69 protein-coding genes are annotated in these 81,847 nt (G+C 39.4%); 26 read left to right on the plus strand and 43 right to left on the minus strand.

Features of this window, described 5'->3' with window-relative positions; genetic code table 11:
* The 8 genes from EA341_RS06735 to EA341_RS06770 all read right to left on the minus strand — a co-directional run.
* A partial coding sequence (locus EA341_RS06735; protein WP_293012483.1) for a histidine kinase dimerization/phospho-acceptor domain-containing protein occupies positions 1 to 1,013 on the minus strand: 1,013 nt, incomplete at its 3' end.
* Positions 1,014 to 1,019: 6 nt separating this feature from the next.
* Positions 1,020 to 1,694, minus strand: a complete 675-nt coding sequence (locus EA341_RS06740) for a response regulator transcription factor (RefSeq protein ID WP_293012484.1) — start codon at positions 1,692 to 1,694, stop codon at positions 1,020 to 1,022.
* The gene (locus tag EA341_RS06745; RefSeq protein WP_293012486.1) at positions 1,691 to 2,530 is read right to left on the minus strand and encodes a hypothetical protein; all 840 of its coding nucleotides are present in this window, start codon (positions 2,528 to 2,530) and stop codon (positions 1,691 to 1,693) included. The genes EA341_RS06740 and EA341_RS06745 overlap by 4 nt, the downstream gene beginning before the upstream one ends.
* A 50-nt stretch (positions 2,531 to 2,580) precedes the next feature.
* The gene (locus tag EA341_RS06750) at positions 2,581 to 3,069 is read right to left on the minus strand and encodes a hypothetical protein (protein ID WP_293012488.1); all 489 of its coding nucleotides are present in this window, start codon (positions 3,067 to 3,069) and stop codon (positions 2,581 to 2,583) included.
* Between the two features lie 187 nt (positions 3,070 to 3,256).
* A complete protein-coding gene (locus EA341_RS06755; protein ID WP_293012490.1) occupies positions 3,257 to 5,419 on the minus strand; it encodes a cation:proton antiporter in 2,163 nt (720 codons plus the stop codon).
* A gap of 62 nt (positions 5,420 to 5,481) precedes the next feature.
* Complete coding sequence (locus EA341_RS06760; RefSeq protein WP_293012491.1) at positions 5,482 to 7,368, minus strand: DUF389 domain-containing protein; 1,887 nt, start codon at positions 7,366 to 7,368, stop codon at positions 5,482 to 5,484.
* A 104-nt stretch (positions 7,369 to 7,472) separates the two neighbouring features.
* Positions 7,473 to 9,599 carry a methylmalonyl-CoA mutase gene (scpA, locus tag EA341_RS06765; RefSeq protein WP_293012492.1) on the minus strand — a complete coding sequence of 709 codons (2,127 nt, stop codon included), beginning with the start codon at positions 9,597 to 9,599 and terminating at the stop codon, positions 7,473 to 7,475.
* Positions 9,596 to 11,014, minus strand: a complete 1,419-nt coding sequence (locus EA341_RS06770) for a methylmalonyl-CoA mutase family protein (RefSeq protein WP_293012493.1) — start codon at positions 11,012 to 11,014, stop codon at positions 9,596 to 9,598. Before EA341_RS06770 ends, scpA begins: the two co-directional genes overlap by 4 nt.
* A gap of 132 nt (positions 11,015 to 11,146) precedes the next feature.
* On the opposite strand from EA341_RS06770, the gene EA341_RS06775 reads away from it, so the two are divergent.
* From EA341_RS06775 to dnaA, 3 genes are all read left to right on the plus strand, one after another.
* A complete protein-coding gene (locus tag EA341_RS06775; protein WP_293012494.1) occupies positions 11,147 to 11,899 on the plus strand; it encodes a 5'-nucleotidase C-terminal domain-containing protein in 753 nt (250 codons plus the stop codon).
* A 1-nt stretch (position 11,900) separates the two neighbouring features.
* Positions 11,901 to 12,812, plus strand: a complete 912-nt coding sequence (locus EA341_RS06780) for a bifunctional UDP-sugar hydrolase/5'-nucleotidase (RefSeq protein WP_293012496.1) — start codon at positions 11,901 to 11,903, stop codon at positions 12,810 to 12,812.
* Positions 12,813 to 12,928: 116 nt separating this feature from the next.
* Positions 12,929 to 14,350, plus strand: coding sequence for a chromosomal replication initiator protein DnaA (gene dnaA, locus EA341_RS06785; RefSeq protein ID WP_293012498.1), 1,422 nt, complete (start codon positions 12,929 to 12,931; stop codon positions 14,348 to 14,350).
* Here the strand turns inward: dnaA and EA341_RS06790 are convergent.
* Genes EA341_RS06790 through EA341_RS06800 form a run of 3 tightly spaced genes read right to left on the minus strand, consistent with a single transcriptional unit; the run spans position 14,344 to position 16,540 of the window.
* Positions 14,344 to 15,102 (minus strand): DUF3298 and DUF4163 domain-containing protein, encoded by a 759-nt coding sequence (locus EA341_RS06790; RefSeq protein ID WP_293012500.1) that lies wholly within the window; start codon positions 15,100 to 15,102, stop codon positions 14,344 to 14,346. The two genes, dnaA and EA341_RS06790, sit on opposite strands and share 7 nt — an antisense overlap.
* Entirely contained in the window at positions 15,095 to 16,108 is a 1,014-nt protein-coding gene (meaB, locus tag EA341_RS06795; RefSeq protein WP_293012576.1) for a methylmalonyl Co-A mutase-associated GTPase MeaB, read from the minus strand. The genes EA341_RS06790 and meaB overlap by 8 nt, the downstream gene beginning before the upstream one ends.
* A 27-nt stretch (positions 16,109 to 16,135) precedes the next feature.
* Positions 16,136 to 16,540, minus strand: a complete 405-nt coding sequence (locus EA341_RS06800) for a hypothetical protein (protein ID WP_293012502.1) — start codon at positions 16,538 to 16,540, stop codon at positions 16,136 to 16,138.
* Between the two features lie 49 nt (positions 16,541 to 16,589).
* Between EA341_RS06800 and EA341_RS06805 the strand changes: the two genes are divergently transcribed.
* From EA341_RS06805 to EA341_RS06815, 3 genes are all read left to right on the plus strand, one after another.
* Positions 16,590 to 17,126, plus strand: coding sequence for a CopD family protein (locus tag EA341_RS06805; protein WP_293012504.1), 537 nt, complete (start codon positions 16,590 to 16,592; stop codon positions 17,124 to 17,126).
* A 66-nt stretch (positions 17,127 to 17,192) separates the two neighbouring features.
* Positions 17,193 to 17,816 carry an SCO family protein gene (locus EA341_RS06810; RefSeq protein ID WP_293012506.1) on the plus strand — a complete coding sequence of 208 codons (624 nt, stop codon included), beginning with the start codon at positions 17,193 to 17,195 and terminating at the stop codon, positions 17,814 to 17,816.
* Positions 17,809 to 18,261 carry a cytochrome c gene (locus tag EA341_RS06815; RefSeq protein WP_293012508.1) on the plus strand — a complete coding sequence of 151 codons (453 nt, stop codon included), beginning with the start codon at positions 17,809 to 17,811 and terminating at the stop codon, positions 18,259 to 18,261. Before EA341_RS06810 ends, EA341_RS06815 begins: the two co-directional genes overlap by 8 nt.
* Here the strand turns inward: EA341_RS06815 and EA341_RS06820 are convergent.
* Positions 18,258 to 18,692 (minus strand): hypothetical protein, encoded by a 435-nt coding sequence (locus EA341_RS06820; RefSeq protein WP_293012510.1) that lies wholly within the window; start codon positions 18,690 to 18,692, stop codon positions 18,258 to 18,260. The two genes, EA341_RS06815 and EA341_RS06820, sit on opposite strands and share 4 nt — an antisense overlap.
* Before the next feature lie 229 nt (positions 18,693 to 18,921).
* Between EA341_RS06820 and EA341_RS06825 the strand changes: the two genes are divergently transcribed.
* Positions 18,922 to 19,746, plus strand: coding sequence for an aminotransferase class IV (locus tag EA341_RS06825; protein ID WP_293012511.1), 825 nt, complete (start codon positions 18,922 to 18,924; stop codon positions 19,744 to 19,746).
* 12 nt (positions 19,747 to 19,758) lie between these two features.
* On the opposite strand, the gene EA341_RS06830 is transcribed toward EA341_RS06825, so the two are convergent.
* The 5 genes from EA341_RS06830 to EA341_RS06850 are packed head-to-tail and all read right to left on the minus strand — an operon-like array spanning position 19,759 to position 26,747.
* Positions 19,759 to 20,196, minus strand: a complete 438-nt coding sequence (locus EA341_RS06830) for a hypothetical protein (protein WP_293012577.1) — start codon at positions 20,194 to 20,196, stop codon at positions 19,759 to 19,761.
* 33 nt (positions 20,197 to 20,229) lie between these two features.
* Complete coding sequence (locus EA341_RS06835; protein ID WP_293012512.1) at positions 20,230 to 21,456, minus strand: FtsX-like permease family protein; 1,227 nt, start codon at positions 21,454 to 21,456, stop codon at positions 20,230 to 20,232.
* Positions 21,453 to 22,085, minus strand: coding sequence for an ABC transporter ATP-binding protein (locus tag EA341_RS06840; RefSeq protein WP_293012513.1), 633 nt, complete (start codon positions 22,083 to 22,085; stop codon positions 21,453 to 21,455). The genes EA341_RS06835 and EA341_RS06840 overlap by 4 nt, the downstream gene beginning before the upstream one ends.
* Before the next feature lie 2 nt (positions 22,086 to 22,087).
* Positions 22,088 to 23,266, minus strand: a complete 1,179-nt coding sequence (locus EA341_RS06845) for an ATP-binding protein (protein ID WP_293012514.1) — start codon at positions 23,264 to 23,266, stop codon at positions 22,088 to 22,090.
* A gap of 52 nt (positions 23,267 to 23,318) precedes the next feature.
* Entirely contained in the window at positions 23,319 to 26,747 is a 3,429-nt protein-coding gene (locus EA341_RS06850; RefSeq protein WP_293012515.1) for an ATP-binding protein, read from the minus strand.
* Between the two features lie 128 nt (positions 26,748 to 26,875).
* Between EA341_RS06850 and sucD the strand changes: the two genes are divergently transcribed.
* Together sucD and nhaA are read left to right on the plus strand one after the other, a co-directional pair.
* Complete coding sequence (sucD, locus tag EA341_RS06855) at positions 26,876 to 27,757, plus strand: succinate--CoA ligase subunit alpha (protein WP_293012516.1); 882 nt, start codon at positions 26,876 to 26,878, stop codon at positions 27,755 to 27,757.
* 317 nt (positions 27,758 to 28,074) lie between these two features.
* Complete coding sequence (gene nhaA, locus EA341_RS06860) at positions 28,075 to 29,478, plus strand: Na+/H+ antiporter NhaA (protein ID WP_293012517.1); 1,404 nt, start codon at positions 28,075 to 28,077, stop codon at positions 29,476 to 29,478.
* A gap of 90 nt (positions 29,479 to 29,568) precedes the next feature.
* Here nhaA and EA341_RS06865 read toward each other — a convergent pair whose 3' ends face one another.
* Positions 29,569 to 29,841 carry a hypothetical protein gene (locus EA341_RS06865; RefSeq protein ID WP_293012518.1) on the minus strand — a complete coding sequence of 91 codons (273 nt, stop codon included), beginning with the start codon at positions 29,839 to 29,841 and terminating at the stop codon, positions 29,569 to 29,571.
* A gap of 274 nt (positions 29,842 to 30,115) precedes the next feature.
* Here EA341_RS06865 and EA341_RS06870 point away from each other — a divergent pair, with 274 nt between their 5' ends.
* From EA341_RS06870 to EA341_RS06885, 4 genes are all read left to right on the plus strand, one after another.
* Positions 30,116 to 30,988 carry a carboxypeptidase-like regulatory domain-containing protein gene (locus EA341_RS06870; RefSeq protein WP_293012519.1) on the plus strand — a complete coding sequence of 291 codons (873 nt, stop codon included), beginning with the start codon at positions 30,116 to 30,118 and terminating at the stop codon, positions 30,986 to 30,988.
* Positions 30,989 to 31,287: 299 nt separating this feature from the next.
* A complete protein-coding gene (locus EA341_RS06875; RefSeq protein ID WP_293012520.1) occupies positions 31,288 to 32,922 on the plus strand; it encodes an ABC-F family ATP-binding cassette domain-containing protein in 1,635 nt (544 codons plus the stop codon).
* Positions 32,923 to 33,357: 435 nt separating this feature from the next.
* The gene (locus tag EA341_RS06880; protein WP_293012521.1) at positions 33,358 to 33,597 is read left to right on the plus strand and encodes a hypothetical protein; all 240 of its coding nucleotides are present in this window, start codon (positions 33,358 to 33,360) and stop codon (positions 33,595 to 33,597) included.
* Positions 33,598 to 33,600: 3 nt separating this feature from the next.
* Positions 33,601 to 34,005: a PIN domain-containing protein gene (locus tag EA341_RS06885; protein WP_293012522.1), complete on the plus strand. Its 405-nt coding sequence runs from the start codon at positions 33,601 to 33,603 to the stop codon at positions 34,003 to 34,005.
* A 326-nt stretch (positions 34,006 to 34,331) separates the two neighbouring features.
* Here EA341_RS06885 and EA341_RS06890 read toward each other — a convergent pair whose 3' ends face one another.
* From EA341_RS06890 to EA341_RS06900, 3 genes are all read right to left on the minus strand, one after another.
* Positions 34,332 to 35,078 carry an MIP/aquaporin family protein gene (locus EA341_RS06890; RefSeq protein ID WP_293012523.1) on the minus strand — a complete coding sequence of 249 codons (747 nt, stop codon included), beginning with the start codon at positions 35,076 to 35,078 and terminating at the stop codon, positions 34,332 to 34,334.
* Positions 35,079 to 36,569 (minus strand): glycerol kinase GlpK, encoded by a 1,491-nt coding sequence (gene glpK / locus EA341_RS06895; protein ID WP_293012524.1) that lies wholly within the window; start codon positions 36,567 to 36,569, stop codon positions 35,079 to 35,081.
* A 102-nt stretch (positions 36,570 to 36,671) separates the two neighbouring features.
* Positions 36,672 to 38,237 (minus strand): glycerol-3-phosphate dehydrogenase/oxidase, encoded by a 1,566-nt coding sequence (locus EA341_RS06900; protein WP_293012525.1) that lies wholly within the window; start codon positions 38,235 to 38,237, stop codon positions 36,672 to 36,674.
* Positions 38,238 to 38,372: 135 nt separating this feature from the next.
* On the opposite strand from EA341_RS06900, the gene EA341_RS06905 reads away from it, so the two are divergent.
* Positions 38,373 to 39,134, plus strand: a complete 762-nt coding sequence (locus EA341_RS06905; protein ID WP_293012526.1) for a DeoR/GlpR family DNA-binding transcription regulator — start codon at positions 38,373 to 38,375, stop codon at positions 39,132 to 39,134.
* Positions 39,135 to 39,352: 218 nt separating this feature from the next.
* On the opposite strand, the gene EA341_RS06910 is transcribed toward EA341_RS06905, so the two are convergent.
* The 10 genes from EA341_RS06910 to EA341_RS06955 form a co-directional block, all read right to left on the minus strand.
* Complete coding sequence (locus tag EA341_RS06910; protein ID WP_293012527.1) at positions 39,353 to 39,871, minus strand: phosphoglycerate mutase family protein; 519 nt, start codon at positions 39,869 to 39,871, stop codon at positions 39,353 to 39,355.
* Positions 39,872 to 40,020: 149 nt separating this feature from the next.
* Positions 40,021 to 40,695, minus strand: coding sequence for a hypothetical protein (locus EA341_RS06915; protein ID WP_293012529.1), 675 nt, complete (start codon positions 40,693 to 40,695; stop codon positions 40,021 to 40,023).
* 65 nt (positions 40,696 to 40,760) lie between these two features.
* Positions 40,761 to 41,243, minus strand: a complete 483-nt coding sequence (locus EA341_RS06920) for a DUF4843 domain-containing protein (protein ID WP_293012531.1) — start codon at positions 41,241 to 41,243, stop codon at positions 40,761 to 40,763.
* Positions 41,244 to 41,257: 14 nt separating this feature from the next.
* The gene (locus EA341_RS06925; RefSeq protein WP_293012533.1) at positions 41,258 to 42,793 is read right to left on the minus strand and encodes a RagB/SusD family nutrient uptake outer membrane protein; all 1,536 of its coding nucleotides are present in this window, start codon (positions 42,791 to 42,793) and stop codon (positions 41,258 to 41,260) included.
* A 17-nt stretch (positions 42,794 to 42,810) separates the two neighbouring features.
* Positions 42,811 to 45,882, minus strand: a complete 3,072-nt coding sequence (locus EA341_RS06930; RefSeq protein WP_293012534.1) for a TonB-dependent receptor — start codon at positions 45,880 to 45,882, stop codon at positions 42,811 to 42,813.
* 550 nt (positions 45,883 to 46,432) lie between these two features.
* The gene (gene lpxB / locus EA341_RS06935) at positions 46,433 to 47,536 is read right to left on the minus strand and encodes a lipid-A-disaccharide synthase (protein ID WP_293012536.1); all 1,104 of its coding nucleotides are present in this window, start codon (positions 47,534 to 47,536) and stop codon (positions 46,433 to 46,435) included.
* A gap of 36 nt (positions 47,537 to 47,572) precedes the next feature.
* Positions 47,573 to 47,992: a 6-carboxytetrahydropterin synthase gene (locus tag EA341_RS06940; protein WP_293012537.1), complete on the minus strand. Its 420-nt coding sequence runs from the start codon at positions 47,990 to 47,992 to the stop codon at positions 47,573 to 47,575.
* Positions 47,993 to 48,159: 167 nt separating this feature from the next.
* Positions 48,160 to 50,088: an OmpA family protein gene (locus EA341_RS06945; protein ID WP_293012538.1), complete on the minus strand. Its 1,929-nt coding sequence runs from the start codon at positions 50,086 to 50,088 to the stop codon at positions 48,160 to 48,162.
* A 2-nt stretch (positions 50,089 to 50,090) separates the two neighbouring features.
* A complete protein-coding gene (locus tag EA341_RS06950) occupies positions 50,091 to 50,717 on the minus strand; it encodes a 7-carboxy-7-deazaguanine synthase QueE (RefSeq protein WP_293012539.1) in 627 nt (208 codons plus the stop codon).
* Between the two features lie 110 nt (positions 50,718 to 50,827).
* Positions 50,828 to 51,883: a sugar phosphate isomerase/epimerase gene (locus tag EA341_RS06955; RefSeq protein WP_293012541.1), complete on the minus strand. Its 1,056-nt coding sequence runs from the start codon at positions 51,881 to 51,883 to the stop codon at positions 50,828 to 50,830.
* 260 nt (positions 51,884 to 52,143) lie between these two features.
* Here EA341_RS06955 and EA341_RS06960 point away from each other — a divergent pair, with 260 nt between their 5' ends.
* Together EA341_RS06960 and EA341_RS06965 are read left to right on the plus strand one after the other, a co-directional pair.
* On the plus strand, positions 52,144 to 53,397 hold the full coding sequence (locus tag EA341_RS06960) for an ectonucleotide pyrophosphatase/phosphodiesterase (RefSeq protein WP_293012542.1): 1,254 nt from the start codon (positions 52,144 to 52,146) through the stop codon (positions 53,395 to 53,397).
* Positions 53,384 to 53,791, plus strand: coding sequence for a group III truncated hemoglobin (locus tag EA341_RS06965; protein WP_293012543.1), 408 nt, complete (start codon positions 53,384 to 53,386; stop codon positions 53,789 to 53,791). The genes EA341_RS06960 and EA341_RS06965 overlap by 14 nt, the downstream gene beginning before the upstream one ends.
* Positions 53,792 to 53,806: 15 nt before the next feature.
* On the opposite strand, the gene EA341_RS06970 is transcribed toward EA341_RS06965, so the two are convergent.
* Together EA341_RS06970 and EA341_RS06975 are read right to left on the minus strand one after the other, a co-directional pair.
* Entirely contained in the window at positions 53,807 to 54,421 is a 615-nt protein-coding gene (locus EA341_RS06970; RefSeq protein WP_293012545.1) for an NAD(P)-binding domain-containing protein, read from the minus strand.
* A gap of 503 nt (positions 54,422 to 54,924) precedes the next feature.
* Entirely contained in the window at positions 54,925 to 55,701 is a 777-nt protein-coding gene (locus EA341_RS06975; RefSeq protein ID WP_293012547.1) for a hypothetical protein, read from the minus strand.
* Positions 55,702 to 55,860: 159 nt separating this feature from the next.
* On the opposite strand from EA341_RS06975, the gene EA341_RS06980 reads away from it, so the two are divergent.
* Positions 55,861 to 57,195 carry an amidohydrolase family protein gene (locus EA341_RS06980; protein WP_293012549.1) on the plus strand — a complete coding sequence of 445 codons (1,335 nt, stop codon included), beginning with the start codon at positions 55,861 to 55,863 and terminating at the stop codon, positions 57,193 to 57,195.
* Positions 57,196 to 57,395: 200 nt separating this feature from the next.
* Here the strand turns inward: EA341_RS06980 and EA341_RS06985 are convergent, their stop codons facing one another.
* Positions 57,396 to 60,344 (minus strand): PHP domain-containing protein, encoded by a 2,949-nt coding sequence (locus tag EA341_RS06985; protein WP_293012550.1) that lies wholly within the window; start codon positions 60,342 to 60,344, stop codon positions 57,396 to 57,398.
* A 257-nt stretch (positions 60,345 to 60,601) separates the two neighbouring features.
* Positions 60,602 to 61,399 (minus strand): CDP-alcohol phosphatidyltransferase family protein, encoded by a 798-nt coding sequence (locus EA341_RS06990; RefSeq protein WP_293012551.1) that lies wholly within the window; start codon positions 61,397 to 61,399, stop codon positions 60,602 to 60,604.
* Positions 61,400 to 61,669: 270 nt separating this feature from the next.
* Between EA341_RS06990 and EA341_RS06995 the strand changes: the two genes are divergently transcribed.
* Complete coding sequence (locus EA341_RS06995) at positions 61,670 to 62,566, plus strand: mechanosensitive ion channel domain-containing protein (RefSeq protein ID WP_293012552.1); 897 nt, start codon at positions 61,670 to 61,672, stop codon at positions 62,564 to 62,566.
* 89 nt (positions 62,567 to 62,655) lie between these two features.
* Here EA341_RS06995 and EA341_RS07000 read toward each other — a convergent pair whose 3' ends face one another.
* The 3 genes from EA341_RS07000 to polX form a co-directional block, all read right to left on the minus strand.
* Positions 62,656 to 63,378, minus strand: a complete 723-nt coding sequence (locus tag EA341_RS07000; RefSeq protein WP_293012554.1) for a hypothetical protein — start codon at positions 63,376 to 63,378, stop codon at positions 62,656 to 62,658.
* A 418-nt stretch (positions 63,379 to 63,796) separates the two neighbouring features.
* Complete coding sequence (locus EA341_RS07005; RefSeq protein WP_293012555.1) at positions 63,797 to 64,084, minus strand: hypothetical protein; 288 nt, start codon at positions 64,082 to 64,084, stop codon at positions 63,797 to 63,799.
* 2 nt (positions 64,085 to 64,086) lie between these two features.
* Positions 64,087 to 65,796 (minus strand): DNA polymerase/3'-5' exonuclease PolX, encoded by a 1,710-nt coding sequence (gene polX / locus EA341_RS07010; RefSeq protein WP_367127034.1) that lies wholly within the window; start codon positions 65,794 to 65,796, stop codon positions 64,087 to 64,089.
* Between the two features lie 251 nt (positions 65,797 to 66,047).
* Between polX and EA341_RS07015 the strand changes: the two genes are divergently transcribed.
* The 4 genes from EA341_RS07015 (at position 66,048) to EA341_RS07030 (ending at position 69,690) form a co-directional block, all read left to right on the plus strand.
* Positions 66,048 to 66,497 carry an EVE domain-containing protein gene (locus tag EA341_RS07015; RefSeq protein ID WP_293012556.1) on the plus strand — a complete coding sequence of 150 codons (450 nt, stop codon included), beginning with the start codon at positions 66,048 to 66,050 and terminating at the stop codon, positions 66,495 to 66,497.
* Complete coding sequence (locus EA341_RS07020; RefSeq protein ID WP_293012557.1) at positions 66,494 to 68,116, plus strand: transcriptional regulator; 1,623 nt, start codon at positions 66,494 to 66,496, stop codon at positions 68,114 to 68,116. The genes EA341_RS07015 and EA341_RS07020 overlap by 4 nt, the downstream gene beginning before the upstream one ends.
* A 99-nt stretch (positions 68,117 to 68,215) precedes the next feature.
* Positions 68,216 to 68,758, plus strand: coding sequence for a bifunctional pyr operon transcriptional regulator/uracil phosphoribosyltransferase PyrR (gene pyrR, locus EA341_RS07025; protein WP_293012558.1), 543 nt, complete (start codon positions 68,216 to 68,218; stop codon positions 68,756 to 68,758).
* 8 nt (positions 68,759 to 68,766) lie between these two features.
* Positions 68,767 to 69,690, plus strand: a complete 924-nt coding sequence (locus EA341_RS07030; RefSeq protein WP_293012559.1) for an aspartate carbamoyltransferase catalytic subunit — start codon at positions 68,767 to 68,769, stop codon at positions 69,688 to 69,690.
* Positions 69,691 to 69,737: 47 nt separating this feature from the next.
* On the opposite strand, the gene hslU is transcribed toward EA341_RS07030, so the two are convergent.
* The 5 genes from hslU to EA341_RS07055 form a co-directional block, all read right to left on the minus strand.
* Entirely contained in the window at positions 69,738 to 71,144 is a 1,407-nt protein-coding gene (hslU, locus tag EA341_RS07035; RefSeq protein ID WP_293012561.1) for an ATP-dependent protease ATPase subunit HslU, read from the minus strand.
* A gap of 15 nt (positions 71,145 to 71,159) precedes the next feature.
* Positions 71,160 to 72,200, minus strand: coding sequence for a type IX secretion system protein PorQ (porQ, locus tag EA341_RS07040; protein WP_293012562.1), 1,041 nt, complete (start codon positions 72,198 to 72,200; stop codon positions 71,160 to 71,162).
* Between the two features lie 11 nt (positions 72,201 to 72,211).
* Complete coding sequence (gene lon, locus EA341_RS07045) at positions 72,212 to 74,701, minus strand: endopeptidase La (protein ID WP_293012564.1); 2,490 nt, start codon at positions 74,699 to 74,701, stop codon at positions 72,212 to 72,214.
* Between the two features lie 476 nt (positions 74,702 to 75,177).
* Positions 75,178 to 76,491, minus strand: coding sequence for an RIP metalloprotease RseP (gene rseP / locus EA341_RS07050; RefSeq protein WP_293012566.1), 1,314 nt, complete (start codon positions 76,489 to 76,491; stop codon positions 75,178 to 75,180).
* Positions 76,491 to 77,657 carry a 1-deoxy-D-xylulose-5-phosphate reductoisomerase gene (locus tag EA341_RS07055; protein ID WP_293012568.1) on the minus strand — a complete coding sequence of 389 codons (1,167 nt, stop codon included), beginning with the start codon at positions 77,655 to 77,657 and terminating at the stop codon, positions 76,491 to 76,493. The genes rseP and EA341_RS07055 overlap by 1 nt, the downstream gene beginning before the upstream one ends.
* Before the next feature lie 188 nt (positions 77,658 to 77,845).
* On the opposite strand from EA341_RS07055, the gene EA341_RS07060 reads away from it, so the two are divergent.
* From EA341_RS07060 to EA341_RS07075, 4 genes are all read left to right on the plus strand, one after another.
* On the plus strand, positions 77,846 to 79,294 hold the full coding sequence (locus EA341_RS07060) for a trypsin-like peptidase domain-containing protein (RefSeq protein WP_293012570.1): 1,449 nt from the start codon (positions 77,846 to 77,848) through the stop codon (positions 79,292 to 79,294).
* 73 nt (positions 79,295 to 79,367) lie between these two features.
* Positions 79,368 to 79,781 carry a nucleotidyltransferase substrate binding protein gene (locus EA341_RS07065; protein WP_293012572.1) on the plus strand — a complete coding sequence of 138 codons (414 nt, stop codon included), beginning with the start codon at positions 79,368 to 79,370 and terminating at the stop codon, positions 79,779 to 79,781.
* 186 nt (positions 79,782 to 79,967) lie between these two features.
* Positions 79,968 to 81,242, plus strand: coding sequence for a hypothetical protein (locus tag EA341_RS07070; protein WP_293012574.1), 1,275 nt, complete (start codon positions 79,968 to 79,970; stop codon positions 81,240 to 81,242).
* 3 nt (positions 81,243 to 81,245) lie between these two features.
* Positions 81,246 to 81,847 (plus strand): hypothetical protein (locus EA341_RS07075; protein WP_293012575.1); only part of this gene is annotated, 602 nt, incomplete at its 3' end.

An 81,847-nucleotide genomic window follows, 5' to 3' on the forward strand; every position in this document is an offset into this window, starting at 1 on the left:
CTCATTAGTGACTCATTGGTATTCTTCAATACATATTCCTCATTGTTTTCCAATACCAAATCAATCCCTTGATCTTTTGCAATACCCTCCCAGTCTTCTAAAATTTCACTCACCAACACATGACATTTCACCACCTCTGTTTTGATGAATTGAGCATTATTTACCTTAGAAATCAGTAATAGGGCATTTACTGTTTTCTTCATTTGAGAAATTGTCCCCTGCATATCCATGAGTTTTTCCATCTGTACATGATCCACCCCTTCACTACCAAACATGGCTTCCACCTTTGATTGAAGAATAGAAATTGGGGTCTTGAGTTCGTGTGATGCATGCGAGATAAAAACCCTCTCCTGATTGAAGGCTTTTTGAATCCTACCCATCATGTCTGATATGGCTTGATCCAAAGCCTCAAACTCCTCAGTGTTGGTCTCAATTTTTTGATGTATAAATTGCTGAGGTTCATTGATTCCTGACAGTTTTGTCCCCACAATACGATGAAATGGAGCCATGATTTCTTGGGAAAATTTATAATCAAGCAAAAATGAAAACACCAGAAAAATCATAATTAGCCCAACAAATATGCGGAAGACTATGTCTTTGAATTCCTGAATGGTCCCTAAGCTCCTACCTATTTCCATTAAAAACATCTCCTCTCCTGCCACGAAAGTAGAGGCTAAAACCCGGTAAGAAACGGGTGTCTCGTCCAAAATTCTTTCCTCTACAAAAATAGTATCAGAAGCATACAAGAAATTCACTTTCTCCAACAAGATGTATTCTTCCTTGAGTAGGTTATAGCTCCCATAACCTATATCTCTATTTTCTTCTGAAATAAAACTGTATATACCATCCTCTTCAATGATCGCAATTACTTCTTGCTTTTTTTCATCGAGAAGTCTATCCGTATTTTTTACTGCCAAAAATTCAATCAAAAACGGGCCTGCTATCAAAAAAACAATGAGCAAAAATCCTTTGGCCAAAAAATTATAAATCAAAAACTTGGCTGAAAGTTTCATAGGCTATTAAATTTTCACCTTGTATCCTAGGCCTCTCACAGTTTCGATCCATTCTGTGGACGCATAAGTACCGAGTTTTTTACGAATATTCTTAATGTGGACATCAATATAGTTGGATTGATATTCATCATCCAAATGATCTCCCCAAAGATGTTCTGAAAGCTGGAATCTATTAAGTACCCTGTTTTTATTAAGCACCAAAAATTGAAGCAGGATAAACTCTTTACTTGTCAATTTTATTTCCTGTCCCAAATAGCTTACAGCTTTAGCAGAAAAATCTATCAAAAAGCCGTCAATTGAAATCTCTGAATTCTTTAACCCACTTTTTCTTCTCAATATGGCATGCATTCTTGCTTTCAATTCCAATAAGGAAAATGGTTTGGAAAGATAATCGTCTGCTCCCATTTGGAGCCCCTTTACTTTATCATCAATCTCTGATCTGGCAGTCAAAATAATCACAGAAGCCATTTCCTGAAATTTTCTAATTTCTGTCAAAAGCTCAAGGCCATCTCCATCAGGCAATCCAAGATCCAAAAGGATGAAATCATAGGGATTTGTGGCTAAATTTTCGGAAGCATCCTTAACTTTTTGAGCCACATCACATACATAATTTTCTGATCTCAGAAAATCCTTAATTTCTTTGACCAACTGTGGTTCATCTTCTACCAATAATACCCTCATCTTTTTTTTCTGATATTTTTTTTGACTGGTATAGAATAAGAAGCCTGTCCAAGAAATAAAGACCTCGGTCGGGAAGGATCAAACAAAGGCACACTGAACGGATTAACAAACCTATACTGAAACTCCAACTCAAACAGCCCTTTAGTGAAAGTCAAAGGAAGCATAAACTCGAAACTTTGGAGACCAAATTTCCCCAGGTCATCCTGTTCTTCAGGAAGCATTTCAAAGTTACCCATTTGATAAAAGTTATTGGTGCCCGCCATCAGTGATAATTTAGGCTCAAATGATACCACCACAGATTTGAAGAGCCTTTGGTCAATTTCAAAATACCGCGAGTGGTGACTAGTAAAAAAGTAGTCGATACTTTCATTAAATAAAGTCTGTGCTTGAAAACTACTATACAAAGGACCCCATTCCCAACCGAAGCTACCTTGCAAAAATGCCAGGTTCTGAATCCCGGCAATAGCACTTTCTCCGGCAACCAAGAACTGCGAATAACTGATATTAATATCTGTTGTTTCACTCAAATCAGTGGCGTAGCCTAAGGAAAGTGCATATTGCCAGGGTAGGTTCTCTTCCATGAATTTCAAGGCGGAGAGGTTGACATAGACCCCACTTCGAAAATAGTACATCAAGTCGGTGGAAATAATCGGGATATCGAGTCCGAAATCCCTTCCCATAAACGTGAATGCATTCTGGAACCTTGAATTGATTATGACAAAATCATAACCAATACTTTCAACGGATGCTGTTTGAACAGAATCCTGATCCTGGGCAGATAATTGCCCACTTAATGAGAAGAAAAACAGTATTATAAATCCAAGCTTCTTTATCATCAGCTCATTTCAAGTAATTAAATTCAAAACTTTACTTTTACAGTATTGTATCATCCCCCTGGTTTGCCTGGGGGGTTTGGTCTGTTAGGAGGCGTGTTCGGTCTGCCCGGAGGGGTGTTTGGTCTTTGAGGAGCGGGCCTGTTAGGCCTGACTACCGGAGCATTTGGCCTAGACTGAGGGACATTGATAGATGGTCTTGCCTGGGGTGGAAGTTCTGGTTTCCCAACTCCATCAGGCTTGCCGCTATTTCCTTGTCCATTACCTCTATTAGCGTTATCAGCTCTGGAAGCAGCTCTTTCTTTACCGTACTCAGAATTGCCTAGAGCATTGCCGGAATTGGCTCTTTCTCTCATCAGGGTACTTCTTCTGGCAGCACTTGATACACTTAAGCCTTTTTCCTTTCCACTACCGGAAGATCCACCGGCTTTTTCTTGAACCACATTTACTTGTTCAGATTTTTTTCCTATTTCTTTCTCATTGCTTTGCGCTTGGACTGATATAACCCATAGCATCAAAACCATGATCATAGATAACTTCATAGGTTTCCTTTGTTTAGCTTTCAAAGAACGTTATTTCAGACATAAGTGCAAATATCCAAGACCATGAAAGGACTCAAATACTTAATATTATATCACAAACGCTTGATTGAAACTTTCAATCAATACCTCAAAGAAATGGTAGAAAGATGAAGGGAAAATGAAGAAGTACCCATCTCATTCAAAAATTTTACTTTTTCTTAAAAAGTTTGGAAACAGATTTTGTGAATTGCTCAAAATGATTTACTCCGGATAGGATTGGTGGCAATAATAAGGTACCTCCTAGTCCTAAGTTGTCTTTCTTGCCTTCATGAGCCTGCATAGGGTAAAGCAAGATAAAGTTTGAATGTTGAAAATACCTATTCAAGTATCTAGGAAGTTTCTCCATGGTAGGATTGTATGAAAACCCTTCATTCCTACTCATAATAACAAGAAGTGCATCATTTTCTTGCATATCTCTTGATACAATTAGGAAATCTTCCCAATCCGAGAATTCAATAAAGCTAGCCTCTATAGCAAACTTTTTTTGAACCAATGATATGTATTTAATAGTATCATTGCTTGCATAAAAAACCAGTTTGGCTCCTGTATTCCTTCCAATATTCCAAACTCTTAGCAACCAAAACACAAATCCAATCTCTTTTTCTGCATCGGGAGGAATGACCACAATATACCTTCCTATAGTATTTAGAGGTTGGGTACTTTTATAAATCAGCGTAGTTGTATTGACTTTACTCAGGAGGCCTTCTGTAAGTTTCCCTAAAAAAGACCCTGATATTTCCTGATTATTATGTAGGCCCAGAATTAAATCAGTCGCTTTTATTTCTTTAGCCACATTAGAAATAGCCTGCACCACATTGGAGTCGTACCTAATTACTTCATTCAGTATATTATCAGTTGCAGCTGCACTCACACTCGCTTTTTCTAAGAGTTTTTTAGCTTGCTTTTCTTTTGATGGATCAAGAGAATCTGAGGGTACAATATTCAGTGCTGTCAATGCATTTTTTTCAGAATGACTTTTAATGGTCACTCCTAAATGAATAAGTTCTTCAATATTTTCAGGATAGTTAATCGGTATTAAGATCCTTTCTTCATTTGCCTCGTCGTCGTCCTCATCTGTCCCATTATCCTCTTCCAAGGCCAGTTGCGCAGCTCCTTTTTGTGCCACAATTGAGGCAACAGTACAAGTGACCAAAATCATCAGGATAGTTCCGTTAAGAACGCTTTCACTCAATAACCTGATTGGCTGACCATCCTCTGTTTCCCCCAAAATCACCCTATATCCCACCAAAACTGCAGCAAGTGTAGCTGCTGCCTGGGCATTACTCAATCCGAATATCACATCACGCTGAGCTTTGGAAAAATTAAAAGTTTTTTGTGTAAACCACGCCGCCAAAAACTTTGAAGCCATGGCTATTACAGTCATTACAACAGCTACTAAAATGGTTTCTATATCATTAAAAAATACCCTGTAGTCAATCAACATCCCTACTCCTATCAAGAAAAAAGGTATGAAAAGGGCATTCCCAACAAACTCAACCCTATTCATTAAAGGAGAGGTATGAGGAATAAGCCTATTGAGGGCCAAACCAGCTAAAAAGGCTCCAATAATAGCTTCAATACCAGCTGCTTCTGCCAGAAACGCTGCCATAAATACCAGAGCCAATACAAATATGTATTGAGATATATTATCATCATATTTTTTAAAAAACCAGCGGCCTATAATCGGAAATAAAAAAATCACGATAGCAGCAAATACCACTATAGAGATACTCAACCTCCACCAAAAATCATTACTCATTTCCCCTGAGTACATCCCTACGACCACAGCCAGCACTAAAAGGGCTAGCGTATCTGTAATTACCGTTCCCCCAACGGTGATGTTAACCGCCTTGTTTTTCACCACACCCAACTTACTGATGATAGGGTAGGCTATCAGAGTATGCGAGGCAAACATGGATGCTAACAAAATAGATGTAGGCAAAGCAAACTGTAGTATATAAAGCCCCGCTAGCGTACCCAATACCATAGGAATCACAAAAGTATAGAGACCGAAGACCACACTTTTACCACTATTCTTTTTGAAATCTCCCATGTCGATTTCAAGACCCGCCAAAAACATGATGTATAAAAGCCCTACTGTACCAAAAAGTACTACGCTGCTATCTCTTTCTAACAAATTGAACCCATTGGGTCCGATCACTGCCCCTGCGATGATCAAACCTATCAACTGGGGAATCCGAATTCGGTTTAGTAGTATAGGGGCAAAAAGAATTATGAATAAAATAATGGCAAAAATCAGGACAGGGTTGGTCCATGGTAATTCAAAATTCAAGTCAGATAACAATATCATTTGTCAGGATTTTCTAGATATAAATCAATATTAATTTAAGATACGAGAGATTTAAAACAAAACTAAAGCTTAATGGCTACGGAAAGCTCAAGTTCAATTTCTTCCTCCAAAATTTTCTGTACCTCGTTTTTGACTTCTTCCAATTCAAAGGTATCTAACGGGGATTCTGATACGATGGTCATGGACAAACGCATGGGGTTTACTTGTATTACCCTTACTTCTCTTAGTTTCCCCTGCGGGATTTCCGTTCCACTGAGCCTTTGTATAAGTTTATTTTCCTTTACCATTTTAGAAAACCCAAAGCCTAGAGGAGCACTGATCAACACCACAAAAAGCATTGAAATCAACAATCCTTTTTTGGCAAGTCTAAAAGGACTAAAGCCCAAAAACAAAAATGTCAAGGCTCCCGCCAAAACCATTCCTGCAAGGTTGGTTCCAAGTAACAGTAAAGCTCCGAAAAACACTGACCAATCTCCCCAGCCTAAACCTATTCCGGAAACAGCCAGAGGAGGAACTAAAGCCACAGCGATGGCTACACCTGCCAAAGTTTTAGCTACTTCTTTTTTAGCATGTGCGTAAGCGCCTGCCACCCCAGATGCAGCTGCAATACCCAAATCAAGAAGATTGGGGCGAATCCTTGCTACAATTTCACTGTTTGCAGTGTTCAATGGGGTGATCCATGTAATCAATACTGCAAATAGATATCCTACAGCCATCCCGTAAGCAATCGTTAAAAGACTATTTTGTATCAAATCATTTTCTTGACGCAGTACACCCATGGATAATGAAATAATGGGTGACATCAAGGGAGCTAAAATCATGGCACCTATGATCACCGGGGAAGAATTCCCAAAAAGGCCAAAAGTGGCAATAATAGTAGACAAGGCCATCAGCACCATGTAACTCGTTGAAAGCTCAGAATTCTCTCTTAAAGCCGTAAAAAGCCATTTAAATTCCTCCGTCGTAGCGTGATTACTGATCGGCAAATACCTTTTTAACAGCTCTCTTTTCAGTTCACCGGTTGGAAGATTTTGAATCTTAAATACCTTTTTCTTTTCAACTTCCTTATTGGTATCCAGAAGCATTCCGGGCACTATACTCAGGGCTTTTGGCTTCACTTCAAGCTCTATTTCTTTAGAGCTGGCAACCATTCCATCAGCAGAAAAATCCAGAGGTGATTCACTCGAAATCTTTACCCAGTTTGTCTTGATATGTGCTACATATTCAGGAAGTGAGCTCTTACTTTTTGCCCTGACTATACTGTTAAACCCAAATTTTAAAATCTCCCAATAACTTTTTGGCGCCAGTATCAAGCAGTGCATCAGCCCGTCATTAGGATTAGAATCTGCAAGGATCCTTCTGGATAAAATTGAACTTTTCCCATGTTGCACCACCAGAACTCCTAATCCCGCAGTGTCAATTTTTTTTATTTCATCCGAATCAGTACTGCATTCAATGATGTATGCTTGTAATTTGACCTTCCTAAAGGATCTTAAAAAATTCTTAAACCTAGCCAACACTTTGGATACAAGCCCATTTTCCACTCCTGATCCATACAATAAGCTGAATGTATTGCCTATAATCAGTTTATTCAGAACCGGTTCGCCATTGGCATAAAGCAAATCTACCTCAAGCAATTCTTCTGTCTTAAGGATATTTTCTACAGCCGATTCCAGATTTGAAGATATTCCAAATCCCTGCAATCCCTCTTTCATTTTAGGATGGGGAAGAAAGCCTACTTTCCTATGATTTTCTATGATGTCATCAATAAACTCCCTCAATTGCTGATCCGAGAGGTAGCATACCAAAAAATCATCATCAGTAAATTTAAAAGACCTGTAATCTTTATAAGCTACTTTGATTTTTATGTTATTGTCAAAAAGAGGAATGACCTCTCTTTCGACCTCTTCCAAAATTGCATCATCATAAATAAGAGTAATCGATTTCATATGATTATCATTTATTTTCAATTTTAAGAGCTCACTTTACAAACCTAAAAAACCTTCCAAAATGTGATACTTTGGGAATGATTGATCTCTTAAACTGAAAATGATTAACTGCTATCCCTCATGAGTTGTTCCAAAATCTCCTTGGCTGCCTTGGAAAGAATAGTACCGGGACCAAATACAGCCGCCACCCCAGAATCAAATAAAAACCCATAATCCTTGGGAGGAATTACTCCTCCTGCTATGACCATTATGTCTTCTCTGCCTAACCTTTTGAGTTCCTGAATTAAAGCTGGCACCAAGGTCTTATGCCCCGCAGCCAAAGAGGAAGCACCAACAATATGGACATCATTTTCTACAGCCTGCATAGCTACTTCCTCCGGTGTTTGAAACAATGGCCCAATATCAACATCAAAGCCAAGATCAGCAAAGCCTGTGGCAATTACCTTAGCACCCCTATCATGACCATCTTGCCCCATTTTAGCAACCATTATCCTCGGCCTTCTGCCCTCCATTTCGGCAAATTTATCTGCAAGTGATTTGGCTTCATTGAAAGCCTTATCATCCTTGGCTTCTCCAGAGTACACCCCTGAAATAGACCGTATACTTGCTTTATGTCTTCCGAACTCTTCTTCCATTGCCATAGAAATTTCACCTAAAGTAGCCCTTTTTCTGGCAGCTTCTACAGCCAAGGCCAACAAATTGCCTTCTCCTGATTTTGCTGCTTTGGTGATTGCGAATAAAGCATCCTCCACAGCCTTTGGATCTCGTTCCGCTTTTAACTTCTCCAGCCTTTCTATCTGAGATTTCCTCACAGAGTCATTGTCTACTTCTAATATTTCAAAGTCAGAAGTCTCATCAGTTTGATACCTGTTCACACCAACAATGACGTCTTTGCCACTATCTATCCTGGCCTGTTTTCTTGCCGCAGCCTCTTCTATCCGCATTTTGGGAATGCCTGCCTCAATGGCCTTTGCCATCCCTCCAAGGTTTTCTACTTCTTCTATTAACTCCCAAGCCCTTTCCACAAGCTGATCTGTCAGGTATTCTACATAATAAGAACCTCCCCAAGGGTCAACCACCTTGGTAATACGGGTTTCCTCCTGAAGGTACAATTGGGTATTTCTTGCAATTCTTGCAGAAGAATCAGTTGGTAATGCAATGGCCTCATCAAAAGAATTGGTATGCAAAGATTGTGTATGCCCCAGTACTGCTGCCATTGCCTCCACTGTAGTCCTGGTTACATTGTTAAAAGCATCCTGTTCTGTCAATGACCAGCCCGAAGTTTGGCAGTGTGTCCTCAGGGCCAAAGATTTTGGATTCTTGGGATTAAACTGATTCACAATCTTTGACCAAAGCAGCCTCCCAGCCCTCATTTTGGCTATTTCCATAAAATGATTCATTCCTATAGCCCAGAAGAAGGAAAGCCTTGGAGCAAAGTCATCTATATCTAAGCCAGCAGCCACTCCTGTCCTAAGATATTCCAGTCCGTCTGCCAAGGTATATGCAAGTTCTAGTTCAGCTGTAGCTCCTGCTTCCTGCATGTGGTAACCAGAGATAGAGATAGAATTGAATTTCGGCATTTTTTGGGAAGTATACTCAAAAATATCTGCTATGATCCGCATTGAAGGCTGTGGTGGATAGATGTAAGTGTTCCTTACCATAAACTCTTTCAAAATATCATTCTGAATTGTCCCTGTCAAGTGCTCGGGTTTAACTCCCTGTTCTTCTGCTGCAACAATGTAGAAAGCCAATACAGGAATCACAGCGCCATTCATAGTCATAGAAACGGACATCTGATCCAGAGGAATTCCATCAAAAAGCGCCTTCATATCCAGTAAGGAATCAATCGCCACTCCAGCCTTGCCCACATCTCCTACAACTCTAGGATGGTCGGAATCATACCCTCTGTGAGTAGCCAGATCAAATGCCACTGAAAGCCCCTTCTGGCCAGCAGCGAGGTTTCTCCTGTAAAATGCATTGGACTCTTCTGCTGTAGAAAATCCTGCATACTGCCTGATGGTCCAAGGTCTCATGACATACATGGTGCTGTAAGGCCCCCTTAGGTAGGGAGGAATTCCCGCAGCAAAACCCAAATGGCTTATACCTTCTAAGTGATTGGCATCAAAAGCAGATGGCAAATTGATTTTTTCGCCTGTATCCCATGAAGACTCAAGGTTTAGAGACTTACTTGTAGGCTTATCTTGTCCGAGTTTACTTATATCAGGTCTCATTTTTTAGCTAAATTTGGATATTCGATTAAAAAACTTTCACGTAATGGCAACAATTGCCATTTCTCTTCAAGCCACTCCTCGTTTTCCAGAAGCGTTTTTTCATTGGTCTGGTATTTATTTACACCTATTTTGGTTTTGAAAGAAGTCTTTACTTCCTCAAGCTTCCCATATCGGGCTGCCTTTACCAAATCCTGCAATTGGTGCGTCTCATACGTACTCCACCAACCTCCTTTTGACTCCAAAATCACGAGTTCATTTTTGACTTTTTCGATCAACTGAGCCGTGACAGTCTCCAAAAAATAACTACCGGCTATAGGGTCCATTACTTTATCCAGATAAGATTCCTCTTTCAAAATATTAGAAATATTCCTCGCCATTCTTTCGGCAAAGGAATTGGGCTCCTTTGCCACCTCATCATGAAGTCTCACCCATAAACTGTCACAGCTACCCAAAATAGCTGACATCGCTTCTGTAGTATTCCTCAACATGTTGGTTTGGATATCCGATTTCGCTTTGGTCCAATAACTCGTACTTACAAGCATCCTGATATCTTCAGCCTTCAACTCCACCTGATACAAACAGGCCAATTGTTGAAAGAGTATCTTAAAAGACCTCAGCTTTGCAATTTCAAGAAAATAATCCGACCCTGAGGACGCTTGCAACATTGTATTTGAAATAATAAGTTCTGTGCTTAAACCTCTCTCTGTCAAGCCATCCAAGAGCTCAATATAAGCACCTAGAGGTAAAAATAATTGCTGCGCTAAACTAGCCCCACAGTTATGATAGTATTCAGCATCTATACAGAAAGTTTTGAATTCAGGATAATTTTTATTCCTTGACAATGCCTCTGAAGCGGAATTAATGATATTGGGTAATGAGATTTTCTTTGACAGGCATTCAGCAATAGGATCCCAAAGCAGTCCCCCTTTGAGAACGTTTTTCTTTTCCTCCACAGTGGAATACCAATCCAGAAAATCACTTAGAACAGCCTGGTTGTCTTCCTGTGATTTTAAATAAACCTCTATATATTGGGTATCAACATTTTTTAAAAGTCCTCCATAATCCACACCTTTCTTTACAAAAAGTAATAAGGCATCTGCACCGCTCATTAAGGCCTGAAGGATTTTTTTATTATCAGCTACCACATCATTCACGTTAACCGCGAAAATATTTGACCAATACCTCGGAGACATACCCGGAATTTCAGAAGGCTTGTTAAGCCTGTTGTGGTATTCCTGCAGCCATTGCAAATCGGCTATATCTTCCTCCGTATAGAATGGAAATAACTCCACTCCATCAAAACCATTGGAAACCAGCGTCTTTTGAAAATCCTTGCCTTTGATATCTTTGATGGCCTGACCTATCCATTCTTCTTTGGTAACTTTCTGGAAGTCAGCAAAAAGGTTGTTTTTCATATTTGGGTTAAATTAATGCTTATGCTAAAAGTTACATTCCCAGACCTTCCTAAAAAGGAATTACTGTATCTTTAGCAATCAAAAATAAGACTTACAAGTTTGAAAAACGATTATTTGATATCAATTCGAGAAATGGGGAAGTTAAAAAGCATATATTCCTTGGGCCTTTTTTTGGCATTCAGCCTTCTTTTTGCATGTTCACCGCAGTTGCATAAGAATGTACAGGCATCCTATATACCCGCAGATTCAAATGTAGAAATCCATCCTGAAATGGAAGACTATGTAAGTCCTTACAGGGAAAATCTGGATGCTGAAATGAATAAAATCATAGGCGAGACAACCACTGAAATCAATAAGTCAGGTAGTGGGGAAACCGCACTTGGAAATCTCATCACCGACCTTCAAAAAGAACATGCTGAAAAAACTTTTGGCTACACTATCGATATTTCTGCCATGAACAATGGTGGGATCAGGAATATACTTCCTGAGGGAAAAATAACACTTGGAAACATTTATGAGCTTTCTCCTTTTGACAATTATTTATATGTATTGGAATTGGATGCTGATAGGGTAAAAAAACTAGCAGAGTATGCTATCAATAGAAAAAGTCTCGGTCTTTCTGGGCTGTTTGTTGAAAGTGAAGGTGGAGTTTTAGTCCGTTACCTGATCAACGGTGAAAAGGTAGACGAAAGCAAGACCTACCTACTTGCCGTAAATGACTATATGGCCTCAGGAGGAGACAACCTTGATTTTTTGATTGATGCTCCCGTCAGAGAACAAACAGACATTGTTCTCAGAGACTTATTGATTGAACGTATCAGGGCGATTAGTGAAAAAGGAGAGAAAATTTCTGCCCGAATCGAAGGAAGACAAAAACTGGATTAAAATGAAAAGACGGGATTTTATATTTAAATCATTGATTACAGGAGTTGGTTTGACATATTCTGGAAACCTGGCTTTTGCAGATATTATACCCGATGGTAAAAGAATCAGTATCCTGCACACCAATGATATGCATTCCAGGATTGACCCCTTCCCTGATGACGGTGGCAGAAATGCCAATCAGGGTGGTATGACTAAATTGGCAAACCTTGTTGCACAAATAAGGAAAGAGGAGGAAAACCTTTTGCTTTTGGATGCCGGAGATGTATTTCAAGGAACGCCTTATTTTAACTTTTATGGAGGAGAATTGGAGTTCAAATTGATGAGCAAGATGGGCTTTGATGCATCCACCATAGGGAATCACGAATTTGACAATGGCCTGGAAGGAATTTTTGAGCAATTACCAAATGCCCAATTTTCCCATATCTGTTCTAACTATGATTTCTCAAATACCATATTGAAAAATAAAATCCTTCCCTATAAGGTGTACAAAAAGAAAGGGCTTAAAATTGGGATATTTGGCTTGGGGATTGAATTAAATGGGTTAGTGAGCAAAAAAAACTATGGCAACACCCTTTATCTTGACCCTATATCTAAAGCAGAAGAAATGGTCTCCGAATTGCAGTCCAAAAAGTGTGATTTGATCATTTGCCTCTCACATTTAGGATACTCCTACAGAAGCGCCAAAATAGACGATCTCAAACTCGCTTCTTCCGTTAGTGGAATAGACTTGATCATCGGAGGTCATACCCATACATTTCTTGATGAGCCCACTCGGGTCAAAAATCAGCAAGGCTTTGAGACAATAGTACATCAAGTGGGCACTGGAGCCTTGAGACTAGGTAAAGTAGATTTTGTCTTTTCCAAAGAAAATAAAATGAAATTGGCATCTGTCAGGAGTTTGCCTATTTCTTAAAAAGTCAACTGATTTTTCATTTTTTATTTAAATATATTTTCCCCAAATTTGATGCCCCCGTATTTAGCAGGGATGGGGTTTATATTTCTTTTAAGCATAGTTATTTTATCGTATTAATGAGTTCAGAGGCTACTGCAGTTTGGGGTGAGTGTTTACGTGTTATTGAACAACACGTGAATGATCAAAGCTATTCTACCTGGTTCAAGCCTATCAACCCTGTAAGATTAGATGGTAGCAGCCTGACCATACAGGTACCGAGTCAGTTTTTTTACGAATGGCTGGAAGATAATTACGTACAAGTACTCAAACTTGCTATCAAATCTACCTTAGGGCCTAATGGCAGGTTGGAATATGCTGTAGTGGTAGACAGGGGTAATTCCCAAAACCAACCATATGTGGTTTCTTACCCTCAGGGAAATTCATCATCTCCCAATAAAAAGGCGCCTGAAAAGAATGACCATAAAAGCCCTTTTGAAATGCAGTCACTCAACAGTGACATGCTTTTACAATCCAACCTGAATCCTAATTACACTTTCAATACATACATAGAAGGTGATTGCAACAGATTGGCGCGCTCAGCGGGATTTGCAGTGGCCACCAAGCCCGGGATTACCTCATTCAATCCATTGATGGTATATGGGGGTGTAGGCCTCGGTAAAACCCACTTGGTACAAGCCATAGGCAATGAGATCAAAAACTGTCCTGAAGAAAAATTTGTACTTTATGTTTCTTCCGAAAAGTTTGTAAACCAATTCATGGATTCCATCAAAGACGGAAATGTGAAAAGTTTTACAAATTTCTATATGCAGGTAGATGTACTTATTATTGATGACATACAGTTTTTGGCTGGAAAAGACAGGACTCAGGAGATGTTTTTCCATATCTTCAACCACCTGCACCAAAGCAAGAAACAGATCATCATGACTTCCGATTGTCCACCAAAGGATCTCAAGGGTCTTGAAGAGCGACTATTGTCTAGATTCAAATGGGGATTGACTGCGGATCTTCAAATGCCGGATTTTGAAACCAGGGTTGCAATCATTAAAAGAAAAATGCAATCTGAGGGTATTTACATCCCTGATGATGTCATTGAATACCTGGCCTATACAGTAGACACCAACGTCCGTGAATTGGAGGGAGTAATGATTTCTCTTATCGCCCACGCTTCTCTCAACAGAGTAGAAATCGACCTTGGCTTGGCAAAGACGATTATGAAAAATATCGTCAAAGATATAGAAACAGAGGTCGGCATTGATTACATTCAAAAAACAGTTTCGGATTATTTCGGAATCAAAATTGAAGACTTAAAGGCTAAAACAAGAAAAAAAGAAATTGTAACAGCCAGACAGGTTTCAATGTATTTTTCTAAGGAGTTCACCAATCACTCCCTCAAATCCATCGGCTACCATTTTGGAGGAAGAGACCACAGTACGGTTATACATGCTGTCCAGACAGTCAATGACCTTATGGAAACCGATACCGCCTTCAGGAACTCCGTAAACGAACTTAAGAAAAAATTCAAAATGAGATCTTATTGATCTAGGACATTTTTGTTCAATAGGTTTTTAATATCATTTTTTGAGAATCTCAAAACTGTGGGCCCCATGGCATATGGAGCTATCTCATAGGAGTTATAATACAAAACCAATTCATCCTGTTCCAATCCAATTGCAAGTGGAAGGGAAAATTCTTTGTCATTTTTCAGGAAAAACCTCCCGTCATCTTCCAAGCTAAATCCTTCCTCCACCTCATGGTATTCTCTAAATGCCTTTTCCGCTGACTGCAACATCTCCCCCTCGTTTTGGATCAATTCGCTGTTTTTTAACAGCTTGGCTTTATATTTATCAATATTGAGGTATTGCCGAATAGTATTAGGGTGTGCTCCCCCCCTTGATGAATAAGCATCAAAACTGATCGTCAAAATTTTATCATTTTGAAAAGTAACACGTGCATTGATATCTATTTCCCAGCTTTGATTGAAATTCGTATTTTGTGTAAACTCCAAAAAAGTATCAAAAAAGTTTTGTGAGGCAGTTTTTACGGTTTGTTGCGAGACAGCATCTTCATATCTTATCATCATGACCAACTGCTGTTCAACATATTCATTTAGGGTTGAGGCTGTCGTATTTTCATCTGTGAAATAGGGATAATTTAGTATCACGGTAGCACAATCACTTTCTTCACAAACCTTATCTTCGTAGCTTCTTTGTTCAAAAGCCATATTCACCAACTTTTCATTCTTCACACAGGCACTTAAAAACAAAATGATTAATATGAAAAATCTATTCATCCTTCCTTCCTTCTTTCTGAATGAAATTCTCCACCAAAGTTCTCCCAAATGCTATTGCCGAGGTATTTCCTACTCGCACATTCTCGATCGAAGAATTAATTAATTCTTTGATTATAGGGTCTTGATAAAACTTACTTTCCAGTAAATACCTAATGTGCTCATGCATCCAGTTTACACGCTGAGAGGCACGGTTACTTTCAAAAAATCCATTCGACAGCATATTCTCTTTATATGCTAGAATCATCTGCCAAATCTCAGTCATTCCGTCACCTGTTATAGCAGAACTGGTCTTAACTTTTGGATACCATCCATTTTCTTTTGCAGGAAACAAATGCAAAGCATTTGAATACTCCCTTTTAGCCCTTTTGGAGGCTTCAATATTCTCACCATCCGCTTTGTTGATAATAAGAGCATCACACATTTCTATAATCCCTTTCTTGATCCCCTGAAGTTCATCTCCAGCTCCCGCCAACATCAGCAACAAAAAGAAATCAACCATTCCCCTCACTGCAATTTCGGACTGGCCAACTCCTACAGTTTCAATAAACACCACATCAAAACCCGCTGCTTCACAGAGCAACATCGCTTCTCTCGTTTTGGCACTTACCCCCCCTAGCGTACTCCCTGCTGGGCTAGGGCGTATATAAGCCCTTTTATCAGCAGCTAATTTTTCCATTCTGGTCTTATCTCCAAGGATACTTCCGCCAGTTTTCTGGCTACTTGGATCTACTGCGAGAACTGCAAGCCTGTATCCTGATTCCAAAATCAGGTTCCCAAAGCTTTCTATAAAAGTACTCTTACCTACTCCTGGAACTCCTGTGATACCTATCCGGATAGACTTCCCCGCATAAGGAATCACTTGTTCCATCACTCCTTCAGCTAGCAGCTGGTCTGAATCCAACCTGCTCTCAACTAAAGTAATGGCTCTACTGAGAATCATCCGGTCACCCTCTAAGACACCTGATACATATTGATCTACCGAAAGTCTATTTCTTTTCAAACTGATTTATTTTTAAAATTTAAATATAACCAATTAAAAGAAGGGATACTTGGTGAACCTCACTTCTCCCATCGCAGTTTTTTCATATTTGGCTATGCATGAAGATTGAAACTCTTCTTTGAAATACGGTTCTTTACCTTGAACATTATCTGGAGTAGTTGCCTCATCAGTAAAGAAAAAAACTTTTGTATTTCCGTATTTGGTATGTGGCATAAAATCACCATATTCTCTCATTTCTGACCAAAGGCTATCTGTGGTATAAACTGCATACACTCTGATAACAGGTCCTGTATTATTTTCATTTCTATAGAAAGCCATTTCTTTAAATTCCCCTGCTAAATCCACTACTCCAGGCTGGGTCATCGTTTCTGCCGATATCCATACAATGAGAACCAGGACAATCCCCCCAATAAAATAAAACAGTTTCTTACCTTGCATATCAGATGTCATTCAATTTAATGCATTAATTTAGAGGAAAAATTCAACAATGGCCTTCGAATATATCAAAGCCCTTCATATCATTTTTGTAATCACCTGGTTTGCAGGACTATTTTATATAGTCAGGCTATTCATCTATCAAACAGAAGCCTTAGAAAAACCGGAAAATGAGCGAAAAGTCCTCGTGCCCCAATTTAAGCTCATGGCCAATCGATTATGGATGATTATCACTTGGCCATCTGCCATCCTTACCTTGATCTTTGGCTTTTGGGTGCTCTATTACCGATCGGGATATTTGCAGCTAGGCTTCATGCAGGCCAAACTCGGATTTGTGTTATTCCTTTATGTTTATCATTTGATCTGCCACAAAATCTACAAAGATTTGCAAAATGGCATCACAAAATGGACCTCAACTCAGTTAAGAGTTTGGAATGAAGTTGCAACTATTTTACTGTTTGCAATTGTTTTCCTAATAGTACTAAAAAGTCTTATCAGTGTCGTTTGGGGAATCGTTGGTCTAGTAGGACTTGGTATTCTAATGATGCTAGGTATCAAATGGTACAAAAAAGTAAGAGAAAAACAATAATAATTTATTTAAAAAATGAAAAACAGCAGAATATACGTCTATTCAGTTTTAATATTTTCGATTCTTATGAGTAGCTGTGAATCAGGAAATTCCGAAAAGGAAAGTGACCGGAATAAAACACTTCCTATTCTTGGAAACTCACATGTCAATGAATTTGAAATGGAAGGTAAGGTTGTCCAAGATACGGTATATCACAAGATCGGGCAGTTTAAGTTTATCAATCAGGAGGGAAGAGAAATCACTAATTCCTCTACTGATGGCAAAGTGTATATTGCTGATTTCTTTTTCACTACCTGTCCTACCATCTGTCCTGTCATGAAAACCCAAATGCTACGGGTTTACGAAAAGTTCGATAACGAACCGGACTTTATGATTTTAAGTCATACGCTGGACCCAGAGCATGATACTTCGGAACTACTAAAAGATTATGCCGCCAAAATCGGTGTAGAAAATGACAATACTTGGCACTTTCTCACAGGGGATCAAGAAAAAATATTTGAAATCGGACAGACAAGTTACCTGACAACTGCCATGTCAGACCAAACTGAACCAGGGGGGATTCTTCACTCAGGAGCATTTGTTCTTGTAGATCAGAAAGGGAGGATAAGAGGCGTTTATGACGGCACGAAAGAAGATCAAGTCAACAGGCTGATGAAGGATATCCCTAAATTACTCCCATCGAATGAGTAAGAATTTAGCCTATTATTTCTATATAGTGGTATTGAGCGGATTATTTTCCTGCCAATCCGGTACCAAAAAGGATGAAAACACCCTTGCTTCTATCAAAGACAGTAAGGTACTTCAGTATGCCATTGAAGGCAAAGTGCTTTATGAGAGTTATTGTGCCAATTGCCATCAAAAGGATGGGACTGGTTTAGGAAAACTTATTCCTCCCCTAAACCCATCCGACTATATGAAAGAAGATATCGGCAGAACAGCCCATATCATCAAATACGGACAAAAAGGCGAAATAATGGTAAATGGTGTTGTCTATGATCAAGTAATGCCGTCAAACCCAAGACTTACCAATATGGAAATCGCTCAGATCATGACTTATATATACAATATTTGGGGGAACAAAGAGGGGCTTATCGATGCCAATACTGTTGGCGGTTATTTGGAAAAAAACGATTAGCCTTTTGCATCCAAAATCACCTTTGCTTCATTCATGGTAGCTTTAATATCTGCATTAACTTTTTGAACTTTTTCTTTTTGATCCAGCAAATACTCTCTATACTCTTTTTCGGACATATCTTCAGAACCGGGTTTGTATTGACGCATCCAAACGAACATGCCATCAAAAGCTTGATCCATTCTTTCTGCCAATGATTCCAACTTCCCTATCAATTCTGCATGCATCACTGAATCTTCCTGATACAAGGTTTCAGAAACTGCTAAAATGTTTTTTTTCAAGGTTTTAAGTTCTCCCATCTTAGGCATTACCTCATCATGAATGGCTATTACCTCATCTTTTAGCTCTTCATTACTTTCATTTTGTGTGCCACAAGAAAGTAAAATAATTGTAACATAAATAATACAGCTTACACTGCTAAAAATGTTTTTCATAATTAAATGGTTAGACATTCGTAATGTAGTACATATTTTATAAAACCCACAATTTATTTACAAATACTTTATAGGGATAAATTTAATCCATTTTTTAATTGTAATAATTATTATTTTAAATTTTTTATTCCAAAACCTGAGATTTATTCTCTTTTTAAAATAAATCTCTTCTACCTGACATGAATAGGAAGCGATTTCTTATTTTTAAAATGTTAATCAAAAGAATTATATGAAACAGTATTGTTTTGCCCAAGATCAGATCACCTCGTCTGAAAAAGCCAGTATACACCCCATGGATATAGGACTGATAAGAGGGTACGGAATTTTTGATTTTTTCAGAACATCAAACTACAAACCTCTCTTTCTGGGTGACTATCTGGATAGATTCATTCGCTCAGCAGAAAAAACTTACTTGACTTTAAATTACTCTAAAACGGAATTGGAGCATATCATACTTGATTTGATAGAAAAAAATGATTTATCTGACGGAGGAATCAGAATGCTGCTTTCAGGAGGTGTTTCAGAAAACCATTTTTCACCAACGGATGGGAGCTTATTCATCTTCAACGAAGACTTAGACTTCCCCTCAAAAGAGAAGTATGAAAATGGTATCAAGCTATTGCCTGTAGAACATGTCCGTTATATTGCTGATATCAAGACTACCAACTATGCATTTCCTGTCTGGCACAGTAAAATATGGAAAGAACAAGGTGCCGAAGATGTATTATACCATATGAATGGTTATGTTTCAGAAAGTTCCCGGTCTAATATTTTCTTGGTAAAAGATGGAGAACTTGCAACTCCAGACAAGGATATATTACATGGAATCACTAGAAAAAGAGTACTCGAATTGGCTGGGAAGGTATCAATCAGACCAATTTTGTACGATGAATTCTTAAATGCTGATGAAGCTTTCATCACCTCGACCACCAAGAAAGTCTTGCCTGTTACTCAAATTGGAGTCCATAAAATCGGGGATGGTAAGGTCGGAGAAAAAACTAAGGACCTTATAAGAAAGTTTGCTGAAATGGAACAAAAAAGCTCTCAAAAATGAGAGCTTTTTTTATCAGTTAAGCAATTCCGCATTTTTAAGAATATACATCAATTTTTCGGGGTCGGAATCATTCAAGGTAAGCGTACCTCGTACTTTGACTCTTTTTGATGTGTATTTGATCGGGTTTTTCATCAAGACCTCCATTACGGTTTCAGGCCCGCCCGAACCACAGAAAAAACATTCCGCCAATGGCAAGGAAGATAATATAATATGTTCAGGCTTAAACATACCTTCAAATGGTATGATATATCCATCAGCCTCCACAGTTTTGCCTTCAAGTCCTTTGATATTGTCACCAAACACAGGGATGTACAATTCTCCAAATTCGTCCTGACCGATTTTGTAAGTTACTTCTGAAAGATCTCTCCAAACATTATTTGATGACTGGGCATAACTTACACCTACTGCCAAAATCAATAGCGTGGATAGAAATATTCTTTTCAATATCATATTAATATACTTTTTGATGGTTGATTTCATTCATTAAGATTTTGTAAGTTGTTTAGCAATATCTGTTTGGTACGCAGTCCAAGCAGGAATAAGAGATGCCAAAATACCTACTACAACTGCATATCCCAAAATATACAATTCTTCTATCAAGAATACAGACGCACTTAAGCTGCTGATGGCACCTTGTTCGTTAAGGTTAACGATAATACTTAGGAAAAGGTGCCCCATTGCCATACCGACCAAGGCTCCTAGGAATGTCAGAATCACTCCTTCCAGAATAATATGTAGAAAAAGCTGACCACTTGAGGCCCCGAGAGTTCTCATGACTGCCAAGTCATATTTCCGTTCCTTAAGAGAGTTGAAAAGCGCTATAAAAATACTGAGACCTGCAATCACTATAATGACCAAAGCCAGTCCCTGAATAAGCTTCACACCTATCCCCAAAAGTTCAAAAAGCCTGGAGATCTCAAAAGATGGAGAAGCTGCCTGTAAATTAGTCCTGCTGTTGATCATTCGTGGAAGTTGCACAGCTGCCATTGGGTTCCTGTATTGGATGAGTAAGGAAGTCAGTTCTCTATCCTCGTCTCCAGGATCAGGAAATCCTGAAGTAGCTACTGAAGCCTCAAACTTTTCATGATCATGCTCATCATCATGGGTATACCAAACTGACTCAATGCTAGTCAATACCAGTTTGTCCAAAACATTATTCATAGGCTCAAGAATACCTGTAACCAAATAAGGGTGCTCATCATGTTCGTGACTACTACTGCCAATCCCATGGGAACCGATAAAGTTATCCCCCACTTTTAAATCAAGCTTTGCTGCAACTTCATTTCCCAAAACCACATCAAATGGTTTTTCCCATCTTTTCCCTTCTAGTAAACCTGCATCATATAAGTCAAGGTAATCGTAATTTGTCCCTACTATCCTGTAACCTTGGTAATTGTCTCCCATTCCCAATGGAATGATATTTTTGACAAGCCTATTCCTAGTCAATGCAGTAGCATCCTCGAGGTCAATATTTCCTGTAGGAAAATCAATATGGTACACACTCGACAAGATAAGTTGAAGGGGACTTCCCTTCGCACCAACGACAAGATCAATACCTTGAGAATCCTTTGTCATCTTGTTTTCAAACTGATCTTGGATAAGAATCAGAACCGTAATGATAGCCAATCCAAGCGCCAACAATAAGATATTCAATCCAGTATTCAGTGGCTTGGCTATCAGATATTTCCAACTTAATTTCAACATGTTCATACTAAACCTCCCATCGTTATTTGATTAGAAATATGATCCTTGACACGTTGATCATGGGTGACTATCACCAATGCCGCATTGAATTTCTCGGCCTGTTCCTTTAAAAGTTTTACGACATTCTCTGCATTTACATCATCCAGGCTTGCCGTAGGTTCATCCGCGAGAATTACCTTAGGTCCATTTGCCAATGCCCTTGCGATGGAGACCCTCTGGGCTTCACCTTCTGAAAGAGTAGTGACCTTAGAATGCTTTTTATCGAAAATACCCAGCTCTTTTAAGATGCTGTCAATCTTATTCCCCTCTTTCCCTGAAAAATAATTAGCCAACTTGAGGTTTTCTTCCACTGTCAACGGAGAAAGAATATGAGGTTTTTGAAAAATGATACCGATGTTTTTCCCCCTAAACTTATCCAAGCTGGCTCCTGAGAGTGAATACAAGGAAGTTCCATCAATAGTGATTTCCCCTTTGAGAGGCTTCAATAGCCCACCTAGCATATTCAAAACTGTGGTTTTGCCACTACCGGATGCTCCTATAATAAGCAATTGCTCTCCGGGAGAGAGACTGATATCCGGTATATTGAATTTTTGCTTTTCCTGATAGTAGAATTCCAGATTTTTTGCTTCAAGCATATCTATTTTTTTATTGGTATGGAGACGCGAAAGGTAGTGCCTTTTCCCGGCTTACTTTCAAACGTAATTTCACCATTCAAAACGTCTATACATTTTTTTACTATTGACAAACCCAAACCCGAGCCTTCAATGATTCCAACGTTTTTAGCCCTGAAAAAGCGCTCAAACAATTGGTCATGCTCTTTCTCGGGAATTCCTATTCCATGGTCACGGATTATGCCTGTGAGTATTCCGCCTTCTTCTGAAACTTCAAAGTCTACTTCCTGACCGTCTTTGGAATATTTCACAGCATTGGAAAGTAAGTTTTCATAGATCTGATAGAGGAGATCATGGTCAGAAACGATTGTTTTAGGAAGCTTACCTATCTTAAGATTGATTTTAACATCATTTTCACTTCCCGCTTTGACTACATCCAACACTTCATTGAACATTGCCATCAAAAACATTTTATGCGGCTTGTAATCAATCTTATTGGCATCAGCTTTACCGAAAAACAAAACAGAAGTCAGGAGGCTATTCAAACTGCGGACTGAGTTCTCAATCTTATCTGCATGCTTTACAATCTTGGCTTTGAAAGGATGCTCCATCTCAGCATATTTCTGCAATAACTGGGCGGAACTGAGTATTGAAGTCAGAGGGGTTTTGAATCCATGAGATACATTCAAGACTATCCTTGATTTCAACTCACCGATTTCTCTTTCCTTTTCCAAAGCCCTGGTCAGCTCCTTATTGGCCTCAGCCAAATCAGCAGTTCTTTGTTTAACTTTTTCTTCAAGCTCATTATTGAGTTTTTGGAGTTCTTTTTCCTTGCGATCTTTGAAAATTGCCAACTCAATAACCATATTCAACTCCCTGATATTAAAAGGCTTGATCACATATGCTGATGGGTTGGTTCCCACAACTTTAGACAGGGTTTCTGCATCCGAACTGGCGCTGAGATAAACGACCGGAATATCATATTTCTCATTGATAATTTCTGTAGTACGGATTCCATCAAGTTCTCCGGCCAAATTGATATCCATCATCACAATATCTGCGGTATTTTCTTCCAGAATTTCCAAGGCTCTTTCCCCAGAATCTGAAATACCAATTATTTGATGATTATTTTTTTCTAGTGCTTTTTTGAGTAAAAGCGCGGAGACATGGTCATCTTCCGTGATCAATATCCTTAATGGGAACATATTTGTTGTCAATAATAAAGTGCAAATTACTAGATTAATCCAATATCAAAAATCAATTTGAGCCGAGTGGCAGCAAAACTGTAATACAGGTTCCCTTGCCTTTTTGACTGTCAATGGTAATATCTCCCTTCAACAGAGTAATCAGGTTTTTGGTGATTACCAATCCCAAACCCGACCCCTCATAAGCTCTTCCATACCCACTGCTTTCTTGCTCAAATGGAGTGAATATCTTAGTCAGGAATTGATCACTGATCCCCACTCCTTCATCTTGAACTTGGAAGTACAATTGACCATCTGTTTCCTTCAAAAGAACTTTAATCATCCCCTTCTCTGAGTATTTGATGGCATTGCCTACCAAGTTATTGACTATCATTTCAAAATACCTTTGATCGATAGCACCTTCAAATGGTTGTGTTTCGTACTTCACCCTGAGCAATAACCCTTTTTTCAATGCTAGAGATTTTAATGGAACCATCACCTTACTCAGAAAGTCATTGATATTAGTATCTTTAAAAACCACATCCATTTTATTAGCTTCTATTTTGGAAAGGTCAAGGATACTATTGATGGTTTCAAGAAGTCTTTCACCTGATTCTCTGATGATTTCCAGCTGGTTTGCCAATGCCTCGTCCTCCTTTCTTTCCATGATGATATTTTCAGCAGTACCCAAAATTCCATTTAAAGGAGTCCTGATTTCATGACTCATATTGGCTAAAAAACTGGATTTAACCCTATTGGACTCCTCAGCCTTTTCTTTGGCCTCTTTTAGGCTACGTTCATATTCCTTTTTAGAAGTAATATCTCTGAATACGCTTAGAAATACTTTTTTCCCTTCTGCATTTGAGTTAAGATTTGTAATATAAAATTCCACATCTTTTAAGCCTGACTTAAAAGGCATCTTCATATCAGCCTTCACCACTTTCCCTCCTGACTGTTGCAGCATTTCCAGCAATAAAGTTCGTTGGTCATAATAATAATCCGGGTCGGTAAAAAAGTCTGAAATAGTTGGGTCTTTAACAAGGGAAATATCCAAACCAGCCAATGAAGTCATAGAAGGGTTTGCAAACATAACCCTACCGCCTTCTACAGAGATTACCAACCCATCCTGAGAACTGTTCCACACATTTCTAAACTGGTCTTCAGTCACTTTAGCCTCTTCTGTTTTTTCATCAATCTTTTTCTTGAGCACACCCTGTTTTTTCAATTGACTCAATAAAGTACTGAGTAAGAATCCTATTCCCAGAAATCCCACTAAGACCAAAATCACAAACCAAGTCTGGAGATACATCGGCTTGCGGATTATAAATTTCTCTGACACCACCTCTTCAGACATCTCCAGACCTCTTAATCCCGCTTTCAGGTGCAGTTGATATTCTCCTGGAGGTAAATTGTTGAAATATAGCGTATTCTCTCTAGGGTTAATGAGTTCTACCCAGTCTTCATGGTAACCTTCAAGCCTGTATGATATCACAAGGTCTGAAACTTGTAAAAAAGAAACGGCATCATAAGCTATGCGGATAGAATTCTCTATGTATGGAATCCTGTCCAACTCGAAAGTTTTTTCAGGTGAATTGACAAGGTTGATCTCACCCAGATTTACCATAGGCTTATAGTCCCATCTCAAATCATCATCGGGATTATAAATAGACATCCCTCTTTGTGTGCCGATATAAATCTTTCCATCATAGCCCTCTTTGAATGCACCACGATTGATTTCTGATCCGGATAGCCCACTCCGCTCATCAAAGATTCTCAAGGTTTTGCCATCAAACTTATAGGCCCCTTTGTCTGTACCTATCCAAATGTTATCCCTGGAATCCTTAAGTAAGGCATAAATAGGTCTTTTGATTTGCTGACCATTGATTTCCCAAAAGTCAAATTCCCCATTTTTCCACAGCTTCAAGCCTTCTTCTGTGCCAAATAAAATTGAATCCTGAAGATCCAAAAAATCAAAACCGACTACAGTGACCATGCTATCATCTTCATATAGCCCATCTTTAAGAAAATTGCTACCTCCTTGCATATACACCATCCTTCCATCGCCAAGCTTATCTACTTTCCTGAAATATGCTTCCTTCTGATTTAACTTGTCGAGAAAAATTTGTGTAACATCATTTTCAAAATGGCTTTCAGATTGATTGTGAATCGAAGAAAGATAAACCCTGTCTCTACTGACAACAAACAAAGAGTCTCCTGCAGCTGAAACTGCAGTAACAAATTTATCCAAAGGACTAGGTGTAAAATTTAACTTATTCCTTTTGTGGTCATATCTTCCTAAACCTTCAAGGTTGGACGAAAACCAAATTATGCCATTTTTATCTTTGGAAAAATTAGTAATCCTATTTCTAGGCTGCCCAACCATACTTTGGTCTTCCATTAGGGTATTGACAGTCCCTTGAGAAAAAATCTGCAATCCATTATTGAAACCTAATAAAAGTTTATCAGGCTCCAATTCATAAATAGCCGTTACCTCATCATCCAATAAAGGATTGAACTTGAAATTCTGAAACCTCAAAGATTTAATATTCAAGACTCCTCTATGAGAGCCTAACCATATAATATCCTCTCTATCTACGTAGGAATTGTAAATATTGTAAGATTTCAATTCATCAAAAGCATCTATTTCAATGATGCTTCCTTTGTCAAGGTCAAGCTTGTACAGATGAGAGTTATAATGAAAAAACACAATCCCATTTATTACCTGCAAACCACTATAGTCCAATAAACTATACGTATTACGGACAAATCCTGAATGGTGAATTTCATCTGGCCTATCTATTTCAGGACCTGAGGCCAAAAAATCTTTTCCTAAGAAAAAATACCTGTCTCTGTATGCATCATATTCAATATGACTTATACTTTCGGGAAGAGATATACCATTAAATCCAAATTCAGATATTTGCTCTTTATCGAATAAAAGTGTTCTGTTTTTGAATAAAAGCAAAAATGAATCACCATAAGCCTGAACTGATTGAAAATTCCCAAGTTCATTTATTGGAATCCTGTGGTGAGACCAATCCTCACTGTCAAAGATTGTGAGATGTGTATTTGACTGTAGAAAAATGGCCCGATTTTCACCTTGCCCACTAATTAATAATTTATGTTGGATCTCAGGAGAGCCAGTTTGGACCTCTTTAGGAAACTCAAACTCATGCCAATCCTTATAGTCCCAATAAAATGCTTTGACTTTTCCAATTTGATTATAAACCCACATTTTGCCGTCACCGTCTTTGAGTAAACCTACTTTGAAAGAAAGTTGATCTATGATATGATCAGGCAATGCATGCGTAAAAAAACCATCTGAATAGTATACTCCTTGAGCGGAGTTGAACCACATTTTCCCTTCATCATCCTGGAGAATTTCAAAAACATTATCAGAAGGGAGGTCCAGCCCCCTGATATACCTATTGAATTGGAATACCTGAGCATGTCCGATTTGAAAAATCAAAAGCGCATATAAAAGGAGAATCGGTTTCTTCATGTGGTTATTTCCTGCCATCTAAATTAGAAAAAGATATGCACACTGTAAATTAATTGGATATTGTTTACCATTTCTTTTTGTCTACGGGCTTAATCTTATATTTTTGTTGAAACTTTAAAAATCAAAACATGAGTGTTTTAGTAAATAAGGATTCAAAAGTAATTGTGCAGGGCTTCACGGGATCTGAAGGTTCGTTCCATGCACAGCAGATGATAGAATACGGAACCAACGTCGTTGGTGGCGTTACTCCGGGTAAAGGTGGTTCTACTCACTTAGAAAGGCCGGTTTTCAACTCTGTGGAAGAGGCAGTAGAAAAAACAGGTGCCAATACTTCCATTATTTTTGTTCCGCCGGCATTTGCGGCAGACGCCATTATGGAAGCTTCAGATGCAGGAATCAAAGTAATCATTGCCATCACGGAAGGTATACCAGTGGCAGATATGATGAGAGCCAAGCCTTACATGAAAGAAAGAGGGGCGACACTAATAGGGCCTAACTGCCCAGGTGTAATCACTCCGGGAGAAGCTAAAGTAGGTATCATGCCAGGCTTTGTCTTCAAACAAGGGCGTGTTGGCATTGTCTCCAAATCAGGTACTTTGACTTACGAAGCTGCTGACCAGATCGCAAAAGCCGGATTAGGAGTTTCCACTGCCATAGGTATTGGCGGCGACCCAATTATAGGTACTTCTACAAAAGATGCAGTACAATTGTTGATGGAGGATCCTGAAACTGACGCAATCGTCATGATCGGTGAAATAGGAGGAAACTATGAAGCTGAGGCTGCCAAGTGGATAAGAGAAAACGGTAACAAAAAACCTGTTGTTGGCTTTATCGCAGGACAAACTGCACCTCCAGGACGCAGGATGGGTCATGCCGGTGCAATTATCGGTGGTGCAGATGATACTGCAGCTGCCAAGATGCGTATCATGGCTGAAAATGGAATACACGTAGCTGAATCACCTGCAGAAATCGGAGCTGTAATGGCCAGAGTTTTGGGTGTGGAAGCATAAAATAATATATATAAAGAATATTTATACATTATTTTTCAAGCATTAAAAAGGATTGTTGTGGAATTTCATTTCCAGCAATCCTTTTTTTATAATATTTTTTCAAACCCATAATTATGCATTTTGAATTCATTAAAATTATTTTTATAACAAATTATATTTTTTTTAAGTCATAGGATTTGCAATTTACGCTTGGTAAGTTATACCAGACAAAATAATTAATACACCTATTTCAAGGCATTTTCAAGGTAACCTTTCTATTAATCTTGTGCGTAATAATTTGCTCAGGATTCTATTTATAAAATTAAAGGATAGGAATTATGACTATAGGCACTTTGAATTTCAGCATGTTAGACCCAATGATGCGGTTTATCAAAAAAAGCACATTCAGCTCATTTCTTTTATTTTTTTCAGCTGCGATGGCACTGATACTGTCTAATTCTCCTGCCAATAATTATGTACAATGGTTCTTGAATCAAAGCATTGGCTTTACCTTCGGAGGCTTTGCGTTAGAAAAATCCTTATTACTTTGGATCAATGACGGTCTAATGTCAATTTTCTTCTTTGTTGTGGGCTTGGAGTTAAAAAGAGAAATTCTAGCGGGAGAGCTTTCTGTGCCCAGAAATGTCCTCATGCCTATAGTAGGAGCTGTTGGTGGAATGTTGATTCCTGCCTTGATATACTTAGCTTTTAACTACGGGGGTTCTGCTGAAGTAATCCGGGGCTGGGGTATTCCCATGGCTACAGACATCGCGTTTGCTTTAGGTGTTCTGTACCTTTTAGGTCCAAGAGTTCCTATTCAGTTAAAAGTATTTTTGACAGCTTTGGCTATTATGGACGATCTGGGAGCCGTGTTAATCGTGGCCATATTTTATACTTCTGAAATCTCTCTTTTAAACCTTACTATTGGAGGAATAATTCTTGGTCTGATGTTCACCCTCAATAAATTAGGCGTGAGAAGAGTATTAATATTTGCGATTTTAGGAATTGGTGGCGTTTGGCTGGCAACACTGCTTTCAGGAGTGCATGCCACAGTTGCAGCGGTGCTCGCAGCCTTTGCAATTCCTGCAGACAGAAAAATCAACAAAACAAACTACCTCAACAATATCAAACAATTGGCGGCAAAGTTTAAAACAGCCAATAAAGCCGAGCAGGAAATGTATTTACTTTCAAGCGAAGAAGAAAATATCATTGGAGAAATAAAAAGAATCTCCAAAGCCTCTATATCCCCACTCCAAAGACTTGAAAGAAATATGCATGGGTTAGTGGTTTACTTGGTCATGCCGATATTCGCTCTTGCCAATGCGGGTGTTGTTATTGACAGCAACTGGCTACAAATGATAGGTAGCCCGGTAGCTATGGGAGTAAGTTTTGGACTTCTCTTTGGGAAAATTATAGGAATTTATGGGCTTTGTATTTTAGGGTTAAAATTGGGCTGGTATGAAATGCCGGATGGTTTCAACAAATCCATGATTTTGGGTGTCTCCTGTCTTGCCGCCATAGGTTTCACCATGTCACTATTTATTACTGCCCTAGCCTTTGAAAACCCTGTTTATATAGAGCAGGCAAAAATGGGGATTTTAATGGCTTCAATGGTTTCAGGACTAATGGGCTACTTAATTCTCAAAAGGGCTACAAGCCATAAAAACAGATTCTTCTCATCTTCTAAAAATGTGGTCGCTACTGAAGGTGGAGAAGAGGTACTGGAGAAACAAAATGCATAAATGATTCTATCAAGCGGTCACAAAAAACCCCGGTTATAATTTGAGTATAACCGGGGTTCCTAATTACAAGCGGATCATATCGAAATAGATTTACTCATCTTCCATTTTATCCAATCCATGCTTTTGCTCAAACTGGTTTCTTTTAATTTCAAATCTTTCAATTTCTGCATTAACTAAATCAAGGGACTCATTGTAACGGCTAAAAAGGTCTCCCATGTTTTTCTCCATATCCGAAAAATTGAACTCCATTGCGTCCATCTGTAACTGAGAAGCTTTTTCCACCATAGCCACCTGACTGTTTTTCAAGTCTTCGAGCATCCTGATTGCCCTGTCCATTTTGTTTAATTTCTCTCTGTTATTCATAGTTTTTAAAATATAGTTTCGTTAAAAAGTGCAAATATTGTTCCGAAATCAGAATTGGGGTCGATTTCAATAATCTAAGCTATTTGGATACTCTAAACATCAAATTCAGCAAAAAGTGGATGGATTTATAAATAAAAAAATCAAGAAAATTCCACAAATTGAGGCATTGTCCGCTATAAACAAAAAGTCGATTAATATTTTTTAACTATGCTTATCGTACCCAAAACCTATCTTTGGGACAAAATATTTGAAGTGGATTCAAAATTTTAATCGAATGAAAATCAATTTCACATTTATCTTTTTGATATCCTGTATATCGATTTGTTTTGCCCAGAACAATGTAATCCAAGGACAAATTGTTGATGGCTTAACAGGTGAACCTTTATCCTTCTGTAGCATTGGTTGGCTTAATTTAAATAAAGGAACTGTTGCCGGACCGCAGGGCAAGTTCAAGTTGGAATCTATCTCTGAACAGACTAACCCAACTTTGAAAATTTCTAAAATAGGTTACAAACCACTAAATATTTTATGGTCAGAAATTAAAGAGCATTGCATTTTGGGCGATTGCCCAATGGTGTTTGAATTAACTCCGGATTCTGTGGAATTGCCGGAATTTGTATTGGAAAGTGAAGGGGAAAATGCTTATAGAAATTGGGGGAAAACCAGCCGGAAATCAATGTTTGGATTAGCTTATAATCCAAAAAGTAGGAAGCCGGAAGAAAATCTGGGAAGAGAAATAGGTTTTGAGATTGACACAAAAGGCAAACAAGTGAAACTCCTTTCAGTCAAAATGGGCTTATCACTATTACAGTTTGAAAGTGCTGTTTTCAGAATTAATATTTACAAGGTAATGAATGACGAGAAATTTGAATTAATCCATACAAGAGATGAATTGATTTGGACTTTGAAGCCAAACGATACCAAGGAGTATGAATTTGATCTGGAATCCATGAATATCTTATTGCAAGACAGGCACCTGATTGGAATTGAATGGATTGCTTATGAAAAAATTATCGAAGACGGGATTATCAGCATGACAACAGGATTCCCTTTTGGGAAATCCTTTCTAAAAAAATCAAGTCATGACGGATGGGAGGAGGTAAAAGGTGCTCCATCAATTCAGGTAAGTGGAATGATTTTGAATTGATTGAAATTGACGGAATGAGTTGCTTTCACTAAACTATCCTCCGGAGAAATAGACAGGATCGTATATATTTCTACTTTATTTCAACCTTATTTCTACATTATTTCCTCTTCATTTATACCCCAATATCCACTTATATCAAAAAGTATCCCCCAATATCTCAATAGTCCTATATCCCACTTATTTCTATCATATTTCAATTTTATTTCGAACCGCTTTGCTCTCGCGATCTTCGTTTCACTACGATTTCATGAAATTTATTTCAAGAATAAATTACCTTTGCCCCTTGAATTTCAAATACCATGATCTCAGTTGACAATATTGCCGTCATCCATGGCGGACATGCCTTATTCAGTGACATTTCCTTTTCCATCAACCCTACCGATAAAATTGCCCTGATGGGTAAAAATGGCGCGGGAAAATCCACCATGCTCAAAATCATTGCCGGGGTGACCAAACCTTCCAAAGGTGGAGTCTCTGCTCCCAAAGATGCGGTGATTGCATACCTGCCCCAACATTTGCTGACAGCGGATAGTTGTACGGTATTTGAAGAAACCGCCAAGGCTTTCGCAGCATACCTTGATCTCAAAACTGAAATCGATAGGTTGAACGAGGAACTGACTGTCAGAACTGATTATGAATCTGAAGAATATTATAAAATCATTGAACGGGTATCTGAAGTATCAGAGAAATTCTACTCCATAGAAGAAGTCAACTATGAGGAGGAGGTGGAAAAGGTGCTTTTGGGTCTTGGTTTTGAAAGAGCTGATTTCCATAGGCCTACCACGGAGTTTTCAGGGGGATGGAGAATGCGTATTGAGCTGGCCAAAATCCTTTTACAAAAGCCTGACCTGATCTTGTTGGATGAGCCCACCAATCACCTTGACATTGAGTCCATCCAATGGTTGGAGGAATTTTTGACCGAAAAAGCCAAGGCTGTGGTGGTGATTTCCCACGATAAGGCATTTGTGGACAACATCACCAACCGAACCATAGAAGTGACCATGGGCCGGATTTATGACTACAAAGCCAAATATTCCCATTACCTGGAACTGAGAAAAGAAAGGCGCGAACAACAGCAAAAGCAATTCGAGGAGCAGCAGCGAACCATTGCCGATATTCAAGGGTTCATTGACCGCTTCAAAGGCACCTATTCCAAAACCCTTCAGGTACAGTCACGGGTGAAAATGTTGGAGAAAATGGAAATCATAGAAGTAGATGAAGTGGATAGCTCTGCATTGAGATTACGCTTCCCTCCTTCTCCAAGATCGGGAAAATATCCGGTGATTGTGGAAGAACTTACCAAGTCCTATGGGGACCATGTGGTGTTCAAAAATGCTTCCATGACCATAGAGAGGGGACAGAAAGTAGCCTTCGTGGGTAAAAACGGGGAAGGTAAATCCACCATGATCAAAGCCATCATGGGAGAAATAGACTATGAAGGTAAATGTGAACTGGGTCACAATTCCTTAATCGGCTACTTTGCACAGAATCAGGCTTCATTGCTGGACGAAAGTCTGACCATCTTCGAAACCATAGATCAGATTGCAGTTGGGGAAATCCGTACCAAAATCAAGGACATGCTCGGTGCATTTATGTTTAAGGGAGATGATATCAACAAAAAAGTCAAAGTTCTTTCTGGAGGAGAAAAAACCCGTTTGGCCATGATCAAACTTTTACTTGAACCGGTTAACCTATTGATCCTGGATGAACCTACCAATCACCTGGACATGCGTACCAAGGACATCATCAAGGATGCTTTGAGGGATTTTGACGGGACTTTGATCCTTGTATCCCATGATAGGGACTTTTTGGATGGCTTGGCCACCAAGGTATTTGAATTCGGTAACAAACGTGTCAAAGAACACTTTGAAGACATCAATGGCTTCCTGCGAAATAAAAAGTTGGAAAATTTGAGGGAGGTTGAAAGGAAATAACTTCTTTGAAATAAATGGAAATATGCTTCGCGAAAAATATTAGAAATATTAGAATAGATGTTGATATTTATTGAATGATATTGATGGATATTTTTTATTGATATATCATGTGCGAAATATATGGATATATGCCTTCGGCGAAATAATTTCTAAGAATCAAGCCTTATTTCCATGAAATTTTTCCTTGAGAAGATATTCATAGATACTTGGTTGATATTAAGGCATTTATCTCCCTGAATTATGTATTTGATCTGATTTTCTCTTGATAGTTAGGATTTACAAAAAGTTTTTTGTCTTTATTTGAGATATAGCAACAATATATTTGATATCATGCCACTTTGGAATGCTATTAATTACAGGGAAGTTAAAAAAGAACCAAGTAGAATAAAAATCAGTTTTTATGATGTAATTTCATATATTTATTAAAATCAGGCTATGACACATGCAGAACGCCATATCGTAGAAACGTATTCCGAGCTCATTGAAAGTTTAAATTCAGCAAGCAAACTAGAGCTGCTAGAACGGCTTGCGAAATCTATAAGGAAAGGGAGAAAGTCTAATGAAAAGGATTTTTTCAGTTCCTTCGGAGGTTTGATATCTGAGAAGCCCGCCGAAGAAATCATAAAAGATATTAGAAATAGTAGGAAATTCAGAGAGAAAGACTTGAAGCTTTAACATATGCAATATTTGCTTGACACGAGTATTTGTGTTTTTTTTCTAAGGGGTAAACTCAATCTTGATAAAATTATTAATGAAAAAGGTCTTGAGAATTGTTTCATTTCTGAAATAACAGTTTTTGAACTAAAATACGGAGCAGAAAATAGCGATGATCCAAAAAAATCTCACAGGGCGGTTGATAAATTTGTAAAAGGACTAACTATCATTCCTATTTTTGGAATAGTAGACCAGTACGCAAATAACAAAGTCTTACTTCGAAAAAACGGAACACCTATGCATGATGAATTTGATTTGATCATTGGTGTTACTGCACAAACAAACAAAATGATTCTAGTGACGGACAACATAAAAGACTTCCGAAATATCAAAAACCTGAAACTAGAAAATTGGGCGGAAAGAATATAACCTACCTGTAATCGAGAAGTCCTCGCCAAACGATAAATTGACGAAGTGCGCCTCTCACACCACTGCCGATAGCTATCGGTACTCCACATTGAACCTGCCTACCACCAGGTTTTCGTCGGCAAAGACATTTCACCCTCTGAAATAATTTGGTGTCTTCAATACCAGATACTCATGCTGGGCACACACATCACCTTGGCAGACCGCCTGCATTCCGGCAGCCAGGCGGTTCAGAGTAAATTGAAAGTTTAGTGTTTTAAGAATTTAGGAGTAGGTTGGAAAGAACTGTTCAGAATACCCGCCATCTCCAAGCTGAATCCTGTCAGCTCTTAAACCATCCCTCCAACACCAAGCAACAAGTAAATACCGGCTGCAATTGCTGCGCCTATTATAGGACCAAGAATTGGCACCCAGCTATAGGCCCAGTCACTGCTTCCTTTCCCTTTTATTGGTAAAATCTGATGCATAATCCTAGGACCCAAATCACGGGCAGGGTTAATGGCGTATCCTGTGGTTCCTCCTAAAGAAAGACCGATTACCCAAACTAAAAAGGCAACTGGCAAAGCACCAAGTGAACCCAGGCCAATTGGCGTTCCATTACCATCCTCAATGACAGGCTCAGTTGAATATAAGATGACAATAATAAGTACAGAAGTACCTACAATTTCCGAAATCAGGTTTGAAGGTAAATTTCGGATGGCAGGGACTGTCCCGAAAGGGGCAAACTTCAAGCCCTTATCTTCTGTCGCGTCAAAGTGATCTTTATAAACTAGCCATGCAATACTTGATCCAAACATGGCTCCAAGTATTTGAGCAAAAACATACTTAGGTACCATTTCCCAGGCAAAATCTCCAGTAATAGCCAAACCTATGCTGACAGCTGGATTGAGATGAGCACCGCTATATGGCCCTGCCACCACTACTCCGATAAAAACACCCAAGGCCCAAGCCGTAGTGATGACCATCCACCCGCTGTTTTGTCCCTTGGTCTGATTGAGCACTACATTGGCAACTACACCTGAACCCATAGAAATGAGAAGGGAAGTACCTACAAATTCAGCTACAAATGCATCCATTTATTCTACCCAGTTTTTAGAACGTTCAATTGCTTTGTGCCAAAAATGTAAAAACTTTTCCACTTTCTCTACCTCCATCTGAGGTTCAAAAACTTTATCCGATTCCCATAATTCCTTAAGTTCCTCTTCGCTACTCCAATATCCCACAGCTAACCCAGCCAAAAAGGCTGCTCCTAGGGCAGTAGTCTCTATGATTTGAGGTCTTTTGATGGCACAGCCCAAAATATCAGCCTGAAATTGCATAAGGAAATTATTCGCAGAGGCTCCTCCATCTACACGCAATTCCTTAGTAGACTCTCCGCTGTCTTTTTCCATGGCTTTTAACACATCATTGACTTGGTATGCGATCGCCTCCAATGCGGCTCTTGTCATATGGGCAATGGTAGTACCTCTAGTCAACCCAAAAAATGCCCCACGGGCATTTTGATCCCAATGTGGCGCCCCCAAACCAGCCAAGGCTGGAACAAAGTACACACCATCATTATCTTCAAGACTTATTGCCAACTCTTCACTCTCCTTGGCATGACCAAAAAACTCTATACCATCCCTAAGCCACTGAATTGCCGCTCCCCCTATGAATACAGAACCTTCCAATGCATAATTGATTTTCCCATTGACTTTCCAGGCTACAGTTGTGAGCAGTTTATTTTTGGAAGAAACTGGTTTCTCACCAGTATTCATCACCAAGAAACATCCGGTACCGTAGGTTGTTTTTCCCATTCCAGATTGTGTACATTGCTGCCCAAACAAAGCTGCCTGTTGATCACCTGCCACTCCAGCTATGGGGATTTTATGAGATAAAATATCTCCTGCAGTTTCCCCGATTACCTCAGAACTTTCTTTTACTTCAGGGAGTAAGCTTTCTGGTATTTCAAAAAGATCCAGAAGTTCCTCGTCCCATTTTTCCGTATGGATATTAAAAATCATTGTCCTGCTGGCATTACTGATATCCGTGGCATGTGTTTTTCCACCGGTAAGCTTCCATATAAGCCAAGTATCTATGGTTCCAAAGGCAAGCTCCCCTTCTTCGGCTTTTTTCCTTGCCCCCTCTACATGATCCAAAATCCATTTTATTTTGGTGGCCGAAAAGTATGCGTCCAATATCAAACCCGTCTTATCTGCAATCATTTCGGATTTACCAGCAGCCTTCAATTCATCACAGTAAGCAGCAGTCCTCCTATCTTGCCAAACAATAGCATTATGGATCGGTGCACCTGTTTTTCTATCCCAAATAACCGTGGTTTCCCTTTGGTTGGTAATGCCAATAGCTGCTATTTGATTCGCCTTGATACTTTCATTGGCCAAAGCTTCAATCATTACAGCAGACTGACTAGCCCATATTTCTTGAGGGTCATGCTCCACCCAGCCTGATTTAGGAAAGTGTTGTTTGAAATCTTTTTGGGCAACTGACACTATCTGCCCTTTTTTATCAAAAACAATGGCTCTTGAACTGGTTGTACCTTGGTCTAGGGATAGAATATATTGGGACATTTTATTTTGGGTTGTTTGGTTTAAAGTTTTTCCACCTATGGTTTATTAGACATGTTGTTTTTTAAGTAAATAAATCAAATAAGCCTTTCGTGTTTTCAACAACTACGGTTTCAATATATACTTATTTGCCAACTTTTTGAAGTCTTCCAACTCAGAGTTGACCCAGCTGTCATCTTTCCCCAACTCCAAAGCCATTAGCTTCGCAACTACGGGTGCCATTTGAACAGCTGCTTTTGCATCTAAAAGCAACATTCTTATCCTCCTACTCAATACATCTTCCACCTTGACCGCCATTTCATACCTTGCACTCCATACAACTTCAGCTTTGGTGTAGGGATATTCAGCATGAAGCTTTTCCCCCAGACTGGCATCAGCTTTTATCATTTTTTGTATCTCTGCAGCATGAGATCCATATCCTTTCCAATGACCATCTTGAGGACTTTGAGTGTAGCCATGGTATTTGATATTTCCCGATTTACTTTCATTTAGTTTTTCTCCAGTTACCTGTGGAAAATAAGAAACCGTATCCTCTCCCATTTTGCGAAAAGTCGTCCACTTACCCCCGGTAATAGAAATGAGCTTGCTATCCGAGACGATTACTTTATGAGATCTTGAAATTTCTTTTGTTTTGGTGCTTCCTTCTTTTGGGGCAGCTAGTGGCCTTAAGCCTGCAAATACAGATAATACATCTTCTCTACTTGGGGCTTTGCTCAAATAAGCCTCTGCGGTTTCTAGTATGAAATCAATTTCTTTGACCAGCGCCTCAGGCTCAAGTTTCGCTTTATCTCTAAGTGTATCCGTAGTCCCTACTACAAGCTTCCCATGCCATGGCACTGCAAATAAAACCCTACCATCAGAAGTTTTTGGAATCATCAGGGCATCTTTCCCCCCGAGGAAACTCTGATCCAATACCAAGTGTATTCCCTGACTTGGCTGTATACTTTTAGGCGCCTCAGGCTTATCCATTTTCAGAATCTTATCAGCAAATACACCTGTAGCATTGACCACCATTTTAGCATTGATATTGTAATTCTTCTTACTAAAAGTATCCTGGACTTTGACACCGGAAGTTGTACCAGCATCATCTTTCAGCAATCCAACTACCTTGACATAATTAAGCATACAGCCACCCATTTCATTACAGGTCATGGCAATACTCAATGCAAGTCTTGCATCATCAAACTGTCCATCATGGTAAACTACACCTCCACTAAGTCCTTTACTTTTTACTTGCGGCAACCTTGCCATGGTTTCTTTTTTTGAAATAAACCTTGACTTACCCAACCTCAAACGACCTGCCATCCAATCATAGATTTTTAAACCTACGCTATATTGGATACGATCAAAAATAGAGTAAATCGGAATAATAAAAGGCTGGTTATAGGTTAGGTGTGGAGCATTTTGCAGTAACCGGCCTCTTTCCCTCAATGCTTCAAATACAAGCCCTACATCCCCTTGCGCAAGATACCTCACGCCACCGTGAACCAACTTGGTACTTCTGCTTGAGGTTCCGGTGGCAAAATCAGCTTTTTCTACCAATACCACGGAAAGACCTCTAGAAAGAGCATCCAAAGCAACTCCCAAACCCGATGCCCCTCCACCTATCACAGCAATATCCCAAACTTCCCCTTTGTCATTTATCCGATCAAGATTTTTAATTCTATCCATTCCGCTTCTTGTTTGAATCAAAAGTAATAAAAAAGGAAATAAAAAGAAACAAAAGGAAACATATTATTAATTTTGTATTTCTTTTACTTTCCTTTTATTGAAGATTATGATTACTTTTAGTCGAAAGAAATACCAATGACCATTGCAGAAAGACATAAATATATTTTAGATGAGTTGAACAAAAATGGTTTTGTCGGGGTAGCCGAGCTCAGCAAAGAACTGGACGTGACAGTCGTAACCATAAGGAAAGACCTTAAAATCCTGGAGGATAAAGGCCTCCTCTATCGTTCACATGGATCGGCAACACCTGCTTCACCTTATGTAAATGACAGATCTGTAAATGAAAAGAAACTTGTTCGGGTAGAGGAAAAAATGAAAATTGCTTCAGAAGCAGCAAAGCTTATAGATGAAGACGATGCCATTATCATCGGTTCAGGTACTACTGTGGTTTCATTTGCTCAGGCAATACCCAAAAATAAAAAATTGACTGTCCTTACTGCCGCCATGAATGTAACGCTAGCCTTGATCGACGCTCCTGAGATCGAAATTGTTCAATTGGGGGGAGTGGTCCGGAAAAGTAGCAGTTCGGTCGTTGGAAATTTTGCCGATGAAATGCTTCAACAATTTGCCTGTTCAAAGCTTTTTCTCAGTGCTGATGGAATCAGCTTGGATCATGGTCTTACCACTTCCCATATGATGGAAGCACACCTGAACGCAAGGATGATTAAAGGTGTGCAAAAAACTATAGTACTTGCAGATTCAAGCAAATTTGGGAAAAAGGGTTTTGGCAAAATCTGCAATTTAGAAGATATTGATATGGTGATTACGGATTCTGGAATTCCTGAACTCTATAAAGAAAAGCTAGAAGAAATAGGGATTGAAGTAAGGATATTATAGCCTTCCTCATTTTCTCAATGACAAAGCATATATGTAAATAAAAAGAGCACTGATTACTCAGCGCTCTAATATATTTTAAAATGATTTTAAGCTACTTTGATTGTAACCTTAGGTTCTAGTATTAATGTTTGCACTTGATCAGTATCAATTAGTTTCGAAATGAATCAAAAAGCAGACATTTATTTCACTACTGGCATAATTACGTAAATACATAGATTTTAAAAATCCCTGTACAACTTTCTTTCCACTTTTGAGCCGCCCTTATCATCCAAGGTAACTACAAAAATATAATCGTATTCTATATCTTCTAATTCAGGGTATTTTACACCGTCTCCCACAAAATAATTAACAAGATGATGCACAGTATTACTGTGCCCCACTACCAATATATTCCCTTTCCTTTTCTTTAACTCGTTTACCAAATCATCATGCCTTTCAGCATCATAGGCTTCAATCTCTGCACCAGAATGATTGGAGACATGTCTTGCAGTAGCTATTGTGCGAATGGTGTTGGTACTAAAAACATGGGTAATCTGCTTATCTTCCAAAATCTGACCAAGCTTTACAGCCCTAGCCGAACCGGCGACACTCAATTCAGGATCATCTTCAAGCAATAGTTTCTCAGCATGACGAACAACATAGATTGTTTTGGATTCCTGTTTTTGAGTACATGAGTACTGAAATGCCAAGGTAATGATTACAAAAATTACACTTTTAAAATACCTGAGTCTATTCATCTTAACATTTATTCATTCAAATTAATAACTTCATTTCCTGAAAACCTGATTAAAGTCAAGTGTATCAACCCTTGAACAACTTGTCAAAACTACTATATCGCTGAATTTTTATCCTATTAATTGAATTGAATATTACCTGAAACGAGAGATTATTTGTTCTTTTCAGCATTCATCAGCATGATAAGTCTTCTAATGTCATTTTTATCCTTCAGGTCTAGTTTGTAATTATTACTTAAATCATTGATTATAGAATAACCCTCATCTCCAAAGAATCCAACAAGAGCTTTCTTTCTAGGCTTCCAAAGAAATGCTTCACCATCCTTAAAAACATATAAATCTTCGGTATTAGAAAATGCCTTTGCTCTTTGTGAACCGTAAGTCGCACCTGGATCATCAATCATCTTTTTATATTTATGATTGACAAGAGTATAATCTCCGTCAACCAATATTTCTACAAACCTATTAGATCCTATACCGGGAATATTATATCCAGAGCGAAATAACTGTGGAGCAGATTTGGCATTTAAAATAAATCCATTGATTCTACCTGGAGAATAGGCCATCAACTCTCTGCCCTCCCTATATTCAAGAGTATGATTGAAGGCATTAAATGCTATTACCACTTCCTCAGCAGTATCTTTTTCAGAAAAAATAATAGAACCCTGATCAAATTCTGTCCAATATTGAGAGCCCTTTACTTCGGGGTATGGGTTTGCCATCACTGGATTACCAGTGGCCTGATCTCTCATAACCTGTAATTGAGCAGAAGCAAAACCAAATGAACAAACGTATACTATACTTACTAATAAACTAAACTTTTTCATATACAAATCTAAATAAAAGGCCGGAAATATCCGGCCTTTTATTCTATAAATTATTGGAATAATGATTATCCTTCCACTGCTGGAGGGCTTGGTCTGGTTATTCTCAATTGTACTCTTTTGTAGTTTTCACTTGCCTGAATAGTGGAATTACCTTCCAACTCTAGCAACAAGTCAACTGAACCACCGATTTCACCGGTATTGATGATGTCCACCTCTAAAGTAGCAGTGGAAGAGTTAGCCGGGATTACCAAAGATCCGGATACATTGTAATCGGTTCCTTCTACTGCTGTAGTTCCTTCAGACACTACTCTGTAAGTAATGGTCTCGTCACTGTCTCTCTGTCTGGCAACAAGATTTACTTGAAGTCCATAAGTGCCAATGCTGTTTGCGATGGATATCCTTGGGTAGTTTTGACCCGCAATAGGTGCGGTCACTACTGAGGCCTGGAATTCAACCTCAGCTCCTTCCCAAATCGGATAGTTCTGCTCGATACAAGAACCGAACACAAAAACCATCACAAGAGAAAATATAGATAATATCTTTTTCATAGTCATTTTCAATTTTAGTATCCTCTGTTTTGATTAAGGTTCGTGTTACCATCAACCTCACGCTGAGGTATAAGAGGAAGTATTCTAAAGTCATCGAAAGGCACGAAGTTATTTGGACCTAAATATCTTTTATCCAAATCTCTTCCGTATCTCTTAAGATCAAAGAATCTATGTCCTTCAAACGCAAATTCTTTAAATCTTTCTATAAGGATCTCTTCAAGAATATCTTCACCGCTCATGGTTACAGGCTCAAGCCCTCTCAAAGCTTTGAAATCATTCAATTCTGCAAGTGCATCACCAGTATTACCCAACTGATAGTTGGCTTCAGCCCTGATCAAATGCATTTCAGACTTTCTGATTACAGGAACGTTGTCACCATAAACAAATCCAGCCTTGGCTATGAATTTAACACATTCAATGTTTCTTGATCCTCTAACAGTACTTCCAGTAGTGTAAAGGTGAGCCCTTACATCTTCATTTCTGGTAACATCCCAGCTATTGTTGTCATCAGGATTATCACCCACTTGAAGCGGTGCCAATCCAAAGAAATCAAGGACTCTTTGATTAGGCACGAAATCTCCCCATCCACCTTGCGCATTCTTGTTGTCTAAATTTAACAATACAGTAAAAGAAGATTGAAGTGATTCGTTAACACCGATTGATTCACCAGCAATTTGAAATCTAACTTCAAACATAGCTTCAGGATGATTCTGTGCTCTCCAACCTTCTACATAATCCATACCGCCAAGAACAGTGCCTGCACCAGATGCTAAAGCCGCAGTAGCTGCGTCTCTTGCAGCAGCCCAGTTACCTCTATAGAGTTCTACTCTTGCCAATAGACCTTGAGCAGCTCCTACTGAAGCAAACTGAGAACCAGCCCTGCTTGAAGTACTCAAAGCAGTAATCGCTTCGTTTAGGTCTAATACAATTTGTGCATAATTCTCATCGATTGTAGCTCTTGGAGAATTCCTTGTAAATGCGATATCAGAAGTAATTGAACCTTCCAAAGGCATAGGAATTCCACCTTCGTCAACCAAACCTGGCTGATAAATAGCTGTTGGAATGTAAGTATATACTTTCGCCAAGTCGAAGTAGTTTAAAGCTCTTAAGAACTTCAATTCGCCTTCCCATCTTGCAAGCTGGGCAGCAGAAGCGCCTTCAACTCCAGAAGCTACCGCATCAAGAATTAGATTAGCCTCATTGATGGCAAAATAAGTAGTTTGCCAGAAACTCAGGTTGTTGGCAGGTATGGAATTAAAGTGCGCATTTGGCTGATTATTATTTTCCTGAATCAAACGTCCGGAATTGGAAGTAGTTCTTCCCACATCTGCCAAAGCATCAGATAATGCCAATAGGTTTCTACCATAATTATTGGTAGCCCTAAGCCTTCCATACACGGAATTTACAGCAGCATCTACACCATCGGGTGTGTTCAATGCTAGATCTGCATCAATTGATTGTCTCGGGTCAACATTCAAGTCACAGGAAGAAACCGCAACTCCAAGTCCCAAGAGAACCGTAAATGCATATTTATATATATAATTTTTCATTTTCATTGTCATCTATTTTAAAATCCTAACTGTACACCGATCTGATAACTTTTTACAATCGGAAGCTGACCTGTACCTGCACCAACGAACTCAGGATCATATCCAGGATAGTTAGAGTATGTCCAAAGGTTCATTCCTTGAGCATATACCCTAGCTCTGGTAAGTCCCAAGCTTCTAAGAGTACTTGGATTAAAGCTGTATCCAAATTGCAATTGTGCTAATCTGATAAAGTCAGCATTCAAAAGCCCTGCAGTACCGAAGTTTCTTCCTTGGCTTCTTACTTCATTACCACCATTGGAGTTACCTACGTTTCTTGGAATATCAGTCATATCACCTGGGCTTGTCCACTGTCTGTCTACCACTTCTCTTAGGGTATTCAAAGCCAAACGGGTACCTGCTTCTCTCATAAAGCTATATTGACCATCAGTAACCACCGCACCATATTCATAAGTAAAGAATGCAGTCAGTTCAAATCCTTTGTATCTGAAGGTATTGCTTAGACCACCATATATTGGGGCTAGGTTTGATCCGAAATATACTCTGTCTGCTGCAATAGGCTGGTAAGTTCTGTTACCTGCTGCATCCAACCACATAGGACGGCCTGTTGCTGGGTTAACACCGGCATACTCAGCAAAGAAATGTGAACCTGGTGCCTGATCTCCTGGGAAAGCAGGGTTTCCAACTGGCTGACCAACTGCTATACCCGGATTAGCGGGAAGGAAATCCAAATCATCATAAAGAGAAATTACTTCATTTCTAATATATGTAAAGTTGAAGGATGTTCTCCAAGAGAAACCGCTTCTATCTATGTTCACAGTACTTACTTCAAATTCAACACCCCTGTTCATCAACTCACCCACATTGTTGGCAATAGAGCTGAATCCATTTGTCCAAAGGATAGGTTGATTCAAAAGCAAATTCTTGGTTCTCTGATCAAATAAATCAACAGAACCTGTAACCCTATTGCTGAAGAAACCGAAGTCAAGACCTAAGTTTACTGTTTCATTTGTCTCCCAACCTAAGTCAAGGTTAGCCAATGAAGTAGGTCTAATACCTGCATTTCCAGCGTAGTTACCTGCAGTTGGAGCGCCATAAAGACCTCTAGCTGCGAAGTTTCCAATCTGATCATTTCCAGATTGACCCCAAGAAGCTCTCAATTTCAAATCTGTAATCGTTTCGGAATCTTTTAAGAAATCTTCCATTGCAATATTCCAACCAGCTCTAACAGATGGAAAAATACCATATTGTGTATTGGCTCCAAATCTGGAAGAACCATCATATCTTGCTGTAGCAGTAAATAGATACTTCTCTTTGTAGTTGTAGTTTGCGTTTGCAAATACACCTTGTCTTCTGTAACCTGTCCAGAAACCACCCACAAACTCCGGAGTAGCACCTGAATCGATATACCTGAACTGGAATGTTGGGAAACCAATGGCTTCAGCATTCAACCCTTCTCTTGTTTCAGAAACAAATTCAAAACCTACCAAAGCCGTAAGGTTGTGGACATTATTGAAAGTTTTGTTCCAATTTAAAGTGTGCGTGGTAATAAACCTTGTTCTCCAGTCATTTGCTGCAGTAGCTCTACCCCTTACCCCAGCCCCATCAGGAGTTCTTGGATCTCTATACCTGTTTTCAGTAAGCATTCTGTAATCAACACCTACCAATCCACGATAAGTAAGATTATCTAAGATTTTATAATTGGCAATAGCATTACCTACAATAGAGTTAGTGGTTGTTGTACCTGAGTTAAAATCATTAACCAAAGCAACGTTTTGATTCAAAACACCAGCAATATTAGTGTTGTAGCTACCATCTTCATTGAAAATTGCATTGTGTGGCAATACTGTTGAAGAGGAGAAAGCAGGATTACCCAAAAATGCACCATCTATAGCAAAAGGAGAATTTTGAGTAATGGTTGACAAGTTAATATTTGTTTCTAAAGTAAGTCTATCATTTGCTTTATGAGTCAAAGCCGTTCTAAATGTACCTCTTTCGAAATCGACTGGACGGAATGAAGATTCTTGAACATTGTAAGAACCAGAAATAAAGAAAGTAGTTTTGTCATCACCACCGGAAACGTTAAGTTCATAGTTTTGAAGTCTACCTCTTCCCATCAATTGTCTTTGCCAATCAAATGTAGGCAGACCCAGACCAATGGCGTCAAGACCATCAGCACCCAATTCTTGCCAGTTACCTGGTAGTCTACCCATAGCATTCAAAGCATTTGCCTGAGGGTTACCAACGCCAGCATTGATCAAACCGTCTCTTCTCATAGTATACCACTCATCACCACCCAATACATCTAGTATTTTCATTGGTTGAGTTTCACCTGCAAAAGCGTTGAATTCAAATCTTGCCTTACCTTGCTTACCTTTTTTAGTGGTAATAATAACAACACCATTAGCTGCCTGAGAACCATAAATAGCAGCAGAAGCTGCATCTTTAAGGATTTCCATAGACTCAATATCATTTGGGTTTAAGAAAGCAAGCGGGTTGTCTTGGGTAAAGCTAGCGTTACCTGCATTGTTCAGCTGAACACCATCTACAATAAAAAGTGGCTCATTACCTGCTGTAATAGAACCTACACCACGGATACGGATGTTAACCGCACCACCTGGAAGACCATTTGCAGATCTAACCTGTACACCGGCAGCTCTACCCTGCAACGCGCGGTCAAAAGATTGCATAGGAAGGTTTTCAATCAACTCACCTTTTACGGATGAAACCGCACCGGTGACTTCTCTTTTTGGCTGAGTACCGTAACCAGTTACGATAACTTCTTCCAAACTCCTAGTATCAGGCTGTAATACCACATTGACCTGAGACCTATTACCAATATTGACTTCTTGCATTTCAGTACCTACAAATGAAAACACCAATGTGTTATTTCCTTGTGGGACATTCAGCGAGAAATTGCCGTCTAAGTCAGTAGCTGTACCCACAGTGGTACCTTTCACTACGACTGAGGCTCCCGGAATCGGTAACCCATCTTCTCCAGATGTCACCGTTCCAGTAACTACGCGACTTTGGGCAAATGCCGTAGCAGATGCCAACAAGAACGCAAGTCCTAGAAGTAAAATTTTCCTCATAATTATAATGTTTGATTTAATGAACCCCCAATTCTATTTATAATCCTTAAATAATGCAAAACCATTTACATAAAATGCATATTCATGTTGATGTATTTAATTTAAAAAAATTCTGAATAATCTATTTCTATAAAATTAAAGTTGTTATGAGTAGTGTATAAAGGACTTTAATAAATTTTAATTCTATTTATTATATATTTAAAGAATATTATTCTTTTTTAAAACTTCTTAACATTTAAGTAAATAAAAGTTAATATCGGTTAAGTCTCGAAAATATATTATTTCAATTTTCAACCTTTAAATAGCATATAAATAATATTTTCACCAAATATTTTACTTTTATTACTATTGAAAAACTTAATTTAATTCTGAATTTCACCAATTATACAGGCAAATTAACCAAAGGAGGTATAAAAAGTATTTTTTTAAACTGAAAAAAGGTAAAATTGTGATATTTAAATATGCAAAGTTTATTAAAAACCAAAAAAAAGCGCTTATTTACCGCTTAACCAAAAATAAAACATGGCGTTAATTAATTTGTTCGAAAAAATCACTTGAAATTGTTATGAATAATAAAAGCCGTAGTCTTGGAAGAGGAATTTTTTCCCAATTTATTTTTCACCAAATCGTAACCCTGCAAAACCCTTGCCTTTTGTTGGATATCGGATAAGAGCATGTTCAATTCTTCTGCAACATTTTTACTGTTAAAACCACGCTGAATCAGTTCTTTTACTACCTCCTGATCCGCGATTAAGTTTACCAAAGAAATATAAGGAACTCTAATCAAGCTCTTCGCAATAAAATAACTCAGCCAGCTGGTTTTGTAGACAACCACTTGGGGAACTCTAAATAATGCAGTTTCTAATGTAGCTGTTCCTGAAGTAACTATTGCCGCTGTTGCATGATGCAGCAAATCATATGTTTGATCAAATACGATCCTTATACCAGCTTTAATGGCAGGTCGGTAAGCTTCTGGTTTTAGATTACCCACTCCGGCAATCACAAACTGTGCATTTGGAAATTTCTTAACCACATCCAGCATTACTGAAAGCATCTTATCCAGTTCCTGTTGTCTGCTTCCTGGTAAGAGGGCAATTATCGGTTGATAATTCAATTCGTTTTTTTGATGAAAAAACGGATGAGGCTCAAACTTGGATATTTCATCCAAAAGCGGATTACCTACATACAAGGCCTCTACTCCAAACTTTTTATAAAACTCTGGCTCAAAAGGAAGAATGGAATAGACATGATCCGTATGCTTTTTGATTTTCAATGCCCTGCTCTGGTTCCATGCCCAAACTTTTGGGGGTATGTAATAATGAACTTTTATATTGTGACTTTTAGCAAAGGCAGCAATCTTCATATTGAACCCACCGAAATCCACCAATATCAAAGCATCTGGCTTAAATTTTAGTAAATCCTTTTTGATTAAAGCCAAGTGTTTCAATACTTTTCTGAATCCAAGCAATACCTCTATGAAACCCATCACGGATACATCCTGATAATGGGCTACAAGCTCAAGGCCTGCATTGGAAGAATAATCTCCGCCCATTCCACGAAATGAAGCTTCCGGATCCAGTTCCTTGATGGACTGAATTAAATTGGAACTATGTAGGTCCCCGGAGCGCTCTCCGCAAATGAGATAATATTTCATAATATATGTAATTAAAAAAATAAATAAGCTGAGTGCTTATTCACCATAGTATTCTACAAAGTTTCTAGGTGTTTCGTAAAGCGTTAACTTGTACAAACTCCCATGAGGCACAATGTCATTGATAGCAGGTTCTAGAATTTTCCAGAATTCCACTACAAGATTTTCACAGCTCGCCATTTTCCCCAACATGAATTCTACATCCATATTCAGGTTCTTATGGTCTACTTTATCAATCACCAAAGTTTTGATTATACCACTCAAAGCCTTCAAATCAACAACGAATCCCGTTTCAGGATCTGGCATTCCTTTTACGGTCACAATCAGCTCAAAATTATGCCCATGCCAGTTGACATTGGAACAAGGTCCAAACACTTCCTTATTTTTCTCCTCCGACCAGTTGGGATTCCAAAGCTTATGAGCCGCATTAAAATGCTCTTTTCTGCAAACGTGTATCATCACTCTATTCAATTGAGTGGCAAAAATAAGGAAAAAGATGAGGAATTGATAGTCTTACTTCAAATGAGAAATAAAACCTGACAGGTCTCTTCCTGAGATAATTTAAAAAATCAAAACAAACTCAAAAGACCTTTCTGGTTTGGTGCCCAATTTAAAATAAATTGGTATCAAAAATTTTCCTGAATAGAAATGGTAATTCTTCTGTTCATTGCCCTGTTATCAGCAGAATCATTTGGCCGTATTGGCTCCCTATCCCCTTTCCCGACCGGTATGGCGCGCCCTTCCTTAATGCCATTTTCTAAAAGATACCGCTTCACACTTTCTGCACGTCTTAGACTCAGGCTCTCATTATAGGCAGCACTGCCCACATTATCAGTATGCCCTACAATATATATATTGACATTGTAATTGGTAACAAGGAAATCCCTGAGCCTTTTAAGCGAACTCATGGATTCTTGTTTCAATTCATCTTTGTCGAAATCGAAGAAGATATTTTCAAAAACAAATTCTTCCCCGGGACCTATCGGTGTCAGAGAAATTTCCAAGGACTCTTGATCTTTGAGATTATCTCTTTCTACATTATAAATTTTCGGAAGGTAACCTTCTTTTTCCACATATAGTCCTGAAAATGATTTGTCGGGATACAACATCATAAAATCTCCCGTCTTGCCATCCGAACGAAATTGATACATCGTACTGTCGTTGGCAAGACTTACCAAAGACAGCTTGGCGTCCACTGGCTCTCCTGTTTTGGAATTAAGCACCTTACCCTGGGTAACGATAAGCTTTTCTCCTAATGCAATTTCATCAGGAAATTTAAATCTATATAAGAATGATCTTTCTACTTTTCCCTCTGCATATGATGTTTCTGTATAATAGGCATAATCTCTCTGAGCCGTAATAAACAAGGAGAATTGATCTTGATGGTCATTAATAGGATAGCCTAAATTTTCAGGCTCGGTAAATTCTCCATCCACCACTCTGGACACAAATAGGTCCATACCACCAAAGCCCCTATGCCCATTGGAAGCAAAAAATAAAATTTCATTATTAAAGTAAATAAAAGGAGAAACCTCATCCTTAGGTGTGTTGACAGTAGATCCCAGGTTTTTTGCTTCAGCCCAAGAACCGTCATCATTTCTTACGCTGTACCAAATGTCATTTCCTCCAAAACCTCCACGCCTATTCGATGAAAAGAACAATATTCTGCCATCTGCAGAAAGTGAAGGCTGGGATTCCCACGAACGGGAATTGACATTTTTCCCCATATTGGAAGACCTTTGCCAGATGTTGTTAACTTTATAAGCGACATAAAGATCGCAACTCCCAAAGGAATCCGGAGCATCGCAGGAGGTGTAAATAAGAATGTTCCCATCAGCTGAGATCGTACAGGTACCCTCGTTATAATAGGTGTTGATATTCTCTGAAATACCTGCAGGCAGGGTCCAGCTTTCACCATCATCAGCCAAATAAGACACATAGATATCTTCTTTTTGGTTATCCTGAGTGCCATCTCTTTTGGTAAAAAGTATCTTACGGCTATCGGCGGTCAATACTGGGAAATACTGCAGTGTAAACTCATTGATTGGCTCTGGAAGTTTTTCTTTTTTGATGACGAGTTCCTTTTGAAGATTTTCGTTCAAAAAATCCATTTGCTCTTTGGTCTCCATGTAATTGGGAGACCTTTTGAACTCACTGGCCAGAATTAAATCTACATCCTGAAACTCCCGTAGTGCTTCCTGAAACTGACCTAGAGAAAGATAAATATGGGTTTTGAGCCATCCGAAGTCTCCTTTAACTTGATCAGAAGCTTTGGCAGCTCGTCTCTCACCTCTTTCCACTACTTCCAATGCCTCTTGAGATCGGCCTGAGGTCAAAAGAATCCTCCCCCATTTCACATATGATTCCAAAAAATTGGCTTCCCGGTTGATAGAAGCTTTATATTTTTCTATTGCCTCTGCATATTGACGCCTAAGGACAAGCTCATTTCCTTCCTCATGCATCTTGATAGCTCTGGAATCGATAATAGAATACTTCTGTCCGTAGCTTATCTGGACAACACAAATCAGAACCAAAGAAAGAAGAAGTACCCTCATGTTTATGGAATATCCATAAACTTATGCGTTTGGAGTGAAATTTTCCATTCCGGGTTGGATTTCACATATTCAATGATGCTCCCCAAGTACTGGGATGACTTACTCCACTCCGGCTGCAAGAGTTTATGGCAGCTTTTATTTACCAAATCTGCATGTTTTTCTGCAAAATCAAAGTCAGATTTATGAAAAATAACCACTTTTAACTCATTTGCATGCTCATAAATGCTCGAATGTGGTTTTTTAAACTTTTTGGGAGAAAAACAAACCCAATCAAATTGTCCTGAAAATGGGTGCGCACCTGAAGTTTCTATATTGATCGTAAAACCCTCTTTTTTCAATAAAGCCGTCAAGGGACCCAAATCATACATTAAAGGCTCACCACCAGTAATCACAACCATCCGGCCGGGGTATTCCAAGGCTTGATTGACAATTTCTTGAACGGAATGGATAGGCCATTTCTCGGCTTCCCATGACTCTTTCACGTCACACCACACACAGCCCACATCACATCCGCCAAGTCTTATAAAATAAGCAGGGGTGCCAGTATGCACCCCTTCTCCTTGGATGGTATAAAAGGCTTCCATTACTGGAAGCATCATTCCTTTGTCAACAGCTTCTTTCTTGTCCATATCAATTTTTGATAAAGCGGGTGATTGAACCGCTTGGGTATTTGATTTTTTAAAAGGACTGCAAAGCTAAGGGAATTTTAAGCAGTTGCAAAACTGAGGCAAATATCCCTCTATTTGATCTGAGATTTGATTTTATTGATATAGGCAACACTTTGCGGGATTTGTTCAACAGATCTGGTGGATTCATCTTCTATGACCAAATATTCCACTTTATGTTTTACCGCCAATTCAATAAGTGATTTGATGTCAATATCCCCTTCTCCCAAGACTACGTTCGTTTCTACATCACCTCTACCATCTTTCGAGCCCGGAGTCCCCTTTTTCCTGTCTTTCAAGTGTAAAAGTGGGTATAATTCAGGATTAGCTTTGAGGTAAGCTACGGGATCTCCTCCTCCCATCTGCACCCAGTAAACATCCATATTGAACTTGTAATTATTGGCGTTTTTGACCATTTCATCAAACAAAACTCCGGATCCGTGTGAGGTGAATTCGTAACCATGAGGATGGTACAAAAGTGTTATACCTTCTTTTTGCATTTCCGCACCTGCTTTATTGAATAATTCTATGGCTTCCTGGGTTTCTTTAATTGTGAAATTGCCATCACCTTGGTGAGGGATCCAAAAGCAGGTTGCATATTTGGCTCCATAGGCTTTCGCTTGATCAATAATTTTCTGAATATTGTTGTTTTTGAGTTCGTTGTAATCCGCACCAACGCCTATCACAGAAAGCCCCATTTCGGAAATCATTTTCTTGTATTCTTCCTGACTCATGCCATAAGTGCCTCCTCCTTCCAGGTACTTGATTCCCCAGTCTGCAACCAATTGGTGTGAACCTTTGACATCATCTTTGGTTTGGTTGCGGAGACTATACATTTGCAGGGCTATTTCCTGTGCCTGCAATTGGGCTGTAAATAAGAATGTGAGGCCCAGAACTAGTGTTATTATTCTTTTCATATGATTATAATTTCTTTCAATGGTCATAACTTGTCCCGTATCGGGATAGCCTGTCCCGACTTTCGGGAGAATCTTCGCATGGTTTTTAATCATCCCTGTGTGTGATCCCGTAGGTACGGGATCATGCCTGCCTGTCCAGTAGGCAGGCTCGATTTCATGGTTTAATTGGGTTTGATTTGGAATATTGTCAAAAAGATAAAGAATCCCTCTCATTTTTTTACCAGTGGAATATTTACTTTTTCAAAACTGATTTGGTCAATGAATTTACATAAATTGTATATCATCTGATCATATATGTGACTATAAAAGAAAATTGAAATACTTAACTGAACTCAGTAAAAAATGAAACATGTAGTAGTCGGCTGGAAAGAAGGTATTGAGGAATTTTTGAAAAAGAATTTCTCCTTTGCAGAGTATAAAATTGTAAAGCAAGACTCAAGGATATACTTTTAGCGAACCGTAAACAAATCATTATGAAAAGAATACTTAGTATTTTATTTTCTTTATTTATTCTTTCATCAAGCTTTGCTTGGGCTCAGGAAAAAAAGCCCTATGTCATATTGATTTCTTTGGATGGTTATAGGTATGATTATACCGAAAGATTTGCCCCGGAAAATATCTCAAAATTCATTCAGGAAGGTACTGCTGCACAATCCATGATCCCATCTTTTCCAAGCAAGACTTTCCCAAATCATTACACCATAGCCACGGGAATGAAGCCTGAAAACCACGGATTGGTCAACAACGCTTTTTATGAACCAGAAAAAGATCAAACTTATGTCATCAATGATAGGAGTATTGTCGAGGATGGTTACTGGTATGGAGGCACCCCGCTTTGGGTCTTGGCGGAGCAAAATGGAATCAGGGCAGCAAGCTATTTCTTTGTAGGCACAGAAGCTCCTGTTCAAGGGGTTCAGCCTTCTTATTATTACAATTATGATGGGACAATATCCAACTTAACAAGAATTTCCAAAGTGTTTGAATGGCTTGAATTGCCAGAAGATGAAAGACCCAGGCTGATTACATTGTATTTTTCTGACATGGATGATATCGGCCACAGGTATGGGCCGAACAATGACCTGGAGTTGAGAAAGAAAATCTCCAAACTTGACAGGGAGCTTGGAGCTTTATTTGAGGGTTTGAAAAGTTTTGATGAAGAAATCAATGTCATTATTGTATCAGACCATGGCATGAGTGAAGTTCCTAAGGAAAATTTACTTAACCTTGATGAAATCACAAAAAACACCAATGCGCGTGTGGTCAACAATGGCGCCATGGCACATCTTTACCTGGATAATCCATTGGAACTTGAAGAATTGTATCTTAAACTCAATTCAGTTGAAGGGCCCTTCAAAGTAGTAAAAGTTAAGGATGAAAATTATTATCAAAACACAGAAACTTACAGCAATAGGTTAGGCGATTTATTGATTCTACCCGATTTAGGTTTCTATTTAGCTACTACCTCAGATATGATCAAGTACCAAAACCGAGCAGCGATGTTCAAAACAAATGTTTTTGGGGAACATGGTTACAGTCCTAAGTACAAGGACATGCACGGCATTTTTTATGCAAATGGACCACAGATCAAAAAATCCCATAAAATATCTTCATTTGAGAACTTTCATGTCTACCCTTTGATTTGTAGTATACTTGGCCTTCCTATCCCTGAGAATATTGACGGGGAATTAGCAGTGCTCGAGAAAATTCTAAAAAATGTTGAAGATTAAAAAAGATATAGAGACCCGCGTGGATGTTAGCCATTTGGTAAGAAGCTTTTATACCCGAATACGCCAACATGAAGTGTTAGGACCAATTTTTAATACTGTAATTGATGACTGGGAGGTTCATTTGGAAAGACTAACTGATTTTTGGGAAATAGTTATCTTAAACTCGGGTCCAGGTGCCGGTAAATTCAATCCAGTTCCTGTTCATAAGGAAGTAGATAGATCCACAGGAAACAGTATTCAGCAGGCTCATTTTGGACATTGGCTTGAACTCTGGTTCAGTACCCTAGATACTTACTACATGGGGAAAAATACAGATTTCGCGAAAGAACATGCCCGTAGAATGGCACATATTTTATTTTTCAGGATTATGGAAGGTAGAATTGAAAAAAATTAGCGTAAATACTATTCACTAAACACCGATCAGTTTAAAATGATAATCTAAGTTTTCGTTTTTCTGAAGGCTGATTTCTTTCCTTAAGTGATACACGGCTTCAAGTAATTTGGCGTTACCTAAACTACCGGCATCTACCCCCTTGAACCCTATAGCGGATATCAATCGGCTAACAATCTTTTTCTCAGGTATATCCGGACCACAAAAGTATGTTTCTTTGACAAGCCCCATTGGATCCGAAACAGGATAGTCTAAGCCCAGATTATTGAAAGCTTTAAAAAGGTAGCCCTCTTCCATTGCTGTTTTCAACATTTCAGTGTTACAGGGCATATTCTCAGTATATGAAGCATTGGTGCAGTCTATGATGATTTTACCTTCCAAATCAGCTTCTTTAAGCTCTTCAGTCACACTGGCCAAGTATTCATTCTCACAACAAATCAATATAAATACCGACTCCTCGATCACTTTTTTATATGTAATGACTTTTCCCGGTGACATTTTGAGGATTTTCCATTCTATTCCTTTTGCTTCAAAATCCTCTCTTACTCCAAAACGCACAATATTCGCTCTGGAAGACAAAACATCTCCCAAGTATAGGGCTAGTCTTGTACCTCCTATAATTCCTATTTCCATTGATTCATAATTTAAAAGGTGTGGAAACTTGCTTTTGTTTGTGGATTGGGTGCTTAGGGTGAAGAGCAAAGTTCCAAATTTTATCACGGAATTTAATGTATATTTTTGATCAAAGCAAAATTTTGTTTGTTAAGTTATTGTAAACCAATTTTTTAAGAATAGAATACAAAAAAGTTACTTTTAAAACCTGTCTTCTAAATACTTAATTACCAGGTAGAAGAAGAGAGATTTAGTAGAATAGGACTACCATTGACAGATTTGTAGGGACAGTTACCCTGATTGCAGCGGAAGCCTGCCACGATGATTTGGGGGGGGGGGAATAGTTTAAAAGGTTGGAGATCCCCCGCAATTCTGCGGGACAGACTTTCACCTCCGGAAACTCCCGTTCAGTATGACGACCCCATCTGTCATTCCCTTTCTAGTAAATGTCAATTTTTATCACACATTTTAACATTTTCATCACCCAAAATTTCAAAAAATAAAATCCCTATGATTTTTAAATCTTATTTTAGGATTTTAGCCAGTGGACTTGTTTTCCTGTTTTTAAAGGCATGGTAACTACTTGCTGAGAACAAAATTAAAGCGAAAAACAACGCAGCATAGGCAACAAACACTTCCGATTCCCACTGCTTGAAAGCTATGGCTGAAAAAGCCCAAACGCCCACCAAAGCTACTTCCCTCATGTTTCTATTGAAGGTAAGAAAAAGATATATTCCGGTTGCAACCATTATAATGAAGCATGTCCAAAACACAGGGTTTGAAAGCAAATCAATACTGTAAAGGAGAACAGAAGTGTTTACCACAGAAGCCGCTACAATCCAGCCAGTATAAATACAAATGGGCCACCATACAAAAGCAATGATATCCAAAGGAGCATCCCAAATTTCAAGCCTTAATTTAACTACCAATACCATAAGGCAAAACAATAAAGCGAAAATTACCAACACTGATACCAACAGCATTTCGGAAGTCCAAACGACAATCCAAAGTCCATTGAGTACATTTGAAAGGCCAAACCAAATGGAGGAAGGCAGCAGTGATTTTTGATTTTGATTTCTGAAAAATGAAATCCACTGGTAGACAATAAAACCCAATAATAATAAATATATCAAGCCCCAGATAGAAAAGGCATATCCCGCCGGAGTGATCAAAACTTCATATCGGTTGCTGATTTCTCCAACTGAATTTCTTTCTCCAACTCCTGCACCATAAAGGTAATTCAAGTAAATCATTGCAGCATAACTGAATGTATTAAAAATCAACAGAATGATATTTTTCATGAACGACAGTTTTTGAGGTATATGAGAATTCAGGTAAGTTCAATCTTAAATTTGAATAAAACATAAACTTATAGCCAATATATATTCAGTCATAATTTATCAAGAAATGAATTAGAAATAATCGTCCTTTTTCTTAGATTAATAAAAACTTTTGTAATTATGAAAATAAACACCTGCTTCTCGGCTGCACTATTCTTATTTCTTTTTTTAGCGACTGGCAAAATATATAGCCAGTCCAATAATAGGGTACTTTTTGAAAATGTACGGGTTTTTGATGTAAAGTCAGGAAGCTTAACCGGATTAAGAAATGTACTTGTGGAAGGAAAAGAAATCAAAAGCATTTCGGCATCTTCAGAAGGTATGGAAGAAGCACTCATTATTGATGGAGGGGGTAAAACATTGATGCCGGGACTTATTGATGTGCATGTACATATGGCATTTGGAGCCTTGACCATGCGGGAAATGATGTCGCCCATGATGTCTGAAGGCCTTATTGCTGAAAAAGTAAGCGTAAATGCTGAAAAGATGCTATTACGGGGATTTACCTCGGTCAGAGATGCAGGAGGACCTATCTTTCCCGTGAAAAAGGGCATAGATGATGGTAAAATAACAGGTCCCAGAATTTGGCCATCAGGCGCTACCATCTCACAGACGGCGGGCCATGGAGACTTCAGGACTCCTGATGAAAAGTCAAGAAGATTTTTTGGAGAGCCCTCCCGTGCTGAAAGATTCAATGCCACATTTATAGCTGATGGAAGAGCTGAGGTCTTGACAGCTGTTCGGGAGAACTTACGTTTTGGAGCAAGTCAGATTAAATTGATGGCGGGAGGCGGTACTTCCTCAGCATACGACCCTGTTGATGTAACCCAATATACTTTTGACGAAATGCGGGCTGCCGTGGAGGCTGCGGAAGATTGGGGAACTTATGTCATGGTGCATGCCTATACACCGAGGGCCATTCGAAGAGCCATTGATGCAGGTGTTAAATGCATTGAACACGGACAGTTGTTAGATCAAAAGACTTTACGTTATGCTGCCAAAAAGAAAGTGTGGCTGAGTACGCAAATGCTGGTTGAAAACACCCCTAATATGGATCCTCAGAGAATTGAGAAGAGAAAACCTGTACTGGAGGGACAATCTAAAGTCTGGCCGATGGCAAAAAAACTTAAATTAAAATTGGCTTGGGGAACTGATTTTCTGTTCGAACCTGAGCTCAATGACAGACAAAACGAATTTATACTGAAGCTGCAACCATGGTTCAGCAATGCTGAAATCCTGAAAATGGTCACCCATGACAATGCGGAATTACTACAACTTTCAGGGTTGAGAAGTCCATACCAAGGTAAATTGGGAGTAGTGGAAGAAGGTGCCTTGGCAGATTTGATTTTGGTGGATGGAGATCCTTTGACTGACCTTTCCTTGATTGCCAATCCTGCAGAAAAGTTTGTGGTGATTATGAAGGATGGGAAAGTATATAAAAATATGATGGATTGATTCTGCTCATTTTGAAAAAGTTTTTGGTGGAAAAATACTTCATAATTTAGCTTTTAAGTTTCATAGTTGCAATTTTTGGCGAATGGTTCAAGTATTCAGGCTTGGACCAAAAACGTAACAGTCTTCAGACTGTACAAAAGCAGTCTGAAGACTGCCACTGAAATGGTCCAAGACTAAGTCTTAAACCACCCCCTACCCCCCTAATCAGTCGCATTCCAATACGCCATCCGCTCGCAACTCTCCACCTCTATGCTATAAAAGTCAAATTCCTGCGTTACTTTGCCTTTTATGAGGTAGATACCTTTGCCTTTGAAGGGATGCTTTTTGACCACAGGAGGAAAATGCACGGTATCTATCCAATCTCCCTCCCTATCTATAAAAGTCCCGAAATTCATCACATCACCCTTTACCGTGCGGGTATACTTGATGGTCACTAGATAACCGATGATTTGTACAGATTTACCTAGGCATTGTTTTAAATCCCTCGCTTTGATACTGGGCACAGTTTGGTCCTTGACCAAATGAAAAGGAGAATCCAAAGGAAATTCCAAAATATCGATCTGATCCACGATTTCCTGCCGGATATCCGCAGGTTCGAGTTCAGGAACCTGCAACTCGCGGAAACCAGCTTGCTTAAAGAGCTCATTACCCGTAGTGACTGTCTTTCGCTTGTTTAGGATAAAATGTGCCTCCCATAACAGTTCCTGTTTGCTTTTCCCGGTAAACCGGAAGCAGCCAATACGGATCAGGATCAATGCCTGCTCCAGACTGATATCCACCCTGCCAATAAAGTCGGAAAGTCCGAGGTAGTCCCCATTTGCCCTGCGCTCAGTGAGGATTTTTTCAACACTGATTTTTTCCAGAAACTTCATATGTACGAAACCGAGATAAACGGTTTTTCCTTTGATGTTGGTCAGGTAATCGCTTTCGTTGATATGGGGAGCTTGGATATCGGCCCCGTTCATCCGGAGTTCATGGATGTAAAATTCAGTATGGTAAAAGCCCCCGAAATTATTGATCACACCAACCATAAACTCCAAGGGAAAATAGGCTTTCAGATACAGGCTCTGATAACTCTCCACCGCAAAAGAAGCCGAATGACCCTTGGCAAAGGAGTAGCCGGCAAAACTCTCTATCTGATGCCAGACTTCGGTAGTGATCTTAGAGTCTCTTCCCAAGCGTTGGCAGTTACTGAAAAACTGATCTTTAACCCGCTGGAATTCATCTTTCGAGCGGGACTTCCCACTCATACCCCTGCGCAACACATCTGCTTCTGACAAACTGAGTTCCGCAAAGTAGTGAGCAACTTTAATCACATCTTCCTGGTAGACCATGATACCATAAGTCTCAGGCATAATTTCCATCATCACAGGATGGGCCTGCTTGCGTCTTTCGGGGTCTACATGTCGCAGGATATACTCCCGCATCATACCCGACCGGGCCACACCGGGACGGATAATGGAGCTTGCTGCCACAAGTTCCAGGTACTCATCCGCCTTCATTTTGGCAAGCAACATGCGCATAGCGGGAGATTCCACATAAAAAGCACCAATGGTATGTCCATCCCGCAGGTGTTCCTTGATTTTGGTGTCCTTTTTGAATTTTTCCACCTGCCTGATGTCCACCTTTACTCCCTGATTTTGGTAGATGATTTCAATGGCACTTTTGATATGCCCCAGGCCACGCTGAGAGAGAATATCAAACTTATGGAGACCAATATCCTCTGCAATATGCATATCAATATGAGCAAGTGGAAATCCTTTGGGGGGCATTTCTGTGGCTGTGTAATAGTGTATGGGCTTGTGGGAAATCAAGATACCACAGGCATGGATGGTCAGGTGGGAAGGCATGCCATGCAAGACCTGACTGTATTTGAGAATCAACTTTCCATATTGATCTGGAATGTACTCGGATTTACCTGCGTGGTAAATCAGGGATTCAATTTCTGTTTTGGGCAGTCCAAAAACCTTCCCGAGTTCCCGCAGCATGGAGTTGGCCTGAAAGGTACTATAGGAACCCAGTAAGGCCACATGTTCCTGTCCCTCTTTGTTGTATTTGTCAAAAATATATTGCGTCACCTCATCCCGATCCGTCCAACTGAAGTCAATATCAAAATCAGGAGGGTTCTCCCGGTAAAGATTGATAAAGCGCTCAAAGTAGAGGTCAAGTTCTACAGGGTCTACATCAGTAATCCCCAGACAGTATGCCACAATACTATTGGCCCCACTACCCCTGCCTACGTGGTAATAGTTTTTGTGCTGGGCAAAGTTGACAATGTCGTAATTTATCAGAAAGTAGGATACGAAACCTTTTTGCTGTATCAGTTCCAGTTCTTTTTCTATACGCTTGCTGATTTCAGGCGACAGATCAGGGTATCGGTTGATAGCACCCTTAAAGGTCTCCTGCCTCAGGAAATCATAATCTTCCCAATCTGAGCCCAAGACATCTCTTTTGTTTTTGACAGCCTGGAAATAAAAGGAGAACTGACAGGCTTCCAGGAGTTTTTGGGCATTATAAAGTAAGTAACTGTGCCCCTCACAGCGACCTACTATATCTGCGTAGCTGTAGAGCATGTCACTAACCTCTCCTTGTTCCTCCGGCTCGAGTTTGCTAAGCAGGGTATTCTTATCCACTGCCCGCAGCAAGCGGTGTGTATTGAACTCAAGTTTGGAGGAAAAGGTCACGGGCTGTAACAGTACCAGCTTGTCTTTGTGTCTGAACCATGGTGATTTAATAATGCGGTTGAGTTGATAAGAATGTACACCGATGAATTCATTTTCCCGGAGAATAAAAAACTTGGAAGGTAAAGGGTAAACTACGAAACTATTCTGGAATACAGGAGCCCTTTCTCCAAAAGGAATTCCCTTGGTCCGGTGATGGGAAAGGTGACGATTAAGTTCATAAAAACCTTCCTGATTTTTGGCTAAGCCTATATATTGTTGCCGCACACCATTGCGAAAATCTGTGCCGATCACGGGATGTATACCATTTTTCTGTGCTTCCCGGATAAAGGGGAAGACTCCAGACACTGAATTGATATCGGTAAGGGCAAGGGCATCAAGCTTTTTAGCCTTCGCTTCTGCAATCAATGATGCTACCGACATCGTGCCGTATTTGAAACTATAATAAGAATGGCAGTTTAGGTACATTGATATAAATGGATATAGACTTTGTGATATAAATAGAAATATGCCTCCCTACGGTCAGCGAACTAGGATTAATATAGAATATTTATAGCATATAGCTACGCTGAGAGATAAATTTGTTTATATTATTAACATTTATGTGTTTATAATTTAAACAATAAATCAACAACCAATCAAGTCCCTGAAGAAAATTGTCAGTAAAAGTTTTAGAACAGTTAGTAAAAGCGCAGCAGGGTAATTCCCCTAGCTGAAAAATAAATTCAATTGAAACGTTTGGAAGAAACTACCTCTCTTAAAAAGATTTTTCTAATCCCGATAAATACCAATAAAAGAATGCTGTAAGCAATAAAAAAGGGAATAATAAAATCTATCATCCCTAATGTGAGCATGACAGAAATAATCAATAATTGAAAGCCTAAGCCATAAATCGAAATGATCGACATAAACCAATTAGGGAAAGGAGCCGTCTTAACAGCATTTCTATCCAAATTAAAAATCGCCTTATCAAAAGCTCCATAGAGTATGTTGTAGGTATTGAATAGCCAATTGACTGTCCTCTGACTTTCCCCTGGCAATGCTGTTGGGCTCTTGTCTTCTATAATCTTACTGGTTTGCTCACCTCCTGCTGTATTATGCCTTAGGACCACATAATAATAATTATATAAGGTTCCCTGAAGTTGAACACTAACAAAGGCAACCAGCGTCGCTAAAATTGAGGAAGATGATACAGACCAAATTGTAATGAACAAAAGGAAATTGAGAACAATATCAAAGATAGAATCCAGGTATCGTCCTGTATAGGAAGGAGTTTTTTTCACTCTCGCCAGTTCTCCGTCAGCAGCATCCAAAATAGATTTTAGTATTAGGAAAAATCCTGCTGCAAAATAATACTCATTCAAAATTGCATAAATAGCAAAGATGCCACTGAGACCAAAAAGATAGGTCACCTGCACAGGAGTCAATTTGGTATGTTCGACTTGGCTGACAAAAGCTCTTGCAAATGGTCTCCCATAATCGGATACATCTATAAATTTCTTGTCAGAAGGTAATTTGGACATTAGGGATGAAGGAAATCATCCAAAGCCTTGCAAACTTTGGGTGATTTGGTTGTTTTAGAAATACGAATGGCAATATAACCTCAAGTTTCTGCTTATTGTTGTGTAGGATTTTTCTTTTTTTCGAAACTGCCTCTGGCTACTGTCTCGGATCACATGCTATGTTCAAAATATAAGAACCTGGAAAACATCATAATTAAGCAAATATCACAAGACCTTCAAGCGACTATTTTTTTGTTAAAAAGAAATCTTCCTTAGCTTTACTTTTAGCCTATGGAAATCTGGATCGAATACCTCAACAGCATTGTAGAATATGAAATAAGGTGGAATATTTTCAAAACCATCCTTATCATACTTATACTGTGGTTGATCAAAAAAGGGATCTATCACCTGATAGGTGTAGGTAAAGATGCAGACCTCAAAAGAATTTACCACTGGAGAAAGACCGCACAATACACCCTGGTGTTTATCGGTTTTCTTTTAATAGGGAATATATGGATCAGTAACTTTCAATCCATAACAACTTTTCTTGGTTTATTGTCAGCAGGTATCGCTATAGCTCTGAAGGATATTTTTGTGAATATCGCAGGCTGGCTTTTTATTTATTGGAGAAAACCCTTTGATGTAGGTGATCGGATTCAGATTGGTGAGCATAAAGGAGATGTTGTGGATTTAAGGCTTTTTCAGTTTTCACTCCTTGAGGTAGGTAACTGGGTTGATGCAGATCAAAGTACAGGAAGAATCTTGCATGTTCCCAATGGAAAAGTCTTTTCAGATGCACAAGCCAATTACAGTCAAGGCTTTGATTATATATGGAATGAACAAAACCTCTATGTAAGCCTGGACTCAAACCACAAAAAGGCTCAAAAAATCCTCAGGGAAATCATGAATGATTTGTTACAGGATGGATTTAAAAGTATTGAGAGGGCAATGATGAAAGCCCATAAGGAACACTTTATCCACTTCGGGCAGTTTACTCCGACTGTGTACAGCAAAATCCATGAAAGAGGTATACAACTATCGTTACGGTATCTTTGCCATCCAAGAAAAAGGAGGGTGCTGGAACACCAGATTACTGAAGCTATTTTAGAAAAATTCAAAGCAGAAAGTGACATCAGGATTGTTTACCCTATCACTTCAGTGTATTTGGACAAGGGAATTGATTCATAAAAAAGCCCCCGAAACCTAAGTTTCAAGGGGCCCCGCTGAGGGAAATCTCTCTCCCTCCTGTTAACCTGCGTTCTCTTCATTTGGATATGTCAGTGTCCTGCATACTGGCAGCTTACGTTAGGGTTGAAAGGGAAATACATACCTGAAGGGTTTGCTTTCCATAACCATACATGCAATTGGTAATGGGGTAATGAAGGTCCGCCACGATCCGGCTGGAACCTCATTACAGGCTCATCATTTTCGTCTAAAACAGGAAACCCTTCCGCATCCAATACTGGGACCATTTTGCCCCAACGGTGATTATCGAAAGGAACATCTCCCAACATTGGCGGATCCAACTCATCTACATCCCCTTCAAAAAGAGGCGTGGACGGAATTATGTACTCCACACCTACAAGCTTGAGCCTACCATTCTTCTGAGGTTCATATAAAAGGACGGAGGGAGCCAAAGGATCAAACCCAGCCATGACCAACGCAAAATTGGGTGCATGATGGCCCATTCCCCCTAGTTCAGGATGCTGTACACAATGGTCTAGCATATAGCCATCAGCAACAGCAGCATCAAAATCATGGTACTTGACAGTCGCTTGTCGTATTTGGGCTAGCAGCCTATTTTGGTTTGAAGGATTTTGTCTTAAAAACTCCGCTATCTCATCATTTTCCAAGAGGAAAACACCATCACTCAACTCCTCTGAACTCTCTGAAAGTGAAGGAGATTGTTCGTTGATATTCTCAGTCATACAGGCTGACCATATCAACATCACTGCAATCGATGCAGCAAACCTTATAGAATCATTCATTATTTTTCTCATGTTTTTGGCAATTGATGTTAAATTATTTATTTGAAAAATCGTAATTAAGCTGTTCACTACAGCTGATAATGCTCCTGCAAGTACTTGTAGAGCATACCGAAGTCCAAAACCCATTTTCTCTCAACGGGAACAATCAATTACATGAGGCCTGCATGTGGTTACAAATTCCGTTTTTTTTAAAACTTGAAATTTGATAAGCTAAAATTGAAAAATAAAACACCTTGATGCTTCACCCTTATGGGTGATTTTAAGAAAAATTGAAAAATCATTCTATTTCCAACATTACCAGTATGGTTTCAAGGGACATTCCCCCAGGGTTGAGACCCAACTCACCTTCCGGTACTGCAATCCCAAGCTCATTAAAATAACTTTTCCAAATCGAAAATAACTCTCCTGTATCAGGATCATTGATTTAAATTTAGATTACCATAAAAAAGAATATCAAGGCTACTCCCAGTACCAAAATCATTTTTTTGGCTTTCTCTTTTGTCTTATCAGTGATTTTTCTTTTCCTCATGACCATCACTGCTATACTTAAGCCAAAAAGTTGTAATGCTATCCCGACTCCGTTCAAGGGGCCCATCGGTGCTTCCAGTAAATTGAGATTGAGGTTGATCAGCGCCAATAAACACAATGCTATTCCGGTAATTCCAAAAATAAAGGACCGTTGCAATAGTAGGCCCTCATCCTTATTCATCCAATTCATACTTATTTGATTTTACTTTTTCTCTCTTCAAAATATTTTTCCATTTCCTTTAAGCCCAGCGCATTAAAAGTCATTTCTCTTGTCAACCCTCCTTTTCTGCCTGCAATCACACCATATCGCATATCAGCATATCCTTCCATTTCGTGAGCATCAGGATTGATGGCTAATTTGACTCCTTTTTCGAGCGCATACTGAATCCACCTCCAATCCAAGTCAAGGCGCCAAGGGTTTGCATTGATTTCGATCACCACATGATTGCCCGCACAGGCATCGATGATTACTTTGTGATCCACAGGGTACCCTTCTCTTCTCAGAAGTAACCTGCCTGTAGGATGCCCCAATATAGTAGTGTAGGGGTTTTCAATAGCTTTAAGGAGTCTGGCGGTAGCTTTTTTTCGATCCATACTCAATCCTGAATGGATGGAAGCCACAATAAAATCAAAACTCGCTAACACTTCTTTGGGGTAATCCAGACTGCCATCAGTTAATATATCACTTTCAATTCCTTTGAAAACCCTGAATGGAGCAAGTTCTTTGTTGAGTCTATCAATCTCCTCTTGCTGCTTATACACCTTATCAATATCCAATCCGCCTGCATAAGAGGCTGTCCTGCTATGGTCTGAAATACCTAAATACTCATACCCCTGTTCTTTACAGAATTCTGCCATCTGACGCAATGTATGCTTGCCGTCACTATAGGTAGAGTGGTTGTGTAAAATCCCCTTCAGGTCATCTTCCTGTATAAGTTTATCAAATCCTCCGTTTTTGCTCAAGTCGAATTCTATAAAACCTTCCCTCAATTCTTCAGGTACCCAAGACAATCCTGCTTTCTCGTATATTTCTTCTTCCCGAACAGCATCCTGTGTTTCCCTGATAATCGCTGCCATAGTTTTATTCTCCATTACCGGATAAAGCAAATGAGCTTTGCTCCCTGTTCTCAGTAATTTTTCGCTTATAAAATTCTTGTCTTCGGACAAATGAATCAGAAGCTGTACCTCAGGGTCCTTGAGCTTTCCTCTCCACTTAAATGGACTGGATGTTTTCAGGTCTTTTTCCAGGATTTCAACGTTATCCAATCCAGCCATTACATCTTGATGGTTTTCGGAAGAGATCAGCCATTCTACAGTTTCAATGATCTCCATTTTCCTGGCAAAATCTCCCACCGCTACGATTTTCTTTACCCCTTTTACTTCAGCTAGCTTTCGGCCGAGGCTCTCCATACTTTCCTCTATATCCGCAAAGAGCCATTTACCCATATTGGCAGCCCTGAACTCCAATGCCTGTATGATACTTTCCTGTGTCTTCTCACCAAAACCCTTGATTTTAGCGACCTGACCCGCTTGGCATGCTTCTAAGAGTTCGTGTGTGGAAGTAATATCCATTTGCTCCCAAAGTACTTTGACTTTTTTAGGTCCCAGACCTTTGATTTCCAAAACCTCAAGAATACCCATTGGCGTTTTGTCCAAGAGCTCATCTAAGTATGCACTGCTTCCTGTCGTGTAAAAAGAATATATTACCTCGGCTATGCTTTTGCCAACTCCGCTGATTTTCTGAAGCTCTTCTATGCTTTTATCCACGATGGAAACATCTTCTCCTCGCTCTACGGCATTGACTGCAGATTGGTAGCTTCTGATTTTGAAAGTATTCTCATCATGAAGCTCCATAAGCTTGATAATGAGTTTGAGTTGGCGTATTATGCTTTTTTGATCCAAAACTTTAGGGAATTAGGTTACTGTTAAGGACAAATGTCATCAATAATTGTTTCAAATTAAAATCCTAAAACTTATCTTATGCCTGACATAAAAACACTGAAAATATGAAATTGAGCCTGCCTACCAGACAGGCAGGGATTCCATAGCCTGCCCCGATCCATCAGGGTGACCTTATAAAAACAAATTATAATCATATGAAATCGAGCATGATCCCGTACCTACGGGATCACACACTGGGATGATTGTAAACCATGCGAAGATTCCATATGACCATTGAAAGAAATTATAATCATATGAAATATTGGCTTGTCAAATCCGAACCGGAGGAATTCAGTTACCAAGACCTGCAAGAGACCAAAGATACTGTTTGGGATGGCGTCCGAAACTATCAAGCGCGAAACTACTTGAAAGAGATGGAATTAGGGGATCTTGTCTTATATTATCACTCTGGAAAAGAAAAAGCGATTGTTGGCTTAGCGAAAGTTACCGAAGAATCATTCCTCGATGCGAAAGACAAAGAAGGAAAGGGCTGGGTCGCCGTCCGCATTATGGCTAAGAAATTATTCAAACAACAACTTAGACTTGACCAGATCAAGATGGATCCAAAGCTTGGTGACATGCTCCTATTAAAACAATCCCGGCTATCCGTAATGCCGGTAGAAAAGCACGAATTCGACCATATTATCAATTCTACTTCATGAAATCCATAGTACTCATTTTAGGTTTTCTTTTATTTCAACAGTCTCTACAGGCTCAGGTAATGTTTGTAGAAAGGTTTGAATTTGAATCCAAGTATCAGGAAAAAGATTTTATGGTCATGAATAGACCTGGTGGCTTGATCGCCTTTCGGTCCCAACCTGAAAGGGGCTTCAACCTCCGCACTAGACTCCAATTGATTCTGACAGACTTTCAATTGGAAGTGGAGCGTTTTTCTGAAGTTTTGATCAAAGATAATTTTGACTTGGCAGGTTATGATTTAGACGGTGATTATTTTTACGCCCTTTTCCAAAAAGGCAGCAGCGCCACCTCCGATAGATATGCACTAGAGATAAATCTCAAAACTGAAGAAGTAAATGAAATTCTCTTAGAGTATGTCCATGCCATGGATTTACAGGAATTTTTTGTACTCAATAGAAAAGCTGTGTTTTTAGGCATTTCCGAGATGAGGCCTCTTGTCCAGATCTTGAATATTGAGAACAATGACTTATTCACTGTTCAGGGTGTATACTCCAAGGATACCAATGTTCTTCAAATCAGAAAAGATACGGAGCTGGGCTTAATAGATGTACTTCTCAGCAAAAGAGACCGATTAAAAGATAAACAATTGACCGTGTTTAGTTTTGACGATGAAGGCAATAAAATCCGAGAGGTCAATATCTCAAACCCAAATCCGAGAGAAAATGAGTTCACAGAAGGTCTTCTTACTCCTTATTTTGAATACCAGCAGAGTATCCTCGGTACTTACGGAAAGAAAAGGCGGGAAGCTTACCTCGGATTATATATTACTGATATCAATCAATTTGGGGAATATGAAACCAAGTTTTACACCATGGAGGATTTTCCAAATTTCTATAGCTACCTGCCTGAAAAACAACAGGAAAGAAAATTAAGGAGCTTGGAAAGAACGCTTAGGAAGGGCAAAACACCCTATATCACTGATGTTTTGTCAACAAGAGAAATCGTTCCCATGGAAGATGGTTTCCTATTACATAATGATCATTTCATTGCCACCAATCCCAGGTATATCCCTCGTGATGGTATGTATGCAAATGATGCTTATAGATTCTTCCCAAACAGAACACTTTTTCATGGCCCTGTGAGTGGATACCACTATAATCCCATGTTTTATTCCCCAAGGCACCCCTACTCCAATTGGCAACAGAATGGCTCATATAAATTTCTATCTTCTTACTTCATCTTTATCGACAGGGAGGGGCGGGTAATATGGGACAATGCCTTCAATCTCGAAAACAAGACGGTGGACTATCCCGGTAAATTTGGAGAAATTGCTTATGACGGACAAAAACTGCATTACCTGTATTTGGATTGGGGAAAACTCAAAATGAGTTATATGAAAAATGCAGAGGTAATATTTGAAAATATCCCATTTGATTTTGAGTTGATCAATGAAAGTGAACGAATACGCGATACCCAAGAACAAAGTCTCAGCCTGAGTTGGTGGTATGGTGACTATTTTCTGTTATCCGGCAAGCAGAAAATCCGGTTTCTGAACGACCAAAACAGAGAAGAGACAAGGGATGTGTTTTTTATGACTAAAATAAAAGTTGATGGAGACCTTTACGTTCCTGATGAAGATTGAACATATTTACAATTAGTTTTTCGGTAAATCAGCTATGTGAATCTTCAGCTTACTTCCAACTTCTTCAATTATGTTTATATTTGCATCCAAAGCAAAGCCATGCAAAAAAGACTTGTACTGGATCAACAGCAAATCGCCATCATCCTCAAGCGCTTCTGCCATCAGTTGATCGAAAATCATGACAACTTCGAGAATACTGTATTTTTAGGCCTCCAACCTAGAGGGCCAATTGTATTGGACAAAATCGTTGATTTGATCCAGGAAATCTCCGGCCAGGAAGTTCCTTATGGCTACCTGGATGCTACTTTTCATCGGGATGATTTCAGAAGAAGGGACCTCCCACTCAAAGCAAACGAGACAAAGGTTAATTTCCTCATTGAGGGCAAAAAGGTGATTCTAATCGATGATGTGCTTTACAAAGGGAGATCTGTGAGAGCTGCTCTTGATGCCATGATTGCTTTTGGAAGACCACAAAAAGTTGAACTCATGGTTCTGGTAGACAGGAAATATACCAGAGATTACCCCATCATGCCAGATTATTGTGGGGTCAAAGTTAATACCTTGGAAAGCCAGTACGTCTCTGTAGAATGGGTAGAGAACGGATTTGAAAAAGACTCCATTTGGATCACTGAAAAAGTATAAAGCCTACTATGTCACAACTCAGCAGCAGACACCTACTAGGAATAAAAGACATCACAGCAGAAGACATTCAGCTGATCTTCGAGACGGCAGACAATTTCAAAGAAGTCCTCAACAGACCTATCAAAAAAGTCCCTTCACTACGTGATATTACCATTGCCAATATATTTTTTGAAAATTCAACCCGTACAAAGCTATCCTTTGAACTGGCGGAAAAAAGACTTTCAGCTGATGTTGTCAACTTTTCATCCAGCAACAGTTCGGTGAAGAAAGGTGAAACCCTGATTGATACCGTAAACAACATCTTATCCATGAAGGTGGATATGGTAGTCATGAGACACAGCAGCCCCGGGGCGCCCCACTTTCTTTCCAGAAATATCAAAGCCAATATTGTTAACGCAGGAGATGGGACACATGAACACCCTACCCAGGCACTATTAGATGCCTTTTCCATCCGAGAAAAACTTGGCGATGTGGCGGGGAAAAAGGTCGCTATCATTGGAGACATATTGCATTCCAGGGTGGCATTGTCCAATATATTCTGTCTTCAAAAGTTAGGAGCTGAGGTGATGGTTTGTGGACCGATCACCTTACTCCCCAAGCACATCGCTTCACTTGGAGTCAAAATAGAATATGATATTCAAAAAGCATTGGAATGGTGCGATGTAGCCAATATTCTTAGGATTCAACTTGAGCGTCAACAAATTAAGTATTTCCCCTCGCTACGTGAATACTCCCTTTTCTACGGAGTAAACAAAAAAATGCTTGACCGTCTTGATAAGGAAATAGTCATCATGCACCCAGGCCCCATCAACAGAGGTGTAGAATTGAATTCAGATGTCGCAGACTCAGAACACTCTATTATTTTGCACCAGGTCGAAAATGGAGTAGCGATAAGAATGGCAGTCTTGTATCTTTTAGCTGGGGTGAGATAAAAAAACAGAGATTAAAAAAGGGCTACCGAAATGGCAGCCCTTAATTTTTATAAAATGTATTGTGAAAGGTCTCTGTTTTTGACAAGAGAACTAAGTCTTTCATCCACCATTTCTTTAGTGATCATGATCTTAGAATTGGCCTCTATGGTATCAGGGACATCAAAGAGGAAATCATTAAGTAGATGACTCATCACTGTATGAAGTCTTCTGGCCCCAATGTTTTCTACTTCCTCGTTAATCTTAAATGCCAATTTCGCAATCTCCCGTATTGACTCATCATTATACTCTAAATGGACCTGCTCTGCTCCAAATAAAGCCTGATACTGTTTGGTCAATGCGTTTTTTGGTTCCTTCAAAATCCTATAAAAATCGTCTTCTGTCAGACTGCTCAACTCTACCCTGATTGGGAACCTACCCTGAAGTTCTGGAATGAGGTCAGATGGCTTACTTACATGAAATGCACCCGCAGCAATAAATAATACGTGGTCCGTATTGATGATGCCATACTTGGTGTTGACAGCACTTCCTTCTACTATAGGCAAGAGATCTCTTTGAACACCTTCTCTACTGACATCAGGTCCTCCACTTCCTTTACCACTTTTGGAAGCGATCTTATCAATCTCATCTATGAAAATAATCCCGTTATTCTCCGCCAACCAGATGGCTTCCTCTTTTACTTCATCAAAATCTATAAGCTTGGAGGCTTCTTCTTCCATCAAAACTTTCCTAGCCTCAGCAATGGTTAACTTCCTTTTCTTTGTCTTTTTAGGCATCATACCGGAAATCATATCCTGAATCCCAGACATGGCTGCGTCGTCCATCATACCATTGCCTATCATCCCTATTCCTACAGGAGGACTTTGCTTTACATTAATTTCAATTTTCCTGTCTTCCAACTCCCCATTTTTGAGCTTTTCACGAAACCTGTCTCTTGTTCTTTCATTGAGTTCATCTTCCGATGCACTTTCAGGATTGAAGTCAGGGTTGGTTTGACCTGGAGAAGTTCTCAAAAACCCCGGAGACTTCACAGGTGGAATCAAAATATCCAATATTGCTTCATCAACAGCTTCTGCAGCTTTCTCTTTTACCTGCTCATTTTTATTTTCTCTCACCAAATGAACTGCCTGCTCTACCAGGTCTCTGACCATACTTTCCACATCTCGTCCCACATATCCAACTTCGGTAAATTTGGATGCTTCCACTTTTGTAAAAGGTGCATTGGCTATTTTGGCAAGCCTTCTGGCAATTTCAGTTTTACCTACGCCGGTCGAGCCTATCATCAGGATATTGTTGGGTACGATATCTTTTTGAATATCGGTTTTTACATTCAACCTTCTGATCCTGTTTCTTAAGGCTATGGCTACATTTCTCTTGGCATCATTTTGCCCAATAATATATTTGTCAAGCTCACCCACTATTTGTCGGGGCGTTAAATGATTGATGTCGTTTCTCATAATTTTTTTTAACGATTAAAACGTTCTCCACTCGTTGATTGCGGTCGATATTCCAAAAACATTGGAACCTCCCGGTATATTGTAAAACATCCTTGCGTAGGATAGTTCGAATTTTTTCACTCTAAATGCAAATCCACCTGAAAACCCGGCTGCTCCGGCACCTGCTGCAGTTTCAAACTCCTTTCGGATAAGATGGTTGTACCCAAGCCGAAGTATTAATTGCTCACTTGCCAGAATTTCCACTCCAAAGACTGCTCTTCTAAATAACTTATCAGCCATTCCAACTTCCAAAGCCCCTCTTGATGGGTTCGGAATAAAGAAATCCACTTCTCTATTTTGAAGGTTACGTAGGCTTAAATGAAACCTAAACGGAGCGTATTCCGGTTTGAAGCTGCCTCCTAATCTTAGATCAGATGGCATTTGCAGGCTTTGGTTTTCCAGGTAAGTACTCAAACCAAACCCTACATTTCGGGCATTGATTCCCAATATCAGATCCAGTTCAGGATGGTGATAATTGACTCCAAAGTCAAAAACCACAGCATAAGCCTGATAGCTTTCCAGCACTGAACCCAATAATTTCACATTGCCACCATACCTAAATACTTCGGTACCCTCACTGTATCCCAAAACCAGAGCAAACTCATTGGCACCAAACTCACCCGTAGGCATTCCAATAGGATCAAAACCTTCAAACCTGCCGTAATCCATATATTGCAACCCGATTCCCCATATTCCCCGAAAAGGGCCTTCAAAGGTATAGCCTACTGTTGCCGCTTGGATTCCACCAGGAAAATTCAAGTAATGGAATGATGGCGTTTGAAGTACAGTACTATCCAGAAGTGCTGGATTGGAAAGAAACATCAAGGGGTCTTTTCCCGCAGTGATATTGACCCCACCCAAAGCAGCTAATTTTGCCTGGGAAGGATTATCGATAAAATTAAAAGCAGCATTACCGGTTTGAGCAAGCAGATCTGATGTGCAAAACACTATGATTCCGAAACAAAAAGCTGCGGAAAAATAAATTTTTCTGACTTCATTTCTGACAGACCGCTCCAATAGGGATTGAATTAATTCACAAGATTTTCTGAATTACTTTCTTTGGGGAAAGTGAATTGCATAGCATTTTCAACCTTAGATTTAAGCAAAGCTATATCCAATACCTCTTCGACCTTGTCTACAAAATGGAAGTTCACTCCTTTCAAGTATTCTTCATCGATTTCTTCAATATCCCTTTTATTTCGCTCACAAAGGATGATTTCTTTGATACCAGAACGCTTAGCTGCAAGGATTTTCTCCTTGATACCACCCACAGGCATTACTTTACCTCTAAGTGTGATTTCGCCGGTCATGGCAATTTTTGATTTCACTTTCCTTTGGGTAAAAAGCGAAGCCATGGCGGTCAGCATAGTGATTCCAGCCGAAGGACCGTCCTTGGGAACTGCTCCTGCAGGGACGTGTACGTGCAGGTCATAGTAGTCAAAAACCCTATAATCTATACCCAATTGATCTGATTTTGACTTGAGATACGAAAGTGCAGTCACTGCTGACTCTTTCATCACATCTCCCAGCTGACCAGAAAGCGTCAATTTACCTTTACCCCTACTCATAGATGTCTCTATAAATAAGATCTCTCCGCCCACAGATGTCCAGGCCAAGCCGGTAACCACTCCTGCCACACTGTTGTCCTGATATATTTCCTTATCAAAAATCTCGCTTCCAAGTATTTTCCTTACCGTTTGTGCTGTAATCTTTTTACTGTACTCCTCCTCCATTGCTATGGACTTGGCAATATTTCTAATGACCTTACCTATAACCCTCTCCAAGCTCCTGACACCGGATTCCCTGGTATAATGTTCTATGATTTTCACCAAAGCAGCTTTATCAAAAACGATATCTTTAGCCTTCAATCCATGTTCTTTTCTTTGCTTTGGAACCAGGTGTTTTTTGGCTATTTCAAGCTTCTCTTCCATGGTATATCCAGTCACTTCAATGATTTCCATCCTATCCCTTAAAGCTGGCTGAATGGAGTCCAATGAATTGGCAGTAGCAATGAACAATACTTTAGAAAGATCATATTCTACCTCTAGGTAATTGTCGGTGAAAGTACTGTTTTGTTCAGGGTCCAATACTTCCAAAAATGCAGAAGACGGGTCTCCTCTAAAATCAGAGCTCAACTTATCGATTTCGTCAAGAACGTAAACAGGATTAGAGGTCTTGATCTTTTTCATGTTCTGTATGATCTTGCCAGGCATAGCGCCCACATAGGTTTTCCTATGCCCACGGATTTCCGCTTCATCATGAACCCCTCCAAGTGACATTCTCACATACTTTCTACCCAAAGCTTTGGCTATGGATTTTCCAAGGGAAGTTTTACCCACCCCAGGAGGGCCATATAGGCAAAGAATGGGACCTTTAAGGTCATTCTTGAGTTTTAGCACAGCCAGGTATTCTATAATTCGCTCTTTGACTTTCTCTAATCCATGGTGATCTTTATCCAAAATCACTTTGGCTCTTTTCAAATCAAAATTGTCTTTGGTTAGCTCATTCCATGGAAGATCAACCAATGTCTCGGCATAGTTGAGTGCAATGGGATACTCCGCCGCGGATGGGTTGATCCTTAGAATTTTATCCAGTTCTTTGTTAAAATGCTTAGATACCTCTGCCGGCCAGTTCTTCTTCAAGCCTTTGGCGCGTAACTCTTCAACTTCTTTTTCTGGGCCTTCTTCACCAAGTTCGGTTTGAAGCACTTTCATCTGCTGCCTGAGGAAATAATCCCTTTGCTGCTGATCAATATCAGTATGTACTTTTTTCTGGATTTCAGATTTCAATTCCAACATCTGTATATCCTTCATCATAAATTCCAGCAATAGCGTAGCACGCTCTACTCCGTCATTGATTTCAAGGAGTTTCTGCTTCGCTTCTACTGGGGCATTGATGTTGGAGGATAGGAAATGGGTCAGAAATGGCGTGCTGTCAATATTATCAAGGGCTACCTGTGCTTCCCTGGGTATTTCGGGATTCAGAAGAAGGATTTTCGCTGCTGCATCTTTAAGAGACTCCTCTAGCGCCTTGATTTTTTTATTGTTTTTGGGAAAATTCTCTTCCAGGTAGTTCACCTTAGCCACAAAGTAGGGATCCTCACTAATAGCTTCTGCTATTTCGAATCTTTTTTTGCCCTGAATGATAATGGTAGTGTTTCCGTCAGGCAGTACAATCATCTTGATGATTTTGGCTACAGTACCCACATGATATATATCCTCCCAAGAAGGATCGTCATTCTGTGGATTTATCTGCGCGCAAACTCCTATCATTTTATCACCTTTCTGGGCTTTTTTGACAAGTCGGATCGAACGCTGTCTTCCCACAGTAATAGGGATTACCACACCCGGAAATAAAACAGTGTTTCTTACGGATAAAATAGGAATTTCATCTGCGAAATTTTCTACCTGATTGATCGAGTCCTCCTCGTCATCTGTGATGAGCTGAATAAGATCTCCCTCTCCTGCAAATTCCCCTACCATAAGTGATTGATATAAATGATTTTCAAAATTGTTCATATAAAGACAATATGACAGTCTAGCTGTCACAATTTATTAAAATAAAGAAGAACCCTCAAAATACGAAGGTTCTCCCTATAAATTCAATGTATATGCCACAATCTTAAAATGAACAAAATGGCAGACAGCATTTATCTTTTAAGAGCCCGATTGAGCATATTCCATTTACTATTTCGAATTTATAACGTGAAATTTTTTGGATTTGAATATTGAAAAAAGGATCAAATCCTGAATATAATATATACCTCATTATGAATATAAATCCTACCATCAATCCCTACACACTGCAAAGGGTGAAGCCCCTGATTGAGCGCATTCCCATCCACAAAAACTTGTGAGAGGTAGATTAAAAATAATCCAAATCTATTCATAGTTCTCAGTAATAATGAAAGTCAGATAATAGTATAAAAAATATGGGTGAAGCCACCAAAGCCCACCCATATATAATCATTTGATTTCAAATGAATTAATTTTAATTATCCCGTGAAAATCTTCAATATATCATTCCCAATTGCGAATACCATAAGTGCCAACAATAGGACCATTCCCACTTTTTGGGCATTTTCAAGGAACCTGTCTGAGGGTGCCTGACCGGAAATCATTTCGTAAAGCAGGAACATCACATGACCGCCATCAAGGGCTGGTATTGGCAACAAGTTCATGAAGGCCAAGATCATGGAAATCAAACCTGTAATACTCCAGAATTTAACCCAATCCCAGCGGCTGCCGTAAATTTTCGCCATACCAATTGGGCCACTGACATTTTTGGCAGAAACTTCACCTGTAAACATTTTACCCAATGCTTTCGCATTGATTATGACAACTCCAAAAGCCCTTTCAGTCCCTTTTACCATGGATTCACCAATGGTGAATCGCTGGGTTACCAATTCTAGGTTTTGGTTTAGAAAACCAATAGTCCCGTCATCAGATACCGCAATAGTCTTCTCTATTTCTTGATTATCTCTTTGTACAAGAAATGAAGCCTCCTTTCCTTTAAAATCAGAAAGCGTCTTCTGCAATTCGTCAATGTAGCTTACCCTCTGGTCATTGACTGCCAAAATTCTATCTCCAGATTGAAGGCCTGCATTCTCAGCAGGACTTTCAGGAGCTACTTCGTATATTTTAACAGGGTGTCTGATGTCAATAAACTGACCCATGCTCTGCTCGTCAGAAAAAGAATTGATGAACCCTCTTGGTATTTCCAACTGTAAGGTCTCATCTCCCCTTTGAACAGTGTAGTATCCACCGCTGCTAAGCAGAGCTTCTCCTCCTGATAATTCTCCTAAGCTTTTGTAAGGTTCCCCATTGATATCAAGCACCTTGTCCCCATCTTGAAAACCGATCATTTTGCCAATATCATAAGCAACAATACCATGCTCAACTACCTGATCTCTAGAATAGTAAGTTTCGCCTTTTTGATAAACCAGAACTACAAAGATGATTATCCCGGTGATGACATTGACGATAATTCCTCCTAACATCACGATCAAGCGCTGCCAAGCTGGTTTTGCCCTGAATTCATATGGTTGAGGTTCATTGGAAAGCTGTTCGGTATCCATGGATTCATCCACCATTCCGGTAATCTTGACAAATCCTCCCAAAGGGATTGCCCCAATGGAATATTCTGTTTCACCCCATTTGAAACCAGCAATCTTTGGTGGAAATCCAATTGAAAATTTTTCTACCCTCATGCCAAACATTTTGGCAGTGAGGAGGTGGCCAAGCTCATGTAAGCCGACCAAAATTGATAATCCCAGAAGAAGCTGGGCCACCATGATTAATGTATCCATTATACTTTACTCTTTATTAATTGCTGTGTAATAATTCTGGACTGTTTGTCAGTCTCTTTGTAATCGTCTAAAGACGGTTTTCTGATAAAGGTAGCTTTTTCAAGCGTTTCTCCTATCAGATCAGACATTTCCAGAAAGCCAACCTCGTCGTTCAAAAATGCTGCCACTGCGATTTCATTGGCTGCATTGAGAATACATGGGGCATTTCCTCCTTTTTCCAAAGCATAGTAAGCAAGCTTGAGATTCCTGAAGGTTTCTGAATCCGGTGCCTCAAAAGTAAGGTTCGGATATTTGGCAAAGTCAAATCTTGGAAAATCAGCTTTTAGTCTATCTGGGTAACTCAGGGCAAACTGAATAGGAATACGCATATCTGGTAAACCAAGTTGTGCTTTGATCGATCCATCTTCAAATTGAACCAAAGAATGAATGATGGATTGGGGGTGAACAACTACCTCTATTTGGTTTTTCTCAACACCAAATAGCCATTTAGCCTCTATCACTTCCAGACCTTTATTCATAAGAGATGCGGAGTCAATCGTAATCTTGGCACCCATGTCCCAGTTGGGGTGCTTTAGCGCCTGTTCTTTGGTAACACTTTCTAGAAAAGCCTTTGATTTTCCTCTGAAAGGGCCTCCTGAAGCCGTTAGGATAAGTTTTTCAATAGGATTATGAAACTCTCCTACAAGACACTGAAAAATAGCAGAATGTTCGGAATCCACCGGATAAATATTAACTCCTTTGGCCCTGGCCATACTGGTGATCAATTCCCCGGCCACTACAAGCGTTTCTTTATTTGCCAAAGCGATATGCTTGCCCGACTCAATCGCATGTATGGTTGGTAATAAACCAGAATAACCTACAAGTGCAGTCAAGACCACATCAATAGTGTCCATCTCCACCACTTGAGCCAAGGCTTTTTGTCCAGCGTATACCTTGATGTCTAAGGGAGTCAAAGCATCTTTGACTTTTTCGTAAAGAAGCTCATTGGCAATAACCACACAATTGGGCACAAATTCGAGCGCTTGCTGAATCAGTAAGTCTGCATTATTTTGGGCCGTGAGCACCTCTACTTCAAATTTATCCTTGTATGACCTGATCACTTCAAGGGTCTGGGTTCCGATGCTTCCCGTAGAGCCAAGGATGGCTACGTGTTTTTTTTCTGACATGAAATCAATTTTGAATCAAAGACCAAATTTTGGTCGGTATTTTCAATCTGACAAAATTACAAGGTTCATGGAGTTTTCCTGCTTATTTTTCAGTCTTTTTGAAATAGGGTAGATTTGGTATATTAATAGTTGTTAAATCCCACCTTTTGGTAAGGTAAAAGTATTAACCCCAAACAGAACAATTCGTTATGAAGTACATGTTGAAAAATCTAAAATTTGTGTTAGTAGCTTTTTGTGCAGGCCTTGCTGGAGCTTGGTCCTACCAGCAATTTGTTTCCGAAGAAGAAAAACCTACCATTGACTGGTATCAGGCAGCGGAAGAAAAACCCAGGTACAATGTGAATTTTGAAAGCCCACAGCCAAACAGCCTCGAAAACCCTGTGTCCTTCGTAAGTGCTTCCGAAAAAAGCACTCCCTCTGTGGTTTTCATCAAAAACTTTTCAGGTACTGATCAAAGAAGATATAGCATTTTCGACTATTTCTTTGGCTCAGGACCTACTCAAAGGGTAAGTACAGGTTCCGGTGTTATAATCAGCCAAGATGGCTACATCATCACCAACAACCATGTGATTGATAGGGCGGAAACCATAGAGGTGGTCCATCAAAGAAGGACTTATCCTGCCAAACTCATAGGAACAGACAAAAACACAGATATAGCTGTTTTAAAAATAGAAGCCAACAACATGCCTGCAATCAAACAGGGAAGCAGTAGGGATTTAAGAATTGGAGAATGGGTATTGGCTGTAGGAAATCCATTTAATCTCACATCTACAGTCACCGCTGGGATTGTGTCGGCCAAGGAAAGACAAATCAATATCCTAGGTGGTGAGTTTCCTCTTGAATCATTTATCCAAACTGACGCTCCTATCAACCCAGGGAACTCCGGGGGTGCGTTGGTCAATATCAATGGTGAATTGGTTGGTATCAACACTGCCATACTTTCCAGAACCGGGTCCTACACGGGCTATGGCTTTGCTGTACCTGTAGATATTGCCGTCAAAATTGCCAATGACCTTATTGAATATGGTGAAGTTCAAAAGGCTATTCCGGGTTTAGATGTAGTGGAGATAACACCTGAACTGGCCGAAGAAATGAAACTTGATGACCTTAATGGTGTCATCGTCACCCATGTCATTCGGAATGGAGCATCTGACAAGGCTGGATTACAGCGGAATGACGTCATAACCAGAATAGAAGGAAGCACCATTACAGGAAAAGGAAGCTTCGAGGAAGCACTTTCTTACCACTATCCTGGAGATAAAATAAGTGTGGAATATACCAGAAACAATGAAAGAAAAAGAGCTTCTGTGACACTACAAAACTTAGAAGGTGGGACTGGCATTTTAAAAAGAGAGTTTTTCTCTTCAAGCATCCTTGGGGCAAGATTGGAAGCTGTTAATGCTATTGAAAGAGACCGGTTAGGAATCAACCACGGTATAAAAATCACAGGAATGACCAGAGGTTATTTGAGAGAATTAGGTTTGAACAACGGGTTTATCATTACTCAAATTAACGGAGAGCCGGCTACCAATCCCGAAAGGGCTGGGAAATTCCTAGAGGACTTCAGTGGTAGACTCAGACTGGAAGGAGTTACACCGAATGGACAGACATTTATGCAATCATACAATATCAGGTAATTGAAATAGGAATTAAAAATCGAATTGTCTAAACCATCAAAAAATGGTAACTTAAAAAATAAATTAAAAACCAATGAAAGCCCCTGAATTAACCTGCGAAAAGTGTTTTGAAGATTTCAAAGATTCTCTGGAAGAGCTGGGTCAACTGGTGAGTGAAAGTGAGAAACACCCTTTGACTGAATCCCACGAAAAAAGACTCATCCGCTCATTTGAGGATACTCACGAACTTGCGTTAAATACAATAGGTGAATTTTTCAAAAAACAGGGGCGTCCACCTTTCACCGGTTCCAGGGATGCCACTGTGGAAGCTTTCAATGAAGACCTGATTGATGATGGAAAGGGTTGGATGGACATGATTATTGATCGGATCAAATATAACCCTTTATATCCCGAGGAATTTGACCATATTTTTCTTTCCAATATTAAAAAGAAATATTACCGCTTACTCCTTAATTTTGAAAGGAAAATGAAAGAGAAAATCGATTGAACTTAATGAATATTGAAAAACACCTAAGCCAGCATGCTCCAAAAACATGCTGGCTTTTATTTTTCCAATATTTTATTTCGAATAAGAAAAAAATCAAAAAATATTCAGAGTCATTGTAGCGCATGAATGAAAGTTGACGTCTTGAGGTTGTTCTACAATTCTTCTTCTTTCTAAACTTTGCTGGCTATGAAAACAATGCAAAAACCTCACATCAGATGGTCCTTGTGCTACTCCTTGGCAATTATGTTTTTCCTGACCCTGCCCTCCTGTCACGATGAAGTAAAAAGCAGCTACACTTTCAGGACAATGGTTCCGGTATTTTTGGATATGAATGCGGTAAGGGAAGCAGACATCATCATAGAACCTGCTAAACCTCTCGATAGCCCTGGGAAAATCTACATTTTTGAAGACTTCCTTTTTATCAATGAACCCCAGAAGGGCATACATATCCTGGACAATACTGATCCTTCTTCCCCAAGCAATGTGAACTTCATCAATATCCCAGGCAATGTAGACCTTGCTATCAACTCAAACTTTCTTTATGCCGACAGTTATGTAGATTTATTAGTTTTTGACATCAGCAACATCAGAAATATCAATTTGGTAGAAAGGGTAGAGGATGTATTTGAACACATGTACTCAGATATGAGCAGATCGACAATCCTGACTTTTAAAGATACTGTGATGACTTCTGACTCAGAATTTATGTGGGGATGGCAGGGCAGACCGGGAATGTGGATGGCCATGGATGCAGCTGCTTCAACTAGAAATTCGGCCTCTCAAAGCTATGGACAAGGTGGATCCATGGCAAGGTTTACCTTACAGAGTAGCCATTTGTATGCTGTGGATGATTATAGCTTGAGGGTTTTTGATGTCCTAGAGGCTGATAATCCTAAACATCTTAAGAATATCAATCTGGGATGGGGAATCGAAACCATATTCCCTTTTCAGGAGAAACTGTTTATCGGATCCACCACAGGCATGTTTATCTATGATGCCAGTAATCCATCGGATCCACAGAGGATGTCAGTCTATGAGCACATTACCGCATGTGATCCTGTAGTTGTCAATGAAGAATTTGCATTCGTCACCTTAAGGTCAGGTCCGATGTGCCGGTTTGGAGTGGACGAACTCCATGTCCTGGACATTCAAAACCTCTACGCTCCAAAACTGGTCAAGGCCTATCCTATGCTCAATCCCCATGGGCTTTCTCTTTTTGAAAACTATCTTTATCTGGCAGAAGGAAAACATGGACTCAAAAGCTTCAATGTATCTGATGTCAGGGCCATTGATGCCAATCAGTTGGAATTTTTGAAAAATATGAAATCCGTAGATATCATTGCGGGACCCAAATCCCTGATTGTAATAGGTGCAGATGGAGTCTGTCAGTTTGATTACAGTAATCCTGCCCAGCTTAATAAACTGAGCTGTGTACAAGTCAAGAATCCAGTTATCGTGTAAATCATGAGATTTATTCACCTTACTTTCTGCTTATTGCTCTTTTTGTCGGGGGGACTTTTGGCTCAGCAAGGCAGTTTTTTCAGTCATACAGAAATGGGGCCATCCTTCGGCCAGGTCAAGACCTGGAACGAGGAGCTGGAAACAAGAATAAACTTTTCCTTTCAGACACTTAATGGAGTACATATCCATGATAAACATGCCTTAGGAGTTTTGCTTGGAATGGACACCTATCCGGGTTTTGCTTTAGTACCTATTGCCTTTGGATGGAGAGGCACAGGAAATATCAATAGCAAACCGAAGTTCCTTTACGGAATGGATTTGGGATATGCCTCAGCATTTTTAGAAAAAAGGGTTCAGGACAATTTCAGTGAACAATGGTATGAAGGAGGGCTGATGATCAGCCCCAATATAGGCTGGAGGATCAGAAGCAAGTCAGGCAAAAGAGACTACACCTTTTCTCTGGCTTACAGGAGGCAGCACGCTTACTTTTTTGAAGGTGTCAGAGGTGAAGGTCCACCGCTTCCTGGATTACCACCGGGATTTTCGTCCATCAGAGAGGAATCCTATATTTTCAATAACCTGATTTTTAGACTTGGGGTTTTTAT

This window comes from Mongoliibacter sp. (genome assembly GCF_007692705.1).
GTDB lineage: Bacteria > Bacteroidota > Bacteroidia > Cytophagales > Cyclobacteriaceae > Mongoliibacter.

Bases quoted from the DNA above. Each gene is read 5' to 3' on its own strand.
- EA341_RS07055 (WP_293012568.1), bottom strand. From the start codon at position 77,657: ATGTCAGAAAAAAAACACGTAGCCATCCTTGGCTCTACGGGAAGCATC.
- EA341_RS06940 (WP_293012537.1), bottom strand. From the start codon at position 47,992: ATGATACACGTTTGCAGAAAAGAGCATTTTAATGCGGCTCATAAGCTT.
- EA341_RS06990 (WP_293012551.1), bottom strand. From the start codon at position 61,399: ATGTCCAAATTACCTTCTGACAAGAAATTTATAGATGTATCCGATTAT.
- EA341_RS06805 (WP_293012504.1), top strand. From the start codon at position 16,590: ATGGCCTTCGAATATATCAAAGCCCTTCATATCATTTTTGTAATCACC.
- nhaA (WP_293012517.1), top strand. From the start codon at position 28,075: ATGACTATAGGCACTTTGAATTTCAGCATGTTAGACCCAATGATGCGG.
- EA341_RS06780 (WP_293012496.1), top strand. From the start codon at position 11,901: ATGAAAAGACGGGATTTTATATTTAAATCATTGATTACAGGAGTTGGT.
- EA341_RS07005 (WP_293012555.1), bottom strand. From the start codon at position 64,084: ATGAATTGGATGAATAAGGATGAGGGCCTACTATTGCAACGGTCCTTT.
- EA341_RS07015 (WP_293012556.1), top strand. From the start codon at position 66,048: ATGCGAAGATTCCATATGACCATTGAAAGAAATTATAATCATATGAAA.
- EA341_RS06840 (WP_293012513.1), bottom strand. From the start codon at position 22,085: ATGCTTGAAGCAAAAAATCTGGAATTCTACTATCAGGAAAAGCAAAAA.
- EA341_RS06810 (WP_293012506.1), top strand. From the start codon at position 17,193: ATGAGTAGCTGTGAATCAGGAAATTCCGAAAAGGAAAGTGACCGGAAT.
- EA341_RS06790 (WP_293012500.1), bottom strand. From the start codon at position 15,102: ATGAATAGATTTTTCATATTAATCATTTTGTTTTTAAGTGCCTGTGTG.
- dnaA (WP_293012498.1), top strand. From the start codon at position 12,929: ATGAGTTCAGAGGCTACTGCAGTTTGGGGTGAGTGTTTACGTGTTATT.
- EA341_RS06845 (WP_293012514.1), bottom strand. From the start codon at position 23,266: ATGTTCCCATTAAGGATATTGATCACGGAAGATGACCATGTCTCCGCG.
- scpA (WP_293012492.1), bottom strand. From the start codon at position 9,599: ATGAGACCTGATATAAGTAAACTCGGACAAGATAAGCCTACAAGTAAG.
- EA341_RS06900 (WP_293012525.1), bottom strand. From the start codon at position 38,237: ATGGATAGAATTAAAAATCTTGATCGGATAAATGACAAAGGGGAAGTT.
- EA341_RS06920 (WP_293012531.1), bottom strand. From the start codon at position 41,243: ATGAAAAAGATATTATCTATATTTTCTCTTGTGATGGTTTTTGTGTTC.
- EA341_RS06970 (WP_293012545.1), bottom strand. From the start codon at position 54,421: ATGGAAATAGGAATTATAGGAGGTACAAGACTAGCCCTATACTTGGGA.
- EA341_RS06925 (WP_293012533.1), bottom strand. From the start codon at position 42,793: ATGAAAAATTATATATATAAATATGCATTTACGGTTCTCTTGGGACTT.
- EA341_RS06945 (WP_293012538.1), bottom strand. From the start codon at position 50,088: ATGAGGGTACTTCTTCTTTCTTTGGTTCTGATTTGTGTTGTCCAGATA.
- EA341_RS06760 (WP_293012491.1), bottom strand. From the start codon at position 7,368: ATGAAATCGATTACTCTTATTTATGATGATGCAATTTTGGAAGAGGTC.
- EA341_RS06905 (WP_293012526.1), top strand. From the start codon at position 38,373: ATGACCATTGCAGAAAGACATAAATATATTTTAGATGAGTTGAACAAA.
- glpK (WP_293012524.1), bottom strand. From the start codon at position 36,569: ATGTCCCAATATATTCTATCCCTAGACCAAGGTACAACCAGTTCAAGA.
- EA341_RS06985 (WP_293012550.1), bottom strand. From the start codon at position 60,344: ATGTACCTAAACTGCCATTCTTATTATAGTTTCAAATACGGCACGATG.
- hslU (WP_293012561.1), bottom strand. From the start codon at position 71,144: ATGAGAAACGACATCAATCATTTAACGCCCCGACAAATAGTGGGTGAG.
- EA341_RS06870 (WP_293012519.1), top strand. From the start codon at position 30,116: ATGAAAATCAATTTCACATTTATCTTTTTGATATCCTGTATATCGATT.
- EA341_RS06745 (WP_293012486.1), bottom strand. From the start codon at position 2,530: ATGATAAAGAAGCTTGGATTTATAATACTGTTTTTCTTCTCATTAAGT.
- EA341_RS06950 (WP_293012539.1), bottom strand. From the start codon at position 50,717: ATGGACAAGAAAGAAGCTGTTGACAAAGGAATGATGCTTCCAGTAATG.
- EA341_RS06960 (WP_293012542.1), top strand. From the start codon at position 52,144: ATGAAAAGAATACTTAGTATTTTATTTTCTTTATTTATTCTTTCATCA.
- EA341_RS06915 (WP_293012529.1), bottom strand. From the start codon at position 40,695: ATGAAAAAGTTTAGTTTATTAGTAAGTATAGTATACGTTTGTTCATTT.
- EA341_RS06815 (WP_293012508.1), top strand. From the start codon at position 17,809: ATGAGTAAGAATTTAGCCTATTATTTCTATATAGTGGTATTGAGCGGA.
- EA341_RS07065 (WP_293012572.1), top strand. From the start codon at position 79,368: ATGAAAGCCCCTGAATTAACCTGCGAAAAGTGTTTTGAAGATTTCAAA.
- EA341_RS06755 (WP_293012490.1), bottom strand. From the start codon at position 5,419: ATGATATTGTTATCTGACTTGAATTTTGAATTACCATGGACCAACCCT.
- EA341_RS06880 (WP_293012521.1), top strand. From the start codon at position 33,358: ATGACACATGCAGAACGCCATATCGTAGAAACGTATTCCGAGCTCATT.
- EA341_RS07070 (WP_293012574.1), top strand. From the start codon at position 79,968: ATGAAAACAATGCAAAAACCTCACATCAGATGGTCCTTGTGCTACTCC.
- EA341_RS07000 (WP_293012554.1), bottom strand. From the start codon at position 63,378: ATGAGAAAAATAATGAATGATTCTATAAGGTTTGCTGCATCGATTGCA.
- EA341_RS06875 (WP_293012520.1), top strand. From the start codon at position 31,288: ATGATCTCAGTTGACAATATTGCCGTCATCCATGGCGGACATGCCTTA.
- EA341_RS06995 (WP_293012552.1), top strand. From the start codon at position 61,670: ATGGAAATCTGGATCGAATACCTCAACAGCATTGTAGAATATGAAATA.
- EA341_RS06800 (WP_293012502.1), bottom strand. From the start codon at position 16,540: ATGCAAGGTAAGAAACTGTTTTATTTTATTGGGGGGATTGTCCTGGTT.
- EA341_RS07060 (WP_293012570.1), top strand. From the start codon at position 77,846: ATGAAGTACATGTTGAAAAATCTAAAATTTGTGTTAGTAGCTTTTTGT.
- lon (WP_293012564.1), bottom strand. From the start codon at position 74,701: ATGAACAATTTTGAAAATCATTTATATCAATCACTTATGGTAGGGGAA.
- EA341_RS06955 (WP_293012541.1), bottom strand. From the start codon at position 51,883: ATGAGAGGGATTCTTTATCTTTTTGACAATATTCCAAATCAAACCCAA.
- EA341_RS07030 (WP_293012559.1), top strand. From the start codon at position 68,767: ATGTCACAACTCAGCAGCAGACACCTACTAGGAATAAAAGACATCACA.
- EA341_RS06835 (WP_293012512.1), bottom strand. From the start codon at position 21,456: ATGAACATGTTGAAATTAAGTTGGAAATATCTGATAGCCAAGCCACTG.
- EA341_RS06750 (WP_293012488.1), bottom strand. From the start codon at position 3,069: ATGAAGTTATCTATGATCATGGTTTTGATGCTATGGGTTATATCAGTC.
- EA341_RS06825 (WP_293012511.1), top strand. From the start codon at position 18,922: ATGAAACAGTATTGTTTTGCCCAAGATCAGATCACCTCGTCTGAAAAA.
- rseP (WP_293012566.1), bottom strand. From the start codon at position 76,491: ATGGATACATTAATCATGGTGGCCCAGCTTCTTCTGGGATTATCAATT.
- EA341_RS06830 (WP_293012577.1), bottom strand. From the start codon at position 20,196: ATGATATTGAAAAGAATATTTCTATCCACGCTATTGATTTTGGCAGTA.
- EA341_RS06890 (WP_293012523.1), bottom strand. From the start codon at position 35,078: ATGGATGCATTTGTAGCTGAATTTGTAGGTACTTCCCTTCTCATTTCT.
- EA341_RS06975 (WP_293012547.1), bottom strand. From the start codon at position 55,701: ATGAAAAATATCATTCTGTTGATTTTTAATACATTCAGTTATGCTGCA.
- EA341_RS06850 (WP_293012515.1), bottom strand. From the start codon at position 26,747: ATGAAGAAACCGATTCTCCTTTTATATGCGCTTTTGATTTTTCAAATC.
- EA341_RS06820 (WP_293012510.1), bottom strand. From the start codon at position 18,692: ATGAAAAACATTTTTAGCAGTGTAAGCTGTATTATTTATGTTACAATT.
- EA341_RS06930 (WP_293012534.1), bottom strand. From the start codon at position 45,882: ATGAGGAAAATTTTACTTCTAGGACTTGCGTTCTTGTTGGCATCTGCT.
- sucD (WP_293012516.1), top strand. From the start codon at position 26,876: ATGAGTGTTTTAGTAAATAAGGATTCAAAAGTAATTGTGCAGGGCTTC.
- lpxB (WP_293012536.1), bottom strand. From the start codon at position 47,536: ATGAAATATTATCTCATTTGCGGAGAGCGCTCCGGGGACCTACATAGT.
- EA341_RS06885 (WP_293012522.1), top strand. From the start codon at position 33,601: ATGCAATATTTGCTTGACACGAGTATTTGTGTTTTTTTTCTAAGGGGT.
- EA341_RS06965 (WP_293012543.1), top strand. From the start codon at position 53,384: ATGTTGAAGATTAAAAAAGATATAGAGACCCGCGTGGATGTTAGCCAT.
- EA341_RS07020 (WP_293012557.1), top strand. From the start codon at position 66,494: ATGAAATCCATAGTACTCATTTTAGGTTTTCTTTTATTTCAACAGTCT.
- EA341_RS06910 (WP_293012527.1), bottom strand. From the start codon at position 39,871: ATGAATAGACTCAGGTATTTTAAAAGTGTAATTTTTGTAATCATTACC.
- EA341_RS06865 (WP_293012518.1), bottom strand. From the start codon at position 29,841: ATGAATAACAGAGAGAAATTAAACAAAATGGACAGGGCAATCAGGATG.
- EA341_RS06775 (WP_293012494.1), top strand. From the start codon at position 11,147: ATGGGGAAGTTAAAAAGCATATATTCCTTGGGCCTTTTTTTGGCATTC.
- pyrR (WP_293012558.1), top strand. From the start codon at position 68,216: ATGCAAAAAAGACTTGTACTGGATCAACAGCAAATCGCCATCATCCTC.
- EA341_RS06980 (WP_293012549.1), top strand. From the start codon at position 55,861: ATGAAAATAAACACCTGCTTCTCGGCTGCACTATTCTTATTTCTTTTT.
- EA341_RS06770 (WP_293012493.1), bottom strand. From the start codon at position 11,014: ATGAAAAACAACCTTTTTGCTGACTTCCAGAAAGTTACCAAAGAAGAA.
- EA341_RS06740 (WP_293012484.1), bottom strand. From the start codon at position 1,694: ATGAGGGTATTATTGGTAGAAGATGAACCACAGTTGGTCAAAGAAATT.